The sequence below is a fragment of the Streptomyces sp. NPDC032198 genome, from assembly GCF_040636975.1.
Classification (GTDB): domain Bacteria; phylum Actinomycetota; class Actinomycetes; order Streptomycetales; family Streptomycetaceae; genus Streptomyces.
This window is the reverse complement of record NZ_JBEZVL010000006.1, coordinates 55,610-169,422: the sequence shown is the minus strand read 5'-3', so window position 1 is coordinate 169,422 and position 113,813 is coordinate 55,610. Positions and strand designations below refer to the sequence as shown.

The following is a 113,813-nucleotide window of genomic DNA, read 5'->3' as shown; positions in this document are numbered from 1 at the left end:
AGGGCGTGATAGCGCTGCGCGAACGTGGCGGCCACCGCTTCGGTGGCGGCGGGGGGTGTGGGCGCGGCCACGGCGGGGCCGCCGGGAGTGGCGACGACCGCGAGGGAAAGGGCGCACAGCGTCACGCGACGGAGAAGGGGGCCCAGGGAATTACGCATGACCGGCGTTGCCCTTTCGGGAAGGTCTGAACCAGGAGGGAGAATTGAAATGCGACAGTCACACTCGGCCCGTAACTTCCCGCACTCGTTCTTTCAAATGGCTTCAGGAGGAGAGCAACACTAGCCGCTTTCCGCATTAATCCAGGAAGGCTGACAAGTGTGTCGGAAACGTGAAGTACATAACGCTCGGGACCCCCTGTGAGCACGGCCCACTGGGCCGTCCCGGCAACCCTGCGCCAGCAGATCACCCTTTTGGGCCCACAACTCCTGCGCACGCCGTCCGTTGATCCATGGGCCGGGCACCCCGCCCTGCCGATGCATCAACTGACCAAGGAGCAACTCTCCATGTCGCGTACCGCGAAGGCCCTCGCCCTCTCCACCGTTGCCGTGGCCGCCATGGCCGGCAGCGCCGGCATCGCCGCCGCCGACGCCGGTGCCCAGGGTGCCGCCACCCACTCCCCCGGTGTCCTCTCGGGCAACGCCGTCCAGGTCCCGATCCACATCCCGGTCAACGCCTGCGGCAACACCGTGAACGTCATCGGTCTGCTGAACCCGGCGTTCGGCAACACCTGCGTCAACAGCTGACGCTGCGGCAGCACGCTCTGAGCGACGGCCGTTCTCCCCCGAGGAGGACGGCCGTCGTGCGTTCCCGCCGGTCCCCCGGAGGGCCGCCATGCCCCCGAATGGCAGTCGCTCGGTTGCGGTCGGTGTTCACCGCTTTCACGGTGAACACAAGATCCGACGCATCACCGAAGGGAACATCCATGCGTGCTCTGCCCGTACGGCGTATCGCGACGTCCGTCCTCTGCGCCTCTCTCCTCCTCGGGACGGCAGGCCCCGTCATCGCAGCCGAGAGCGACTCTCCGCATGGCAGCACCCAGGAGGCGGCCCGTGCTCCGGTTCCCGGGGCGGACAAGCTGCTGCCCCAGGTCAAGACCCTGGCCGACGCCGCTGGTGTGCTCTCCCCAGTCACCGATCTGCTCACCGCCGTGCTCAAGGCCGACGGCGGGAAGCTGCCCGCCGCCGACGCCGCGAAGCTCGCGGGGCCGGTGAAGGACGCCATCACGAAGGCTTCGGCCGCGGCGCCCAAGGCACCGGAGCTCCCCCAGACCCCGGCGGCTCCCGACACTCAGACTCTCCCGCAGACCCCGGCGTTGCCGAAGGCGCTGCCGGGTGACTCGATGGCACAGGCCGACCCGAAGGCCGACGCCCTCAAGGCGCTGCAGACCTCCGTCAACGCCCTCCTCAAGGCGGCCACCAGCGGCGACGTCAAAGCGGTGACCGGCGCGCTGCCGACCGTGCTCACCGGCCTCGTCAACCTCGTCGCCGCCACGCTGCTCGGCGGCGGTCTGCCCGCGCCCGACCTCGCGGGGCTCCCGGCCCTGCCGAAGGCCCCGGCGCCCAACCTGCCCCAGGCGCCCGGACTTTCCTGAGTCAGGTCACCTCCCGTCGCGTCGGTCCTCAGGGCCGGCGCGACGGGCTTTTCACGTCCGTATCGCTGCCTTCGCCGCTCCGGCCGCGCATCCATTTCATAAGAGAATGAGACACCGCCTTCGTTCGGGTGGGTTCCGGGAATTTCCGCCGCACAGAGTTTCCGCCGTACAGAGCGCTCGTTACCCATGGCGAAGTGAAAATCCCCTCTGGTGACCGTGTGTCGCCGCAGAAAGGAACCCGATGAAGCCCCTGAAGGCTGCCGCCGTCGTTGCCGGGACCATGGTCATCGCTGGTGTTGCCGCACCCGCCTTCGCCGCCGACCTCACGCCCACCAGCCTGAACGGTGCCCTGGACACGGTCACGAGCAAGACGTCGTCCATCGACGCGCTCCCGCTGGCCACCAACGCCCTGGACACCGAGAACAAGGACTCCGTCGTCAACACCGTCTCCAGTGCCGCGAAGAGCCTGCACGCGGGTGGCGGCGCCGGCAAGCTCCTCGGCGGACTCCCCGTCGCGAAGTAGAGCTCTTTTCCTGCTCCTTCATCCGGCGCGACGCCCCCAGGGGCGACAGCCGCTGCCCCCGGGAAGTAGCTGCCACGAGCGGACGGCACGCGGCAGTGAGGGCCGGTTCCGCAGACGCATTCTGCGGAACCGGCCCTCGGGCTTTCCCCGGCCCATCCTGCTTTCCCTGGGCCTCAGTTCGACTGGAGAGCGCCGGAGTTCGACCGGCGCGTGCCCCGATCGTGTGATCGCTCGCCCACACTCACCCAGTCAAGTGACAAGCGGGTCCGGGACATCAGCACTCGTCGATACGGTTCCGGGATGACCTCGACATCGAGCGAAACCCGCACTTTCCGCGCCGCCGATCTGGGCACCCTCACCGTGGTCGCCTGGAGCGGTGAACACCCCGAGGACGAACAGGACATGCCCTTCCTGCTCGCCTACTCGCTCGGTGACGGCGAAGGCGGCCCCGAGGGCGCGACCGAAGCCATCGAGCTCCTGCTGCAGGACACCGGACTCCCCATCGGCGGCCCCGTCGTGGAGAGCTCCCGCAACCCGAGCCTGCCCGTCAGCCTCCTCGTCGAGGCGGGCCAGGCCGTACTGAACATGCCGTACCTCAACGCCCAGTGCGTGGTACCGCCGGAGTGGCTCGCCGCCGTGGGCGAGCGAGGTCACGCCTACTTCATGTTCACCACGCGCCCCTGGCCCGAGGCCAAGCCGGGCGTGCCCCTCGCCGACGAGGCACTCGCGGCATTCGCGGGCTCCGAGGAGACGATGACCCGGGCCGCGCACTGCCTGCTCACCGCGAAGAGGCTGCGCGGCTAGGAGCGAGGGGCGGCGCCGGGACCCGCGACACGGCTGGGGCCCGCCGGTCGGGACGAACCGGCGGACCCCAGTACCCGTGACGCAGTGGCTCAGCGCTCCACGTCAGAGCAGGCCGAGGCCCAGGTCCGCGTCCAGCAGGTGGTGGTCGTGGTCGTGGTGGTGGTCGCCCCAGCAGCCGCCGTGGTCGCACGGGTGCGAGACCGTCTTCTGCGTCGGAACTGCCGCCGCGGAAGCGGAGGTTGAGAGCGGGATCGCCACTGCGAAGGTGAGCATGGCGGTCGCGGCCGCACGACGAAGCGTGATCTTCATGGGGGATCTCCTCGATCCGTTGGGGACGCGACCGACGCTAATCAGCCCCACGGACCCTGTCCTGCCGAGAGATGCACAACTACTGCAAAAGGGTGCCGGGCCCGCCGCCGGTGAACCCAGTGAGGACCGCATCGATGCACACCACGACCTCTCTCCCCGAGGCCCGTAAGCCCGAAGCGCCCTTAGGACACGTGGGCCCGCCGTCCGGTGGCACCGGCGGGAGCCGTGCGTTCGCGCTGCTCCTGGTGATCACGGGTGCCGCGGGGCTGCTCGCGGCCTGGGTCATCACGCTGGACAAGTTCAAGCTCCTGGAGGACCCGAACTTCTCGCCGGCCTGCAGCCTCAACCCGGTGGTCTCCTGCGGCAACATCATGAAGAGCGAGCAGGCGGCGGTCTTCGGGTTCCCGAACCCCATGCTGGGCATCGCCGCGTACGCCGTCGTGATGTGCGTCGGCATGAGCCTGCTGGGCGGGGCGCGCTTCCCGCGCTGGTACTACCTGACGCTGAACGCGGGCACGCTCTTCGGGGTCGGCTTCTGCACCTGGCTCCAGTACCAGTCGCTCTACGAGATCAACTCGCTGTGCCTGTGGTGCTGCCTCGCCTGGGTCGCCACGATCACCATGTTCTGGTACGTGACCTCGTTCAACGTCCGCCACGCCCTGCTGCCCGCGCCCTCCGGACTGCGTACGTTCCTCTCCGAGTTCACCTGGGTGTTCCCGGTACTGCACATCGGCATCATCGGCATGCTGATCCTCACGCGCTGGTGGGACTTCTGGACCAGCTGACACCCCCGTAAGGCAGCACGCACAGGGAGACATCGCCAGTGAACGACGGAGCAGCGGGCAGCGTGCCGGGCGGGGAACGTTTCACGCGCCGGGCCACGCTGCGCAACCTCATCGCGGTGGCCGTGGCCGCCGTGTCGGCGCAGACCGCCCTTCAGTGGTGGACCCGGCAGCCGGCCAAGGAGCCGCTGTCCGACGCCATCGGTGACGGCTCGTTCGACGAGATGTACGCGGGCCGCCACATCCGCGGGGCGAGAGCCGCCGGGGGACATCAACACACGGGCGCCGGCTGGGACATCACCGTCGACGGGCGTCCGCTCCACCTCATGCGGCGCGCGGACGGCGGCTATCTGAGCATGATCGACCACTACCAGTCGTATCCGACGCCCCTCATCGCCACCCGCGGAGCAGTCGACGAACTCGGTCGCGGCCAGCAGCTGCGCGGCAGGAACGCCTGAGCACTGCGCCGCACCGCACACCCGGACGGCAGGAGCGAACCGACGTGGTCTACACGCGCAAGAACCAGGCCCGGCTCACCAGCGCCGAGAAGCGGCGCTTCGTCAACGCGGTGCTCGAGCTCAAACGCAGCGGCGAGTACGACGAATTCGTGCGGGTCCACATCGAGCACTACGTGTCCGACGGGGACAACGGACTGCGGGTGGCCCATATGACGCCCTCGTTCCTGCCCTGGCACCGCAGGTTCCTCCTGGACTTCGAGCGGTCCCTGCGGCGGGTGGACCCCGCGGTGTCCGTCCCGTACTGGGACTGGACGGCGGACAGGACGGCGGGCGCCTCGCTCTGGGGCAGTGGGCTCATGGGCGGCAACGGGCGGCGCTCCGACCGGCAGGTCATGACGGGACCCTTCGCCCGCAAGAACGGGATCTGGATCATCAGGGAAGGGGAGACGGACGGCGATTTCCTCATGCGCGACTTCGGCCGGCCGCAGAACCCGATCGAACTGCCGACCGAGGCGACGCTGGCCTGGGCCATGCGCGACCCCGTGTACGACACGGAACCCTGGGACTCCACCTCGTCCGGCGGGTTCCGCAACAAGCTCGAGGGGTGGACGTCCGGCACCGGCAACAACAAGTGGCGCAACCACAACCTCGTGCACCGCTGGGTCGGCGGGCACATGCTCGGCGGCGCGTCGGTCAACGACCCCGTCTTCTGGCTGAACCACGCCTTCGTGGACCTGCTGTGGGACCGCTGGCAGGCACGCCATCCCCGCTCCGCGCCCTACCTGCCCGAGAAGCCCCCGCGGGCCGGGCACGGTCCGCTGCACGGCCGCATCTGCGCCCGCCACGAGGGGATGCCGCCGTGGGACGTGAAGCCGGACGACCTGATCGGCCATCGGGGCATCTACCGCTACGCATGAAAAAGCCCCCGGCGGTCAAGGACCGCCGGGGGCTCACACACGGGGTCAGCCGCCGTAGCCGCCGTGGCCGTGGCCGTGGCCGCCGTCGGCGTTGACGCACGTGTTGCCGAACGCCGGGTTCAGCAGCCCGATGACGTCCACAGTGTTGCCGCACACGTTGACCGGGACGTGGACCGGGACCTGGACGAGGTTGCCCGAAAGGACGCCGGGCGAGCCCACGGCCGCACCCTCGGCGCCCGCGTCCGCCATGGCCATGCCGGTGCCACTGAGCACCACGGCGCCCGTGCCGAGGGCGACAGCGGCTGCCTTCGCGATGCGAGACATCACGTTCTCCTTTGAATTGACGAGTACCGCCGCATGTACGCGGCCGTACTGTCCCTTCAACGGCGTCATCGACCACAGGTAACGGCACTGATCGGTACATCATTGGTGAAAACGGCCGGGCGCCCGTGTCCAGCGCTGTTCCGAGCCGTTGCGCATCACATGATCTCAACACGACGCATGGCCGCCGCCCTGGCTCTCGCCGCCGGCGCCACCGCCCTGGCCGCGCCCGCCGCGAGCGCCGCCCCCATCTCCCCCACCGCCACGCTCGACTCGCTGGCCTCGTCCTCGATCCCCGAGGACCGCCGCGCCGAGGTGCCGACCGTCACCCAGCAGCTCAACGGCCTCAACAACCTGTACGAGCTGCAGCAGCTGCACCAGCTGACCGACCTGGCCGCGCCCGTCACGGGTCTGCTCAACGCCTAGTACCGGTCACGCGCGAACGGCGGCGGGGTCGGGTCCTTGCAGGGCCCGGCCCCGCCTCACGGCAGGGTGGCCACGACCGACGCGTACGAGAGACCCGCGCCGTAGCCGAGCAGCAGGGCCGTGTCTCCGGGCTTCGCCTCGCCCGACGCGAGCACCGCGTCCATGGCGAGCGGAATGGAAGCGCCCGAGGTGTTGCCGGAGGTCACGATGTCCTTGGCCACCCGCACGCCGTCCGGCAGGCCGATGCGCTTCGCCATCGCGTCGATGATGCGGACGTTGGCCTGGTGCGGGATGAAGACGTCGAGGTCGGCGGGGGTGATGCCCGCGGCCTCCAGGGCCTGCGCGGCGACCTCGGCCATCTCGTAGACGGCCCAGCGGAAGACCCGCTGCCCTTCCTGCCGCATCCACGGGAACTCCTCGCCGGGCGCGTCCCTGAGCACGTCCCACGGGGCCGTCTGCTCGATGGCGTCCGCCTGGGAGCCGTCCGCTCCCCAGACCGCCGGGCCGATGGCGGGGGTCTCGGAGGGGCCGATCACCACGGCACCCGCTCCGTCCCCGAAGATGAAGGCGGTCGAGCGGTCCTTGAGGTTCAGCAGGTCGGTCATCCGCTCCACGCCGACGACCAGGACATGGCCGCCGCGGCTGCGGACCGCGTCCGCCGCGAGCACCACGCCGTGCACGAACCCGGCGCAGCCCGCCGACACGTCGAAGGCCGCCGCTCCCCGGGCGCCGACGCGGTGGGCGATCTGGGTCGCGACGGCCGGAGTCTGCTTGAGGTAGGTGAAGGTCGCGGCGATGACGCAGGTGATGTCGGCCGGGGTGATGCCCGCCGCCGCGATGGCCTTGGCCCCGGCCTCCTCGGCCATCACCGCCAGGGTCTCGTCGGGGCCGGCCCAGCGCCGGGTGTGGATGCCCGTGCGGGCGCGGATCCATTCGTCCGACGAGTCGATCTGGCGGGAGGCCTCTTCGTTGTCGACGATCCGTCGCGGGCGGTACGTCCCCACGCCCATGATCCGTGCGAAGCGGGCGCCCTGTGACGTGTTCAGTGCCGGGCTGGATGCCGGGCTGGATGCCGGGGTCATGAGGTGCCCCACTTGTCCCGGGCCTCGGCGAAGGCCTCGGCGAACATCGGGTCCGCCACCGAGCCCCGCTCGTGCCTGCCTCCGTACCGCTCCTCGTAGGCGGCGAACCACTCGGGGTCCGAGTCGAGGAACAGGACGTCGTGGAAGGCCATCCAGCGCATGGCCAGCATCGGCACCGGTGAGCGCGACACCTCGAACTCCGGGTTGCGCGCCGCGCGTTCGTCGCAGTCCGGGTGGAACTGCGCCAGCATCAGGCCGCGGCCCACCAGTTCGGGCTTGGCGAGCGTGTGCGCCTCGTCGAGCAGGCGGTGGCTGCCCTCGGGGAGTCCCGTGAGGACCAGGACGAGGGTGTGCAGGACGCGGTTGCGGCCCTCCCATCGCATGGCCTCGAAGGCCTCGGCCATCCGGCGTACGAGGTCGACCATTCCTTCGGCGTCGGTGTCCGGGTCGACCGGCCACTCCTCGATGCGGAAGCTCTGCGCCTTCATCGAGGATTCGACGAACGGGCAGACGGCGCCCTCCCGGTTGATACGCTCGTGCGGCCGCATGATGAACTCTTCTATCCACTGCCGCCCCCGTTCCAGGGGCGGTGCGGCCGAGCGGTCCGGTGTGTCCGCCCTCCCGTACTGCGGAGTGACGGCCGATGCCGACGGGCTCATGAGGGTTCCCTCCGTGATTCAGGACGCACTGAACCGCCACCCGGACTCGCGTGACACAGAGGGGTGTTGAGGTCGCCGTGCGACCAGCGGTTCAGCTCGTACGGTGGTGGTCTTGGCCGGTCAACTCTCTTCAGGGTGTCGCGTGTTCACGGGCGCGTGGCGGGCCTGCGGATCTCAGTAGTTGTCGCCGAAGGCGGCGCGCTGCCGCTTCTCGAGCCAGCCGCTGAACAGCCGCCCGATCGGCGCCGCCGCGACGCCGCCCTGCTCCCCCGGTCCGGCCACGGAGAGGAGCCAGGCCGGCATGAAGCGCAGCGTCCAGCCGGGGGCCGTCTTGCGCATGTGGGTCGCGAAGCCCTTCCAGATCTGCTTGCCGAGGGCCGGGGCGAGCCGGCCGAGGAGCTCGCGCTCCTCGTCGCCCGCGTGTCCGGCGAGCTGTTCGCGCACCTCCTTTGTGCGTGTGGCCAGCTCCGCCGCGACCGCGGGGTCCGTGCCGAGTCGTCTGCTCGTGTCGTGCCAGGTGTGCAGGACCTTCGCCAGCTCTTCGTGCTCGGCGGTCATGAGCGCCAACGCCTCCTGGTCGGCGCCCAGTTCGCGCAGCCGGGGCCAGAGGAAGTCGTCCTCGCCCTCGTGGTGGTGCTCGATCACCTGGAACAGCTTGTCCACGTAGTCCAGGAGGGCGGCGGCCTGTGCGGCATCGGGCGTACGGGCCAGCTGCTCGGCGCTGCGGGCTACGCGGTCGAGGTCGCGCACCATGGCACGGTGGGCCAGCAGCATCGTCTGGTGGCCCGAGGGCAGGTGGGCGATGGACTCGGTCATGAATGACGCTCCTTACAGGTCGACGGCGGGCTGTTCAGGTGTCCGCCCGCCGGGTGCTCCGGGTTCACCAGGCCTCGTCCGGCACGGTCATGAGCACCGTGTCCGTGTGCTCCGCGACGGAACGCTCTGCGGTCAGCAGCGGAAGCACCTCCTGGGCGAAGAACCTGGCTGTTGCGATCTTGCCTCGGTAGAAGGCCGCATCGGGGGCGTTCAGGCCATTCCGCCGCTCCGCCAGCCTCGACTCGGCCACCGCCGCCTGGCGGAGCAGGAGCCAGCCGACGAGCACGTCGCCCGCCGCCATCAGGAGCCTGGTCGTGTTCCGCCCCACCTGGTACATCGCCGTGGATTCCTCGAAGGACCGCAACAGGTGTCCGCCCATGACGTCGACGATGGCCCGCAGTTGTGTCACGGCGTCGGCCAAATAAGCGTGTGCTTCCACGAGTTCGCCGTCCGTCACGGCGGAGGCAGTCTTCTCCACCTCGGCCAGGAGCGCTCCGAGCGCGGCACCCTGGTCCTTCGCGACCTTGCGGAAGAAGAAGTCGAGGCCCTGGATCGCCGTGGTCCCCTCGTACAGCGTGTCGATCTTGGTGTCGCGGATGTACTGCTCCAGCGGGAAGTCCTTGAGATAGCCGGCGCCGCCGAAGATCTGGAGCGCGTGGCCCAGCTGCTCGCAGGCGCGCTCCGAGCTGTAGCCCTTGACGATGGGGAGCAGCAGGTCGTTGAGCGCCTTCGCCTCCTCATCCGTGCCGCCCGCGGCCTCGGCCTCCGCGATCCGGTCCTGCACCGTCGCGGTGTGCAGGACCAGGGCGCGCAGCCCTTCGGCGTACCCCTTCTGCAGGAGCAGGGAGCGCCGGACCTCGGGGTGGCGGGTGATGGGGACCTTCGGCGCCGACTTGTCGCCGAAGGCCGCGAGGTCCGTGCCCTGCAGGCGCTCCTTGGCGTACGCGACCGCGTTCAGATGGCCGGTGGAGAGGGTGGCCGCCGACTTGGTGCCGACGATCATCCGGGCCTGCTCGATGACCTGGAACATCTGCCGTATGCCGTCGTGCACGTCGCCGAGGAGCACGCCGACGGCGGGCTGTTCGGCGCCGAACGTGAGCTCGCAGGTGGCCGAGGACTTCAGGCCCATCTTCTCCTCGAGGGCGGTGGCGAACACGCCGTTGCGCTCGCCGAGCCGGCCGGTCGTGGCGTCGGCGACGTGGAACTTCGGCACCAGGAAGAGGGAGAGGCCCTTCGTTCCCGGCTTGTGGCCCTCGGGCCTGGCGAGCACGAAGTGGACGATGTTCTCGGCCAGGTCGTGTTCGCCGGAGGTGATGAACCGCTTGACGCCCTCGATGTGCCAGCTGCCGTCCGGCTGCTGGACCGCCTTGGTCCGGCAGGCCCCCACGTCGCTGCCCGCGTCCGGCTCGGTGAGCACCATGGTGGCGCCCCACTGCCGGTCGACCATGAGGCGGGCGAGCCCGCGCTGTTCCGGGGTGCCGAGCCGGTCGAGGATCTTCGCGAAGCCCGCGAGCCCTTGGTAGAGGTAGAGCGACGGGTTGGCGCCGAGTGCGAGCTCGGCGACGGCCCAGCGCAGCGACGGCGGCACGTCGGCGCCGCCCAGGGAGGAGGGCAGGTCGAGCAGGTGCCAGCCGGACTCCATCCAGGTGCCGTACGCCTGCTTGAAGGAGTCGGGCAGCGTGACCGAACGGGTCGCCGGGTCGTAGCGGGGCGGGGTGCGGTCGGCCTCGACGAAGGGGGTCGCCAGTTCGTGCACGGCGAGCCGCTCCACCTCGGCCAGGATGCCGCGCGCGGTGTCACGGCCCGTCGCCTCGAAGGCGCCCCTGCCGTACGTACGCTCGCAGCCGAGGACCTCGAAGAGGTTGAACTCCAGGTCCCGCAGGTTCGACTTGTAGTGGCTCATGACGCGCTCCCTCGCTCCTTCACGGCGATCGCGGGCCGGTGGGTCAGTGATGTTCGAGCAGGGCGGTGAGCGCCGTGGCGAGGCGCTCCACCTCGTCCACGGTCCCGACGGAGATCCGCAGGTAGCCGGGGAGCCCGAGCACGTCGAGGTTGCGCACGAAGATGCGGTGCTCGGCGGCGAGCCGGGCCGCGAACGCCACGCTGTCGCCCGGGGCCGTCCCCTCCCCCGGCGCCCCCGGCACCTTCACCATCACGAAGTTGGTGACGGACGGGGCGTGTTCGATGTTCAGGTTGTCCAGGGACTTGTAGAGCAGCTCCCTGGCCTGGGCGTTGTCCGCGCGCACCCGCTCGATGTGCTCGGGCTGTTCGAGGGCGCGCAGCACGGCCCGCTGAGCGGGACGGTTGACGTTGAAGGGCAGGGCGCCCGCGACGGCGTTGATCCTTCCGATGACGTCCTGGGGGCCGATGACGAGCCCCACGCGGACCGAGGCGAGTCCCCATGCCTTGGAGAAGGTGCGGGTCACCAGGATGCGGCGGCCCTTGCGCACCTCGTCGAGGGCGAACTCGTGGGCCTGGCCCGCGAAGTCCATGTACGCCTCGTCGAAGACGAGCACCGTCCCGCTGCGCTCCGCCGCGTCGATGAGCCGCGTCACGCCCGCCCGGTCGAGCACCGCTCCGGTGGGGTTGAGCGGGTTGCAGACGAAGGCGAGTTCGGCCCCCTGCTCCATCGCGGCCACGACCCCGTCGACCGGGATCGACGCGTCCCGCAGCGGGACGGTGTGCGCCCGCGCCCCGACGGCCGCGGCGGACACCACGTACCCGGGGAAGGTGGTGGCGGTGGTGACGACCGAGGCGCCGGGCTCGCGCAGGAACGCCATCGAGGTGACGAGGACCAGCTCGTCGGTGCCGTTGCCGACCGCGATCATGTCGGAGGTGACCCCGAAGTGACCGGCGAGCCTCCCGCGGAGTTCGGCGCACTCGCTGTCGGGATAGCGGTTGAGGTAGCTCGCCGCCTCCGCCCGCACGGCGTCGACGGTTCCGGGCGGCGGGCCGTACGGGTTCTCGTTGAGGTGCAGTCGCAGATGGTCCTCCCTGCCGACGATCTCGGTGTCGGCGAAGAAGCCCGGCGGTGGAGCCTGGACCTGGGGCATGGTGGATCCCTTCTCGTACGGTGTCGCCGGGCAGGCCGCCCGAACGGCCTTGGGGGTCAGCCCAGTTGGACGCGGGCTATCGTCTGCAGCTGGCCGGCGTCGCCGCCGAGCAGGGCCCGGCAGCGGAACCGCTGGATCTTGCCGCTGGGCGTCCTGGGCAGATGTCCGCGCTCCACGAAGACGCACTCGGAGAGCGCGATGCCCGACTTCTCCCTGGCCACGGCGGCGGCCTGGTCGGCGATGAGCGCGAAGTCGGCGCTCTTGCGCGTGGGTTCGAGGAGCAGGACCAGCTTGGAGACGCCGCCGCCGGCCATGTCGACGAGTGCCGAGCAGCCCTTGCGGACCGGCCCCATCGCCTCGACCGCCGATTCGATCTCACTGGTGTAGACGTTGCGTCCGCCCACCGAGATCAGGTCGTCGGCCCGGCCGACGAAGTACACCTCGCCCTCGTGGACGAAGCCCAGGTCACCGGTGTGCAGGACGCCGTCGTGGAAGCGCTCCGCGGTGCGCTCGGCGTCGTCGAGGTAGCCGGAGGCCAGGCTCGGCGAGTCGACGCGGAGCTCGGAGACACGCTCCGGGTCCTTGGTGGTCACCGTGACGCCGGGCAGCGGCGGCCCGTTGGAGACGAGCCGGGTGGCGCCCGGCGCGTCCTCGGGGACCTCGATGATCCGGCCGTCGAGCAGCGCGGGCCCGTCGAAGCTGCGGGTGACGGGGACCGCGCCCAGCGGGGTGCAGGAGACCGCGAGGGTCGCCTCGGCCATTCCGTACGCGGGCATGAACGCCGTGGCCTTCAGGCCCGAGGGGCCGAACGCGGCGACGGTGGCCTCCAGGGTCTCCCAGTCGACCCGTTCGGCGCCCACCACGCAGACGTTCAGGGCCAGTTGTCTGGGCAGCTGGTTGCGGCCCTGTGCGCGGGCGGCCAGGTGCAGGGCCGTGTTGGTGCCCGCGGTCATGGTCGCGCCGTACTCGGACATGTCGCGGAACCAGGTGCGCGGTGCCATGCCGAACCGCTCGGGCGACGACAGGACGAAGTCGTAGTCGAACGCCCAGGCGTGGAGCATCGTGCCGAAGATGCCCATGTCGTGCGAGAGCGGCAGCCAGGAGGCGATCGTCTCGGCGCCGGGGCGCCCGCCGGTCATCTCGTGCAGCATGTGCAGATGTGTGCCGATGGCCCTGGTGCTGAGCTCGCAGCCCTTGGGCAGGCTGGTGCTGCCCGACGAGTACTGGATGAAGGCGGTCTCCTCGGCGCCGGGCGGCGACGGGTCGAAGCCCTTGTCGCTGTACAGGGACGTCCAGTTGAGCACCGGGAGCCGCGCCGCGAGCTCGGCGGGGACGAGCGGCGCCAGGCCCTCGTCGATGAGGAGCACCGTGGGGCCGAGGCGTTCGGTGAGCACGGTGAGCTGGGCCCCGTACTCCTGCGGGCTCTGGCCGCGGGCGGGCAGCGGGAAGGAGGCGACGGCCCCGCCGGCCAGCCAGATCGCCAGGAGTCCGCGCAGGGTGTGCGCCGAGTTGGTCAGGACGGTGGCGACCCGGCTGCCGGGCCGCACGCCGGCGGCCCGGAGGGTCGCGGCCATGCCGTGGGCGTCGGCGACGACCTCGCTCCACGGCATGTGCCCGAAGCCGTCGTCCTCCTGCCAGTGGTGCAGGACTCCGTGGGAATCGTCGCGCAGGAGGAGATCCCAGAGTCCGGTGCCGGTGGTTGCCATGGTCACTCCACGTCCACGAGGGAAAGGTCGGACCCGCCGCGTGAACGGTCCGCCATGGGGGCGATCTTCTGCTGGCTGACCAGGAGTTCCTCCTGGCTGAGCTTGCTGCCGCTGACCCGGCTCACCCCGGCCTCGCGCATCGTCATCCGCTCGGTGTCGATCCGGATGACCTTCCAGGCGAGGCGGGTGGTCTCCAGGCTCCAGATGAAGATCGCGGAGAGGTCGACCTCGTACCACTTCATGCCGTGCCGTGCGGAGCGCGGGAACGCGTGGTGGTTGTTGTGCCAGGCCTCGCCGAAGGAGGGCAGGGCAAGCCAGGCGACGTTCCGCGACTGGTCGGTGGTGGTGAAGCGGCGGCGGCCGAAGACGTGGCCGACGGAGTTGACCGCGTAGGTCATGTGGTTGATCAGGAAGATGCGGACCAGGCCGCCCCAGAGCATGCCCGTGAACAGCGCCTGGACGGAGCCGCCCGTGATGGCGAAGGCCAGCAGGCCGGGCAGGACGACACCGGCGGCGACGACGGCCACGAAGTTCTCGCTGAGCCAGCGCAGCGGCTTCTCCCTGACGAGGTCGGGGCAGTAGCGGATCGGGTCCGAGCTGAGGTCCTCGTCGAAGAGCCAGCCCAGGTGGGCGTGCCACATGCCGGCGATCGCGCCCTTGAAGCCGGGCTCGAAGCCCAGGTGCGGGCTGTGCGGGTCGCCTTCCTTGTCGGCGACGCGGTGGTGCTTGCGGTGGTGGGCCGCCCAGATGATCGGCGGGCCCTGGCCCGCCAGCACCCCGGCTGTGGCGAGGGCGACGCGGATCGGCTTGTACGTCTCGAACGAGCGGTGGGTCAGCATCCGGTGGTAGCCGGTGGATATGCCGATGCCGGAGGTGACGTACATGACGACCGTGACCAGCACGTCGGTCCAGCCGAATATGTGGTTCCAGGCCAGCACCATGGCGGCGCCGAGTGCGAACAGGGGCACCAGGGAGGCCGCGAGCATGTACCAGCGGTGTTCCTTGCCGTCCATTTCTTCTCTTCCCCTTGCTGTGGTTGGTCTTCAGACGCCCGAGGTGGTCTCCGGGTCGAATTCGGTACGGAGCGCGGGCAGGACGAGTGAGAGGAGCGCGGCGCAGCCGGTGAGCACGGTCCCGACGAGGAACACGGTGTGGAAGCTCGTCAGGAGGGCGTCGGGCATGGCCGCGCCGGACGCGATCTCGTCGTCCAGGCGGGTGCTCGCCAGGGTGGCGAGGACGGCGAGGCCGATGGCGCCGCCGATCTGCTGGCCGGTGTTGAGGACCCCGGAGGCCGCGCCCGAGTCCGCCTTCGGCACGCCGCTGACGGCGGCCACCACCAGGGGCACCATCGCCAGGCCGTACCCGGCCGCGCAGAGCAGCAGGGTGGGCAGGATGTCGGAGGCGTACGAGGCCTTGAGCGGGGCGTTGAGCAGCAGGCCGAGGCCGGTGGTGGCGGAGGCGAGGCCGATCAGGCACAGGACGCGGCTGCCCAGCTTGGGCAGCAGCTGGATCGCGATGCCGGAGAAGACCGCCATGGTGATGCCGAAGGGGGCCCAGGACACTCCGGCGCGCAGCGGGGACCAGCCCAGGAGGTTCTGCATGTACTGGGTCAGGAAGAAGAAGATCCCGTACAGGCCCGACGCGGCGAGCAGCATGATCATGTTGGCCGCGGAGATCTGCCGGCTCGCGAAGATCCCGAGGCGGATCAGCGGCTCGGGAGCGCGCTGTTCCCTGATGACGAAGGCCACCAGGAGCAGGCCGGAGCCGACCAGGCCCGCCACGGTGGCGGCGGAGCCCCAGGGGCGGTGATTGGTGCTGATCACGGTGTAGACGAACAGCAGCAGGCCGCCGGTGATGAGGACGGCTCCCATGCCGTCCGTCGCGGGCCGCTTCTGGGGAGCGCCGTCCTCGCGGTCGGCGAGCGCCGGCTTCAGGGCGAGGGCGAACAGGAGCACACCGACCGGGATGTTGATGAAGAACACCCAGCGCCAGTCGACGAGATCGGTGATGACCCCGCCGAGCAGTACGCCGGAGACTCCCGAGATCCCGGTGAGTCCGCCCCAGATGCCCAGGGCCTTGCGGCGCTCCTTCGCCTCGGTGAAGACGGTAATCAGGATGGACAGCGCGGCCGGACTGAGCAGCGCGGCCCCGAAGCCCTGGGCGCCGCGCGCCACGATCAGCATCTCGGGAGAGTTGGCCAGACCGCAGGCGAGCGAGGCGGTCGTGAAGACCGCGAGGCCGGTGAGGAACACCCGCCGCCTGCCGAACAGGTCGGCGCAGCGGCCGCCGAGCACCAGGAAGCCGCCGAACAGCAGCATGTAGGCGTCGACGACCCAGGCCAGCGAGGCCCGGTCGAAGTCGAGGGTGGTGCGGATGGTCGGCAGCGCCATGGAGACGACCGTGTCGTCGATGATGACCATGAACTGTGCGCCGCAGGTCACCGCGAGCGCGAGCCCTGCCGCCTTGGTTGCCGCGCCGCCGGGTACGGCTGCCGCGGTGGACGAGGCGGTTCCCCTGCCCATATGCCTTCTCCTGTTCGCCGAGCTGTGTGGGGGTGTTCCAGTGGACCGGAGGTCAGGAGGCCGCGGCCCGGGCGACGACCCGGTTGAGGCGGTCCATGCGCGTGGCCAGGCTCATCCGGCCCTCAAGACGGAAGGCGGGCAGCCGCCTGCCGTCGACGTCGCTGAAGCCGTACTCGTCGGCCAGATCGCCGGTGGAGAGCACCTGGCCCGAGCGGCTCAGGACGTCGGGGTCCGCGGCGAGCGCGTTGATCGCGCGGCCCACGTACTCGGGCGTGTGGACGACGGCGGCGGGGCCGTCGCCGAGTGCCTCCCAGGCCGCCTCGACCCGCTCGGTGCGGACGAACCCCGGGTGCAGCGAGAGCGCGGCGATCTTCTTCTTGCGCAGGTCGGCCGCGAACGCCTTGCTGAGCCGGTCGTTGGCGGACTTGAAGACGTCGTACGCCGCCTGGCCCAGGTAGGTGTCGCCGTCGGTGAAGCCGATGCCGACGATCAGCCCGGTGCTGCCCTCGCCCCGCTCGAACATCAGCGGAGTGAGCAGCCGGGTGATGTCGTACTGGGCGCGCAGCGAGCCCTCGCACAGTTCGTAGCGCCACATCGGCTGGTCCCAGAACGGGGCGTCGAACCGTACGTCGCTCGAACGCTCGTAACCCGCCCAGGCGTTGTTCACCAGGAGGTCGAGTTTGCCGTGCTCGGAACGGATGCGGTCCGTGAGTGCCTCGTTGTCCTCGGTCGACCGGTGGTCGCAGCGCACGGCGATGCCGGTGCCGCCGCGGGCGGTGACCTCGTCGGCGGTGTCGTCGACCGTGCCGGGCAGTCCTTCGGTGCGGCCCTCGGTACGGGTGCTCCGCCCGGTGACGTACACCGTCGCGCCGGCGCTGCCGAGGGCGAGGGCGATGCCGCGGCCCACGCCCCGGCTCGCGCCGGTGACCACGGCGACGGATCCGTCGAGCCGCGGGGGCTGCCACTCCTCTTTGACGGGGTTCATGGGGTTCGCGGGGTTCACGGTTGCGTCCTTCCTGACTCTCTAGCTGAGGTGGGCGGAGGCGTATTCGAGCGTCCGCTGGTAGGCGTCCGTGTCGTGGACGAAGGGGACGCCGTAGCGCTCGCGCAGTTCCGGCATCGACGTGGGCAGGACTCCGCCGCCGCAGCGCGTGACCTCGCTGACGTCCCGCAGGACGGACAGGTAGGAGCGGGCCAGCGGAGGCAGCCGGCGCAGGTCCTCGGGGTCCAGGGCGTCGGGGTCGGTGACCGGGGGCGGGGTGAGGGTGCGGCCCAGGCCCGCCGCGTGCTTGGCGCACACGTCGATGGCGGCCTCCATGTCCATGGCCTCGTCGCCGTACGTCACCCAGAACTCGCCGCTGGTGTCCCCGAGTTCGACGGCCGCGAGCACCGCCTTGGCGAGCAGGTCCTGCGGCACGATGTCGATGCGGTTGCCCTCGTGCACGGGGATGAAGGGAGCACGGCCGCGGCAGATCCAGTCGGACATCAGCTGCACGATCTGACCGCGCGAGGTCCAGCCCGTCTGCGAGTCGCCGATCAGGTTGGTCGGCCGGAACACGGTGTGCGGCAGGCCGCTGTCGCGCAGGAGCTGCTCCGAACGGAGCTTGGACCGCACGTAGTTGGCGGTGACGTTGGTGTCGCTGAGCCGGTGCGGGGCGGTCGACGAGAGCGCGGCCACGAACGCGGTGCTCATGAAGTGGACGGTGGCGCCGGAGAGTTCGGCGAACTCGATGACCCGGCGGGTGCCGTCCACGTTCACCGGCTTGTAGCGCTCGTCGGGCAGCCCCCACTCGGTGAGGCCCGCCGAGTGGATGACGGTGTCCACGTCCCGGACCAGCGCGCGGTAGCTGTCCTCGTCGAGACCGAAGCGCGGCTGCGCCAGGTCGGCGTCGAGCACGTGCTCGGTGCCCGCGGGCAGGGCGGCGCCGCCGGGCCTCGCCATGGAGATCAGCCGGACCGGGCGGCCCGGCGCCTCCTGGAGGATGGCGCGGCCCACGACGCCGGACGCGCCGGTGAGCAGGACGGTGCGTTGCTCGCTCATGCCCGGGACTCCTTCCACTCCATCAGCCGTGTGGTGGCGCGGGCCCCGACGTAGAGGAACGGCTCGGGCGGGAAGTCCCGCTGCTTGCGGTGCTTGTCGTCCACGTAGAGGAGCCGCGAGTACTCGGAGTCCTTGCCGAGGACGAGGTCGCGCAGGACCTTGCCGCCGGTGTGCGTGGCGGCGATGCCGTTGCCGTTGAATCCGTAGCCGTAGAAGACGTTGCCGCCGGGCAGCGACCCGAAGTGCGGGGCGTAGTCACGGGTGACGTCGACGGTGCCGCCGTACGTGTAGGTGAACTTGACGTCCCTCCACATGGGGAAGAACCGTGCGAACTCCTTGTGCAGCTCGCGGTAGGCCCGCTGGTCGTTCATGCGGCGCCGGCGCATGTCGCGGCCGAAGAAGTACAGGGCCGGGCCGCCCGCCCACATGAGGCGGTTGTCCGCGGTGAACCGGGCGCACGTCAGGAAGGTCTTCGCCTCGACGAGACCCTCGCGGCCCGCCCAGGCGATCCGGCCGAGCTGCTCGTCGGTGAGCGGTTCGCTCACCATCGCGTAGCTCCAGATGGGCACGGTCTTGTTGCGGAACTTCTCGAAGGTGAACTGGTGTGCGTTGGCCGCGATGATCACCTTGTCTGCGGTGATCCGGCCGCCGGGTGTGACGACCGTGGGCCGCACCCCGGGGTCGACGCGCAGGACCGGGGTGTTCTCGTAGACGGTCACCCCGCGCTCCTTGACGACCCGGGCGATGCCGCGGGCCAGGCGGAACGGGTTGATCAGGGCGCCGCCGGTGCGCATGGCGCCCAGGATGGCGGGCGAACCGATCAGCTCCCGTGCCTGCGGGCCCGAGAGGAGCTCGGGCTGCTCGCGGCCCGCGATGGTGGTGGCGAGCTCCCGGTCCGCGCGCAGGCGGCGCAGCTGGGCCTGGTCGGTGGCGACCATCAGGTAGTCGTTGGCCTCGTACTCCGCGTCGATCTTGTTGCGGCGCGTGAAGCGGCCGATCTCCAGGATGGAACGCCCGACGGCCTGCGAGGCCTCCAGGGCGCGGCGGGTGCCGAACTCCTCGACCAGGGCCTGGATGTCCTTGCCGATGGTGGGCGTGACGAAGCCGTCCGCGCGGCCCGACGCGCCGTAGCCCGAGTGCTTGGCCTCGACGATGCGGATGTCGAGCGCGGGCTCGGCCTCCTTGAGGAAGTGCGCGGCCCACAGGCCGGTGTAACCGCCGCCGACGATGGCGACGTCGCAGTCGACGTCGTCCCGCAGCGGGGGCTCGGGCGTGACGGACTCCGTCTCGTGCCAGTAGACGACGTTCTTTCGCGTGCTCACTCAACGCCCCTTTTCGAGAATGATCCTCGCGAGGCCCAGGTGGCGGTTCTTGAAGTGCCGCACGCTCGCGCCGAGATAGTTCTCGTAATTGACGACGTTGTCCTCACCCGAGATGCGTACGGCCGCTTCCCTGTTCTCCTGGAGGCGCCGCAGCCATTCCGCGCAGGTCCGGCTGTAGTGGTCCGGGTCATTGCGCAGGGACACCACGTCGAAGAGCTTTTCGCTGGATTCGATGACCTCGGAGAGAGCCGGGATCTCGGATTCCGGGAAAATGGTCTCGATGATGAACATGAGCTCACGCACGGTGGCCTTGTCCATCACGGTGTTGTTGCCCTTGACATTGGTCTGCAGGGCGATGCGGCCGTGCGAGGGCAGCCACTCGTAGCAGCGCTCGAAGAACTCGCGGTAGGCCGCGATGCGTTCGGCCCTGGAGAGCCCCGTCTTGGCGAAGTGCTCGAACGCGCCGATCGAGATGATCGCGTCGTAGCCCTCCGCCGGCTCGTGGTTCAGCCAGTTCTCCACCCGGATCTCGGTGCGCGCGATCCCGGACGCCCTGACCAGTTCGGCCTGGCTGTCGCTGAGGGTGAGCCCCGTCGCGTGCTGCACGCCGTAGATCCCGGTGAGGCGCTTGAGGAGGCTTCCCCAGCCGCAGCCCACGTCCAGGACCCGGCCGGCGCCCGCTGCCCTGGCACCCTCGATGAGGTAGTCCAGCTTGCGGGCCTGCGCCGCCTCCAAGTCATCCTGCAAACCGGCGAGTTCGGCGCCCGACTCGTCCCACAGCGCGCAGGTGTAGGTGAGCGAACCGTCCAGCCACAGGCCGTAGAAGTCGTTGGAGACGTCGTAGTGGTGCCTGATCGCCTCGGCCGTGGCGCCCTGGTAGGCGGCGGTGCTCATGCGGCGGCGGCCGTCTGGGTGGACTCGACCAGCTTGACCAGGTCGCCGACGGTCTTCACGTTCGCCGCCTGGCTCGGGTCGAGCTCGATCTCCGCGTCGTCCTCGACGGTGTAGACGATGTCGGCGATCTGCAGGCTGGAGAGACCCACCGAGTCGAAGGCCGTGTCGGCACCGAGCGTGACGCCCGATGCCTTGTTGCCGAGCTTCTTCGCTATGAGGGCGCAGACGGTTTCAACGGTGATCACGATCGTTGTTCCTTCCGGTCGTTGCGTGGTGCGGTGAGCGATTGACCAGAACCTAACTTCGGGCGCCTCCACCGGACATGACAGAGCGGTATGGCAGATCCCTGCCATACCAGGGACGCGGCGGGCTGGCAGGGATGTGCCACTTGCCCGTGGTGGGCCATGAGACCTGCAATAGATGGACCACCGCCTGGAAAGAGGGACGGTCCATGAGAAACCAATTCCGCGTGGTCGACTTCATCGTCGACTTTCTTCGCCGGCAGAACGTCGGGCATGTATTCGGAGTCGGTGGCGCCAATATCGAAGACCTCTACGACGCGATGGAGCACGCGGAATCCGGCCCGCTCGGCGTGGTCGCCAAACACGAGTTCTCGGCGGCCACCATGGCGGACGGATATCACCGCGCCTCCCAGCGCCTGCCGGTGATAGCCGCCACCTCGGGCGCCGGGGCCATGAACCTGGTCCCCGGGATCGCCGAACTCAGGGCCTCCTTCGTGCCCGCCCTCGTCCTGATCGGGCAGCCGCCCACCTCACTGGACGGGCGCGGTTCCTTCCAGGAGACCAGCGGGCTCGCCGGATCCATCGACGCGGAGCGGCTGTTCGGCGAGATCGCCGTGCACTGCGTACGCGTCGGGGACCCGGAGTCCATCACCGCCGCGCTGCCGCGTGCCCTCGCGGCGGCCCTTGACCCGGCCGCGCCGGGGCCCGCCGTGCTCCTGCTGCCCAAGGACGTGCAGCAGGCCGTGCTGCCCGCCTGGGACGCGCCCGGCCCGCCGGAGCTCACCCCCTCCGAGCTCTCCTCCACGGCCGAACGCGAGCGCGCCGTGGGCCTGTTGCTCTCGGCCGGGGAGCGGCAGGGCGTGGTGGTGATCGCCGGTGAGGCGGTGGCGAGGGCGGACGCCCGGCCGCAGCTGGCCCGGCTCGTCCGGGCGCTGGGGGCACGGGTCGCCGTGGCCCCGGACGCCAAGGACGTCTTCGACGACCGCGATCCGCGTCATCTGGGCATCGCCGGGGTGATCGGCACCGCGGACGTGCAGGAGGCCCTGGAGCAGGCGTCCGCCGTGGTGCTCGCCGGCACCCGGCTGCCGCAGATGGCGGGCGCCGGACTGCACGACCACCTCAAGGGCTCGCCCGTGGTCTGCATCGACCCGCGGCCGCCGTTCCTGGAGCCGCACGAGGACCTGGTGCGCCTCACCGGGCCGCTGGCCGACGAAATGACCGTACTGACAGAGGAGTTGATGGCCAGGAACGCACCGGACGAGACGCCCGGGGCCGGACCGGCAGCCGGACCGGCAGCTGGACCAGGAGCCGCCGGGCCAGAACTCCGCCCCCGGTCGACTGAGTCGGCACCACCGCCTCCGGACCCCTCACCCTCGGGCCCGCTGGACATGCGTACCGCCGCGACCGTCGTCGGCGCCGCACTGCCCGAAGGGGCCACCGTGGTGAGCGATGCCGGCAACACCGGCGCCACCGTCATCCATCACGTCGGCGTGCCCGTCGACGGCCGGTTCATTGTCGCCATGGGCATGGGCGGCATGGGCCACAGCTTCGGGGCCGGCATCGGCGCCGCCTTCGCGACCGGCAGGCGCACCTGCGTGTTCGCCGGTGACGGGGCCTTCTTCATGCACGGCATGGAGGTGCACACCGCGGTCGAGCACCGGCTTCCCGTCACATTCGTGATCTTCAACAACAACTCGCACGGCATGTGCCACACCCGCGAGCAGCTCTTCTTCTCCGGTGACTACACCTACAACCTCTTCCGTCCGGCCCGCATCGGCGAAGGCGCCGCCGCGATGTTCCCCGGCCTCGACGCGGTGACCGCGACGACCCCGGACGAACTGCGCACCGCGCTCGCCCGGGCCGAGGCCACCCGGTCGCCCTCGCTGATCTGCGTCGAGGTCGACCCCACCGAAATGCCTCCGTTCCGCCCCTTCCAGCAGCACGCCATGGCCGTCGGCAAGAGCCGGCCCATCAACCAAGGAGTCGTACCAGGATGACCACCGCCCTCACGAACACGGACACCACCGCCGGATACGTCGCGCCGGAGCCGATCCCCGCCGACCTCAAGGACGTCCCCGGGCTGCTCCGCTGGGAGACCACGCCGCGCGAGGAGGCCCTCGCGCAGGCCGCGCAGATGACCAAGGAGTCGTTCACGTACGACGAGGTGTACGGCAAGTTCGTCACCGTCCACCAGTACATCGACGCGCCGCCGCAGGACGTCTACGACTACCTCACCAACGAGCGCAACCTCAACGAGTACACGTACAGCACCCGTGACTTCGCGCCCACCGACACCCCCGGCCTCTACCAGGGCCGCGACACCCTCCTCGACGACGAGACCAAGATCTTCCTGCGGATCGACGGCGACCCGCGCGCCCTCACCGTCGACATGAAGTGCGCCTGGGACCAGGGCGAGGAGCTGTGGATGGTCTACATCCACCGGATCATCGACGCCCAGACCGTCCTCAACAAGCCCGGCTCCGTGGTCATCTGGACCAACTGCCGTCACCCGTACTACGACAAGAACCCGCACCCGGAGCTGGCGTCGAGCCCCGAGCGTCCGTGGGTCGGCGACATGTGGAACCTCTTCTACGCCGGTCACCAGATAGAGATCGACAACATGAAGAAGATCCTGGAGCTGCGCAACGGCAGCACCGGCGCATGAAAGCCGTCAGTCTGCTCGAGCTCGCCTCCTACCTGCCCGGGGAACCCGTCGGCACGGAGTACTTCCTCCAGCACCAGGAGGATTCCGGCGAGTTGGCCGGACACACGATGTTCAAGGCGCCGCGCACCCGGCACCAGGTGTCCAGGGACGAGACGCCCGCGGACATGATGGAGAAGGCCGGTCTCGTCCTGCGGGAGCGGATCGGGGACGACGCCCTGCGCGCCGTCGACGTGGTGATCACCAACTCGCTGCTCCCCGAGGTGCCGTTCACCGGGCCGGGGGCGGAAGTCGCCCACCGGCTCGGCGTGAAGGCCGACTGGGTGCTCGACGCCCACAACGGCGGCTGCGCGTCCTTCGTGCATCTGCTGCGGCTGGCCCGTGCGCTGATCGGCTCGGGCCAGGCCAGGTCGGCGCTGCTCTTCAACGTGCAGAACAGCGCGGGCCCGGTGATGACCCAGCCCGACGTGCGCGGGCTCCCCGAGGCCGTCATCCCCGGTGACGGCTGCGGCGCGGCCTATGTGGCGGCGTCCGACGAGTCGCCGATCCTCGGCATCGAGGTCGCCAACCACGGCGAGTACACCCGGGACTGCGGCCTCGCGCTGCACGACGGGCGCAAGTACTGGGAGGCGGGCAGCAGTCAGATGCACGTCGGGTTCACGCCCGACAAGGTCTCCGACATCGTCGAGCGCGGGAACCGTCTGGTGCCGGAGGTGGTGGGCCGGGTCTGCGAGTCGCTCGACCTGAAGACCGACGACCTGGATCTGCTGATCACCAACCAGCCCAACCGGATGTTCCTGAAGCAGTGGCAGGAGCGGCTCTCCATCGGCCCCGACCGTCATCTGGACACCTTCGACCGGTTCGGCAACCTCTTCGGCGCGGCCGTCCCCATCACCCTCGACCACGGCATCCGCGAGGGCCGGGTCAAGGACGGCAGCCTGCTGATGCTGGCGGGCTTCGCCCACGCCGGTGACTTCGCGGGAGCCGCCGCCGTGCACTGGCGGGCGGGAGGCACGCGGGGGTGACCCACGGGCCCGGGGGCGGCGGTTCGCGCCGCCCCCGGTCGTCCGCAGATCACGGCAACTCGCCTGACTCACGAGGAGAGTCCATGACCCGCCCCAAAGCCGTCGTCATCGGTGCCGGCATCGGCGGCCTGACCACCGCCCTCGCCCTGCACCGGCGCGGCTGGGACACCACCGTCCTGGAACGCGCCCCCACCCTGGCACCGATCGGGGCCGCCCTGACCCTGGCCCCCAACGCACAGCGCGCGCTCGCCGCCCTCGACCTCGGCGACGAGGTCACCGCCCTCGCGGCGTGGCAGGGCGACGGCCTGATGTGCGATCCGCGGGGCCGCCCGCTGACCCGCACGAACAGTTCGGCCGTCGCCGCCCGGTTCGGCGGGCCCCTGGTCGTGCTGCGCCGCAGCGACCTGGTCGACCTGATCGTCGGGCGGCTGCCCGAAGGCGTCCTGCACACCGGCGAAGCGGCCTACCTCGCCGATGCGGGCTCCGCGGGCCGCACGGCGCACGTCAGCACTCCGCAGGGGGTGTACGAGGCGGATCTCGTCGTCGCCGCCGACGGCGTCCACTCCAAGACGCGCGGCATCCTGTTCCCCGGCCACTCGGGGCCCGCCTACGGGGGCTGGACCGTCTGGCGCATCCTCGCGCCGATGCCAGGACCCGGCTTCGTGCCGCACGAGTCGTGGGGCGGCGGCCTCGTGTGGGGCAGCCTCGTCCGGGACCCGGACAGCGTGTTCATCTACGCCTGCGCCGCGACCGAGGCGGGCGGCCGCTCCCCCGACGGCGAGAAGGCCGAACTGCTCAGACGCTTCGGCGACTGGCACCACCCGGTGCCGACCCTGATCGACTCGGTCGGCGAGGACGAGATCCTGCGCCACGACGTCTACCACATGGACGTGCCACTCGACTCGTTCCGCCGGGGCCGCACCGCGCTCCTCGGGGACGCGGCCCACGCCATGGTGCCGACCCTGGGACAGGGCGCCAACATGGCGATCGAGGACGCCGTGGTCCTCGCCCATCACGCCGTGCCGGGCGGTGATCCCCTGCCCGCCCTCGCCGCGTACGACCGCGACCGCAGACCGCGTACGACCGCGATGGTGCGGCGCGCGGAACGCATCCTGAAGCTGACGTCGCTGCGCTCCCGGGCGGCCGTATCGACGCGCGACGCGGTGTTCAGGGCCGCCTCGAAGGCCATCCCCGGCCTGCTCCTGCGCGGCTTCGACGGAATCGCCGACTGGCATCCGCCGACCGTGCGGATCCCGGTGGCCGAGCGCCACCCCCTGTGACCCGGGCGGCCCGCCGGCCGCCCGTCTGCTCAACCCCTGTGCGGTGTCACCACACCGCTGTATCAACACACCGGCAAACGAAGGAAATTGACTGTGCGTCACATCATCAAGGCCAGCACCGTTGCCACCGCCGTCCTGTTCGCGGGCGGCGTCGCTCTCGCCACCCCCTCCGCCGCGGCCCCCACCGCCGCCCAGACCGTGACGGCGTCGTACGACTGCGGCAGCTACGGCGTGTCCGACCTGACGATCGAGGCGTCGGCCGCGAACGGCACCGGCTCCGTCAAGATCTCCACCAGCGGCGGCCTGGCCCCGGTCGACATCCCGGCGAACTCGATCACCGCCACGCTGCGCCTGGAGCGGGCGGGCGGCGGCACGGTGGACTTCACCGGCACCGCCAACGACGCGGCCGCCGCCGGGCAGCCGGTGACCATCGGCGCGCTGACCGGTGCGGTGTCCGCGGGCGACAGCCTTGACTCCTACATCCCGGCCGCGGGCTCCTCCGACGCCTCGCTGAGCCTCAACATCCTGGGCACGGACAACACCTGCAAGGCCGTCTCGAAGCAGACGCCGGGGCCGATCGTCTTCTGACGTGACCTGAGCTGAGCTGATTCAACCTGCGTTCCGGGGGCCTGACTGTGCGCACAGTCAGGCCCTCGCGGCTGCCCGCGCCGCGTCGGTCCGGTGCACCACGACGGGTGCCGTGTCGGCCGCCGGACGGGCCAGCGCGGCCAGGCAGTCCGCCCCGGCCGCCCCGACCGGCACGTCACGCACCGCCCAGCTCTCCGGGCCGCCGCCGACAGCACCACCACTGCCCGCCGCCCGCTCCACGACCGCCGAGTCCTGCCACGGCCGCACCGCGACGGCCGCGAGATCCGTCCCGAGCCCGACACCCCAGGCCTTGACCACGGCCTCCTTCCGCACCCAGCAGCGCATCAACGCCTCGTCCCGCTCCACGCCCTCCCGGGCGGCGGCGACATGGGCCCGCTCCTCGGGCGTGAGGGCACGGCGGGCCACCGCAGGCGCCTCGGGTGCGCTCCGGCGCTCCAGGTCGACGCCGACGGGCATCCCGTACGAGAGGGCGAGCATCCACCACTCCCCGGAGCGCGACACGCTCGTCCGCCACTCGGTGCGCGGCAGGCGGACGTAGGGAGGACCGTGGCGGTCGCTCCCGCATCCCGGGCATCGCGCGACGCCCCAGACCACCGCCGACGGCTCGACGCCGAGCCACTCCGCGACCGTGCGCCGGACCGCGGCGCGGGCCCCCGCGTACCGGGCCCGCGTCACCTCGTCCCGGAACCGTTCGAACCGGCGCGTCTCCCGCTCGTCCAGAAGCGCCACGTCCCGCCCGGCCGCGGTGTCGGGCACCCGCCCGGCCCAGATGTGGACGCCCGCACGCCCGGCCGCGCCCCTCACCCGGCCTGCTGGATGGCGCGTACGACATGCACCCGTGAGCCGCATTCCAGCTTCTGCATCACCACACGCAGGTGGTTGGTGACGGTCCACTCCGAGATGCCGAGTTGCCTGCCGATCTGCCGGTTGGTCATGCCCTCGGCGACGAGCAGCGCCACCTCGTGCTGCCGTGGCGTGAGTCTGTGCGGGGCGGCTGCCCCGGTCTGCGAGGACCGTTCCTCCTTCGGCGGCTGCCTGGGCGCGGGCGCGAACAGGCCCGCGATCAGGGCGCTGTGCGGCGAGACCTGGCGCGCTTCGAGCCGCAGCCTGCGCAGCACGGCGGGATCGAGGCCCTGGTGCAGCCGGTCGGCCACCGCCCGCAGCGCGACGCCCTCCTCGGAGACCAGCGAGTGCTGGCGGCGCAGGGCCTCCGCGTGTGCGAGGACCTGGGCCAGCGCCTCCTTGTGCTCCTCGTTGCCGGGTCCCACGGCGACGGTCACCATCGTTTCCAGGGCCTCGGCCGCCTCCACGGGGCCGCTGCTGCCCATCAGGAGCCTGATCGACTCACGCACGTTCACGTACGCCTCCGGGGCGCGGCCGAGCAGCCTGCGCACCCGGGCGAGCGCGTTGAGCAGGGCGGCGCGGACCACGACCGGGGGCCAGGGGTCACGCCAGAAGTCGGCGGTGCCGGGCTCCAACTCGACCGGCGTACAGGGCAGTTCGGCCAGCGCTTGCAGCGCGGGGCGTTCCGCGTCCGGGTCGCCGTGTCCGGCCCGCAGCAGCGACTGCGACCGCCGGGCCAGGGCCGCTCCGTACACGTCCCCCGCGGCGTCGAGCTCCTTGAGCGCGGATTCCAGCAGCGCGGCTGCGCCCGCCGTCTCGCCCCTGCGGCGCAGCAGCTCCCCGGTGTGCGCCGCCACCCGCGCCCGTACGGCGGGGAGTCCGGCGGCGGCGACGGCCGCCCGGTCGAGCGCCGCTTCTGCGCGCGGACGCTCGTCGCGGCCGAGGGCCCAGCGGGCCACGGCCATCAGTGCCTCGGCGGCCAGCTCCCCGTCAGGGCAGGCGGCGGCGGAGGCCTCCATGGCGTCCGCCGCGTCGAGGTCGAGCCCGTGGCCGAGCAGCGGGCCCTCCAGCGCGGTCAACATGCGCAGTACGCCCGCGTGGTCGCCGCGCGAGCAGAGATGGCCCGTGGCCTTGCGCAGGTCGGGCAGCCTGGCCTCGACGGCGGCGAGGAGCTGGCCCATGTCGCGGCCCGAGCGGAGCCCGTCCGCGAGCCCGGCGGCGAAGGCCGTGCAGTGCGCCGCGTGCCGGTCGAGCGCCCGGGCCAGCGCGTCCGGATCGCCCGCGAGGCCCTGGTGGTAGTGGGCGCGCGCCATGAGCGGCAGCCGGAACTCCGGCTCGCCGTCCGGGCCGCGCCCGCTGAGCAACAGGCTCTGGTGGACCAGGGACTCGATGCCGGCCACCGCGTCCGCCTGACCGGCGCCGGCCGCCCTGCGCACCTCCGCCAGGCCCAGCGGCGCCTCGAACACGGCCAGCGTGCACAGGAGTTCACGGTCGGCGGTACTCAGTGCGTGGGCCGCCCAGCCGAGGGCGCTGCTGATGCCGTCGTGCCGGGCCGACGTGTCCCGCAGCCTGCGCCGGCCGATGGGCTCACCCTTGCCCAGCCTCTCCAGGACGGCCTGGGGGCCCTCGGTGCCGACGGCCTCCGCGGCCAGCTCGATGGCCAGCGGAATGCCGTCGAGCTCCCGGCAGAGGTCCGTCACCGCCGACTGCGCCTGGGCGCCGTCGAGTCCGGTGCGGTACCGGGGACTCACGTGATCGGTGAAGAGCTCCTCCGCCGGTGAGCCGACGCCCGTGGGCAGCGGCTCCGTCACCAGGACGCGTTCGGCCCGTATGTCGAGGGACACCCGGCTCGTGACCAGGATCTTCAGCCGCGGGCAGGCCCTGAGCAGGGCGGAGATGTCCAGGGCCACGTGCGCGGCCACCGGGTCGCAGTTGTCGAGGACGAGCAGGGCCTGCCGGGTGCCGATCCGCTCCGCGGCGGCTCCGGCCGTATCGGCGCCGACACTGGACCAGACCGCTCCGGCCCCGTCCGATTCGGCGAGGTCCGTCCAGAGCAGGGGCGCGCCGCCGGCCCGGGTGCGCGCGATCAGCGCCGCGTGGGCCACGTGGCTCTTGCCCACTCCGGCGGGCCCGGTCAGCGTGATGAGGCGCTCGTGAGGCTGGGCCAGCAGCCGTGCCAGGAGGGCCAGTTCGCCCTCCCGGCCGCGCAGTCTGCCGAAACCGTGGCCCATCAGGCGGTCGGTCTGTGCTTCCGCCGCCTCACCGCCGCCCCCCGGCACTGCCGGGATCACGACCTCGTACTCCCGCTCTGGTGCGAACATGTCCGCTCTCCCTCGTGTGGTTCCCCGCAACCCCAACCGGTGAGTCCGTGTGTCAGGCCCTGCTCACCGCCTCCTCACGCCCGGTCCGCCCGCCGCTCCCCGAGTCCCCGGAGTCACCGGAGCCCGGTTCCGGGGTGGCGTCGTCCGAGGTCTCCATGCGGTCGAGCCGCAGCGCGCCGTGCAGCCGGCGCAACGGGCCGGGCGCCCACCAGTTGGCGCGGCCGAGCAGCGTCATCAGGGCGGGCACGAGAAGCGCGCGGACGACCGTGGCGTCGAGGATGACCGCGAACGCGGTGCCCAGCCCGAGCTCCTTGACGAAGACGAGACGCGAGAGCGCGAGAGCGCCCACCGCCACGCAGAACAGCAGCGCCGCCGACGTCACGATGCGTCCGGTGCGGGCCAGGCCCTCGGCCACCGCCGTGCGGTCGTCGAAGCCCGCGGCCCGCGCCTCCTTGATCCGGCCGAGCAGGAAGACGTTGTAGTCCGTGGAGAGTCCGAAGGCGAGCGCGAAGACAAGCACCGGAGTGGTGGACTCGATGCCGCTCTGCGCCGTGAAGCCGAGGTTCCCGTCCTGGAAGACCCAGACGAGGAAGCCGAGCGCGGCCCCGGTGGACAGGGTGTTCATCAGGAGCGCCTTGAACGGCAGGACCACCGAGCCGGTGAAGGCGAAGAGCAGCAGCAGGGTCACCAGGGCGAGTACGCCGATGGCCATCGGCAGCCGGTCACGGATGCCGTCCTTCTGCGAGAGGAAGTCGGCGGTCTGCCCGGTGAACCGTACGGGCGTGGGCGCGTCGAGCGACCTGACCTCGTCGGCGGCGTCCTTGGCGGCCGTGCCGAGCGGCTCCCCCTTCAGTACGGCGTCGATCTCCCAGTGCCTCGCGTCCAGGCGTACCGGCTTCGCGACCGCCTCGACGCCCGGCACCTCCGCGATCTCCTTCGCGTACGCGCCGAGCCGGCCACCGTCGGAGGTGTCGGCGACGACGCGCAGCGGTGAGGTGGCGGGCTTGGCGAAGTCGTCCTCGAGCGCCGCCGAGACCTTCCCCGCGCTGATGCCGGTGGGCAGCGCCGACGCGTCCGCACCCGTGAAGCGGATGCCGAGCACCGGTGACGCGAGCGCGAGGAGCAGCGCGGTGGCGGCGACCGCGACGACGACGGGCCTGCGCATCACGAGCTGAGCGATCCGCCGCCAGCGCCTGACGGCGGGATCGCCGGACCCCTCGGTCCCTTCGGTGCGCGTGACGCGCTGCCAGCGCTGCGGGGCGAGGGAGTTGACGCGATCGCCGAGCAGCGCGAGCACGGCGGGCAGCGCGAGGAGCGCGAAGAGCACCGCCGCGAGCGACGTGATCACGCCCGCCATGCCCATGGACTGGAGGTACGGCTGGGGGAAGACGAGCAGCGCCGCGAGCGCGGCGGCCACGGTGAGACCGCTGAACAGCACGGTGCGTCCCGCGGTCTCCATGGTGCGGCGCAGCGCGAGCGCCCCGGCGCCGTGCTGCGCGAGCTCGTCGCGGTAGCGGGAGACGATCAGCAGGCCGAAGTCGACGGCGAGCCCGAGGGCGAGCGCGAAGGCCAGGTTGAGCGCACCGGTGGAGACGTTGTCGAAGAGGGTGACCAGGCGCAGCCCCGCCATGGTGAGCAGCAGCGTGAGGATCGCGCCCATGACCGGAAGCAGCGCCGCGACCAGGCCGCGGAAGACGAGGAAGAGCAGGACGAGCACGACCGGCAGGGCGATCCCCTCGGCCATCGAGAGGTCCTTGGTGGTGACCTCGCCGACCTGCACCATGCCGATGGTCGGCCCGCCCAGGTGGGCGTGGCCGCGCAGCGCGGGGTCGGCGTCGATCGCCTCCCGCAACGCCTTCTCGGCGTCCTTGGTCTCCTTGTCCTTCATCGGCCCGACCGCGCCGACCAGGACGGTGGAGCGTGCGTCCCTGGAGATCAGGGCCGGGTCCCCGGCCGACTTGTAGTCGATGACCCGCTTCACCTCGGGCCGGTCCTTGAGGAGGGCGATGCCCGCCGTCACTGCCTTCGGCTGCGGCCCGCCGGGCTCGATGGCCTCGTCCGTACGGATCAGGAGCGCGTATCCCTGCTGGGGGTCGATGCCGGTGGCGTCCTGGATGACCTTGCGGGCCACGGTGTGCGACCCGGTCGGGTCGTCGTAGTCGGCGAGGCCGTTGGTCACCTTGCTCTGCAGGGTGCCGCCGAAGAGGGCGGCGAGCACGGCGAGGCCGATGACCAGGTACAGGGTCAGCCTCCGCTTCGCGTGGAGGGCGGAGCCCAGGGCAGAGAACATGCGTGATCACCTTCGGAGTTCGGGAGTACGGGGGCGGAGGCCGGCGCCGGGGGGTGGTTCCGGCCTCCGCCGGTAGGGTGCGCCGCCGCTCGGACGGCGCGGGTCAGGCGGCCACGGGCTCCACGAAGCTCAGCGCGTTGTAGATGGTCCGCCGCGGGTCGGTGATCGCCCTGCGGCCGTGCATCACCCGGGTGTTGTCGATGACCGCGACGTCCCCGTCGGCCCACTCCAGGTTCTCGGTGAGGGCGCCGGTGGTCTCGGTGACGGCGGCGAGCAGCTCCTCGGGGATTTCGCTGCCGTCCGCGAAGGTGATGTGCGGCTTCTCGTAGTTGAAGGACGGGCCGAGGATGCTGTTGGCGAAGGAGATCCGGTCGCCGAAGAGCGTCGGTCCGGCCGCCGGGGTGCGGAACGCGTAGCGCACCCCGCCGTCCGCCTCGGGCGTCACCTCGGTGCCGGGCAGCGTCGCGGCGAGGCCGACGAGTTCCTCCACGGCGATCTCCTCGGCGGGCCTGCCCGTGAGGTGGTGGGCCATGGCGCGCCACTGGGGCTCGGCGACGTGCCTGCTGTAGACGATGTCCTGGCCGAGGAACGCCGTGCGTACGGGCTCTGCGAGCTTCTCCCACACCCGGTAGCCGTCGCAGACCGTGGTCTGGGAGCCGGACGTGGCCGCCTTCTCGCAGAAGAACCAGGCCAGGTGGGAGCGGAAGGGGCTGTTGCCGTTCTCCGTGTGCAGGCCGACCTCGTCGAGGCCCGCGTCGACCTTCTGCGCGACCTCCGAGTAGAAGTCGCGTGCCGGGTCGAGGGTGGTGGAGGTGGAGGTGCGCTGCACCAGGCCGGTGAACGAGGCCATGTCGGCGCCGAAGCCGCGCAGCAGCAGGAAGCCCGCATCGGCCAGCAGGTCGAGCAGTTCCTTGGGCTCGACGCCGGACAGGGCGCCCGGCTCGGCGGGCGTCACGAGCAGGCCGCCGCCGGTGCCGTACGGGGTGGTGGTCAGGGCCGTGCTCATGCGGTGATCTCCTCGGGTGCGGTGCGGGTCAGCAGGTCTCGGACGGCGTCCCTGCGGGGGCGTCCGGTCACGGTGAAGTAGGTGGTGTACTCCGGGTCGTCCTCGGCCATGAGGCGTACGGAGGTGGCCCGTTCGATGGCGGAGAGGCGGCCGGTGCCGAACTCCTCGATCTGGCGGCGGGCCTCCGCGCGGTCCGTGCCGGCGGCGATCACGAAGAGGCCGCGCACCTCGTCCAGGCCGTCCGCGACGATGGCCGCCTCGCGCACGAAGCCGAGTTCGCGGTAACGGGCCTCGACCCACTCGGGGGACAGGTTGCGTCCCGCGGCCGTGATGACCAGGCTCTTCTTGCGGCCGGTGATCCGGATGTAGCTGTCGTCGTCGATGGTGGCGAGGTCGCCGGTGTGCAGCCACCCCTGCTCGTCGACGACCACGCTGGAGGGGTCCTCCTGGGTGTATCCGGCGAACAACGACGTGCTCTGGATGAGCAGTTCACCGTCCTGCGCCAGCCGCGCCCGTACGTGGTCGAGCGGCCGGCCCACCGTGCCGAACCGGAACTGCCCGGGGAAGTTCCAGGCCACGACCGAGCTGTTCTCGCTCAGCCCGTACCCCTCGTACAGGGGTATCCCGAACGCTTCGAGGCGCTTGAGCACGTCGATCGAGACGGGCGCGCCGCCGCAGGCGATGAAGACGGGGCCGGTGTGCCCGAAGAGCCGGAGCCTGCGCCGGGCCAGGTCCTCCGTGGGGTTCTGTTCGCACAGGGCGAGCAGCAGGCCCGCGACGGTGGGCGGTACGACCATGGCGGTGGGCTGCGCCTGGCGGAGCAGCGACAGCATCCGCGGGCCCGCGTCGGCGACGGTGCCGATCAGGGCGGTGCCCGGCGGCAGGAAGGTGACGCTGCCGCCGTTCAGGAAGGGCATGTAGAGGCCGGCGACCTGTTCGATGAGCAGGCTCAGCGGCACCACGGAGAGATAGCGGGCGAAGACCGCGTCCTCGACCCGGCCGCCGAGCGAGGCGAGCAGCGCCTCGACTCCGTGCAGCCTGACCTGCACGCCCTTGGGCGCGGAGGTCGTGCCCGAGGTGTGCACCACCTTGATGACGGTGTCCCCGGCCGCTTCCGCCTCCGCGATCTCCTCGGCGAGCGGCGGGAGTGGGGCGCTCGCGGCGGCCTCGATGAGCCCGGGCAGGTCGATCGTGACGACCGCGCAGTCCGCGGGCAGCACCCGGGCGCCCGCGGCGGCGGCCTGCTCCAGCCACTGCCCGCCCCGCGCGTCGACCAGGCAGACGTCGGCGCCGGCCAGCAGCGAGGCGGCCTGTTCGGCGGTGAAGGCCATCGGGACCGGGATCTCCACGGCCCGCGCGAACAGGGCGGCGAGGTCGGCGACGACCCACTGCGCGGAGTTGTCGGCGAGCAGCCCCACCCGTACGGGGCGGCCGAGCGCCTCCCCGCGGCGGCGCAGGTCGGCGGCGAACACCCGGGCGGCGCCGATGAGTTCGCGGTAGGTGTGGCGGATTCCGGGCCCGCCGGTGGAGGAGAGGACCTCGACCATGGCCGCGTCGCTCTCGGCGCGCTTCAGGAATCCGGCCGCAAGGGACGCGGTGTCCGGCATGACGTCAGGCAGCACGGGTCAGCTCCGTTCGGTTCCGGGAGAGCAGGCGGATGTCGACGGAGTCGAGTGCGTAGCGTTCGACGCCCGTGACCAGCTGCTGGGAGTGCTCGGCCAGGCGTCCCCAGCGCACCGCGGGCCGCTGGTCGTAGAAGGTTCCCCAGCGGGCCAGTTCCTCGGCGCCCAGGCGGGTGCCGTCGGCGTCGCACAGCCGGTGGGTGATGAGGCCGAGGCGCTTCGCGAGCGCCGCGGACCGGTTGGTCATCGTCATGGCGGCGTACGACCGGCCCAGGCAGGCCTGGATCAGCGGAAGCGCGCGGTAGATCTCCGCGCCCGCCAGGTTCGCGACCGAGGCGACGCTGCCGAGCTGAACGATCTGGTGCCGCCGCACGTCCTGTCCCGCCGCCTCGCGCAGCGCGTCCTCGAGTGGCCCGTCCAGGTACCGCTCCAGGAAGACCGGTCCGTTCTCCGGGAAGGAGATCCCGATGCAGGCCTCCACCTCGTCGGGGCCGCCGTCCTGCCGTCCTACGTACGCGATGAACTGATCGGGATCCGGGGTCACCTGGGCCCCGAAACTCGTCCCGAACACCTTGCTGACCAGCGATGCGGATTCCAGCCAGACCGGCGTCCCCCGCCGGGCGATCACTATCTTCACGTTCCGTGTTCCTTTCGAGAATGGATTACTCGGCCGGTACGGCACCGAACTCGCGGAGCACCACGGCGAGTTCTTCCAGCAAGGCGCTCTCCTGGGAGCGGACGAAGAAGTGTCCGCCCGGCATCGTGCGCAGCTCGGCCCCCCTGCTTCCGTGCTCCGACCAGGCGGCCATCTTGTGGACCGGTACCAGCCGGTCCTGCTCCCCCACGAACAGGCGCAGAGGCACCCGCAGCGGTTCGATCTCGTTCTCTTCCACCACCCCCGAGCAGAGCTTGAGATCGTCCCGGACCAGTGGCATGAACCGCTGACGGAATCTGCGCCGGGCGGCCAGCTCGGGCGGAATTCCGCCCAGTCCGGCCAGGCTCGTGGCCAGTTCCTCGTCGTCCGCCGCCGGGTCCAGGATCCGGGTGGGCGGTATGTGGGGTGCGCGGTGGGAGCTGAGGACGAGCGCCCGCGGCAGTGCGGCACCCCGCCGCTGTCTGCGCAGGGTCAGTGCGTGGGCGATGAACGCCCCCATGCTGTGTCCGTAGAGCAGGTGGGGGCGCGAGAACGCGTCGTCCAGCTGCTCGTCCATCTCCTCCACCAGCGCGTCCAGGTCGGTGAACCTCGTTTCGTGGGCGCGCTCCTCACGGCCCGGCGGCTGCACCGGCCGCACCTGGACTCCCGCGCCGCGCACATCGAGCTCCCGCTGCCACCGTGTGTAGGAGGACGCGCCGCCGCCCGCACAGGGCAGGCAGAACAGAGTCGGCCCCGCGGCGGCGGTGGTGCGTGCCGGCTGCGGCAGATACGGCGTCTCGGTGACCCTCATGGACACCGAAGATTCCATTCGGGCAGGGGCCGGAAACAGTGGGTGCGTACCGGCGTTCGGGGTGGGTTTCTCTGCCCCGGGATGTGACCACGTCACACCCGTGAAGAAATCACAACGCCGGAATCGAACCCTCCAGAAGATCCCCTGCCATTCGGTGACGCAAAGGTGAAGGGAAGTTTCCGATTACCGCGGTGGCCCTGGGGCTGGAGGGGGGTGAAATACGAACGTGACGCATGGGAAAGTCTCACCCCTCACTGATGAGCCCTTCACTTTCTGCCGGCGCTTCCCCGTATGAGGATCCTGGCAACGGAGAACGCCTCCCCAGACCGAAAAGGAACGTGCTGATGATCGAGATCATTGCCGGCGCACTCACGCTCCCCACCACCGCGGACAGCCACACCTCCGCGCGCCCCGCACTCGTCGTGGACCACCTCGACGCGGGCTCCGACGACTCGGTGGCACTGTTCACCTTCTGCACCCTCATGCCCGGCACGAGCACGGTCAACGAGCTCTCCCACGCATGACGGTCATGGGGGAAGAGACCGCGTTCGTAGAGTTCAAGAGCCACCTGCGCTGCGCGGTCGTCCCCGGAGAAGCGGCCTATCTGGTGTCGCACTCCGGGATCACGGCCCTGCGCGGGGCCCAGGCGGAGGCGCTGGCCCCGCTGCTCGACGGGACCCGCACCCCGGCCGCCATCGCCCGCGCCGCCGCTTCCTCCCTGACCTCGGAGGAGGTCGGCGACGCACTGCGGGTCCTCGCCGACGCCGGGCTGCTCCGCTTCCAGCGGCAGCCCGGCAGATCCCCGGCCGACCGGGCCGCGGAGGCCTACTGGGACCTCGCGGGCCTCGACGGTGCCCGCGCCACCGAGGAGGCGGCGCGGGCGGCCGTGCGGATCGTGGTGCTCGCCGGGTGCGCGGACCCCGCGGCCGAGGTCCCGGTCCACGAGGCCTGTGCGGCCTCGGGCCTGCGGATCACGGAATCGGCGGAGGACGCCTGCCTCAGCCTCGTCCTGTGCGACGACTATCTCTCCCCCGGCCTGCGTGAGGTGGACGCCGAGCACCGGGCGACGGGGCGCCCCTGGCTCCTCGTACGGCTGGGCGGTCCCGAGCCGTGGTTCGGGCCGGTGTTCCGCCCCGACGACGGGCCCTGCTGGTCGTGTCTGGCGACCCGGCTGCGCGGCCACCGCACCACCGAACTGCCCCTGCAGCGCGCGCTGCGCCTGGATCACCCGGTGGCCAGACCGGCCGCCGACCTGCCCACCGGGCGGGCCCTGGCCGTGCAGGCCGCGGTCCTGGAGGCGGTCAAGTGGGCGAGCGGGCTTCGCAGTCCGGAACAGAGCGCCGTACGCACCCTCAACACCCTCACGCTGCAGACCGCCACCCACCCGGTGTCCCGCCTCCCGCAGTGCGCGGAGTGCGGCGACCCGACGCTCATGAGCGAGCGCGGCTGGCGGCCCACGCAACCGCGCAGCCGCCCGAAGTCGGCGGACGGCACGGGCGGCGGCCACCGGGCACTCGGCACCGCGCGGATGCTCCAGCGCTACGGCCACCTGGTCGGCCCGGTCACGGGCGTGGTGAAGGAGATCCGCCGGGCTCCCGGCTCCCCCGACTTCACCCAGGCCTATGTGTCGGGCCAGAACCTCGCCATGGAGGCCAGCACCCTGTCCGGACTGCGCGCCGGACTCCGTTCGCTCAGCGGCGGCAAGGGCCTGACCGCCGAGGAGGCGAAGGTCAGCGCGCTCGGCGAGGCCATCGAGCGGTACAGCGGGACCCGGCGCGGCGACGAGGCGGTGGTGCGCGACACCTTCCGCGGCCTCGGCGAGGTGGCCCTGCACCCCAACTCCTGCCAGCTGTACGACGACCGGCAGTTCCGCGACCGGTCCCACTGGAACGCGGCCCGCTCGCCCTTCACCCACGTACCGGAACGCTTCGACGAGAACCGCCCCGTCGACTGGACCCCCCTGTGGTCCCTGGCCACGGGCACGCACCGGCTCCTGCCGACCGGCATGCTGTACTTCCCCAGCGACACGGTGGCCGCGCACGAGCCGATCGCCGACTCGAACGGCAACGCGGCGGGCAGCAGCTTCGAGGACGCCGTGCTCCAGGGCTTCCTGGAGCTGGTCGAACGCGACGCCGTGGCCCTGTGGTGGTACAACCGCACGCGCCAGCCGGGTGTCGACCTGCGGTCCTTCGCCGAGCCGTACATCGACCAACTGAGCGACGGATACCGCAAGTTGAACCGCGAGATCTGGGCGCTCGACCTCACGGCCGACCTCGGTATCCCCGTCGTCGCGGCCTTCTCCCGGCGCACCGACAAACCGTCCGAGGACATCATCTTCGGCTTCGGCGCCCACCTCGATCCCCGCATCGCACTGCGCCGGGCACTGACCGAGATGGGCCAGCTCCTCCCCGCCGTGTCCGGCGCGCGTCCCGACGGCTCGGGCTACCGCGTCGACCAGCCGGAAGCCATGCACTGGTGGCTGCGCGAGACGACGGCCACCCAGCCCTATCTGACCCCCGCACCCGACGTGTCCCCCCGCGCGCCCCACTCCTGGCCCTACACCGCGCGGGGCGACCTGCGGGACGACCTCTCGGCGGCCACCGCCCTGCTCGCCTCGCACGGTATGGATCTGCTCGTACTCGACCAGACCCGCCCCGACATCGGACTTCCCGTGGTCAAGGTCGTCGTTCCCGGACTGAGGCACTTCTGGGCGCGATACGCACCCGGACGCCTCTACGACGTTCCCGTCGCACTCGGCAGGCTCGCGGATCCGACGCCCTACGACGAACTCAACCCGATCCCGCTGTTCGTCTGACACGGGAACTCATGAGTTCCCGCTGGGGCAAACGACAGGACGTCTAATAGGAGAGGCATTTCCCCCGGGGCCGCACGACGCAAAGTCCTAGCCACTCTCCGGGAGTTCATGCGAAAGCACGGTTTTTCCCGGAAGGGACTGATGCGCAGCCATCCCACGTAAGGTCTGCTGGACGAGCGTTGTGGCCGAATACCGCGGGCCCGGGGTTCGGGGGCGCCCGCGAGGACGCGCTCTCGTACGCTCTCCTGGCAGAAGAGGAGCACTTCGAGGATGCACAGCGACACCAAGGACACGTCTGACGTGACCGGTTCCCGATGGAGCCCTCGGCCTGCCCCCCGGCTGGCCCACGTCATCCTGTTGGCGGCGCTCATCTGCTATCTCGGCATCACCGCGATCAACCTGCTGAGCCAAGGGCCCTCCACGCCCGAACTCATCACCGGCCTCGTCACGCTCTCCGCCGTATTCGGCCTGCAACTCCTGCATTCAAGGCCCGGAGCCGACCGCGCCGCACCCTGGTCGAAGGCCGCGACACTGGGCGCGCAGGCCCTGCTCACCTATCTGCCCCTGGCCTTCTTCGGCATCCTGTGGGGGGCGATGGCGGGCTTCCTCGGCGGATCACTGCTGCTCCTGCTGCCGCCCCGGGCTGCCTGGCCGCTCTACGGGGTGACCGGGCTGAGCCTGCTGATCCCGGGGATCATCGGCGGGATGTCCGTGGTCGACCTCGTCTACATGTGCCAGAGCACCCTGCTCACCGGCCTCGTGGTCTACGGCCTGTCCCGGCTCTCGTCCCTCGTCGAGGAGGTGTACGCCGCCCGCGCCGAGATAGCCAGGATGGCCGTCGCCGGTGAACGCCTGCGCCTGGCACGGGACTTGCACGACCTGCTCGGCTACAGCATCTCCGCGATCGTGCTCAAGAGCGAGCTCCTGCAGCGGCTCATCCGGGCCCAGCACCCCCGTGCCGACCAGGAGGTGGAGGAGGTCCTCGCCATCTCCCGGCAGGCGCTGAGCGACGTGCGCCGGGTGGCCCGCGGCTACCGCGACATGTCGCTCGTCTCCGAGGTCTCCTCGGCCAAGTCGGTGCTCGACGCCGCGGAGGTCGAGGTCGAGGTGGTCCTCGCCCCGGCCATCGAGAAGATCAATTCACAGGCCGGCACGGCGCTCGCCACCGTCCTGCGCGAGGGCGTCACCAATCTGCTGCGCCACAGCAAGGCGTCGCACTGCAACATCACCGCGGTGGTCGACGACGGAACGGCACGGCTCACCATCATCAACGACGGTGTGGTGGAGAACTATCACGACCCCTCGCCGGACAGCGGAAACGGCCTCGGCAACCTGAAACAGCGGCTCGACGAGCTCGGCGGGCGGCTGATCACCGAACGCGAGAAGGAGATACCCCCGGCCTGCGGGGGCTGGTTCCGGCTCGTCGCCGAGTTGCCCGCGCAGGCCGTCGGCCGAAACAGTGCGGAACAATCCCAGAAAATCGGGCGAATAAATCCGAATGGCGCGTTCTAGTCGGCTGATAACATGTGGCCGCGAGCAACAACGGGGGTTCGCGATACGGGTAATCATGGGGGGCTATCGATGATCCGTGTAATGCTCGCTGAGGATATGCAGATGCTGAGAGGCGCATTGGTCGCCTTGTTGAATCTCGAACATGATCTTGATGTCGTGGCCAGTGTGGAACGCGGCGACGAGATTCTCTCCACGGCCCGCGAGTTCCAGCCGGACGTCGCCATCATCGACATCGATCTTCCCGGCCTCGACGGCCTGAGCGCGGCGGAACAACTGCACGAACGGCTGCCCCAGTGCCGCACCTTGATCCTCACCAGCCTCGGCCGCCCCGGCACCCTGCGCCGCGCGATGTCCGCCAAGGTCTCCGGATATCTCCTCAAGGACGCCCCGCCGCAGGAACTCGCCCAGGCGGTACGGAAGGTGGCGGCGGGCCAGCGGGTCATCGACTCGGAACTGGCGCTGGCCGCGTGGGGCAGCGCGGACAGCCCGCTCACCTCCCGCGAGACCGAGGTGCTGCGCCTCGCGTCACAGGGTTCGGACGCCGGCGAGATAGCGAAGCGGCTGCGCCTGTCGGTGGGGACCGTACGGAACTATCTGACCACCGTGGTGAGCAAGCTCAACGCCCGCAACAGGGTGGACGCGATCCGCATCGCGAATGACTCCGGGTGGCTGTGAGACGGCGCTTCACCGGGAGCGATGTCCGGGGGACGATGTCGGGGAGCGGTGTCCGGGAGCCGTCAGGGCCCTGGCTGGGCGGCCACTCCCGCCGCCGCGAGGTAGCAGAGAACGCCCTCCGTCACATCGGCGGGCAGCGGCAGCACGGCGCTGATGGCCAGCAGCGACACGGGACGGGCGAGGGCGAGCGCGAAGACCATCATGGCCTCCTGCCGGTGGATGACCAGGCGGTGCGAGGCCGTACGGGACTCGAAGACGGCCGTGAGCGGGTCGAACGCGAAGGAGAGGCCGAGGAAGAGCCGGATGGGTTCCACCTGGTCCAGGGGTACGACGGTCAGGGAGGCCCCGCCCACCTCGGACAGGGGCGCGATCGAGAGCAGCGGACTGCTCAGGCCGTCGAGCGCCAGGGTGCGGACCAGCAGGTGGGGGAAGCGCCCGAACACCGGCCGCATCATGAAGTAGACCTTCGCGTCCCGGTCCCGGCCCCCTTCACCGTCGTCCACCAGCGCGTTGCCGAGCAGCACCGGACCCAGCTGCATGCGCCGGAGCACTTCGAGGACGGTCGGCTCCGGGCGCGCCAGGCGGGCGGTGCCCTGGTCCCAGGTGAGCACCAGGGACCCCGTGACCGCGTCGGACTCGACCTCCACGTCCTCGCGCAACGACCAGAGATGCCGGAGCCGTCCGCCGGGCAGCTCCAGCAGGTCGATGGTGGCCTCCATGCGCGCGCTCCTCGCAGTGTCTGAGTGTGTCCACTCTGAAGGCGCGCGGAGGAGTCCCGACAGTCATGGACTCATGCCGGGGACTGTGATCCCTTCACGGGTTCGGGCGGCGCCGTCCACCGGGCGGCGGCGGGCGAGGTAATTCCGGTGACGGCGGAGGCCCGGCTGCCTAGACTCGCAAGCCAAGCGATCGGTCAACCGATCAGTCGAGGGAGAGGACCGGGCCATGCGTCACCGCACAGCTGCCCGCGCTCCCCGGACCCGGTTCGACGTGATCCTGGTGTCTTCGCGCGTGCGGTGCCGGCTGCGCGGCCGTCACCGAGTGTCCGCGGCGACCACCTGACCCACCTGGCTCACTGCCGTCCGGCTCTTCCCTGCCGGCTCCTGCCTGCTCGCTCCTGCCTGCCGGCTCCTGGAACGGTCACGTGGAACAGTCCCGCCCGGAAATCGCGCTGCCCCGCCCCGCAGGACACCGAAAGGCCCAGGGCCATGCGCACCAACACCCACACCAGCAGCACGACCACCACCAACACCGCACGCCCGCAAGCCCGTTCATCGGCAGACGTACGGAACCTCGGCATCCTCGCCCACGTAGACGCGGGCAAGACGACCGTCACCGAACGGATCCTGTTCCTGACCGGCGCCACCCACAAGCGAGGTGAGGTCCATGACGGCACGACCGTCACCGACTTCGACGCGCAGGAACGCGACCGCGGGATCACCATCTTCGCCGCGGCGGTCAGCTGCTCCTGGGACGGTCACCGGATCAACCTGATCGACACCCCGGGTCACGTCGACTTCGCCGACGAGGTGGAGCGTTCACTGCGGGTGCTCGACGGCGCGGTCGCGGTGTTCGACGCCGTCGCGGGCGTGGAACCGCAGAGCGAGTCGGTGTGGCGGCAGGCCGACCGGTACGGGGTGCCGCGGATCGCCTTCGTCAACAAGCTGGACCGGGCGGGCGCCGACCTCGACACGGCGGTCGCGTCCATCAGGGAGCGCCTGCACACGGTCCCGCTGGTGGTGCAGCTGCCGGTCGGGCGGGAGGACGGGTTCACCGGGGTCGTGGATCTGCTGGGCATGCGTGCGCTGATCTGGCACGCGGGCAGCGACACGTACGAGGTGACGCCGGTCCCCGAGGCCCTGCGCGACGAGGCGCACCGGCGCAGGCACGCGCTGGAGGAGACGGTGGCGGAGCTGCACGCGACGGCGATGGAGGAGTACTGCACGGCATCGGCTCTCTCCACCCCCACGCTGGCGGCTGCGCTGCGCGACCTCACCCTCAGCGGTGAGGGCGTGGTGGTGCTGTGCGGGTCCGCCTACCGCAACCGCGGCATCGAGCCGCTGCTCGAAGCCGTCGTGTCCTACCTGCCGTCACCGATGGACGTTCCGCCGGTGCGCGGAACCCTGGGCGACACCGTGCAGGAGCGGGCCGCCGACCCCGCGGCGCCGTTCGCGGGCCTGGCGTTCAAGGTGAACGCGACGGCGACGGGACGGCTGACGTACGTGCGCGTGTATGCGGGAACGATCACGAAGGGAGAGACAGTGATGGACGCGGGCACGGGCCGCACCGAACGCGTCGGCCGGATCCTGCGCGTGCAGGCCGACCGCCACGCGGAACTGGACCGGGCGGTGGCCGGGGACATCGTGGCCGTGGTGGGCCTGAAGACGGCCCGTGCCGGCACCACGCTGTGCTCCCCCGCGGCGCCCCTGGTCCTCGAACCTCCCGCGGTGGCCGCGTCGGTGGTCTCCGTGGCGGTCGAGGCGCGCAGGAGCGTGGACACCGGCCGGCTGTCGTCGGCACTGGCACGCCTCGTCGAGGAAGATCCTTCGCTGGCGGTACGGGTCGACCGCGAGACGGGCCAGACGGTCCTTTCCGGCATGGGCGAACTGCACCTGGAGGTCGCGGCGGAGAAGATCCGCCGGGCCCACGGCATCGAGGTCGGCGTCGGCCGCCCGCAGGTGTCGTACCGCGAGACCGTCGTGCGCGGGGTGTCGGGTCTGGTGTACCGGCACGTCAAACAGGACGGCGGGGCAGGACAGTTCGCGCATGTGGTCCTGGACGTCGACCCACTGGAGGCACAGCCGGGCACGACAGACACCTTCGCGGCCGACACCTTCGCCTTCGCCGCCACGGTCACCGGGGGCCGGGTGCCGCAGGAGTACATCCGGGCGGTGGAGGCCGGCTGCCGGGACGCTCTCGCCGAGGGCCCCCTCGGCGGCCACCCGGTGACGGGGCTGCGCGTCACGCTCACCGACGGGGCGACCCACTCCAAGGACTCCTCGGAGATGGCGTTCCGGACGGCGGGCAGGTTCGCGCTGCGTACGGCACTTCGGGCGGCGCGGATGGAACTCCTGGAACCGGTGGTGGAGTTGACGGCGACGCTGCCGGAGGACGCGGTGGGCGGAGTGCTCGGTGACCTGGCGGCACGCCGCGGCCGGGTCACGGATTCGGCCGCGCGCTCCGGCACGGCCACGGTCACGGCGACGATGCCGCTGTCCGAGCTGTTCGGCTACGCGTCACGTCTGCGCAGCCGTACGCAGGGCCGGGGCACGTTCACCACCCGGCCGCTGGGCTACGCGGCGGTTCCGGCGGGCGTCTCGGCCGGGGTGCTCGGCCGGTAGGCAGAAGCGGGGTCACGCCCCCACGGCATGACCCCGCTTCGACGCCACCTCCGCCGTTACCGGAGGGAGAAACTCCGGGCGGCGGACTTCTTGGCGCCTCCTCCATTGATCACGAACTGCGAGCCGGGCTCGATCAGGATGTTCCCGTCCCGCGAGTCGGTGATCGTCACGTCCGTGAGCGTCGCACTGCCGCGTGCGCCGCCCATGGCGAGGATGCCGGAGCCGTTGTTGGACTTGGAGATCGTCACGTCGGAGATCTTCACGTCCGGCATGGCACCACCACCCGTCTTGAACTGGATGCCGTCGTACGTCGAGTCATGGATGTCGGTGTCGCGGATCGTGACACCGGGGATGGAAGGCCCCTGCGCGAACAGCGTGATGGCGCCGAACTCCTGGTCCTCGTTCCAGAACGCGCCGCCGGTGCGGTAGAGCCCGTTGTTCGCGATCAGCGTCTCCCCGGTGAAGGGGATCGGGTCGTGGTCGGTCGCGAGCATGATGCCGGGGTAGTTCATGGTGTCGTACACGAGGTTGTTCTCGATCTTGTTGCCGTAACCGCCGTACACCGCGATGCCGTTGGCCCGCCAGGGCAGCTGCACCGTGTTGTTGCGGAAGGCGTTGTCGTGACCGACGTCCACCGACGTGTCCTTGACGTACTTGCTGGCCCACACGGCGAGCGCGTCGTCACCGGTGTTGCGGAACGAGGAGTTGAAGACGGTCGAATTGCGGGTGCCGTTGGTGAGGTTGATGCCGTCCGCGTACGTGTTGCGAATCCGCATCCCGCTGAACTCCAGGCCGTCGCCGGGGCCCCACAGCTCGGGAATGTTGCTGTAGTCGCGGCCGACCCAGGTGCCCACGTTGGCGTGCTCGATCCACACGTCGTTGATCTTCGTGTTCTTGCCGAAGCGGCCGTTGAGACCGACGCCGCCCTCCGCGTTGCCGTCGCCGCCGCGGATGGTGCCCGAGCCGAAGATGGCGATGCCGGAGATCTTGGTGTTGTCGTCGATGTCGAAGCCGAAGTTGCCCTCGTGCGGATGGTTGATGCCGCCCGCGTCCTGCGGCGGGGTCAGCGTGTAGAGCTGCGAGTGCCACATGCCCGCCCCGCGGATCGTGACGTCACGGATGCCCACCTGGTTGAACTGGCCGCGGTTCAGCGGGTCGTCGGTGAGGATCTTCTGCTCCTGGCGCCACTGTCCCGCCGGGATCCACACGCAGGCGATGTCGCCGTTCTGGTCGGCCGTCACGGCGCGCTGGATCGCGGCCGTGTCGTCGATGCCGTCGTTCGGGATCGCTCCGTACGTGGTGATCGAGGTGCACTCGGCGGGCTTGCTCGCCGCGGGGGCCACCTGCTCCAGATCGACCAGGTCGACGATGTAGAACGCGGCATCGTCACCGGCGTCGCGCTGCAGCTTGAACTTGGTGCCCTGCGGATACGTCTGCGTGAGCAGTACGTGCGACTCGTCGAAGAGCCGCCGTGCGTCGCCGCCCGGGGTGTTGGTCAGACCCTCGGGCTGATCGGTGTTGCCGTACAGCCAGCTGTGCTTGGAGGACAGGTTCAGCTTCTGCACGAACTTGCCGTCCGCGTAGAGGCTGAGGGTCTTCTCCTGGCCGCCGCCGCCCGGCGCGTCGGGGATGGAGTTGCGTACGACGATGGAGTTGGACGCACTGGTCGAGGTGAACTCCACATACTGACCGGTGGAGTTGAGACGCACCGACTTGCGTCCCGAGGACTCCGATGCGTAGTTGGTGTGCCCGAAGGTGCGTTTCGAGTCGGCCTCCAGGAGGGTGCCCTCGTACCGGGCGTCCTCCGCCTCGTACTCGACATACGGGACGGCCGCCCCGCGTCCGACCACGATGGAGCGCGCGAAGACGTTGTTGTTCTCGTTGGTCTCGGCGACGGCGTTCGTGGCGTCCGCGGTCGCGGTGAGCGTGGCACCACCGCTGGCGGCGGTCCAGCTGCCGCTGATGTTCACCGTGGCCGTCTCACCCGCGGCGATGGCCGGAGCCGTACCGTTGAGCGTGGTGCTGCCCACCGTCAGCCGGGTCACCGATCCCGCGCTCACTCCGCTGGTGCCGCGGTTGTGGACCTTCGCCGCGAAGGTGACCTTCGCACCGACGGCGGGGTTGGCCGGGCTGGACGTGATCCCGGTGACCTCGAGGTCAGGCCCGGCACTCTGACCGACCGTCAGCTTACTTTCTGCCGTACGGCTGTTGTTGTCGTCGTTCTGCTCGTCGATCGTGTCCGTCGGGTCGACCACCGCGGACACGGTGTAACTCCCCTGCGCCCGCTTGCCGATGCCGACCTTGACGACGGCCGACTCCCCGGCGCCGAGCGCGGGCACCGGAGCGCTGCCCGCGACGGTGCCGCCGAGGCTGACGTTCACCGTGGTCGCGGCGGCTGCCGCGCTGCCGGTGTTCCGTACCGTCGCGTTCACGCTGATCGTGTCGCTCTCGGAGGGCTGCGCGGGATCCCAGGTGAGGTTCGATACGGTCAGGTCGGGGTTGGGAGCCGGAGTCCCCATGACCTGGAACTCGGCGGCCTGGGCGCCGTATCCGGAGCTGTTGCTGAAGATCTTCAGCTGTACGTCGGCGTACCGGCCGCTGACCGGGATCGTCACCGAGTTCTGGTTCCCGGAGGGGTTGAACGAGTAATCGGCCCGCGTCTTCACGGACTTGAAGCCCTGGGCGGCCTGCTCACGCCCGAGTACCTCGATGCTCTGCGTGCGCGTCGACCAGGCCGCGTCGGGGTTGAGCTTGACGACGACCGAGGCGAGGTCGGCGTTGGCGCCGAGCTTCACCGTCAGCGTCGAGGGGTGGCCGCTCGACTCCCAGTAGGTGCTGGTGCTGTTGTCGTTGGCGTTCGTGGCGAAGTAGTTCTGCGTCGACGAGGACGCCTCGATCGGCTTGTTCAGGGCGAGGTTCACGGGCTCGGCGGCGGGCCGCGCGGTGGCCGCGCCGGAGCCGAGGGGCACAAGGCCGAGGGCTATCAGTCCAGCACTGAGCAGGGCGGGGATCAGCCGCCGGCTGCGTTGCTTCCGTCTCATGGCGTCGTCCTCTGTTCCACGGGGGGCGGGGGAACTGGGAGTACTGGGGGAGCTGGGGGAGCTGGGGGAGCTGGGATTACTGGGGGCAGTGCCTGACGTGAACTCACGAACGCATGGATCTATGCGAAATTTTCTGAGTCCAGTCAATTTTTTGCACTTGCAGGACCACAGATTTGCCCCGTGCCCCAGGAATGTCAACGCTTCGCACACACCACGTAACTCCTTTACGCAGCAAGGGTGTTCAGCATGCTGTGCGGTTCCGCCGGGAGCTCGGGTGACACACCCCTGGCCAGCGAGTGGTTAGCACGGGGCGACGGGGGCTCGGGGCTGACGATCCTGTCAGCGAAGTTCTTGCTCAATCCCATCAAGATCTTGCGCCCCCGTGACGCCGGTTGTCCGGCATCACGGGAGTCACGGGGGGTCAGCCTCGCCCCTCCACCAGCCCCGACTCCCAGGCCCAGGCGGCGATCTCCACGCGGTTGCGGGCGGTCAACTTGGTCTGCACGTTGGCGAGATGGGTCTTCACCGTGCCCACCGAGATGGTCAGTTCGGTGGCGATCTCGGCGTTGGTGAGACCTCTGGCCACCAGCCGCACCAGATCCTCCTCCCGCGCGGAGAGGGCGGTGTGCGGCTGCCGGCGCGGAGTGGGCACGGCGCTGTTGAGGCGTTGCAGCAACCGGACGGTGATGGCCGGGCTCACCAGCGCCTCGCCCGAGGCGGCCGCCCTGATCGCCTCGACGAGGAGGGCAGGGCCGGAGTCCTTGATCAGGAACCCGGAAGCGCCCTCGCCCAGGGCTCGTTGGACGTACTCGTCATCGTCGAACGTCGTCACCACGACGACCTTCGGCGGGTTCACGGTGCCGGGACGGGTCAGCCTGCGCAGTGCCTCCAACCCGTCCATGCGAGGCATACGGATGTCCATGAGCACTACATCGGGCCGGTGGCGCTCGGCGAGCTCCACGGCATGCACGCCGTCCACGGCCTCCGCGACGACGTCGATGTCGTCCTCGGCGGCCAGGATCATCGCGAACCCGACGCGGACCATGGCCTGGTCGTCGGCGATCAGCACGCGGATCGTCACGAGGACACCGTCCCTGCCGGGGATGCCGATGACGTCTGGTTTGTCTGGGATCCCTGGGATTCCTGAGATTCCGGTGGCACCGGTGTCATGGGGAGCGTCGCCTCGACGCCCCAGCCGCCGGCCGTCACCGGGCCCGCCTGGACGCTTCCGCCGATCAGGCCCACCCGCTCGGCCAGCCCCTTCAGTCCGAAACCGCTGCCGGAGACGTGCCGCGGCCGTCCGTCGTCGGTGACCCGTACGGCGACCCGGTCTCCCGAGCGGTCCACGCGCACCCGCACCTCGGTGCATCCGTGGGCGTGCTTGCGTACGTTGGTGAGGGCCTCCATCACCACCCGGTGGGCGGTGGTGGTCACTTCCACCGGCAGGTCGTCGAAGCTCCCTTCCAGGTCGAGCCGGGCCCGGGCGCCGCCGACCGCCGAGAACTCCTCGACGAGCGAACGCACTTCGTCGATGCCCGCCAGCGGCGTCAGTGCCACTTCCCCGTCGGCGTCGCGCAGCATCCCCACCATGTGCCGCATGGAGGTCAGCGCCTCCGAGCCCGCCTGCTCGATCCGCTGCAATGCGGGCGGCACGAGCTCGGGCTTCCGGCCGGCCATCACCTGGGCTCCCTGTGCCTGTACGACGATGCCGGTCACGTGGTGGGCGACGAAGTCGTGCAGGTCCCTGGCGAACTCCGTCCGCTGCTCGAGCCGGAGAGCCGCCGCCTGCCGCCGCCGGTCCACCAGGAGCAGGCGTATCCCGAGGCCGATGCCCAAGGCCGTGACCGCGGCCAGGGCGTAGATCAGCGCCATGATGACCATGGTCTGCCGCACCGAGACCGACACCGGCCTCAGCACGATCGCCATGAACAGGAGGGGGATGGCCACCGTCGCCCACGACGGCTTCCCGCGTCGCGCGACGATCAGCACGAGCCACACCAGCGCGGCCGGCTCGGCGAGTCCGAACGCCTGCGAGGCGACGCTCATCTCCAGGTGCAGCCATACCGAGAGGCAGAGCGACACCACCGCGAGTACGCAGGCGACGCCCGGCAGTGCGCGGCTGCCGAGCCGGGGCGAGGCCATGACGACGCCGATGGCCACCAGGACGCCGATCGGCTTGGCGGGGCCGTGCCTCTCGATCCAGTAGGCACCGCCCAACGAGTCCAGCACGACCAGGCCGAACAGGCAGCAGACAAGCAGGGCCCAGATCTGGGCGGGCAGGGCCTGCAAGGCGCGCCCCTTGCCACGAGTAGCAGTAGCAGTGGCCATGGCGGCGGCCGTGCTCGCGGCCGACCTCGCCGCCGTGCTCGCGGCCGGGGGTGTGCCCTTGGGTGTCGCCGCGGGTGGGGCCGCTTCGTCCGCCGTCTCCGCCGCGTCCGTCATCTCTCTCACCGTCGTCCCTCCGCGGACCGGCCGAAAGTCGGAGCCGGCCGCACAAGATCTGCCTTTCGCCCGATCCGCCGCGGGACGCGGCGGAGAAGAGTGGTGTCCACCGGGGCGGAGCAGTCGGGGCAGCGGTCGCCTTCCGCCACACGGGTCTCACCACACGGGTTTCACCACACAGGGAGCATGCCATGATCACGGCCGACCTCACCCCGGCGGGGAACCCCGCAGGTGCTGGAGCCCGCCCCGGGGGCCTGCTCCCCACCCCGGGATGCCGGGGCGCCGGCCGGGGCGACGGCCGGGGCGACGGCCGGGGCGACCGAGCAGCAGGACACCGCGCTCTGCCGCACCCCGCAGGAACCCCGAGACCGTGACCGTGACCGCCCCGGTCACCCCCTTCCGTCTCCCCCCACTCCCCTCCCCACTCCCCTCCCCCCTCCTCTCCCCCCTCCTCTCCCCACGTACAGGAGCCACCCATGGACCACGGCCACTCAGCGACGCACCACGGAAACGGAACAGGCTTCGGGCCCCCGCCCTCCGTAGGCGAATCGGCGATCGAGGCCCACGGGCTCGGCAAGAGGTACCGGCGCGGCTGGGCGCTGCGGGACGTATCGTTCCGGCTGCCCGCCGGGCGGGTGTGCGGCCTCGTCGGCCCCAACGGCGCGGGCAAGAGCACCCTGATGAGCCTGGCCACCAACATGATCCAGCCGACGACCGGCGCCCTGCGGGTGTTCGGCGCGGTGCCGGGGTCGAGGGAGGCGGTCCTGCGCACCGCGTTCCTGTCCCAGGAGAAGCCGCTGTTCCGGCGCTTCACCGTGGGCGAGACCCTGCGCCTCGGCCACGAACTCAACCCCCGCTGGGACCAGGGCGTCGCCGAAGGCATCGTCAACGCGGGCGGGGTGCCGCTGCGGGCGAAGATCGGCACCCTGTCCGGCGGTCAGCGCACCCGCGTGGCCTTCGCCCTGGCCTTCGGGAAGCGCCCCGATCTGCTCATCCTCGACGAGCCGATGTCCGATCTGGACCCGCTGGTCCGACGTGAGCTCATGACGACACTCAAGACGGAGGCAGCCCAGCACGGCACGACGGTACTGGTGTCGTCGCACATGCTCGCCGAGCTCCAGCACATCTGCGACTTCCTCGTCGTCGTAGCGAACGGCGGTCTGCGGCTTGCGGGCGAGGTGAACGAACTGCGCGCCGCACACGCCCTGTTCGCCGTCCCGTCGGCGGCCACGTCACCCGCCCTCGCACCGCACCGGGTCATCGAGTCCCGCAACGACGAGGGCCGCCCGGGCGTCCTGGTGCGCCTCGGCGCATCCGTCCAGTACGGCGGGCAGGCCGAGCCGCCCACCCTGGAGGAGCTTCTCCTGGCCTATCTGCGGTCGCCCGACGCGCCTCCGCTGATCGCCCCCAGCGCCCAGGCGGGCGACATCCACGACATCATCGCCCGCGACCAGCAGAAGACGGTGACCGCATGAGCACGCTCACTCAGGCCCCGGCCCCCACGGCACCCGCCGGCCACCCGCAGCAGGGCCGGAGCCCCCGACGCCTGATCCCCAGGCTCGGCGGTACGACGTGGCTCGTCTGGCGCCAGCACCGCGCCGCGTTCTGGACCATCATCGCCGTCACCCTCCTGTCCGTGGCCGCCATGGTCTTCCTGCGCGGGCAGATGATGGACTACCTGCGCACCCTGGACCCGTCCGAGAGGAAGCCCGGCGGTCTGCCGCCCGGTTTCGAGCCGTTCGGTGAGCGTCTCTTCGACGCCGGAAGCTATCTGGGCTACCTCCCCGTCCTGGCGGGTGTCCTCCTCGGCGCCCCGCTCGTCGCGGGCGACCTGGAGACCGGCACGGCCAAGCTGGTGACGTCGCAGTCCGTCAGCAGGCTCCGGTGGATCACCACGAAGCTCGCCGTGCCCGCCGCCCTGATCGCGCTGTCCACGGGCGTGCTCTCCGCCGTCTACCACTGGTGGTGGAGCCCGGTCAGGATGAGTGCCCAGCAGATGGAATGGACCAGCGGCGTGATCTTCGACGTCACCGGAGCCATGCCGGTGGCCTACGCCCTGCTGACCTTCACCGTGGGCGTGGCGGTGGGCATGGTCCTGCGCCGCACGCTGGTGTCGATGGTGGTCACGCTCGGCATCGTCGTGGCGATCGGGCTCGTCTGGGACCGGTTCCGGGTGAACCTGGGACACGTCATGACGGTCAGCACCGACAAGGGCGTCGGCCCCGGCGCCAAGCAGCCGGAACTGCCCGCTCAGGCCGTGCAGCAGGGTCAGGGCACCGACTTCCTCACCAGCTCCGGTGACCGCCTGGACTGGATGACGTGCCTCGACAAGATGGACGACACAAAGGCACACACCGCCTGCCTGGAGTCCAAGCACGTCGTCGGCTGGTCGATGGACTACCTGCCCATCGACCAGATGCACACGATGCAGTGGCTCGGCACAGCCATCATGCTCACGCTCACCGCAGCCGTCACCACATTCACCATCCTCTGGTGCCGCAAGCGCCTCCTGTAAGACACCCCCAAAACAGCAAAAAGGGGCCGACTCCCAAGGAGCCGGCCCCTTGAGCTCCAGGAATCGACGCTCCCCCCGTGACGGCCACAATCACTAGGGGTGTCCCATGACCGCACTGCCCGACTGGATGCGCCCGCCTCGCGCGGAAGGCTGGTTCGCGGAGGACCTGGACCGCCTCCCCGAGGCACCCCGCCACACGGAGCTGATCGACGGGGCCCTCGTCTTCATGATGTCCCCGCAGCGGTCGTGGCACGGCCGCCTCGTCACAGCTCTGACCACCACGCTCATGGCGCAGGCGCCGACGGGCTTCGAGGTCGAGCGGGAGATGACGATCCGCCTCGACGCCCGCAATCGTCCCGAGCCGGACCTCTTGCTGACGGACCTGTCCTACGACCCCGACCGCACTTGGTACGCCCCGGAGGACGTGAAGCTCGTCATCGAGGCCGTCTCCCCCGAGACCGCCCATCGCGATCGCACAGTAAAGCTCCGCAAGTACGCGGACGCCGGCATCCCGCACTACTGGTGCATCGAGGACAAGGACGGGGCACCCGCCGTACACGTCTACGAGCTCGACGAACCCACCGGCGCCTACGCACCCGCCGGCATCTTCCGGGGCACCCTCCAGCGCCCGGTGCCTTTCGAGATCAGCCTGAACCTCGACAAGCTCACACCGCCCCGAAGCAGCTGAAAACGGGATCGCGGAAGGGGTCGGACTCCTCGGAGCCCGACCCCTTCCGCATGGCACATTCGACGACATCATCGAACGTGCGGCGACGCCTCAACTACACGTTGAAGCGGAACTCCACCACGTCCCCGTCCTGCATCACATACTCCTTGCCCTCCATGCGCGCCTTGCCCTTCGCGCGGGCCTCGGCGACCGAGCCCGTCTCGACCAGGTCCTCGAACGAGATGACCTCGGCCTTGATGAAGCCCTTCTGGAAGTCCGTGTGGATCACGCCCGCGGCCTCGGGGGCCGTGGCGCCCTGGGGGATCGTCCAGGCGCGGGATTCCTTGGGGCCGGCGGTGAGGTACGTCTGGAGGCCGAGGGTGCGGAAGCCCACGTGGGCGAGGGTGGCGAGGCCCGGCTCCTCCTGGCCCACCGACTGGAGGAGTTCGAGGGCCTCGTCCTCCTCCAGCTCCACGAGCTCCGACTCCAGCTTGGCGTTGAGGAAGATCGCCTCCGCGGGGGCGACCAGGGCGCTCTGGGCGGCCTTGAACTCGTCGTCCGTCAGCTCGTCCTCGTCCACGTTGAAGACGTAGAGGAACGGCTTCGTGGTGAGGAGGTGCAGGTCGTGGAGGAGTTCTTCCTTGCCCGAGCCCTGGACGATGCCCGCCGAGAAGAGGGTGTCGCCCTTCTCCAGGATCGCCTGGGCCTCCTCGACCGCCTTCACCTTCGGGGCGACGTCCTTCTTGATGCGCGATTCCTTCTGGAGGCGCGGGAGGACCTTCTCGATCGTCTGGAGGTCCGCGAGGATCAGCTCCGTGTTGATCGTCTCGATGTCGTCCTTGGGCGAGACCTTGCCGTCCACGTGCACGACGTTCTCGTCCTTGAAGGCACGGATGACCTGGCAGATCGCGTCCGACTCGCGGATGTTCGCGAGGAACTTGTTGCCCAGGCCCTCGCCCTCGCTCGCGCCGCGCACGATGCCCGCGATGTCGACGAAGTCGACCGTCGCCGGGAGTACCTTCTGCGAGGAGAAGATCTCGGCCAATTTGGTGAGGCGGGGGTCGGGGACGCCGACCACGCCGACATTCGGCTCGATCGTGGCGAACGGGTAGTTGGCCGCAAGGACGTCGTTCTTGGTCAGGGCGTTGAACAGGGTCGACTTGCCGACATTCGGCAGACCGACGATTCCGATCGTGAGCGACACGTTGCGACTTCCCGTACGTGAGTGCTGTGGGTGGACGGCCCGGAGGGCCGAAGCGACCGTAGGGCGATCCCCCAGTCTACGGCGTGCGGGCCCCGCCCTCGTCGGCGTACCGCTCTCCTGTCGAACGCATGGCCAAGGTCGGCCAAAGGGCGTGTCCCAGGCAGGATTATCGGTATGGCTCGACCTAGGTTGGTCCGGTGGAGCAACACAGGACGCGTCCCCCCCAGCCTCCGGCCCGGCCGCGACGCACCGCGCCCCTGCCCCCGCAGGGCAGGCCCGGCGACGGCGCGGCGGTCTACCGCGCCGCGTCCCGCCCCCGCCGCCCCCTCCCGCCCTTCGTACGCAAACTGCGCGCGCTGCCCCTCTACCGCACGCTGCGCGGCATGCCGAACCCGCGGCTCACGGGGCTCGGCAGCGGTCTCTTCTGTTCCGCGGCGATGTTCCTGCTCGCCTGTCTGCTGTGGCTGCTCTTCGGGAGTTCGGGCGTCGCGTACGGCGTGCTCTTCCTGCCCGTGAGCGTGCTGACCGCGTTCTGGGTGCGGCCCGCCGACCTGGTGACCGCTCCGGTGGCCGTGCCGATCGCCTTCGCCGTCGGCCTCGTGCCGATCTCCGGGGGTAACGGCGGCGGTTTCGGCGGCCACTTCATGGGGCTGATCACATCGCTCGCGCTGCACGCGGGATGGCTGTACGCCGGGACGCTCGCCGCCGGTCTGATCGTGACCGTGCGCCGCGTCAAGCTCATGGGACAGCGGCGCCGGGCCCGGGCCGCGTCCTTTGCCGCCACCGGGCCCCGGCCTCGTCCCCAGGGAGCCAAGAAGCGCATGCCCACCGCGTAGCCCACCGCGCAGGAGGCATGCGCCACGGACAACGGCGTGCCGCTACACCTTGTCCGCCGCCGCCATCGCCGCGCCCACGATCCCCGCGTTGTTCTGCAGCTCAGCGGGGACCAGCTCCGCCCGGATGCCCTTGATCAGCGGCAGGAACTTGTGGGACTTGCGGCTCACGCCGCCGCCGATGATGAAGAGCTCGGGCGAGAACAGCATCTCCACGTGCGCCAGATACTTCTGCACGCGGTGCGCCCAGTGCTCCCAGTCGAGGTCCTCGTCCTCCTTGGCCTTGGACGACGCCTTCTTCTCCGCGTCGTGTCCGTGCAGCTCCAGGTGGCCGAGCTCGGTGTTCGGGACGAGGCGGCCGCCGGTGAAGAGGGCGCTGCCGATGCCCGTGCCGAGGGTGAGCAGGATGACCGTCCCCGTACGGCCGCGGCCCGCGCCGAAGTGCATCTCGGCCACGCCCGCCGCGTCCGCGTCGTTCAGGACGGTGACGGGGACGCCGCCCAGGCGGTCCGAGACCAGGCCCTGGATGTCCGTGCCGATCCAGCTCTTGTCCACGTTGGCCGCCGTGCGCGCCGTGCCGCCGGTCATCACACCGGGGAACGTGGCGCCGACCGGGCCCGTCCAGCCGAAGTGCTCGACGACCTCCTGCACCTTGTCGGCCACGCCGTCGGGCGTGGCCGGTTGCGGCGTCAGCACCTTGTGCCGCTCTTTTGCCAGGTCTCCACGGTTCAGGTCAACGGGAGCGCCCTTGATCCCTGATCCGCCGATGTCCACACCGAAGATCTGCATGAGACCCACCGTACGGCCAGCGCCTGAGCTCCGCGTTACTTCTGTGACAGCTCCGCGGCCTCGGCGCGCAGGTCGCGGCGGAGCTCCTTCGGCAGCGAGAAGGTGATCGACTCGTCGGCCGTCTTCACCGTCTCCACGTCGCCGTAGCCCCGCTCGGCCAGCCACTCGATGACGCCGTCCACCAGGACGTCCGGCACGGAGGCGCCCGAGGTGAGGCCGACCGTGGTCACGCCCTCCAGCCAGGCCTCGTCGATCTCGTCGGCGCCGTCGACCAGGTGCGAGGCGGGGGCGCCCGCGTCCAGGGCGACCTCGACCATGCGGATCGAGTTCGAGGAGTTCTTGGAGCCGACGACGATGACCAGCTCGGCGTCCTCCGCCAGCTTCTTCACCGCGATCTGGCGGTTCTGCGTGGCGTAGCAGATGTCGTCGCTCGGCGGGGAGATCAGGCCCGGGAACTTGACCTTGAGTGCGTCGACCGTCTCCATGGTCTCGTCGACGGAGAGCGTGGTCTGGGAGAGCCAGACGACCTTGTCCGGGTCGCGGACCTCGACGTTCGCGACGTCGTCGGGGCCGTCGACCAGCGTGATGTGGTCGGGTGCCTCACCGGACGTGCCGATGACCTCCTCGTGGCCCTCGTGCCCGATCAGGAGGATGTCGAAGTCGTCCTTGGCGAAACGGACGGCTTCCTTGTGGACCTTCGTGACCAGGGGGCACGTCGCGTCGATCGTCGCCAGTTTCCGCTCGGCGGCCTCCGCGTGGACCGTCGGCGCCACTCCGTGCGCGGAGAACATGACGATGGAGCCCTCGGGAACCTCCACCGTCTGGTCGACGAAGATGGCCCCCTTCTTCTCCAGGGTCTGCACCACGTACTTGTTGTGGACGATCTCGTGGCGTACGTAGATCGGGGCCCCGTACTGCTCAAGGGCCTTCTCGACGGCGATCACGGCACGGTCCACACCCGCGCAGTAGCCGCGGGGGGCGGCGAGCAGGACTCGGCGGGCAGGAGTCGAAGCAGTCATGCCCCCATCGTAAGGCCGAGCCCAGCGCGTCAAAGATCGGCTTCTTGGGGAGACTGGAGGCCTGCGTTCACTTACGGAGGCACGATGTCCGGTTACTCCGGCAACTCAGACGCGACGACCGGTGCCCACCCCGGCACCGCCGCCGAGGGCGACGGGCTGCGGCGCAGCCTCGGCTTCCGTGATCTCGTCGTCTACGGTCTGCTGTTCATCGCCCCGATGGCACCGGTCGGAGTCTTCGGGACGCTCGACGCCAAGTCGCACGGCGCCGTGGCGCTGGTCTACATCATCGCCACCATCGCGATGGCGTTCACCGCCTTCAGCTACGCCCAGATGGTGAAGGTGGTCCCCCAGGCGGGTTCCGTCTTCGCCTACGCGCGCGTGGGGCTCGGCAACGGCCCCGGGTTCATCGCCGGGTGGATGGCGATGCTCGACTATCTCCTCATCCCGGCGGTCGCCTATCTCTTCTCCGGGATCGCGATGGAGGCGCTCGTGCCCTCCGTCTCCCGGTGGGTGTGGACGGCGATCGCGGTCCTGGTGACGACCGCGCTGAACCTGTGGGGCGTACGGGCGGCGGCGCGGGTCGGGTTCCTGGTGCTCGCCATGGAGATCGTGGTCCTCCTCGTCTTCGTGGTGTCGGCGATCGTCGTACTGGCGCAGGACGGGGCGCGGCGGGACTGGCTGTCGCCGCTGAGCGGGGACGGCTCGCAGGGAGCGTTCGCGCTGGGTGCCGTGGTGGGGGCGGTGTCGGTGGCGGTGCTCTCGTATCTGGGCTTCGACGCGATCGCCTCGTTCGCGGAGGAGGTGACGGGGGGCTCGGCGAAGGTGGCGCGGGCGGTGCTGTTCTGTCTGGCGCTCGCGGGTGTCCTCTTCATCGCCCAGACGTATCTGGTGGCGCTCCTGGAGCCGATGTCGTCGGCGCGGCTGGCCGCCGAGCCGGCCAAGCAGGGGTCCGCTTTCTACGATGCGGTCGACTCGGCGGTCGGGGACTGGCTGCACGACCTGGTGGCCGTCAGCAAGGCGATCGGGGCGGCGTTCGCGGCGCTGGCGGGGCAGGCCGCGGCGGGTCGGCTGCTGTTCGCCATGGCGCGTGACCGGCGGCTGCCGGGGGCCCTGTCGAAGACCGACTCCGGGACGCCTCGGGTCGCGCTGCTGTGTGCGGCCGTGATCACGATGGTCGCCGCGGTGTGGGCGGCTCGCCGTGACGACGGGATGGATCACCTGGTCTCGGTGGTGAATGTGGGGGCCTTGACCGCGTTCGTGCTTCTGCATGCGAGTGTCGTGGGGTGGTTCGCCGTGCAGAAGCGGGGCGGGGCGGTCAGTTGGTGGCGGCACATCCTGGTCCCCTTGCTGGGGGCGGCCATCACGATCGCCGTGATCGTCGAGGCTGCCGGGTCCGCGCAGGTGGTGGGGGCGATCTGGCTCGTCGTGGGGCTTGCCGTGCTCTTTGGGCAGCGGGCTCGTCGTGGGGAGTCCTAGGCCGCCGCTTCGCGGCGGATGTCTCCCGCCCGCTCACCCCCAACTCGGGGTCCGGTCCTCGGCGTAGGAACAGGGAACGCTCGCCCCCTCGCCGGGGCAGAAACGCAGCCGTGTCAGAGGGTGCCGATACGCTCGGCGCATGGCTTTGAACACGTCCGCGGACGCTCCGCTGCCCGTCGGCGAGGTGTCGCGGCTCATCGGCGGGTGGATCGACCGGCTCGGTGCCGTGTGGGTCGAGGGGCAGATCACCCAGCTGTCCCGCAGGCCCGGCGCCGGAGTCGTCTTCATGACGCTGCGCGACCCCTCGCACGACATCTCCGTCAGCGTCACCTGCTACCGCCAGGTGTTCGACGCCGTCGCGGACGTCGTCTCCGAGGGCGCCCGAGTCGTCGTGCACGCCAAGCCCGAGTGGTACGCGCCCCGGGGGCAGCTGTCCCTGCGGGCCGTGGAGATAAAGCCCGTCGGCGTGGGAGAACTGCTCGCGCGCATCGAGCAGTTGAAGAAGAGCCTCGCCGGGGAGGGGCTGTTCGCCGCCGACCGGAAGAAGCCGCTGCCCTTCCTGCCGCAGCTCATCGGGCTCGTCACCGGCCGCGCCTCCGCCGCCGAGCGGGACGTCCTGGAGAACGCGCGGCACCGCTGGCCCGCCGTCCGCTTCGAGGTGCGCAACGTCCCGGTGCAGGGCGTGCACGCCGTGCCGCAGGTCGTCCAGGCCGTGAAGGATCTTGACGCGATCGACACCGTCGACGTGATCATCGTGGCGCGCGGCGGCGGCAGCGTGGAGGACCTGCTGCCGTTCTCGGACGAGCAGCTCGTGCGGGCCGTCGCCTCCTGCCGGACGCCCGTCGTCTCCGCGATCGGGCACGAGCCGGACAACCCTTTGCTCGACTACGTGGCGGACCTGCGTGCCTCCACCCCGACCGACGCCGCCAAGAAGGTCGTGCCGGACGTCGGCGAGGAGTACGAGCGCGTGCGGTGGCTGCGGGACCGGGCCCGGCGCTGCATGGACGCCTTCCTGGACCGCGAGGACCGCGGCCTGGCGCACGCCCTCGCCCGCCCCTCCATGGAGAATCCGCACCGCATGATCGAGGAGCGCGAGGAGCAGGTGTCGGCGCTCGTCGACCGCAGCCGCCGCACGCTCGGGCATCTCCTCGACCGCGCCGAGTCGGAGCTGACGCACACCCACGCGCGCGTGGTGGGCCTCTCCCCCGCCGCGACGCTCCAGCGGGGGTACGCGGTGCTGCAGAAGACGGACGGCGCGGTGGTACGGGCCTCGGACGACGTGACCGCCGGCGAGGAGCTGCGGGCCCGGGTCGCCGAGGGCGAGTTCACCGTACGAGCCGTGGAGTCCGCAGAAACCGCAGAATCCGCAGAATCCGCCGTACGAACCGACATTTAGGGTGGGGCACATGACCAGCAAGACGGACGAGGCCACGGGCCCGGCGGACGCACTCGGCTACGAGCAGGCGCGGGACGAGCTCATCGAGGTCGTACGCCGCCTGGAGACGGGCGGCACCACCCTCGAGGAGTCGCTCGCCCTGTGGGAGCGCGGCGAGGAGCTGGCGAAGGTCTGCCGCCGCTGGCTGGACGGCGCCCGCGCCCGCCTGGACGCGGCCCTGGCCGGGGGCGACGGCGACAGCGACCAAGACGGCGACGACGCCTGAGCCACCCCGCCATGACCTGGTGCGTTGTGAAGCGGATCACCAACCGCCGGATTTGGTTGAAACTTAAACCGCAACGCCGTACGGTCGGTGACGCAAGCTGATCCACGCACGCACCGAGAAGGTTGATCCATGTCTCTCGTCCTTGACCCCGCCGCGCAGGACCTGCTCTTCCGCGAGGCCCGCACCGCGAACTCCTTCACCGATGAGCCGGTGACCGACGAGCAGGTGCAGGCGATCTACGACCTGGTCAAGTTCGGGCCGACCGCCTTCAACCTGTCGTCGCTGCGCATCACGCTGGTCCGCTCCCCCGAGGCCCGCGAGCGCCTGGTCCAGCACATGGCCGAGGGCAACCAGCCGAAGACCGCGAGCGCCCCGCTCGTGGCGATCCTCTCCGCGGACAACGAGTTCCACGAGGAGCTGCCGGCCCTGTTCCCGCACTTCCCGCAGGCCAAGGACGTCTTCTTCTCGGAGCGCCCGGCCCGTGAAGGTGCCGCGCACCTCAACGCCGCGCTGCAGGCCGCCTACTTCATCATCGGCGTGCGCGCCGCGGGCCTGGCCGCCGGCCCGATGACCGGCTTCGACGCCGCCGGTGTCCAGAAGGAGTTCCTGGACGGCGACCACACCCCGCTGATGGTCATCAACATCGGCAAGCCTGCCGAGAACGCCTGGTTCCCGCGCTCCCCGCGCCTGGAGCTCGACCAGGTCATCGAGACCGTCTGAGACACCCTGAAACACCCATGAGTGAGGGCCCCGGCGACCACGCCGGGGCCCTCACTCATGTCCGGACCTCACACCATCGACGCGTCACGTCAGGACGTCTTCAGCGCCCGCGCCATCTCCGTCAGGTCCTTGAACGACGCCGTGCCCGCGACCACCGTCGTCGCGCCCTTGTCCTCGCGCACCAGGGCGTCGTACGTCTGCCCCTTGTAGCGGTGCCACGTCTGGTCGCCGATCTCCTCGGTGACCTTCGTCCGCTCGGCCCGCTGCGTGGCCTCTTCGATGAACTTGGACGGCTTGGCCGTGGACTGCTTGACCACGACGTACTCACCGGACGGGGCGAGGAAGCCCAGGTGCCAGGCATCGCCCTTGGTGCCGTCGAACCGCACCGACGTCGGCTTCCACGTCTTGGCCAGGCCCTCGGGGGCCGCCACCGGATAGGCCGCCGCCCGTCGCGCGCTCAGCAGCTCGACCCTGTAGTCGACGCGCTTGACGGGGCTCTTGGAGTCGTCGTGCGGGATGAACACGTACATCGCGCCGGCGACGAGAGCGATCACCGCCATCGACCACAGCATGTTCCGTACGGTCTGCTTGCCTTGTCTGCCTGCCACTCCCCCATGGTCTCAGGCGGCGGACGCGACCTTCCCCCCGGTGGCCCCCAAGCGTCCGATCCGCTCATGCGTGGGGCCCTCTGCTCATTTTGTCGGCCTACGGATAGAGTCGTGCCACACCCTCATCCGGCCGTCGTCGTATCAGCAGAAAGGTGCGCTCCGATGACCGAGCATCATCTCCCTTCCGAGCTCGAAGTCTCTCCCGAGGCTCCCGACCGCAACCTCGCCCTGGAGCTCGTCCGGGTCACCGAGGCCGCCGCCATGGCCGCGGGCCGCTGGGTCGGCCGCGGCGACAAGATCGGCGCCGACGGCGCCGCCGTCAGGGCCATGCGGACCCTCGTCTCCACCGTCTCGATGAACGGCATCGTCGTCATCGGTGAGGGCGAGAAGGACGAGGCCCCGATGCTCTTCAACGGAGAGCGCATCGGTGACACCACCGGCGCCGAGGTCGACATCGCCGTCGACCCGATCGACGGCACGACCCTGTGCGCGAAGGGGATGCCGAACGCCATCGCCGTGCTCGCCGCCGCCGACCGCGGTGCCATGTTCGACCCGTCCGCGGTCTTCTACATGGACAAGCTGGTCACGGGCCCCGAGGCCGCCGATTACGTGGACATCAACGCGCCCGCCTCCGTGAACATCCGCCGCGTCGCCAAGGCCAAGGGCCGTTCGCCCGAGGACGTCACGGTCATGATCCTTGACCGCCCCCGTCACGAGGGCATCGTCAAGGAGATCCGCGAGACCGGCGCGCGCATCAAGTTCATCTCGGACGGCGACGTCGCCGGTTCGATCATGGCGGTGCGCGAGGGCACCGGCGTCGACATGCTCATGGGCATCGGCGGCACCCCCGAGGGCATCATCTCGGCCTGCGCGATCAAGTGCCTGGGCGGCGTGATCCAGGGCAAGCTGTGGCCGAAGGACGACGCGGAGCGCCAGCGCGCGCTCGACGCGGGCCACGACCTGGACCGCACGCTGTCGACGACCGACCTGGTCCGCGGGGACAACGTCTTCTTCGTCGCGACCGGCATCACCGACGGCGAGCTGCTCCAGGGCGTGCGCTACGCCGCGGAGACGGCCTCGACCTCGTCCCTGGTCATGCGCTCCAAGTCGGGCACGATCCGCAAGATCGACTCCGACCACCGGCTCGCGAAGCTGCGCGCCTACAGCGCCATCGACTTCGACCGCGCCAAGTAGGCAGCACCGTCGCGCCAAGTAGGCTGCACAGCGCGCGAGTTGCGCACGACGGAGGGGGCGCCCCGTGCGGGGGACGCCCCCTCCGTCGCTTACGAACGCTTACGAAGGGCTATCCCGCGGCGGCGATCGGTCCCGCCGTCGTGTGCGCGGTCTTCTTGAGCTCCACCTCGCGCCGGCGCCGCCTGGCGAGCACCACGCGGCGCTCCGCGGCCGTGAGGCCGCCCCAGACGCCGTACGGCTCGGGCTGGAGCAGGGCGTGCTCCCTGCACTCGACCATCACGGGACAGCCGCCGCAGACGCGCTTCGCGGCCTCCTCCCGGGACAGGCGTGAGGCGGTCGGCTCCTTGGACGGGGCGAAGAACAGCCCGGCCTCGTCTCGGCGGCACACCGCCTCGGTGTGCCATGGCGAGTCCTGGTTCCGATCTCGCACTGGTTCCCGCTGGGCCGGAACAGCGGCGACCTGCAGGGACTGATGCGACGGCTGCAGCACGGGTCTACTCCTGACGACGGCTTCGCGAGCGAGAGACGATGCAGCAAGCTCTACCCGCTGTGCACACGCCTATGCACTGAGTTCCGATGTACGGAAGTTCGCGCCGTCAGTGGCCGGATGTGCCCCTCAGTGGCCGAGATGCTTGCGCAGCTGCTTGTGCAGATCCCGGACCAGTTTGCCCCGCTTCGGCTTCGCCTCGATGTTGCCGAGGACCGCGAAGCCGTCGACGAAGACGACCGGCGCGTCCCGCTCGGCCGAATCGAGCGTGTCCACCTCGAAGTTGCCGAGCACGCCGGTGCCGTTGCCCCGCAGCGAGATGTTCTCCGGGACGCGGATCTCGACGTTCCCGAAGACGGAGACCGCCCTGATGACGACCTGGCGCTGCTCGAAGATCGCCTCGCTGAGGTCGATCTCCACGCTGCCGAAGATCGCGTACACGTGCGTACGGCGGCTCACGCGCCAGCGGCCCTTGCGGACGGAGCTGCTGAAGACCGCGACCAGGTTCTCGTCGGCGACCGGGGGCACCACCCCGTCCGAGGGCCGGGAGGGGACGGGCTCGGGCGTCACGGTCGGATACGCGGCGCCGCTCGGCGCGGGCAAGTCGCTGACCAGCGGCTCCAGTTCACCCATGGTCTTGGCGCGGTAGACCCCGTCGATGCGCTCACCGTGCTCCTCGGCGGTCAGCCGCCCCTCGGCGAGTGCCTCGCGGAGGATGTCCGCCGTGCGGTCCCGGTCGGCGTCCGACGCGCGCAGGCCTGCCGGCCGCGGCGGTTCCGGGTGGGTCTGCTGGGGGCGCTTCTCTAGGTCCACACCACTCACCGTACCCAAACGCGATAGATCGCGACTACCCCTGTGGACGACCGAACCCCGTGAACGACCGGCCCTGTGAACGACCGAACCCTACTGAGCCTTACCTCACAGACCCGGCCCGCTTCGGGCGTTCTACGCTGGTTGCGCGTCGCCAATGGAGGCCGCGCCGCTGTCTGCCGAGTGAGGAATGGCCGTAATGCCAGAGTTTGAGTACTCCGATCTGCTCCCGCTGGGAGAGGACACCACGCCGTACCGGCTGGTGACCTCCGAGGGTGTCTCCACTTTCGAGGCCGACGGGCGGACGTTCCTCAAGATCGAACCCCAGGCGCTGCGCACCCTCGCCGCCGAGGCGATCCACGACATCCAGCACTACCTGCGGCCCGCACACCTGGCCCAGCTGCGGCGCATCGTCGACGACCCGGAGGCGTCGGGCAACGACAAGTTCGTCGCCCTCGACCTGCTGAAGAACGCGAACATCGCGGCCGCCGGCGTGCTCCCCATGTGCCAGGACACCGGCACGGCCATCGTCATGGGCAAGCGCGGACAGAACGTCCTCACCGAAGGTGAGGACGAGAAGGCGCTCTCGCACGGCATCTACGACGCGTACACGAAGCTGAACCTGCGCTACTCGCAGATGGCTCCCCTGAACATGTGGGAGGAGAAGAACACCGGATCGAACCTCCCGGCCCAGATCGAGCTGTACGCGACCGACGGCGGCGCCTACAAGTTCCTCTTCATGGCCAAGGGCGGCGGCTCGGCCAACAAGTCGTTCCTCTACCAGGAGACGAAGGCCGTCCTGAACGAGGCCTCCATGATGAAGTTCCTGGAGGAGAAGATCCGCTCCCTGGGCACGGCCGCGTGCCCGCCGTACCACCTGGCGATCGTCGTCGGCGGCACCAGCGCCGAGTTCGCCCTGAAGACCGCGAAGTACGCCTCCGCGCACTACCTGGACGAGCTGCCCGCCGAAGGCTCGCCGACCGGGCACGGCTTCCGGGACAAGGATCTCGAGGAGAAGGTCTTCGAGCTGACGCAGAAGATCGGCATCGGCGCGCAGTTCGGCGGCAAGTACTTCTGCCACGACGTGCGCGTGGTGCGCCTGCCCCGGCACGGCGCCTCACTGCCCGTGGCCATCGCCGTCTCCTGCTCGGCCGACCGCCAGGCGACCGCGAAGATCACCGCCGAGGGCGTCTTCCTTGAGCAGCTGGAGACGGACCCGGCGCGCTTCCTGCCGGACACCACCGACGAGCATCTCGACGAGGCGTCGGACGTCGTCCAGATCGACCTCAACCAGCCGATGGACGCCATCCTCGCCGAGCTCACCAAGCACCCGGTGAAGACCCGCCTCTCGCTCACCGGCCCCCTCGTCGTGGCCCGCGACATCGCGCACGCCAAGATCAAGGAGCGGCTCGACGCGGGCGAGGAGATGCCGCAGTACCTGAAGGACCACCCGGTCTACTACGCCGGTCCCGCCAAGACCCCCGAGGGTTACGCCTCCGGCTCCTTCGGCCCGACGACGGCCGGCCGGATGGACTCCTACGTGGAGCAGTTCCAGGCGGCGGGCGGCTCCAAGGTGATGCTCGCCAAGGGCAACCGCTCCCAGCAGGTCACCGCCGCCTGCGGCTCGCACGGCGGCTTCTACCTGGGCTCGATCGGCGGCCCCGCCGCGCGTCTCGCCCAGGACTGCATCAAGAAGGTCGAGGTCGTCGAGTACGAGGAGCTCGGCATGGAAGCCGTGTGGAAGATCGAGGTCGAGGACTTCCCGGCGTTCGTCGTGGTCGACGACAAGGGCAACGACTTCTTCCAGAACCCGGCCCCGGAGCCGACGTTCACGACCATCCCGGTCCGCGGCCCGGGCCTGGCGTAGCACGGGAACGGGGCCCTCTCGCTGGAGAGGGCCCCGTCCGGGGTGCGGGGAACTGCGCGCCCAGCCACGACACACCCGCAGAAGCAGGCCCGCCAGGTAGGTCAGGGAGCTCAGGGAGCTCAGGCGAACCGCTGGTTCGCCGCCCCCGTGCACTTCTGGAGCCGCAGCGGCTCCTTGGCCCCCGCCAGGGTCAGGCAGAGCCCACTCGCGTCGGCGGGCCGCAGGGTCCCCGCCTCACGCACGAACTTCTGGTTGGCGCCGCCGTGGCAGTTCCACAGCGTCACGGCGGTGCCTTCCTTCGCGGTGCCCGGGACGTCGAGGCAGCGGTCCTGGGTCAGGCCGGTGTGCAGCGACTGCCGGCCACCGGCGCCGCCGTCGTACCACCAGGTCTGGTTGCGGTTGCCGGTGCAGTCCCAGCCCTGGACCTTGGTGCCGTTGCGGCTCTTCGAGGCGTCGACGTCCACGCACGTCCCCGTGCCCGCGTTCTTCAGCGGCTTGTACGCGTCGTCCCATCCGCCCTGGTAGAGCTTCGGGCTGCCGGTGCTCGCCGGGTCCGCGCAACCGCCCTCGCTCCAGCCCGAGTCGTAGAGCTGGGTGAGGCAGGAGGCGAAGGCCGCGTGGCCGCGGGCGTTGGGGTGGAAGGACTGGCGGACCGAATTGGAGTCCGGCGGGAACGGGTTGGAGAGCTCCACGTAGAGACCGCGCGCCCAGGTGTCCTCCATGCAGACCTCGTGGCCGTGGAAGAGGCGGGAGTTGTCGAGGTAGGTCGCGCCCGCGGCCTTGACCGCCTTGCGCATGCCGGTCTCGAAGGCGGGGACGGCGTAGTTGCGGCCCCACTCGGTGTCGGAGTCGTAGCCGAGGCCGCCGCAGACCAGCTTGCCCGGGAACGCGGGGTTGTCCTTGAAGTCCGGGCCGATCGGGCTCGGGTAGCCCATGACGACCAGCTTGTAGTCGTCGCCCGCGTAGCCCGCGTCCTTCATGACGGTCTTCAGGTCGCGGATGGACTGCTCGACCTTGGGCACGAGCGCGTCGACCCGCGCCTGCCAGCCGGGGGTGTACTTGCCCGCGCAGGAGCCCTGGCTGAGCAGGAAGCGCGTCACGCAGTCGGTCATCACCGGTGCGAACTCGAGGTCGTCATTGGCCCCGATGACCAGCATGACCGCCTTGATCTTCGTGTTGCGCGCCTTGATGGCGAGGTTGTCGCTCTGCACCAGCTCGTCGGGGTACTGCTTGCTCCCGCCGATCTTGATGTTCGCGGTCTGGGCACCCGAGCAGGCGACGTTGTACGTCACGTCCGCGGGGATGCCGGTGCGGTGGATGGCGGCGTCCGGGGAGCGGTGGCACCAGTTGTCGGGGCCGTCGGTGCCGGGTTCGTACGTGCCGACGCCCTCACCCGAGATCTCGCTGTCGCCGAGCGAGATCAGCCCGGTCTTGCGGTCGGCGAGCGGACGCTCGGCCGGGTCGCCGTAGAGCTTGGTGGCCTCGGCCGCCCGGATCTTCTCCAGCTCGGGCGACAGGGGCGTGGACGAGGGGGCCGCGGGTGCGGCGCTCCCCCGGGCCGTACCGTCCGCCGCCTGCGCGGGCGTGCCCGCGACGGTGCCGAGCACCGCCGCCATCGCCACAGCCGCCGCGAACGTGCCACGAAGCCTGCCCTGGTGGCCGCGTCTGATGCGCTTCATTGCGCCTCCCCGGTTTGGTGTTACCCACGGTTTTTACTGGTCAGTAAGAGCCTTGGGAATACCTAGAACAAGACAAGTGCTCAACTTTTCATCGAGGTTTGACGGAGAGGTAGGTTCGTGGCATGACCAGCGACGCCAGCGCAAGCGCAAGCGGTGAGTACCGGATCGAGCACGACTCCATGGGCGAGGTACGGGTCCCCGCACACGCCAAGTGGCGGGCCCAGACGCAGCGCGCGGTGGAGAACTTCCCCGTCTCCGGGCAGCGCCTGGAGCGTGCGCACATCGCCGCGCTGGCCCGGATCAAGGCCGCGGCGGCGACGGTGAACGCGGACCTCGGGGTGCTCGACAAGGACGTCGCCCAGGCGATCGCGGACGCGGCCGCCGAGGTGGTCGACGGCCGCTGGGACGAGCAGTTCCCCGTGGACGTCTTCCAGACCGGATCCGGCACGTCGTCCAACATGAACACGAACGAGGTCCTGGCGACGCTGGCCTCGGAGCGCCTCGGCCGTGACGTCCACCCGAACGACCACGTGAACGCCTCCCAGTCGTCGAACGACGTCTTCCCCTCCTCGATCCACATCGCGGCCACCGGGGCCGTCACGCAGGAGCTGATCCCGGCGCTCGACCACCTGGCGACCGCCCTCGAACGCAAGTCGGCGGAGTTCGCCGACGTGGTGAAGTCCGGGCGCACGCACCTGATGGACGCCACGCCCGTGACGCTCGGCCAGGAGTTCGGCGGCTACGCGGCCCAGATCCGGTACGGCATCGAGCGGCTCAACGCCTCACTGCCGCGCCTCGCCGAACTGCCGCTGGGCGGCACGGCGGTGGGCACCGGCATCAACACCCCGCCCGGCTTCTCGGCGGCCGTGATCAGCGAGGTGGCGCGGGCCACGGGCCTGCCGCTGACCGAGGCCAGGGACCACTTCGAGGCCCAGGGCGCGCGGGACGGGATCGTCGAGACCAGTGGGCAGCTGCGGACGATCGGCGTCGGCCTCACGAAGATCGCCAACGATCTGCGCTGGATGGCCTCGGGGCCGCGGACCGGCCTCGCCGAGATCAACCTGCCCGATCTGCAGCCCGGTTCCTCGATCATGCCGGGCAAGGTGAATCCGGTCATCCCGGAGGCGGCCCTGATGGTCGCCGCGCAGGTCACCGGCAATGACGCGACGGTCGCCGCGGCGGGCGCCGCCGGCAACTTCGAGCTGAACGTGATGCTGCCGGTCATCGCCAAGAACGTCCTGGAGTCCGTGCGGCTCCTCGCCAACGTCTCGCGGCTCCTCGCCGACCGGACGGTGGACGGCATCACCGCGAACGCCGAGCGGGCCAGGGAGTACGCCGAATCCTCGCCCTCGGTCGTCACTCCGCTGAACAAGTACATCGGTTACGAGGAGGCGGCGAAGGTCGCCAAGAAGTCCCTGGCCGAGCGGAAGACGATCCGGGAAGTCGTCCTCGAAAGCGGCTATGTGGAGCGGGGCGACCTCACCCTGACGCAGCTGGACGAGGCACTGGACGTACTGCGCATGACGCATCCGTAGCGACTGTCGCGGCAGCTGTTCCAGCAGCTGTCTCCTTTACGCCCGGACACGTTCTGAAGAGTTTGTCCGGGCGCCGACTAATATCTCTGCATGACAGACCTCACCACGCCGCCAACGACGAGCAGCGAAGCGGCACACTGGGCCCCCGGCGCCCAGGTGCTGTGGCGGTACAAGGAGAACGCCGGGAACGGGATCCACATCTGCCGGCCCGTCACGGTCGTGCAGGACACCGAAGAGCTGCTCGCCGTATGGATGGCCCCCGGCACCGAATGCGTGAAACCCGTCATCGCCGACGGGACTCCCGTGCACCACGAGCCGCTCGCCACCCGCTACACCAAGCCGCGCGCGCTGCGCAGGGACCGCTGGTTCGGCACCGGAGTACTGAAGTTGGCCCGCCCCGCGGAGCCGTGGTCGGTGTGGCTGTTCTGGGATCCGGGATGGCAGTTCAAGAACTGGTACGTGAATCTTGAGGAGCCGCGCGCCCGTTGGGCCGGAGGTATCGATTCCGAGGATCACTTTCTGGACATCTCCGTGCGGCCCGACCGGACATGGCAGTGGCACGACGAGGACGAGTTCGTCCAGGCCCAGCGCTCCGGACTGATGGGAGCGGAGAAGGCGCGGCAGGTGCGGGCCGCCGGGGACGCCGCCATCGAGGTGATCCACGCGTGGGGACTGCCGTTTTCGGACAACTGGCCGCACTGGCGCCCCGACCCGGACTGGGCGATTCCGGCCCTTCCGGATGACTGGGACCGCACGCCTGCGCATGTGACGTCATGAGACCCTTGATGCGCCCCCATGGTTCAAACGTAGGATCGTCCTCCGCAAGGGCGCACAGCAGCAACTCAGCAGCAACTCCCTGAGCTTGCGCGTTGCCTGACAGGATGTCATCGAAGGGCGGCAGAACGTGAGCGATGCGAGCCGGTTCGACCGGTACGGCGGGCCTTTTGGCGTGCTGCCCGACCGGACGGGGCAGGCCGAGGCCTTCGACGCCATCGGTCAGTACTACGACGACGCCTTCCCGCGCAAGGACGGCCAACTGGCCGCCGGGCGCTGGCTGTCCGACGCGCTACCGCCCGGGTCGCGGGTGCTCGACGTGGGCTGCGGCACCGGCGTGCCGACCGCCCGTCAGCTCGCCGATGCCGGGCACACCGTGCTCGGCATCGACCTCTCCTCCGGCATGCTCGCCCTCGCCAGGAAGAACGTACCGGGTCAGAATGCCGAATTCCGGCAGCTCGACGTGGCGGCGCTGCGGGCCGAAGGCCCGGAAGGTGTGGGGAAGTTCGACGGGATCGCGGCATTCTTCGCGCTCTTGATGCTGCCGCGCGCCGAGATCCCGTACGCTCTGCGGCTGCTGCACGGACTGCTGCGCCCCGGTGGCCTGCTCGCGCTCTCCATGGTCGAGGCCGACCTGGACGACGCGGGAATTCCGTTCCTGGGGCACACAATCCGGGTATCCGGATACCTGCGGGGCGAACTGCGCCAGGTCGTACGTGACGCGGGCTTCGACATCGTCGAGGAGGACACGTACTCGTACACCCCGGCGAGCACCGACGTTTCCCCAAGCTCTCCACTTCGTTCGACCAGGGGAGGCCCCAACCCCGAGCACCAGCTCTTCCTGCACTGCCGACGCGGCTGACCAACGTAGCCACCGGACACCAAGGCGCAGCCCCGGACGGACGGATTCGAAACGCGTGACGGAGCACTCCATCCCCGACGAGGGCCGGCAGCCCCGAGCTGCCCGGCCCGCCGCCCCCGCGGATCCCCGCGGGGCGCAGGCGCGTGCCCCGAAGGCGCGGGACACCCCGGGCGCGGTCGCTTTACCCGCTCAGGCCCAGGCCCGGGCGGGCGACTCCACGGCGAGCCCCAGCGACGAGCACTCCCAGTCGTCCGGGGCCTTCGGGCAGCAGCCCGACCCGCACCGGCCGCGCCCCGACCAAGGGGCCGGGCAGGGCGGGCAGGACATCCCTGACGGCGTCCCCCCGGGCGCCCCCGGCGGTGAGGAGAGGCGTACGGGACAGCCACGGCCGCCGGGCTCCGGCCCCGCGGCGATGCGACGCGACGGCGACCGGCTGCGTTTCGTGGGCGCCGCGACCCGGCGCATCGCCCGCGGCATCGACCTGGACGAGATCGTGATGGGCCTGTGCCGGGCCACGGTGCCGACGTTCTCCGACGCGATACTGGTCTATCTCCGCGACCCGCTGCCGGTCGGCGAGGAGCGGCCCAGCGGTGCGCTCATCCTGCGCCTGCGCCGCACCGACCGGCTGCGCTCGATCGAGGAAGGAGCGGAGGAGCCCGACACCGAGAGCGGCACCCTGCCCGCCCTCCAGGTGCAGACCGACCTCGTGACGACCGCCGAGCTGTGCGAGGTGCTGCCCGGCGGCGCCCTCGCCGAGGTCCTGCGCGGTGTGCGCCCGGTCTTCGCCGACGCCCCCGCGGCCCGCGCCGCACTGCCCGAACTGCTCGGCGAGGGACGCGCGGTGCCCTCCGGGCAGCGGACGATCCTCGCGCCGCTGCGGGGCAGGCGCCGGGTGATCGGCGCCGCGGTGTTCCTGCGCCGCCCCGACCGGCACGCTTTCGAGGCCGACGACCTCCTGGTCGCCGCCCAGCTGGCCACGCACAGCGCGCTCGGCATCGACAAGGCCGTGCTCTACGGCCGCGAGGCGTACATCGCCGACGAGCTGCAGCGCACGATGCTGCCCGAGACCCTGCCGCGCCCGACCGGTGTCCGCCTGGCGTCCCGCTATCTCCCGGCCGCCGAGACGGCACGGGTCGGCGGCGACTGGTACGACGCGATCCCGCTGCCCGGCAGCCGGGTGGCGCTCGTCGTGGGCGACGTCATGGGGCACTCCATGACCTCGGCGGCGATCATGGGCCAGCTGCGGACCACGGCCCAGACCCTGGCCGGGCTCGACCTGCCGCCCCAGGAGGTCCTGCACCACCTGGACGAGCAGGCCCAGCGGCTCGGCTCGGACCGGATGGCGACCTGCCTCTACGCGGTCTACGACCCGGTCGCGCACCGCATCACCATCGCCAACGCCGGGCACCCGCCGCCCGTCCTGCTGCACCTGGGCGGCCGTGCGGAGGTCCTGCGGGTGCCGCCGGGCGCCCCCATCGGCGTGGGCGGCGTCGACTTCGAGGCCGTGGAGCTCGACGCCCCCGCGGGCGCCACGCTGCTGCTCTACACGGACGGCCTCGTCGAGTCCCGACTGCGTGACGTGTGGACCGGCATAGAGCAGCTGCGCGAACGGCTCGCCGCCACCGCCCAGTTGACGGGACCGGACCACCCGCCGCCCCTTGAGGCCCTATGCGACGACGTCCTGGACATGCTCGGCCCCGGCGACCGGGACGACGACATCGCGCTGCTCGCCGCCCGCTTCGACGGCATCGCGCCCAGCGACGTCGCGTACTGGTTCCTGGAACCGGAGGACGCCACTCCGTCCCGCGCGCGTCGCCTGGCCCGCAGCGCCCTGGAGCGGTGGGGCCTGGAGGAGCTGAACGACTCCGTGGAGCTCCTGGTGAGCGAGGTCGTGACGAACGCCGTGCGGTACGCCACACGCCCGGTGACGCTGCGGCTTCTGCGCACGGACGTCCTGCGCTGCGAGGTCGGCGACGACGTGCCGCAACTGCCGCGGCTGCGGCAGGCGCGGGCCACGGACGAGGGCGGACGCGGCCTCTACCTGGTCAACAAACTGGCCCGGCGGTGGGGCGCGACGCGGCTGAGCACCGGCAAGGTCGTGTGGTTCGAGCTGAACCACGGCTGAACCACTGCTGAGCCCGGAGCAGTGCACGGCGAAGGGGCCCGGAAGCAGGTGCTTCCGGGCCCCTTCGTGTGGCGTGTGGCCGTCCGTCAGTCCCTGTTCGGCCGCCCGTTCGGGTTCTCCGGGATGTCGATGGTGGTCGTCGGGTCCGGGTCCTCCGGGTCGTCCGTCGGCTCCTGCGTCGTCGGGTCGTCCGTCGGCTCCTGCGTCGTCGGAGTCTCCGTCGGCTTGTCCGTCGTCGGGTCGTCCGTCGGCGGCTTCGTCGTCGGGTCCTTGGTCTCCGAGGGCTCCTCCGTCGGCTCCTTCGGGGCCTGCGTCGTCGGGTCCGGCGGCGGCGCGATGGCCGCGCCCATGGAGGTGTCCAGGTCGAACTTGCTGGGCGAGCCCATCGCGTCGAAGGTGTACGCCGCCCAGATCTGCGCCGGGAAGCTGCCGCCGTCGACACGCGGCAGGCCGCCCGCGCCCTTCATGGAGACCTGCTTGCTCTGCTCGGCGGTGCCGGCCGCGCCCTCGCCGAACAGTCCGACGGAGGTGACCAGCTTCGGCGTGTAGCCGGTGAACCAGGCCGACTTGTTGTCGTCGGACGTACCGGTCTTGCCCGCCACGTCCTGCACCGGGCTGCGCACCGCACGGCCCGTGCCGTCGTCGACCACGCCGGTCAGGACCGAGGTGAGCGAGTCCGCGGTGCCGCGGTCGACGACGTTCTCGCCGATCGGGTCCGGCATCTCGATCGAGCGGTCCTTGTGCTCGACGGAGGCCACGATCGTGGGAGTGACCTTCTTGCCGTGGTTGTCGAGCGTGGCGTAGACGCCCGCCATCTCCAGCGGGCTCGCGCCCATGGTGCCCAGGGTCTGCGCGGGCACGGCGGGCAGACCCTCGACGTCCATGCCGAGCTTGCCCGCGGTCTCCAGGACGTCGTCCATGCCGACGTCCACGCCCATCTGCGCGAAGACGGAGTTGATGGACTTGTTCATCGCCTTCTGGACGGTGACGGGGCCGTAGCTCTTGTCGTCCTCGTTCGGCGGCGCGAAGCCGACGTCGCTGCCCTTGACCGGGCGCTCGCTGGTGCCGTCGTAGATCGTGTTCGCCGTGATCGGCTGGCCGGACTGCGTCGTGGAACCGTTCTCCAGGGCCGCGGCCAGGATCAGCGGCTTGAAGGTGGAGGCCGGCTGGTAGTCGCGCCGGGTGGCGTTGTTCGTGAAGTGCTTGACGTAGTCCTGGCCGCCGTACATCGCCAGGACCTTGCCGGTCTTGGGGTCGACGGACGCGGCGCCCGCCTGCACCCGGGCGTCGGCCTTGCGCTTGTCCGGGTCGAGCTGGTCGTTCAGCTTCTTGTCGACGGCCTTCTCCAGAAGCTTCTGCTTCTTCTTGTCGATGTTGAGCGTGATCGTGTAGCCGCCCGCGTCGAACTGCTTCTCACTGAGGTGGCCGGCCTTCATGACCTCGTCCTTGGCCGCCTTCACGAGGTAGCCGGTCTGACCCTCCAGGCCGGGCGCGGCCTTGGGCGGATCCGGCTTGGCGAACTTCAGCCCCTCGCGCTCGGCCGCGGGCAGCCAGCCCTCTTCGACCATGTTGTCGAGCACGTAGTTCCAGCGCGCCTCGACCAGCTTCTTGCTGGCGTCCGTGGCCGACGTCCAGTCGTACTGACTGGGGGCCTGGAGGAGAGCGGCGAGGTAGGCGCCCTGCGAGACGCTCAGCTTCTCGGCGTCGATGCCGTAGTACGCCTGGGCCGCGGCCTGGATGCCGTAGGCACCCCGTCCGTAGTAGCTGGTGTTGATGTACCCGGCGAGGATGTAGTCCTTGCTCTTGTTCTGGTCCACCTTCAGTGAGATGACCAGTTCCCTGAACTTACGGGTCACCGTCTGGTCCTGCGTCAAGTAGTAGTTCTTGACGTACTGCTGGGTGATCGTCGAGCCGCCCTGCTTGCCCTTGCCGGTGACGGTGTTGATCAGGCCGCGGGCCGTGCCCTTGAAGTCGACGCCTTTGTCCTTGTAGAAGGACTTGTTCTCGGCGGCCACGAAGGTGCGCTGCACCTTCTTCGGCACCTTGTTCAGGTCGACGACCTCGCGGTTCAGCTCGCCGGTCCTGGCGATGACGTCGCCGTTCCTGTACTTGTAGACGTTGCTCTGGAGCTTGGCCGCGGCGTTGCCCTCGGGTACGTCGACCATCATGTAGAGGATCACGAAGCCGAGCATGCCGAGCAGGCAGAGTCCGAAGAACGTGCCCAGGATCTTCTTCAGGGTGAAGAAGCGGCGTATGCCCGTGCGCTTGGGTTTGCCACCGCCGGCGGGGCGCACGCGCGCTGCCCGGCGCGCGCCGCGCTGCCGCGCTTGTCGCTCTTCCGCTCGGCCCATGAGAGTAAGTGCTCCGCTTCGTCTCGTTCGTGTGTCCGATGGCTGGCAAGTCAGCTCAAGAAGCTAACACCGCACCTAGGGACAAAGGACTGCCGATCCGGTCTTTTCCGGACGTGACAATCAGCACCTGCCCCATAGGAACCGGTGACTCCCCGAGTTAACCGACGGTCCTGGGGCCCAGAAGGTTGCCCGCATTTCGAACCTGTGAGCTCCCCGTGACCGGTATACATGGCGGGTATACACACCGTGTAGAGTGCTCCGCATGTCCATCGGTCACACCCTCCTCGGCCTCCTTGAGTCGGGCCCGCGCCACGGCTACGACCTCAAGCGCACCTTCGACGAGAAGTTCGGTCACGACAAGCCACTGCACTACGGGCAGGTCTACTCGACCATGTCCCGCCTCCTGAAGAACGGCCTCGTCGAGGTCGACGGCATAGAGGCGGGCGGCGGCCCCGAACGCAAGCGGTACGCGATCACCGAAGCCGGCATCACCGATGTCGAGCAGTGGCTCGCCACCCCGGAGAAGCCCGAGCCCTACCTCCAGTCGACCCTCTACACGAAGGTCGTCCTCGCGCTCCTCACCGAGCGCGACGCCTCGGAGATGCTCGACGCCCAGCGCGCCGAGCACCTGCGCCTGATGCGCATCCTCACCGACCGCAAGCGCAAGGGTGACCTCGCCGACCAGCTGATCTGCGACCACGCGCTGTTCCATCTCGAAGCCGATCTGCGCTGGCTGGAGCTTGCCGCCGCGCGCCTCGGCAGGCTCGCCCAGGAGGTTCGCTCCGCATGACCCCCGCCGGTTCCCTCCTCACCGCCTCCGGGCTGCGCAAGACGTACGGTCCGACGACCGCGCTCGACGACGCCGAGTTCTCCATCCACCCCGGCGAGGTCGTCGCCGTGATGGGCCCCTCCGGCTCCGGCAAGTCCACGCTTCTGCACTGCCTCGCGGGGATCGTGAAGCCCGACTCGGGCTCCATCACGTACAACGGCCGCGAGCTCACGGGCCTGCCCGACACCACGCTGAGCGCCCTGCGCCGCAGCGAGTTCGGCTTCGTCTTCCAGTTCGGGCAACTCGTCCCCGAGCTGACGTGCGTGGAGAACGTCGCGCTTCCGCTGCGCCTGAACGGCGCCAAGCGCAAGGACGCCGAGGCGACCGCCCGCACCTGGATGGAGCGCCTGGAGGTCGAGGACGTCGCCGCCAAGCGGCCCGGCGAGGTCTCCGGCGGCCAGGGCCAGCGCGTCGCCGTGGCCCGCGCGCTCGCCACCAGCCCGCGCGTGCTCTTCGCCGACGAGCCCACCGGCGCCCTGGACTCCCTCAACGGCGAGCGCGTCATGGAGCTGCTCACCGACGCCGCGCGCTCGACGAACGCCGCCGTCGTTCTGGTCACCCACGAGACGCGGGTCGCCGCCTACTCCGACCGCGAGATCGTCGTACGCGACGGCAGGTCACGGGACATGGAGCGGGCGATATGAGCCTCGACACCCGCGCCAAGGCCGCCACGGGCGCCCGGCCGCCGCTCGCCGACGACACCGCGGCTGTGTCCAAGGGGGGACCCCGCGCCTTCGTCCGCGATCTCGCCATGGGTATCCGGTTCGCCGTCGGCGGCGGCCGCGAGGGCTGGACCCGCACCCTCCTGACCGCGGTCGGCGTCGGCCTCGGTGTGGCCCTGCTGCTCGGCGCGGCATCCGTGCCCAACCTGCTCCAGAACCGAGAGGACCGCTCGGTGGCCCGCTCGGCCGAGGGTCAGTTCTCGGGCAAGAAGGTCGAGCGGTCGGACTCCACGGTCCTGCAGCGCGACGTTCCCACCGACTTCCGCGACAAGCCGGTGAGCGGCCGCGTGCTGCGCGCCGAGGGCTCGCACCCGGCCCTGCCGCCCGGCCTGAAGAAGATCCCGGCGGACGGCGAGATGGTCGTGTCGCCCGCCCTGCGCGAGCTCCTCGGCAGCTCCGAGGGCGCCCTCCTCAAGGAGCGGTACAGCCAGTACCGCGTCACCGGCACCATCGGCGACGCCGGCCTGACCAACCCCCAGGAGCTCTACTACTACGCCGGTTCCGACGCCCTCACCCCGGCCAAGGGCGGCCACCGCGTCGAAAGCTTCGGCTACAAGGAGCCCGCGGAACCCCTGGACCCGATGCTGGTCGTCCTGGTGGTCCTGATCTGCGTGGTTCTGCTGACCCCGGTGATCATCTTCATCGGCACGGCGGTCCGCTTCGGCGGCGACCGGCGCGACCGGCGTCTCGCCGCGCTGCGTCTCGTCGGCGCCGACGCCCACAGCGTGCGGCGGATCGCGGCGGGCGAGGCCCTGTGCGGCGCGCTGCTCGGCATGGCAGCGGGCGGTCTGTTCTTCCTGGGCGTGCGCGAGGTGATCGGCACGCTCGATGGGTGGAAGATCAGCGCCTTCCCCTCCGACGTGGTGCCGGTGCCCGCCCTCGCCGTGCTGATCCTGCTCGCCGTGCCGGTCACGGCCGTCCTGGTCACGCTGATCTCGCTGCGGGCCGTCTCCATCGAGCCGCTCGGCGTCGTGCGCAGCAGCAAGCCCCGCAAGCGCCGTCTGTGGTGGCGCATCGTGATGCCGCTCCTCGGCCTCGGGATCCTGCTGGCCGCGGGCCAGGTCGGCGGCGACATGGCCCCGCCGGTCCTCGCCATCGGCGCGGGTGCGACGCTCACCCTGGTGGGCCTGGCCGCGCTGCTGCCCTGGCTCGTCGAGGCGAGCGTGGCGAAGCTGCGCGGCGGCGGCCCCATCCCCTGGCAACTGGCCACCCGCAGGCTTCAGTTGAGCAGCGGTACGGCGGCACGGGCCGTCAGCGGCATCACCGTCGCGGTGGCGGGCGCGGTCGCCCTGCAGATGCTGTTCGTCGCGATGCACGACGACTTCAACCAGGCGACCGACAACAATCCCGGCCGCGCCAAGCTGGTCGTCACGGCCGACGTCGGCGACGGCGAGCTCGCCGAGCGGATGATCGACACGTTCCGCACGACCAAGGGCGTCGAGAAGGTCATCGGCACGGTGTCCACGTACGTCGTCAAGCCGGGCAAGCTCAAGAATGCGGACGACATGCGGCCCACCACGGAGCTGACGGTCGCCACCTGCGCGAACCTGCGCGAGCTCGCCCACATCGGCAGCTGCGAAGACGGCGACACCTTCGTCGTGCACACCGGCACCGCGATGGACAAGTGGGTCGACAAAGCGGCGCGCCCCGGCAAGCCGGTCGACCTGAACGCCATCAGTTGGGACGAGCCCGGCCACCGGCACGCCCCGTGGACGCTGCCCGCCGACTCCCGCACGGTCAAGGCCCGCTCCGACCCGGGCGGCGAGCTGCACAACGGCATCTTCGCCACGCCCGGCGCGATCGACCTGTCCAAGATGGCCGAAGCCGCCACGACCGCGATGATCAAGGTCGACCCGGACGTCCCGGACGCCGAGGAGTACATCCGCAACGCCGGGGCGCACGTCGACCCGTTCCTCGACGTGCGGACGCTGCGGGCGATCGAGCGCGACAAGCAGTACGCCACCATCCAGAAGGGCCTGCAGATCGGCGCGATGGCGACGATGGCGCTGATCGCGGCGTCCATGCTGGTCTCGATGATCGAGCAACTGCGGGAGCGCAAGCGCCTCCTTGCCGCGCTCACCGCGTTCGGCACGCGCCGCGCGTCGATGGCCTGGTCGATCCTGTGGCAGACCGCGATCCCGGTCGCGATCGGCCTGGCGCTCGCCGTGGCGGGGGGCATCGGCCTCGGCTGGGTCATGGTCCGCATGATCCAGCACTCGGTCACCGACTGGTGGCTGTTCGCGCCCCTGACGGCCGCGGGCGCCGTCCTCGTCGCGGTCGTGACGCTGCTCAGCCTGCCGCCGCTGTGGCGCATGATGCGCCCGGACGGCCTGCGCACGGAGTAACTCCCCCGCCAGAAGCGGTACGTTGCCGGTGCGGGGTCACAACACCCGCACCGGCAACGGCTTCACTGCCCCCCGCATCGCGGCGGCGAGTGCCTCGTACTCCGCCGCCCGCGCGGCCCCCGTACGCATCGCGAGGGCGATGCGCCGGGTCGGCGCCGGGTCCGCGAAGAACCCGGTGAGCAGCTGATTGCTGCGGCTGGTCTCGACGCGGACCGCGGTGCGCGGAAGCAGTGTCACACCGAGCCCGCCGGCCACCAGCTGTACGAGGGTGGAGAGCCCGGCGGCGGTCGTGGTCACCGGGGCGTCCGCGCGGCCCGCCTCCCGGCAGATGTCCAGGGCCTGGTCGCGCAGGCAGTGCCCCTCGTCGAGCAGCAGCAGGTTCAGCTCGCGCAGGGCGTCGCGCGGAATGCCCTCGCGCCCGCCGAGCCAGTGGTCCAGCGGCGTGACGAGCACGAAGTCCTCGTCGAACAGCGGCAGTTCGGTGACGCCGGGCATACCGAGCGGCACGGCGAGCAGCAGCAGGTCGAGGCGTCCGGCGCCGAGCCCCTCGATGAGCGAGGACGTCTGCTCCTCGTGCACCTGGAGATCGAGGTCCGGGTACTTCTCGTGGACGAGCCCGATGAGCGTGGGCAGCAGATAGGGCGCCACGGTCGGGATCACGCCGAGCCGCAGCGCGCCCGTGAACGGGGCGCGCACCGCGTCGGCCTCCTCCATCAGCGCCCCGACCGCGTCGAGCACGGCCCTGGCCCGCACCGCGAGCCGCTCACCGGCCGACGAGAGCAGCACCTTGCGGGTCGTACGCTCGAGCAGGGTGACACCGAGTGTCTCCTCCAGGGCGGAGACGGCGCCGGAGAGCGCGGGCTGGCTCATGCCTATTGCTACCGCCGCGTCCCTGAAGTGCAGGTGCTCGGCCACGGCCGCGAAGGCGCGCAGCTGCGCCAGACTGGGCTGTTTGCCCCTATTTATGGCCGCCACTAATAGCCACCTCCGATCAACAGGACAGAGTGTAGCTATTTCCCTAATCAATGCACTCTGTGCCACGATTGACAGCAGTCCAACCCCCTGGAGCCCCTTACCGGGGTTCCTATGCTGCAAGGAGAGTCCGTGCTCACTGTCGGTGACAAGTTCCCCCAGTTCGATCTGACCGCCTGCGTCTCGCTGGAGAAGGGCGCTGAGTTCAAGCAGATCGACCACAAGACCTACGAGGGCAAGTGGAAGATCGTCTTCGCGTGGCCCAAGGACTTCACCTTCGTGTGCCCCACCGAGATCGCCGCCTTCGGCAAGCTGAACGACGAGTTCGCTGACCGCGACGCCCAGATCCTCGGCTTCTCCGGTGACTCCGAGTTCGTGCACCACGCCTGGCGCAAGGACCACCCGGACCTGACGGACCTGCCCTTCCCGATGCTGGCCGACTCGAAGCACGAGCTCATGCGTGACCTCGGCATCGAGGGCGAGGACGGCTTCGCCCAGCGCGCCGTCTTCATCGTCGACCAGAACAACGAGATCCAGTTCACGATGGTGACCGCCGGTTCCGTGGGCCGTAACCCCAAGGAGGTCCTCCGGGTCCTCGACGCGCTGCAGACGGACGAGCTGTGCCCCTGCAACTGGACCCAGGGCGACGAGACCCTCGACCCGGTCGCGCTCCTCTCGGGCGAGTGAACGGAGCTTTCTGACATGGCACTCGACGAACTGAAGTCCGCCGTACCGGACTACGCCAAGGACCTGAAGCTGAACCTCGGCTCGGTCATCGGCAACTCGGACCTGCCCGAGCAGCAGCTCTGGGGCACGGTGCTCGCCTGCGCGATCGCCTCCCGCTCCCCGAAGGTGCTGCGCGAGCTGGAGCCCGAGGCGAAGGCGAACCTCTCCGCCGAGGCGTACACCGCCGCCAAGTCGGCCGCGGCCGTCATGGCGATGAACAACGTCTTCTACCGCACGCGCCACCTCCTCTCGGACCCGGAGTACGGGACCCTGCGGGCGGGCCTGCGGATGAACGTCATCGGCAACCCCGGTGTGGAGAAGGTCGACTTCGAGCTGTGGTCGCTCGCCGTCTCCGCCATCAACGGCTGCGGCCAGTGCCTCGACTCGCACGAGCAGGTGCTCCGCAAGGCCGGTGTGGACCGCGAGACGATCCAGGAGGCCGTCAAGATCGCCGCGGTGATCCAGGCGGTCGGCGTCACGCTGGACTCCGAGGCAGTGCTCTCCGAGTAACCACCTGAGCAACACGAAGGGCCCCGCCGACTCCTGGTCGGCGGGGCCCTTTCGCGTACGAGAAGCGCTACTCGGCCGCGTGTTCCCGCTCCACCGGCGCCACGTCCATCGCCGTCGCGCCCCGCGGCTGCGGAGCCTGCTTCAGGGCGGCCTCGTGTGAGTACGCCCGGAGGTAGCCCACCACCGTGTTGGTGACGGCGACCAGCGGCACCGCGACGACGGCTCCGCCGATCCCGGCGACCAGACCGCCCGCGGCCACCGAGAGCACCACGGCCAGCGGATGCACCCGTACGGCACGGCCGAGGATGAACGGCTGCAGGATGTGCCCCTCGATCTGCTGCACGGCCAGGACCACGACGAGGGTCATCACGCCGGTGAAGACGCCCTGGGTCACCAGACCCACCACGACGGCGAGCGCACCCGAGATGACCGCGCCCACCAGCGGGATGAACGCGAACAGGAAGATGAAGACGGCCAGCGGCACCGCCATCGGCACCCCGAGGAAGTAGATCCCGAGCCCGATGAAGATCGCGTCGATCAGGGCCACTATCACCGTGCCGCGCACATAGGCCGTCAGCGTGCGCCAGGCACGCGGACCCGCGCCCGCGATGCCGGGCCGCGCGGGCGCCGGGACCAGCTTCAGGACCCACTGCCAGATGCGCTTGCCGTCGTACAGGAGGAAGAGCGTCGAGAACATCGCGAGCAGCATGCCCGTCATGGTCTCCACGATCACGGTGACCCCTTCGAGCCCCGCCGACGTCAGTTCCTCCGTGTTCGCCCCGACCGCCTCGCGCAGACTCTTGGCGATGTCGTTGATCTGGTCCTCGGTCACGTGGAACGGGCTGTTCAGCAGCCAGTTGCGCAAGTCGTCGATGCCGCTCTGAAGCTGGCTGGAGAGCGTGTCGGCGTTCTCCATGACCTGCCAGACGACGAACCAGCCGACGAGCCCGATGACGACGAAGCCGAGTACGGCCGTGAGGACGGTCGCAAGCCCCCTGGGCAGACCGAGCCGCCTGAGCCGGGCCACCGTCGGCTGGAGCATCGCGGTGATGAGCAGCGCCGCGACGAAGGCGAAGATGACCAGCTGCACGGCGCTGATGACCTTCATCAACACCCAGAGCGTGCCCGCGAGTACGAGAAGACGCCAGCCGGCCTCGGCCGCGACGCGCATGCCCCACGGCACCGCGTCGACGGGGTCGGGCCTCGCCGCGACGTCCGGCGCGTACGCGGGCGGCGCGGGCACCACGGTCTCCGACCCGTCGGCGTCGTCCGCCGACGACTGCCGTGCGGGCCGGGCGTCGTCCCCGAAGTCGTCGTCCGACTCCGCTCGCCTGCTCCTCCGCTCGCCCATCTCAGACAGTCCGGCTCCCAGTCGGCCGACCCACTCCGGTACTCGCGCCATGATCCGCCCTCTTCCCCCGTCTCTCCCCATCACTCCCTCCTGGAAGTCGCGGGTCCGACCGTACACGGCTGAGACCCCCCACCGAAGGACGGTGAGGGGCCTCAGAAGGTTGAGCGATACGCGGCTCAGTACCAGTTGTTCGCCTGCCAGAAGTCCCAGGCTCCGCACGGGCTTCCGTAGCGGTCGTTCATGTAGCCCAGGCCCCACTTGATCTGCGTGGCGGGGTTCGTCTGCCAGTCGGCTCCGGCCGAGGACATCTTGGAGCCGGGGAGCGCCTGGACGAGGCCGTAGGCGCCCGAAGAGGCGTTGCTGGCCTTGTAGTTCCAGGTGGACTCGTGGTTGACGATGTTGCTGAAGCACTGGAACTGGTCACCGGGGACCATCTGCCGTGCCATCGCCTGAACCTGCGAGACGGAGTACGACGACTGCGGGGAGAAGGACGAGGCGTCGCGCGCGGAGGAACGGCTGGCCTTGACCTCCGCCTTCTCCTCACGCTCCTTCTTGGCTGCCGCCTTCTCGGCGGCCTCCGCCTTCTCCGCGGCCTTCTGCTTCGCGATCGCCGACTCGGCGGCCTGCTTGCGCGCTGCTTCCGCCGCCGACTTCTTCGCGGCCGTGTCCGCAGCCATGGCCTGTGCGTCGGCCTGCTGCGTCAGGGACGCGGTCTGCACCTGGGCCTGCTGACCCGCGGGGATGTCTGCGAGGAGGGTCGCTTCGCTTGCCGTCGCCTCGAAGTCGTTGTCATTCGAGGCGCCCGGGGTGCTGCCCGAGGCGACACCAACAACAGCGCCGACGGTGGTGACCGCGGTGGCGGATGCCACGGCGAATCCCCGGACCGAAATCCGGCTCACACGGTTTCCTTCCAGCATCGCCCGCATAGGTGACCTCGCGGACGCAATCGTGCCCCTGGCGCTGGCCTCCGCTGGTATCTCGGTCACGGGAGGCACGGGCCCGGTGGACAACTCCCGTGACGGGAGAGTCGCGTGGTGCTTCGGGCGGCATGCGACGGCCACTATGAAGTTCTGGTGTTTCCGGGTTGCAGTACCGCTGGGGGTACAGGTGTGTCGCATGCGGGGCCTGACAGGACCCAGACTCTGCCCCAGCCGGATGCCGCAAGGCAATTATCCGTGCCGTGTGAAAGCTCACACCTCGTTTGCCCCCGTAGTTTTTCGGAAAAGGGCGGACGCCATGACGCCGCCCGGCTAAGCTCCTTCGCTCCGCCGGGCGGCGCCAACTACTGCGTAACCAGGGTGAATTGGTTCAGATCTGACCGTCCTCCAGCATTTCGGTCACGAGTGCCGCGATCTGCGAACGCTCGGAGCGGGTGAGCGTGACGTGGGCGAAGAGCGGATGGCCCTTCAGCTTCTCGACGACGGCAACTACCCCGTCGTACCGCCCCACTCGGAGGTTGTCGCGCTGGGCGACGTCATGCGTGAGGACGACTCGGGAGTTTGCCCCGATCCTGGACAGAACGGTCAAAAGGACGTTCCGTTCCAGGGATTGGGCCTCGTCGACGATCACGAACGCGTCGTGCAGCGAGCGCCCGCGGATATGGGTGAGAGGGAGCACTTCGAGCATGCCGCGCGCCGTCACCTCCTCGATGACCGCCTTGCCCGCCACCGAGCCGAGCGTGTCGAAGACCGCCTGGGCCCAAGGACCCATCTTCTCGGCCTCGGTGCCCGGCAGATAGCCGAGCTCCTGCCCGCCCACCGCGTACAGCGGCCGGAAGACCATCACCTTCTGGTGCTGCCGGCGCTCCAGGACCGCCTCGAGCCCCGCACAGAGCGCGAGAGCCGACTTGCCGGTGCCCGCCCTGCCGCCCATCGACAGGATGCCGATGTCCGGATCGAGCAGCAGATCCAGCGCGATGCGCTGCTCCGCACTCCTCCCCTTGATGCCGAAGGCCTCACGATCACCCCGTACGAGACGGACATTGCCCTCGGCCGTGACCCGGCCGAGCGCCTTGCCCCTCTCCGACTGGATGGTGAGGCCCGTGTGGACGGGCAGGTCGGCCGCTTCCGGTACGTACAGGGTCTCTTCCTCGAAGAGGAGGTCCACCTGTTCACCGGAGAGGGTCAGTTCGGACATTCCGGTCCAGCCGGAGTCCGTGATGGCGAGCTCGGCGCGATACTCCTCCGCGAGAAGACCGACCGAGGACGCCTTGATCCTCAGAGGCAGATCCTTCGATACGACGGTGACGTCGTACCCCTCTGCCTGGAGGTTGCGCGCTACGGCGAGAATCCGTGAGTCGTTGTCCCCCAACCGGTAGCCGGCCGGAAGCACGCCGGGATCGGAGTGGTTGAGCTCGACGCGCAGCGTGCCGCCCAGATCGCCGATCGGGATCGGCGCGTCCAGCCGACCGTGCCGGACCCGGCAGTCGTCCAGCAGGCGCAGGGCCTGCCGGGCGAAGTAGCCGAGCTCGGGATGGTGCCGCTTCGCCTCGAGCTCCGTGACCACGACGACGGGCAGCACTACTTCGTGCTCGTCGAAGCGGTACATGGAGTTCGGGTCTGCGAGCAGAACGCTGGTGTCGAGAACATAGGTGCGCCTGTCGGGCATGCGGCGCTTTGTGCTGGTCACCACGGAAGGACGTACCCCCTCGGATGAGGTCGGGGAGCGACGGGAAGGATGCCGGGAGAAGTCCGGACCGGTCTCGGGCCGCAGTGCGCGGGCCGAGCTCCGGCCCTCCACTTCGCCCGTACTCACCGCACGGTCGTCCTGGTGCAAAGGGCCTCCCGGGCGGACGGCCCCATGCCGCCCGCTGAGATACGACATCCGTGAATCGGATGTCGACCTGGAAGGCTTATTCCCTCGAACACGCGCAGCCATGCCAGGGCATATGACGGCGCGTCCGTGAACTCTGGGTTACTCGCGCCTCACCAACGCGGGCACCCGGTGGGGTGTCAGCCGCCGTAGCGCCGGTGCCTGGCCGCGTAATCACGCAGCGCACGCAGGAAATCGACCTTGCGGAAGGCGGGCCAGAAGACTTCACAGAAGTAGTACTCGGAGTGCGCCGACTGCCAGAGCATGAAGCCGGACAGGCGCTGCTCACCACTCGTTCGGATCACCAGGTCGGGGTCCGGCTGGCCGCGTGTGTAGAGGTGCTTGGAGATCAGGTCGACGTCGACGGTCTCGGCGACGTCCTCCAGGCTCGTGCCCTTGTCCGCGTGATCCAGGATCAGCGAGCGGACCGCGTCGGCGATCTCCTGCCGGCCGCCGTACCCGACGGCCACGTTGACCAGTATTCCCTTGTTGCCGTGGGTGGCCTGCTCGGCCTCCTTCAGGACGGCCTGGGTGCGGGAGGGCAGCAGGTCCATCGTGCCCACGTGGTGCACGCGCCAGCGGCCGTCGGCGGCGAGGGAGCGGACGGTGTCCTCGATGATGCCGAGGAGCGGGATGAGCTCCTGCTCGGGGCGGTCGAAGTTGTCCGTCGACAGCATCCAGAGGGTGACGACCTCGACGTCCGTCTCGGCACACCAGCCGAGGAACTCCTCGATCTTGTACGCACCCGCCTGATGGCCCTGTTCGGTGGTCCCGCCGGATGCCTTCGCCCAGCGCCTGTTGCCGTCGAGGATGACCCCGATGTGCTTGGGCACCTGATCGTGGTCGAGGCGGCCTTCCACCCGGCGTGCGTAAAGTCCGTACACCAGGTCGCGCAGGTTCACTTCTGTCAGCCCCTCCAGCAGATGGCAGTCCCCGAAGGCGAAAGCCTACCGCTGCGAGGGCGGGCTTCCGCCCTCGGGTGATGCGGGGCTGATGCCACAAGATCCGGGCCTGAAGTAGCTTCGTACCCATGAACGACACGTCTCTGTACCGAGCGGCAACGGACCGTTACAGCTCCATGGAGTACCGGCGCACGGGCCGCAGCGGCCTGAAGCTGCCCGCCGTCTCCCTCGGCCTGTGGCACAACTTCGGTGACGACAAGTCCCTCGAGAGCCAGCGCGCGATCCTGCGCCGCGCCTTCGACCTGGGCGTCACGCACTTCGACCTGGCGAACAACTACGGCCCGCCGGCCGGTTCGGCCGAGCTCAACTTCGGCAAGCTGTTCGCACAGGATTTCGCCCCGTACCGCGATGAACTGGTCATCTCGACCAAGGCGGGCTACCTCATGCACCCCGGCCCGTACGGCGAGTGGGGTTCGCGCAAGTACCTGCTGTCGTCGCTCGACGCGTCGCTGAAGCGGATGGGCGTCGACTACGTCGACATCTTCTACTCCCACCGCTTCGACCCCGAGACCCCCCTCGAAGAGACGATGGGAGCGCTCGCATCCGCCGTCCAGCAGGGCAAGGCGCTGTACGTGGGCGTCTCCTCCTACAACAGCGAGCAGACCGCCGAAGCGGCGCGCCTGCTGCGGGAGATGGGCGTTCCCGCCCTCATCCACCAGCCGTCGTACTCGATGATCAACCGCTGGACCGAGGACGACGGCCTGCTCGACACCCTTGAGGGCGCGGGCATGGGCTGCATCTCGTTCGTGCCGCTCGCGCAGGGCCTGCTCACGAACAAGTACCTGAAGGGCATCCCGGAGGGTTCGCGTGCCACGCAGGGCAAGTCGCTCGACCCCGACCTCCTGAGCGACGAGGTGCTGCGCCGCCTCAACGGCCTGAACGACATCGCGGCCCGCCGCGACCAGTCGCTCGCGCAGCTGGCGCTCAACTGGGTGCTGCGCGACGAGCGGATGACCTCCGCGCTCATCGGCGCCTCCAGCGTGAAGCAGCTGGAGGAGAACGTGGCGGCGCTGGCCGGTCCGAAGCTGACGGACGAGGAGCTGGCCGAGATCGACACGTACGCGGTGTCCACGCCCGGCACCAACATCTGGGCCGGGCGCGGCTGATGCCGTCCGCTTAGTCCAGGGTGAGGCCGACTGCTAGCCGAGGGTGCGCGGGCGCTTGAACCAGGCTCCCGCGGCACTCTGGCTGAGCAGGATGACCGTGGCGATGGAGCCGAGCAGGCCCAGGAATCCGCCCGGGTTGCCGGAGGCGAGACCGCCGAGCCCGAGGGCGATCTGCACGCTCATCAGGACGATGCAGGTCACGCGTATGCCGTTGCCCGCGTTCTTGAACGCGAAGGCGAAACCGCAGGACACCAGAAGGCAGATGCTCACGCCCATGGCCGCGCCCGCCGTCGCCGCGTCGCCCATGGCCGCGATGCCTATGACTCCGAGCAGGGTCAGTCCGCCGAGGACCCAGAGGACGATCTGCGTGGCGCGGACGACGCCCGGCATCGTCTGCGGGGCCATGGGGCCGTAGCCGTATCCGTAGGCGTGGGCGGGGTCCTGCACGGGACCGCCGTAGGTGGGGAGGCCGGCCTGGGGAGCGCCCTGCGGGTAAGCCTGCGGGGCGCCCTGGGGAGCGCCGGCCTGGGGGTTCGCGTACGGGTTGCCGTGCGGGTTCTCGGGCGGCGAGGGGAATTGATTCGACATGTCCCTGACGATATCCGCAGGCCCCGCTCCGACGATCATGCGGGCACTCCCCGTGATCACGCGGGAGCCCACGGATCCTGCGGACACAAAAAATCGGGCCGGTCCGTGGGGGGGAGACGGACCGGCCCGAGGGGGGGTTTCCACCATAACCCTTCGTAAGTGATGCTGCGTGCATCGGCGGCCCACAACTACTCTCCGAAGTCGCCCGGCGACTGCGCGACGACTGCGCGCCCCTGCTCTCCCACCGGAATTCGGCCCCGGAAGACAGATTTCGGCCCCACCTGGCGGTAGCCCGTTGGAGGGACGGGGTCCAGTGCGCCACCTTGACGCGGCGGGCGGGCGGCCCGCTAGCTTCGGCTCCCATGGCGACGCTGATCCTCCCGACCGGACGGACACTCCCCTTGGAGATCGCGGACTCGGCCCGCGCCCGGCGGCGCGGGCTGCTCGGGCGGGAAGGGGTGACGGGGGCCCTGCTATTGAGCCCGGCATCCAGTGTCCACACCCTGGGGATGCGGTTCACGATCGACGTGGCACACCTGGACCGGGAGCTGCGGGTCCTGTCCATACGGACGATGCGGCCGGGGCGGATCGGGCGGCCCCGGCTGCGGGCCAGGCACGTCCTGGAGGCGGAGGCCGGGGCGCTGGAGCGGTGGGGCGTGCGCCGGGGTACGCGGGTCGTGGTGCGGTCCGGTGACACAGGGGAGCCTCGCGACGGTCCCAAGCGCGGCGGTCGTACAGGACCCGGCGATGTCCAGGAGTCCGGCGGGGAGTGAGGGGCGCGCGGGCCGCGCAGCCCCCTCCGCCGCGCGGCACCGCACACGTGGCTTTGCTCACGCGAATTCGCCTTGGTCTGAACTTACGTGATTCCAGCGGCCGGATCGAGCCAGTCCGGATAACGATGCGGAATCAACGCAAGCTGTTTCGGGATCACTTGGGCGTCGTTCGGGATCACTTGGCTAACGATCGAAGCGGCAGGCAACCATGGGCCCCGCTTTCCCGTCAGGCGGCCTCGCCATGCTTGCCGTCCTTCTTGCCGTCCTTCTTGCCCTCCCGGTTGGCCACCAGCTGACGCATGTGCGCGTCGCCCCATACGCCCAGCGGGATCAGCGCCTCGTTCAGGGACAGGCCGAGGGGGGTCAGCGAGTACTCGACCTTCGGCGGCACCTCGCGATACACCTCGCGGTGCACGATGCCGTCGGACTCCAGCTCGCGCAGCTGCTGGATGAGCACCTTCTCGCTGATCCCGGTGATGTGCCGCCGCAGCTCGCCGAAGCGCAGGGTCGCGCCCGCGTACAGCGCCCAGAGGATCATCGGCTTCCACTTGCCGCCGACGACGTCCACGGCGGCGTCGAGGCCGCACGCGTACAGCGGCCTGGTCTCTTTGCCGCTCTCCGAATTGCCCTCCGCGCCGCTCTTCGGCATGGTCCACTCCTCGTGTCGGCAGAGCCACTTCCCCGCTCGACAGTACCGAAGGAGACCACCGATGAGCGCCCCTCCCACTGTCACGTGGAGTGCCGCCAACGCCCGGCGCATGGAGCGGCAGTTCCTGCTGACTACGGCGAAGCCGGGCCAGGCGGGACCCGGCGAGGTCGTCGACGCGATGCTCGCCGCGCAGGCGCAGGTGCTGTCCGCCGCCGAGCTGTCCGTAGGGCTGCGGATGGACGGGGCGACCCGGCAGGACGTGCGCGACGCGCTCTGGGGCGAGGAGCCGAGCCTGGTCAAGACGAACGGCCCGCGCGGCACGATCCACCTCCTCCCGTACGCGCAACTCCCCCTCAGGACGGCCGCGTTGCCCGCCGTGCCATCCGGTCCGAGCTCCTTCAAGCCCGAGGCACGGGTGACGCCCGCCCAGGCGGAGGAGATCGTCACGGCCATCGGCGAGGCGCTGGACGGCGTCCGGCTGACCATCGACGAGCTGAGCGAGGCGGTGGTGGCACGCACCGGGCCGTGGGCCGGCGACCTGGTGATGCCCGCGTTCCAGGGGATGTGGCCGCGCTGGCGGCAGGTCATGCATCTGGCGGGCCAGCGCGGCGCGTTGTGCTTCGCACCGGACCGGGGCCGCAAGGTGACGTACACGCGCCCGCAGGAATTCGGGGAGCCGATGGGGGCCGAGGAGGCGACGCGGCAACTGGTGCGGCGCTTCCTGTACGCGTACGGCCCCGCGACGTCGCACGAGTATGCCAAGTGGCTGGCGGGCCCGCCAGGTTGGGCATCCACGCTCTTCGCCTCCCTCTCCTCCGCCGGGGAGATCGAGGCGGTCGACATGGAGGGTGAAGCGGCGTCGTGGGTGGTGGCGGGCGACACGGAGTTCCCCGCCCAACCGGCGCAGGGGGTGCGCCTCCTCCCCTACTTCGACGCGTACGTCATCGCCTCGCACCCCCGCGCCCGCCTCTTCCCGGGCCGCGCCTACGAGCGCGCGCTCAACCGGGGCCAGGCGGGCAACTTCCCCGTACTGCTGGTCGACGGAGTCGCGGCGGGCGTCTGGCACCAGCGGCGCTCGGGCCGCCGGGTGACGGTGACGGTCGAGCCGCTGGACCGCTTGAGTGCCCGCCAGGAGCGGGGGCTCGCGGTGGAGGTCGAGCGGGTGGGCGAGGTGCTCGAGGCCAGGCCGGAGCTGGTGGTGGGGACGGTGGGGGTGGGGCCGCACGCGTAGGGGCCCGCCCCTTGGCTGAGGCCTCGGCCCGCGCCTCTCGGTTACGGCTTGCGCAGCTCGAAGAGGTGGCGGGTGCTGTGGGCGACGAAGGGTCCGTCGGCCTGGATCCGCTCGTGCAGCTCCCGCAGCCGCGGCCGGTACTTCTCCACGGAGAAGTCCGGCACCATCCAGATGACCTTCCGCAGGAAGTGGACGACGGCGCCGACGTCGAAGAACTCCATCCGCAGCCGCTCGACCCGCAGATCGACGACCTCAAGACCCGCCGCCTCGGCCTCCGCGCGCTCCTGGTCGGGGTGGCGCGCGTGCCTGGACTCCGCCGGCTGCGGACCGAGGAAGTACTCCACGACCTCGAAGACGCTGGAGGGCCCGACGTGCTGGGCGAAGTACGTGCCGCCGGGACGCAGCACGCGGGCGATCTCGTCGAAGTCGGCCTTCACCGGATGCCTGCTGGTGACCAGGTCGAAGCCTTCCGCCGCGAACGGCAGCGGCGCGTCCTCGGGCGAGGCCACGACGACCGCGCCCCGCGGATGCAGCAGGGCGGTGGCCTTGGCGACGTTGGGCGGCCATCCCTCCGTGGCGACGGCGAGCGGCGGCAGGGTGGGCGCGGAGGCGAGGACTTCGCCGCCGCCGGTCTGGATGTCGAGGGAGGCGGTGGCGTGACCGAGCCGCTCCCCCATGGCGTGGGCGTACCGCCAGGAGGGCCGCTGCTCGGTGGCCCGCCCCTCGAACCAGGAGAAGTCCCAGCCCTCGGTCGGGGCCGACTCCGCTTCCGCCACAAGTGCGTCGAAACTGCTCATGGATCGATCTTCGCATTGCGCAGGGCCCCCCTTCCCGCCGACGCCGCGGTGCCGCAAGGGGACTGCGGAATGGGCTGAGGGAGCGGAGTTGGCGCCTACGGTGGCCGCCATGAGCGATGTCGATGACGACCTTGTACGGCTGCGTCCCTCCGGCGAGGAAGACCCGGAGCTGCTCGAACGTTCCTCACCGACCCGGTGGCCTGCGGGGGGTTCCAGTGGCAGGGCTGGCGGGCTCCCCGCGCCTTCCGGCGGCGCTACGACGCGGACGAGATGCTCAGCGACGACAAGGGCCTGCTGATGGTCGCCGCCGGCAGCGAGACCCTCGGGTTCGTCTCGTGGCGCAAGGTCGTGCTCTTCCGCACCTCGTACTACTGGAACGTCGGCATCGGCACGCGTTTTCCCCGGGGCGGGCACCGGCCTCGTCAAGCGTCAGCCGACCGGATCACGCCGTGCGCCCCCCGTTGTCTGGGTGCGGGTGGGGGCTGCAGGGAATTCCCACTCCGTGGCGGTAGGCAGAGGCCAGTTCCGGGACTTTCTTGCAGTTGGCGAGGCGCACCTACTTTCGCGAAGGCGCGTTCTTGCAGTCGAGGGGCGCACGCGCTTCTCAACGCGCCTTCTCCGAAATAGGTGCCAGACCCCCCACCCCCACGACGCCCCCCGGCGTGCAGGAGCCGCCGCCCGTCGCAGTCACATGATGCTGCCGCCGCCGCTTCAGCTGGGCCAGCCACCAGCCCCTGACGGTTGGGGTCTTGTCTGCGCCCTCGCTTGGCCCAGTCGCTCGGGAGGGGTGGGGCGCCTTCCGTCTCCGCACACGTACGACGGGGCCACCACCACAAGCCCCCTTCGCCTAGGGCGGTATGCGCCAGCGCTGACGTCCCGGCGCCGACGCTGGTGGTGCAGAGCTCGAAGCCCCGTGTTGATGATCGCCCCATTACCGGTTACGTCATGCGTGGCGTTCGCTCGTATGGGCCGGTCTGCGGGCACTTGATGAGACCGGGGTCCACCCCTGGGGAGGCCGCGTGCCCCTGTCCCGTGGCAGCCACCCGGGAAGATCCGGTCGGTAGTCGCTTGACGAGACCGGTGCCGTCCCCAAGCAATCGCGCTCCCCTCACCGCGTGACGGCCACCCCGGGAGATCCAGTCCGCTGACGCTTGACGAGACCGGTGCCCGGCCCCGGGGCGATCGCGCACCGGCGCCTCACCGCGTGACGGCCACCCCGGGAGATCCGGTTCGCAGTCGGCAGCGAAAGCGAGTCGTCCCACGGGAGTGGTCGAGAGTCCCGCCCCTTGGGCCGTCCGGTCGTCTTCCCTCGCGTGGTGGAGGGGCGGGTGTCAAGGGTGGAGCGCAGCGGAATCGGCGCAGCCGACGCGACGGAGGAGCGCCCTTGACTCCCGGTCCGGAACCACCAACCTCGGGACAACCGGGCGGCCCCGGTCACCACCCCGACACAGGCCCCGCAAAGCCACCGCCTGAAGTGGCGGCCACCAGGAGCAGCAGGTCAGTCCTGGCTTCCGGATGGCGCCGTCCCCGTATCCGCCCCGGCGCCACGCGGGAACGTGACCTCGACTCGACGGTTCTTCTTGCGGCCCTGCTCGGAGGTGTTGTCCGCGATCGGATAGTCCTCGCTGTAGCCGCGTACGGAGTACGTGACCTCGGGTCCCAGGTAGCTCGCCAGCTTGTCGTGCACCGCTTCCGCGCGCTTGCGGGACAGCGCCTTGCCGTGGCTGTAGGAGCCGAGGTTGTCCGTGAAGCCGAACACCCTGACGGTCGTCGCCTTCTGGGCCTTCGCCTCTTCCGCGATCGCCTTGATACGGGCGTTCGCCTCGGGATTCAGCGTGTTGCTGTCCTTGGGGAAGAGGACCTCGGCCTGCAGCGCGAACTTCACGTCCGTGTTGGTGTCCTCGCGGCGCTCCTCACCGCCGAGGTCCTCGACCACGGACTTGATGTCCAGGACCTTCGCCGGGGCCAGGGTCGCTCCATCGGCCAGCTTCAGCCCGGGGCTGTTGGAGTCGACCTCCGGGGGTGGGGATGTGGTGCTGCTGCCTGGAGGTGCGCTCGGGTCGTCGTCGTCCGCGAAGGCGGGGGTGCCGCTCAGGAAGACCAGTGCCGTGAGGGTGACGGTGGCTGTGGCGAGGGTGCGTGATCGTGGGTGGCCCATGGGTCACTCACTCTCGGAGATCTCGATGGAGGCGGGGGGCATGTTGCCGACCTGGAACTCGACCTTGGAGGTCCCCTCCGGCGGCGACGGGAACTGTGCGTACCAGTCGGCGGTGTCCCCCGACCTGACGCCGCCCACGAACCGCGTGCACAGGCAACGGCCGCCCGTATCGCGGAGGATGAGGTACTTCTTCTTCCCCGCCTTGTCCACCAGGCTTGCACCAGCGACGGACGACGCGTTCTTCCCCAACTCCCGCTCGTCACCGCGCCAGTCGGCAGCCACCCACAGCCGTGAACCGTTGTTGGTCACCCGGCCGGAGACAGTGACGAAGCCTCCTTCATCACGGACCGCAGACGTGACGACGAGGGAGATGTCGTCTTGCTTGGACTCAGCCAGGACCTTGTCCTGCGCCGGGGGTTGATTGCCCTTGTCCTTCTCATCTTCACCGCCCTTGTCCTGGGCTGACGAAGAGGGTGAACTCTTCTCCGAATCGGACTTGTCGCCCCCGTCCCCGCCTCCCCCACAGCCGGCCACCGTGAGGACCAGCCCAGTCGTGATCGCCACAGCGGTCATTGCCCTGCGGGCCTTCATGGTGCGCCGGATCTTCATTGCTGAGAATTCCTTCTCTCGTCGATCACTTGTCAGTCGGCCAGGTGTACGGAGAAGAGGACGGAGGCATCCGGTAGATCATCTACATCGAAGTCTTCCGGATCGATCTCGAATGAGCCGCCTTCTTCGCAGTCGAACTCCACGACCTTCTCCGGATCGGATGACGGAGCGACCTCGCAACGAGGCTTGATAATGGCAGTGGCCTCAGCATTCGCATGCTTTGACTCCGTGCCCGGAATGATCGAGTCTCCAACGGTGTAGTTGGTCTCGATCTTTACTCGGTAGCCCGGATAGCCGTTCACCTCGTCCGGGCCGAACCCGGTCACGTGCGCGTCATTTTCGGCGGCCAGCGCATCAGCCGCCCCTTGAGCCCCAGCACCGGTGAACTTGTCGCCGTCGAGCCAGTCGAGCCATTCGTCGCCGTCACCGATGGCAAGGCCCAGGCCCTCCACCAGCTCATCCCTGGAGTCCTGCGCAGCCGCCAAGGCCGCTGCGTCAGCAGCTGATTGGGCTCCGTTACGGGCTGACGCAGCTTGGGCGAACGCAAAGAAGGCGAACGCGACGAAGAGCAGAATCCCCGTCATCCAGATGTAGATGGGAAGAGTCTGCCCTCGGTCGTCGCGCCATTCCTTGGCGATCAACCGCCGACGACGGATGCCACCGCTTCGCCGATCGCCCCGGAGATCTGACCGTCCAGCCCAAGACCGTCGATCAACGTAAAGATCCCCGCAATAAGAATCATCAACCCCGCATACTCCACAAACCCAGCCCCCGCATCCCGCTCCCTCCCCCGAACCCGGGAAGAAACGTTCACGGTCCAGTCGACCCAGACTCCGAGTACGCGATCTTTCAGCACGACGGCCCCTTCTCTCCCACCCGATACACGCACTGCTGGCGCAGCCAATTCCGACGTCGCTGTCGTCATAGGCAACGTACGCGAGATCATGTGACCCATCAGCCACTCTCCGCAACCAATACCGTTTGAGACGCGGAAGTTGGCGAGTTCCCTTCCCCGGCTGCGAGGTCATCACGCACCCCGGAGGCAGGTCGTGGAGATCCGCGACCGGCCGGTCGGTGGTTCCATGCGTTTCACCATGCGTTTCACGACGTCCCCTTCCGCGAATCCCGTGAACTCACCTTTTGCAAAGGCCGCTTGGGGGAGTGGACCCCGGCAGGGGCCACCCCCGGAGTTACCGCAACCTTCCCGCCCTCCGGGCGACTGTCCCACATCTGGTTGCAGCCGCGAAGAGGTTTCGCGGAGTGGCTTGATACCGGCTCCCGCCGCCAGGCGCACCGCGCACCGCACCGCACCGCCCATCGCACCGCACCGCCCACCCCACCCCTCACCACCCCTCACCACCCCCTCACTCACTTCCCCAGGATCGAGCCGAAGTCGGAACCCGAACCCAGGAACATCCCCGCCGCGATCAGAATCATCGTGGCCGGAAGCATGAAGACCAGCGTCACCATGGTCGCCTTGGGGATCGTCTTCGCCGCCCTGCGGCGGGAGTTCTGGGCGTCCGTGCGGCGCATGTCCGTGGCCAGTTGGATGAGCGTGTCCGCGATGGGGGAGCCCAGCTCCTCGCCTTGTTGCAGTGCCGAGACGAACTGCGAGACCTGCTCCGAGGCGTTCCTGCGGCGCAGCTCGTCGAAGGCCTGGCGGCGGCTCACGCCCATGTCCATCTGGCGCAGGGTGATGCGCAGTTCGTCCGCCCAGGGGCCCTCGTAGCGCTCCGCGACGCGGTCCAGCGCCTGGCGGAAGCCGAGGCCCGCCGACACCACCACCGCCAGTACGTCGAGGAAGTCCGGCAGCGTGCGGTCGATGACCTCGCGCCGTTCCCGTATCGCCTGCCAGATCAGCGCGTCCGCCGCCGTCACGCCGAAGGCGAAGGTGAGCAGACCGAAGAGCGAGGAGCCGTTCGTGAAGAAGATCAGGCCCATGAGCAGGCCGAAGATGCCGTAGACCGCCCGTCGCGCCGCATAGCGGTCGATCGTCAGGCCGCCCGGGTTGCCCGCCATGTCTATCTTGCGGCGCTTGGCGTCCACCCGTTTCGGGCCCATCAGGCGCAGGACGTAGGGGGCGAAGCGGATGCCCAGGCGGTCCACCGCCGAGCCCGCCGTGGAGACGCGCGTGGCGCCGACCTCCAGGGCTATCGCCAGGTCCGAGGGGAGTTTCGCCTCCGCCCGGTACATGCGGATGCCCTGGCAGACCCCCGCCACCGCGAGGCCCATCACGGCCGCCATCGCCAGACCGAACACGTCCCGCTCCCTACACTTCGATCTTGCCGAGGCGCCTGATCACGAAGAAGCCCACGGCGTACAGGCCCAGCGCGATCAGGATCAGCGTCTGGCCCATCGGTGAACCTGTCACGCGGGCCAGCGCCCCCTCGTTGGAGGAGTTGATGAGCAGCAGCGAGCCGAGTCCCAGGAGCGGCACCGTGAACGCCGTCGCGTGGACTTCCGAGAGCATGGTGCGCACCTCCCGGCGGGTCTCCTTGCGGTCCTCCAGGGTCTGCGTGAGGTTTCTAAGGGAGTTCACCACCGAACCGCCCGCCTTGTTGGAGAGGACCAGGGTCGTGACGAGCACTATGAGTTCGCGCGACGGCAGGCGTGCCGCCAGTTCGCCCAGCGTGTCGTCGATCGATCTGCCCAGCGTCAACTGGTCGGCCACCATGGACAGTTCCTCGCCCGCCGGGGCCTCCAGCTCCTCCGCCGCCATCGCCAGTGACGTACGCAGCGCCAGGCCGGCCGCCGTCGCGTTCGCCAGGATGCGTGCCACGTCGGGGAGTTGGTTGATGAAGGCCTCGATGCGCTTCTGGCGTTGCCAGTTGAGGAACACCACCGCGCTCCAGACCGCCACGATGCCCGCGATCGGGCCGAAGAAGGGGGCCAGGGTGGCCGCCGCCATCAGCCAGAGCGCGGCGACGACCGCCACGACGTAGACGAAGAACTCGCCTGCCGTCAGGTCGAGTCCCGTCGCCGACAGGCGCAGGTGGATGGCGCGGCCGAGGCGGGTGCGGCGCAGGCGGCGGTCCACGGACGAGAAGCGCCGGCCGCGACCGCCGGTGTCGCCCGTGCCGGGGCCGATCGACAGACGGTCGACCAGCGCCTGGCGCTGGGCACGGCCCGACGCGTACGCCTGGATTCCCGCGACGGCGAGCGTGCCGGTCAGGATCGTGGCGCCGAGGGCCAGGAGGGCGGCCTGGTTCTCCATCAGCCCATCGCCTCTCTCGTGTTCAGTACGTCGATGGCCTGGGCCACGCCGAAGCCGGGCGGCACCGGTTCGCCCGCCACGTACAGCCGGTCGGCGACGGAGCGCGGCAGCGGCAGGTGCTCGAAGTAACCGTGCACGCGGCGGTCCAGGCCGCCGCTGCCCGGCTGGTGCGGCACGAAGCGGGTCGCCGGGGCGATGCGGAACTGTTCGCGGCCGTGCGAGACGAGCAGGACGATCTCGGCGATCTTGCGGGAGCCGTCCGCGTGCCGGGCGAGCTGGACGACCACGTCGACCGCCGAGTTGATCTGGTCCTTCAGTGCCTCGAAGGGGATCTGGACCTCCGACATCGAGCCGAGGGTCTGCAGGCGCATCAGGGCGTCCTCCGCCGTGTTCGCGTGGACCGTGGCGAGGGAGCCGTCGTGGCCCGTCGACATGGCTTGCAGCATGTCGAGCGTTTCGCCGCCTCGGACCTCACCGACGATGATGCGGTCGGGGCGCATACGGAGGCTGTTGCGGACCAGGTCGCGGATGGTGATCTGGCCCTTGCCCTCGACGTTCGGGGGGCGGGATTCGAGGCGGATCACGTGGTCCTGCTGGAGTTGCAGTTCCGCCGAGTCCTCGATGGTGATGATGCGTTCGTGGGACGGGAGGAGGCCGGAGAGCGCGTTGAGGAGCGTCGTCTTTCCGGAGCCCGTGCCGCCGCTGACGATGATGTTGAAGCGGGCGCGCACGAAGGCGGAGAGCAGGAGCAGCATGTGCTCGTCGAGCGAGCCGAGGCCGATGAGCTCGTGCAGCGTGTACGCGCGGGGGAAGCGGCGAATGGTGAGGGTCGGGCCGGTGAGGGCCAGGGGCGGGATGATCACGTTGACTCGCTCGCCGGTGGGGAGGCGGGCGTCGACCATCGGGTTCGACTCGTCGACGCGGCGGTTGACCGTGGAGACGATGCGTTCGATGGTCTGCATGAGCTGGTCGTTCGAGGCGAAGCGGAGGGGGAGCTGTTCGACGCGTCCCGCCCGCTCCACGAAGATCGAGTCCGGGCCGTTCACCATGATTTCCGTGATGGAGGCATCGGCGAGGAGCGGTTCGAGTACGCCGAGTCCGAGGGCCTCGTCCACCACGCGGCGGATGAGCTGGGAGCGCTCGGAGGTCGAGAGGACGGGGCCTTCGCGGCTGATGATGTGGCCCATGACGCGTTCGAGGCGGACGCGGCGGTCGGCCGCCGTCAGGGACGACATCTCGGCGAGGTCGATCTCTTCCAGGAGCTTGGAGCGGTAGACGGCCACGAGGCTGTCGTCGCGGCTGGGGCCGCTGTCCTTGCCGTGGTCGTGCGCGGTCGCCACGCGGTCGCGGAGGCTCATCTGCTTCTCTCAGCTCCCCTCTTCGTCTTCGTCGTTGGGCATCGTGGCCGACTTCGTGACGGACCAGCCGGCGTCCACGAAGGGCAGGAGCGTGGGGACCTGGACGGTGACGTCCGCCGTCGTCGTGGCGCCGCCGCCGCTGATGGCGACCTGGGCGTCGAGGCTGCCGTCCATCGCCGCCATGCCCGCGGCCTCGCCACCCTCGCCCTGTGAGGCGACGCGGGCCGCCGCACGGGCGCCTGATCCCGCCTGGTTGACGGCGTAGCCGACGAGGCCCAGCTGGATGGTGGCCAGGCCGATGAGGAGCAGGATGGGGAGGAAGCCGGCGAACTCCAGCATGGATACGCCTCGGTCGTCGAAGGCGTGCTTCCTGTGTGGACCCTGCCGCCTGTTCGGACCTCGAGGGCGACGGGGACGATCCAGCCCGTCCGGCGTTTGAGGACGAACTCGGCGGAGCCGGTGATCGACGGTGGGCAAGGCTGCGGGGTCACCCCTCACCGTCCTCACCCTCCTTCGCCGCTCCCGCCTCCCCGCTCACGTTCCACCCCGCGTCGATCCCGGGGAAGAACAGCGGGACGTCCGCGTCCACGTGGGCCTTCCAGACCGTCCCCTCGTCCGTGCAGGCCACGTCCGCGCCCTGCCACGCCGACGGCAGATGCTCCTTCGCGGCGGCCTCGCACGCCGCCGCCCCGCCCTCGCCCACGGCGTACGCGGCCGTCGCCGCCCGCGCCGCCTCGTCGGCCGCGTTGCCCGCGAGGGAGAACGTGTAGCCGTACAGCGCGCACTGCCACAGGAGGCCCATCACGGCGAGCAGCAACGGGAACATCCCGGCGAATTCCAGGGTGACCGCGCCCCGGTCGCCGCCGACGCGCTTGCGGAGGTTCAGCGCGCCCCGCTTGGTGGTGCCGGACGCCGCCTCGGGATCCACCAGGCCCAGCTCGCCCGCCAGCGCCCACAGGGCCTGCTTCACCGTGGACTTGCTGTCCAGGTCCTGCATGCGGCCCGCGTCGACCGCGCCCTGCAGCTCCTTGAAGTTCGCGGGGATAGTCGTACGGGCCACCTTCGTTCCCGTCACCCGTTCCACCAGGGAGGGCTGGATGTCCGAGCCCTTGCCGTGGCGGTTGACGACGGTGAGGGTCTCCTCCGCCTTGCGGATCTGGAGCCGGTCCCACAGGCGCACCATGCGCTTGGCGGCGCGTACGGAGACGACGTCCGGGGTGACGAGGAGGATCGCCTGGTCGGCGAGTTCGATGGCGGCGGCGCTCGCCCCGGTGACGTACGTCCCGCAGTCGACCAGCACGACGTCGTAGCGGCTGCGCAGGGCGCTGAGCGTCTGGCGGGCCACCCGGTCGGTGATCTCCTCGCCCCGTTCGCCCTCGCTGGGGGCCAGGAGGAGGCCGATGCCGGTCTCGTGGGTGTAGACGGCGTCCTGGAGGACGCGGGGCGTGATGTCGGTGATCGACGCGAGGTCGGCGATGGAGCGGCGGAACTGGACGTCCAGGTACGAGGAGACGTCGCCGGCCTGCAGGTCCAGGTCGAGGAGGGCGACAGTACGGCCGGACGCCTGTGCCGCCAGGGCGAGTTGGACGGTGGCGAGGGTCGCGCCCACGCCACCCTTGGCCCCGCTCACCGCCACGACGTGGCCGCCGCCCGGGGTCTCCCCCGGGCCGGCGTAGAGCTCCATGCCCGCGCTGCCCAGGTGCCTGCGCATCCCGGCGGACCAGGAGGCCGCCGCGTGCACCCGCTCGGCGAGTGGGTCGTAGGCGAGGGGGAAACCGACGATGCCGCGCGCGCCGGAGTCCATCGCGGCGGTCAGCAGGGCCGGGCTCGTGTCGGCGGTGATCAGGACGACGCCGACCGCCGGGAAGCGGAGGACGAGGTCGCGGATCAGGTCCAGGGCGGGTACGGGGCCGATGCGCTCGTGGATGAGGACGACTTCGGGCAGCTCGTCCAGCGACTCGGCGGCGAGCCTCGCCAGGGTGTCGAGCAGTGCGGTGGAGTCCGCGACGGGGAGAGCGGGTTCGGCGTCCGGAAGCTGCCCGACGAGTGTCGAGAGCGCGCGGGCGGCCTCCAGGTCCCCTACGGCGGGGAGGATGCGGGTCGTCATGCGTCACCCCGTCGGGAGATCGGGTGGGCGAGGGGGAGAGATCCGCCGGGCAGCAGCGGCCCAGGGCTGCCGCCCACCGCGGGAGCAAGGAATCCGCCGCGCGTCGGCGGCCCCGGACGGCCGCCCGCGGCGGGAGCGAGAAGCGGCGGTTCAGACGTGCAGCACATCCGCAGGCCCCCTACTTGTCCTCGTCGAGTGTGTAAGTGCGGTCGCCCCGCGGAATCGTGCTGTCCCCGCCCTGTCCGACCAGGGCGAGCCGCACATGCGTGGCGAACGACTCCGCGTACGCGACGCGCTGCGCGTTCGCCGTGTCGAGCGCGAACGTGATCGGCACCGCCTCGGTCGCCGTACGACGGCGATTGCCGCCGCGGTCGTCCTGGTCCGGGTCGAGCGCCGTCAGCTTGCCCACGTCGATCACCTTCGCGGACTCGACGATGACCTTCGACTGGTCCTTGGCCTTGTCGGTCTCGGCCTTGAAGGTGGCGTAGATGTTGACCGTCGAGCCCGGCGTGATCTTGCCCGCGACGCCCGTCGCCGCGTCGATCATGATGGCGATCTCCTGCTGCCCCGGCTCCAGTTCAGGACGATTGACGATCATGTCCGTCTGGAGAAGCGACCCCTTGCGCAGCTCGGTCACCGCGATCTTGCCGCGGACCTGGCGGAGGTCGGTGACCGCGTTGTCCGAGAGCCACCGCTCCGGCATCTCGACCTTCTCGAACTGGTCCGCGCTGAGCTCCTTGTAGGGGGCGATGTCCCCCTTGAGCTTGTACGCGGTCACCTCCGGCCCCACCTTCGAGTTCACGTCCCGGATCAGCGAGAGGACGCCCGCGAACGCGCCGAACGCGGCCAGGACCGACAGGACCAGCAGGATGACGCCGCGGCGCTGGCGTGAGTTCATGGACCGGACTACCTCGATCGGGTGCGGGCGGCTACGGACAGTGAGCGGAGTGGCGCGCGTTCGATTCAGTTCACTTCAGGGGCGAGCAGGTAGGTGCAGGTCGGAGCGAGTGCGAGCAGGTGCGTACGACGAGGGCGCTGGCCCGGTCCTACGTCGCGCCTCTCGGCAGCGCCCGCAGCACCCGGGCCGGACCCGGGGCCGCGGCGGGCGCGGAGCGTTCGGGAGGCGGCAGGAGTGGCGCGGCGCAGAAGCCGCAGCGGTCGCCGATGAGTTCGAGACCGCACCAGTGGCAGTCGTCCCGCCGGACGGACGACACCAGTTGGTAGAGCACGGAGATGTCGGGGATCGCCGCGGCGAACTCGACGATCTTGCCCGTCGCCCACCAGCGCGCGGACTCCCCCGGCAGGCGCGCCTCCGACACCTCCTGGGACCGCCAGGCCGGCGCGAGCGTCCCGGTGACCCAGTCGGACCCCAGCTGCCCGGTGGCGTACAGCAGCTTCGTCCCGAAGCCGGGGCCCGGCAGCGTCGCGTCCCCCGTGACCTTGATCAGCTCGGGGCGCGGCGTGGCGAGGACGGCGAACTGGGCGCCCGGCACCCATGACTTGGCGTGCGACTGCAGCGTGACCGGGACCCGGTCCAGCTTCGCCACCGAGCCGAGCAGCGCGCCCGCGTAGATGTAGTGGGACAGGAGCCGGGCCGCCGAGGCGAGGACGCCGGGGCTGAAGTCGCAGATCGACAGCTGGCGGAGCTGCAGCGCGAGGACCGCGAGGCCGAGCGGCGGCAGGTCCGGGCGGAGGATCGCGATGCGGTCGCTCTCCAGAACGGAGCGGATCGCGTGCATGCGCTGGACGAGGGCGGGCGGCGCGGAGGCGGGGCAGAGGACGATCACATAGCCGTGGTGCTCGATGAGCGTGTGCATCTCGGTGAGCGCCTGGTCCAGGGAGTACGTACGTGGTGACTGGACCGCACTCTGCAGGACGGCCGCCGACGGGGTGTGCCGGTCGGGCGACGGCAGCACCAGGTCAGGGCCGGTGACGGCTATGGCGGTCGGCATGCGCGCACCCCCGGTCTTCAAGCACTTCTGCCTCAGCACCTTATCCAGGTCAGCGCCACCTCAACACCCAACTTCCCACTGTTCACATTGAGGTGGGCCGGACTGGCGGGGTCCGGGTGGCGCCAGAGGTCTTGACAAGTCAATTGGTCTGGACCAGCTTGTACGACCACTGGACCAGGCAGCACGACCCATCGAGAGCTCTCCGCATGCCCCAACTCCCCCCACCGGAGGCAGAAGTGGACGACGCACGCGCCAAAACACGCAGGGCACGCAGGACACGCAGGAAGGCAGGGTCTGTCATCGGTCTGACCACGGCACTCGCCCTCGCGCTCACCGGCCTGCTCACCGGCGGCGCCGACGACGCCACCGCCGGCACCCGCGCCGTGCCGAAGCACGCGGTGACCGGCTACTGGCAGAACTTCGACAACGGCGCCACGGTCCAGAAGCTGGGCGACGTGCAGGATGAATACGACATCATCGCGGTCTCGTTCGCGGACGCGACCGCCACGCCGGGCGAGCTGGCGTTCACCCTGGACTCGGCCGGGCTCGGCGGGTACACCGTCGACCAGTTCAAGGCCGACATCAAGGCCAAGCAGGCAGCCGGCAAGTCCGTGATCCTCTCGGTCGGGGGCGAGAAGGGCGCGGTGGCGGTCAGCGACTCCGCGTCCGCGACGGCCTTCGCGGACTCGGCGTACGGACTCATGCAGGAGTACGGCTTCGACGGCGTCGACATCGACCTGGAGAACGGGCTCAACTCGACGTACATGTCGCAGGCCCTGAAGTCCCTTGCCGGGAAAGCCGGTTCGGGATTCGTGCTGACCATGGCGCCGCAGACGATCGACATGCAGTCGACGTCGAACGAGTACTTCAAGACGGCGCTCGCGGTGAAGGACATCCTCACGGTCGTCAACATGCAGTACTACAACAGTGGTTCGATGCTGGGCTGTGACGGCAAGGTCTACCGCCAGGGCTCGGTCGACTTCCTCACCGCACTCGCCTGCATCCAGCTGGAGGGCGGTCTCGCCCCGTCGCAGGTCGGCATAGGCGTACCGGCATCGGCGAAGGCCGCGGGCGGCGGCTATGTCTCGCCGTCCGTCGTGAACCAGGCCCTCGACTGCTTGGCGACGGGAACCAGTTGCGGCTCCTTCAAGCCGTCCAAGACGTACCCGGACATCCGGGGCGCGATGACCTGGTCGACCAACTGGGATACCGGTAACGGAAGTTCCTGGTCCAAGGCGGTCGGGCCGCACGTCCACGGACTGCCGTAACCGGCGGCCGGCCCCTCACACCTGCAGCAGGTGCGGGAGCTAGAGCTACCAGGGAAGGTCGCGCACCTGCTGCACGCACAGGACGAGGAAGAGCAGACCGGCCGCCGCGAGCATTCCGTTGCTCAGCATGCCGTTGCGCCACTCCTTCGGTGTGCGCGAGGAGTTGAGCAACCAGAGCAGCGTGAGCGCGAGGAACGGCATGAAGAACGCGCCGAGCACTCCATAGGCGACGACCAGGCCGAACGGCTGGTCCAGGAAGAGCAGGCCCATCGGCGGGAAGGTGAGCCACAGCAGATACGCCCGGAACGGCACCGACTTCTCCCGGTGGCCCGCCGCGACCTCCTTGACCATGTCGTCACCGCCTTCGGCGACCGCCTCGGCATCGGAGGCACCAGCTCCGGCGCGCTCGCGCCGCAGCCGCTCCACGAAGTCCGCGAACATCAGGCTCACGCCGTGCCACACGCCCATCAGGGCCCCGAAGGACGTGGCGAAGAAGCCGATCAGGAAGAGGTTCGCGGTGACCGCGCCGAACTTGTCCTCCAGAACGTTGCCGAGGTCGATGAGGCCCCGGTCACCGGAGGTGAGGGCGATGTTCGTGGAGTGCAGGAGCTCGGCACCGATGATCATCATCGCGACGACGAAGATGCCGGTGGTGATGTAGGCGACGCGGTTGTCGAGCCGCATGACCTTGAGCCAGCTGATGTCGGTCCAGCCCTTGGAGTTCACCCAGTACCCGTACGCGGCCATGGTGATGGTGCCGCCGACACCGCCGATCAGACCGAGCGTGTAGAGCAGCGAACCGTCGGGGAGCACCGGCGCGAGGCCCGCGAAGGCGTTGCCGAGGTCGGGGGCGACGCGGATGGCGACGTACACGACGATCAGGAACTTCATCCCGATGACGACCGTCATGACCTTCTCGAAGACGGCGTACCGATTGAACCAGACGAAGGCGAGCCCGAGCAGGCCGCAGAGGATCGCCCAGGCCTTCAGGCTCGGACCGTCCGGGAAGAGCGCGACGAGCGGCAGGGCGCTCGACGACATCGCCGTGGCGCCGTAGACAAAGCCCCAGATGACGACGTAGATCGCGAAGTACCAGGTGGTCCACTGGCCGAGGCTGCGCCAGCCCTCGAACAGGGTGCGTCCGGTGGCGAGGTGCCAGCGGCCCGTCGCCTCGGCGAGCGAGATCTTCACCAGACAGCCGATGACTGCGGCCCACATGAGCGTGTAGCCGAATTTACTGCCCGCGATGAGCGTCGCGACCAGGTCGCCCGCGCCGACGCCGGTCGCGGCGACGACGATGCCGGGACCGACGTACTTCCAGCTCGCCTTGCGGAGGCGGGGAGCCGCATCTCCCGTGGCAGTGCCACTGCCTGTCGTTTCAGCCATGCCGATCAAGAAACCGCATGGGCGCGCGTGACACAAGGGGTTGGCCGAAGACAGCGTTGGCCGAAGACAGTGTTGACCGGAGCATGCCAGAACTCGACGATGGGGCCGCGCAACCCGCACCGCGTAACCCGCATCGCGCAACCCGCACTTCGCACCTCGCACCGCACGCGTCGCACTGGACCACCCCCCACCCCCCAGGAGACTTCATGCGACTTCGCATACGCGGCAGGAGATCCACCGCCATAGCGGTCCTTCTCGCCCTCGCCGTGGCGGCGCCCATCACCGCCAACGCCTCACCCGACTCCGCCGACCGGACCGCCGCGCGCGACACGGCGGCGGACGACAACGAAACGCGCCAGTACGAGATCCAGCTCGGCGACAACCGCGCCGCGCGCACCGCGCTCGCCCGCACCGGCGTCGCCATCGACGAGGTCGACGCCCGCTCGGTGGTCGTCTCGGCCGACGGCCGCGAGGCGGCCGGGCTCCGGGACTCCGGCTACGAGCTCAAGGCCCTGGCCGGACCGCCGAAGCGTACGAACGGCGAACCGGTGGAGGCCAAGGACTTCCCGCCCGCCGACGCGAAGTACCACAACTACGCCGAGATGAACGCGGAGATCGATCAGCGCATCGCGGCCCATCCGACCCTGATGAGCAAGAAGGTCATCGGCAAGTCCTACTCGGGCCGGGACATCATCGCCATCAAGGTCAGCGACAACGTCGGCACCGACGAGGCCGAGCCCGAGGTCCTCTTCACCCACCACCAGCACGCCCGCGAGCACCTGACCGTCGAGATGGCGCTGTACCTGCTGCGCGAGCTCGGCGACGACTACGGCACGGACGCGCGCATCAAGAAGATGGTCGACGAGCGCGAGATCTGGATCGTGCCGGACATGAACCCGGACGGCGGCGAGTACGACATCGCGACCGGCTCCTACCGCAGCTGGCGCAAGAACCGCCAGCCCAACAGCGGTTCGTCGAACGTCGGCACCGACCTGAACCGCAACTGGAACTACAAGTGGGGCTGCTGCGGCGGCTCTTCGGGCTCCACCGGCTCGGAGACGTACCGTGGCAAGGCGGGCGAGTCCGCCCCCGAGGTGAAGGTCGTCGCGGACTTCGTGCGCAGCCGGATCGTCGGCGGCAAGCAGCAGATCAAGGCCGGCATCGACTTCCACACGTACAGCGAACTGGTCCTGTGGCCCTACGGCTTCACGTACAACGACACGGCCCCCGGCCTGACCAAGGACGACCGCGACGCACACGCGGCCGTCGGCACCAAGATGGCCGCGAGCAACGGCTACACCCCCGAGCAGTCCAGTGACCTCTACATCACGGACGGCACGATCGACGACTGGCTGTGGGGCAACCAGAAGATCTTCAGCTACACCTTCGAGATGTACCCGAGATCGGGCGGCGGCGGCTTCTACCCGCCCGACGAGGTGATCGAGCGCGAGACGTCACGCAACCGGGACGCGGTGCTGCAGCTCCTGGAGAACGCGGACTGCATGTACCGGTCGATCGGGAAGGAGGGCCAGTACTGCACGAGTTGAGGCGCCCGCACCAGCCTCCACGCACAAGGGCGCCCTCGGCCGCAGCGGCCGGGGCGCCCTCATGTACGGCAGATCCGGATGTATCGCAGAGCCGCTAGACGAACAGGCTGACCACGGCCGCCACCGCGAATCCGGCCACCGAAAGCACCGACTCCAGGACCGTCCACGTCTTGAGCGTGTCCCGTTCCGAGATGCCGAAGTACTTCGCCACCATCCAGAAGCCGCCGTCATTGACGTGCGAGGCGAAGATCGAGCCCGCCGAGATCGCCATGATGACCAGGGCGACGAACGCCTGCGAGTGGTCGCCCTCGGCGAGGAGGGGGGCCACGATGCCCGCCGTCGTCACGATCGCCACCGTCGCCGAGCCCTGGGCGACGCGAAGCACCAGGGAGAGCAGGTAGGCGAGGACGATGATCGGCAGGCCCACGTCCTGGAAGGTGTCCGAGAGGGCCTTGGCCACACCGCTCGCCTTGAGGACCGCGCCGAAGATGCCGCCGGCGCCGACCACCAGGAGGATGTTGCCGACCGGCTTGAGGGACGAGGTCGACACCGTCTCCAGGGACTTGCGGGACCAGCCGCGCCGGATGCCCAGCAGGTAGTACGCCATGAGCAGGGCGATCGTCAGGGCCACGAAGGGGCTGCCGAAGAACTCGATCACCGAGCGGAGGGTCGAGGGGTCGAAGGCGATCGACGAGAAGGTCGCGAGGAGGATCAGGAACAGCGGCGTTCCGATGATCGCGAAGACCATGCCCAGCGGCACCGGCTTCTCGCGCGGCTCGACTCCGGCCGCACGCTGCTCGGCGACGACGGCCTGGCGCGCCTCGTCGGCGGCCTCGACCATGTCCTGCGGGACGGGCACGAAGATGCGCTTGCCGATCCAGGCGGAGTAGACCCAGGCGGCGATGACGGCGGGGATGCCGCAGATGATGCCCATCAGGATGACCCAGCCGAGGTCCACGTGGAGCAGACCGGCCGCGGCCACCGGGCCGGGGTGCGGGGGCAGGAACGCGTGGGTCATCGACAGGCCGGCCAGCAGGGGCAGGCAGTACAGCAGGATCGACTTGCCGGAGCGCTTGGCGGCGGCGTACACGATCGGCGCGAGGACGAAGATGCCGACGTCGAAGAAGACCGGGATGCCGAAGATGAGGCCCGTCAGGCCCATGGCGAGGGGGGCGCGCTTCTCACCGAAGAGGCCGAGCAGGCGGGAGGCCAACACCTCTGCGCCGCCCGAGACTTCGAGGATCGCGCCGAGCATCGTACCGAGGCCGATGATGATCGCCACATGGCCGAGGATGCCGCCCATGCCGGACTCGATGACCGAGACCGCGTCGGACTTCTGGACCGTGCCGAAGAGTTCGGTGACGGAGAGGCCGGCCGAGAGGCCGACGACTATGGAGACCGCGAGCAGCGCCACGAAGGGCTGCAGCCTGATCTTGATGATCAGGAAGAGGAGCAGCACGATGCCGAGCGCGGCGACGGTCAGCAGACCGGCGGTGCCGTCGATCAGGGTGAGGATTCCGCCCGTGTGGGGTGGTTCCTCGGCGGGGGCGGCGGCCGCGAGCGCGGCGAAGGGGGACGACGGGGACATCTTTGACCTCGTAAGTGCATGGGGCTTTCGGGGCAGGGGGGATCACGGCGCGGCGCCCGAAGGGGGGAGTTGGGCGCCGCGCCGTGAAGACTTGCGGCTTGCGGAGGGTGGATCAGGGGACGGGCTGCGTCAGCTCAGGACGGCGAGCGCGTCGATCTCGATGAGCAGCCCCTTGGGCAGGCCCACGTAGACCGTGGTGCGGGCCGAGGCGGGGGCCTTGAGGCCCTGCTCCTCGAAGTAGGCGTTGTAGATCTCGTTCATCTCGGCGAAGTGGTCCACGTCCGTGAGGTAGACGCGCATCATCATCACGTCGTCCCAGGTCGCGCCGCCCTCTTCGAGGATCGCCTTGACATTGGCGAACGTCTGGAGGGTCTGCTCGCGCAGGGTGGGGCCCGCGGGGGTGGGGGCCTTGCCCTCCTCGGCGGGCAGGAAGCCGACCTGACCGGCGACCTGAAGGATGTTGCCCTTCTTGACGCCGTGGGAGAACTTCGCGGGCGGGGTGGTGTGGGTGGCCGGGGTGAGCGCGGTCTTCTCGGTCATGGTCGTTCAGGCTTCCTTGAGGGGTGACTTGCCGGAGTACTCCCGGCTGATGGCGTCCGCCGTACGGCGCACCAGTGGGAGCAGCGTGAGGAGTTCCTCGGCGGTGACGACGACATTCGGCGCTGAGACCGACATGGCGGCGACGACCCGGCCGTCCGCACCGCGGATGGGGGCCCCGATGCAGTTGATGGACTCCTCGTGGCCACCGAGATCGGTGGCCCATCCCTGCTCGCGCACCGTCGCCAGCTCCTTGAGGAACGCGGCGGCGTTGGGCGTCGAACGGGACGTGTACGTGGGGTAGTCGAGCTTCTCCGCGATCGCGCGGCGCTCGGCCTCGGGAAAGTCGGAGATCAGCAGCTTGGCCACGGCGGCGACCGTGATCGCCACCGGCTTCCCGATGCGCGAGTACATCCGCACCGGGTAGCGGCTCTCGACCTTGTCGATGTAGAGGACTTCCTGCTCCTCGTAGACCGCGAGGTGCACGGTGTGGCCGCACTTCTCGTTCAGTGCGAGGAGGTGGGGGTGCGCGATCTCGCGTACGTCGAGGTTCTCGACGGCCTCCTGGGCGAGCGCGAAGAGGCGGGCGCCCAGGCGGTAGCGCTGGTCGGACTGGCGGTAGACCAGGCCGTGTTCGTGCAGCGTGCGCAGGAGCCGCAGCGCGGTGGACTTGTGCACTTCGAGGCGCTCGGCGACCTGGCCGAGGTCGGCCGGTCCTTCGGCGAGCAGCGGCAGGATGGACAGGGCGCGGTCGACGGTCTGGCTCATGTACGTGCCTCCTCCTTGGCCTCAGTGTTCGCGGGGACGCCGTCCGTCCAGCCCGGGCCGAGACGAAGTGTCCCCCAGGCCTCGGCGTCCAGTGCGGCAAGACGATCGGTGTGCGTCCTCGCGGGAGGGGTGGCGAGGTCGCCGGGGACGGTGAGCGCGGCGGCCGCCATCAGGTGGCCGTGGCGCAGCCGCCGCTCGGCGGGGAGTCCGCGCAGGGTGGCGGAGAGGAACCCGGCGGCGAACGCGTCCCCGGCGCCGACGGGGGCGACGACGTCGACCTTGAGCGCGGGCTGGAAGACGGAGGGCGCGCCCTCGGCGAGTCCTTCCGTGAAGACGGTGGCGCCGCTGCTGCCCTGCTTGACGACCAGGGTCGCCGGCTCGGGGAGCGCGGCGCGGATGGCGTCGGGGCCGCCGGTGATGCCCCAGGCGTCGGCGGCCTCGTCCTCGCCGACGAAGACGAGGTCGGCGCCGCGGGCGAGGTCGAGGAGGACGCGGGGGCCTTCGCCGTCGCCCGTGCCGCTCCACAGACCGGGGCGGTGGTTCACGTCGAAGGACACCAGCGGGCGGCCGGGGCGGGGGGCGGTCAGTTCGCGCAGGAGGGCGAGGCAGTCCGCGGAGAGGGCGGCGGTGATGCCGGAGAGGTGCAGGATCCGGCCGGAGTCGAGCGCCTCGTGGTCCACGCTGTCCGGGTCGGGGGACATCGCGGATGCCGCGGAGCCCGCGCGGTAGTAGAGGACCTCGTGGGCATCGGTGTCGCGGTCGTCGGCGGTGCGGAAGTAGATGCCGGTGGGGCGGTGCGGGTCGCGGCGCACGGCTCGCGTGTCGACTCCGTAGCGGGCGATCGCCTCGACGAGGTGGTCCCCGAATCCGTCGGCGCCGACGCGGCTGACCCAGCGGGTGCGGTGCCCGGCCGCGGCGAGCGCGCAGGCGACGTTCGACTCGGCGCCGCCGATCCCGCGATCGAAGGAGGGGACGTCGGCGAGGCGGCCCGCGCGGGAGGGCAGGAACGTGACCATGGACTCGCCGAGCGCGACGACGTCCACGCCGTTCGCGTCGCCCGGCACTCCGTCTGCGGTCACCTTCGACACGTCCGCTCCAACCCCTTGCTGTCCTGATCGCTGTCCTGGTCCGCCGCCCGGATCCGTTGACCCGGCGTTGGCTCGGATGTTAGACAGCAGTAAGCGACATACGCAATGACCGTTGCACATCATGCAACGCACCTTTTCGAGGAGGCGCCATGGCCGCCGACAACGCAGCCGACCGCTCCGCCGGACGTCTCGCCCGGGAGCTCGACCGGCTCGCAGAAGAGCGGGTCGACCACCGCTTCAAGGGCCTCCCGCCGGACGCGGAGGGGCTGACGGTCGGCGAGCTCGCGGCCCAGCGCCGGAACCTCTTCACGGGCGGCTTCACCACCCCCGTCCTCGCCCTCTCCGCCGAGCGCCTCGAACACAACCTCGCGCTGATGGAGACGTACTCCGAGCGGCACGGCCTCGCCTTCGCCCCGCACGGCAAGACGTCCATGGCGCCACAGCTCTTCGCGCGGCAGCTCGAGCACGGCGCGTGGGGCATCACCCTCGCCGTGCCGCACCAGGTGCGGGTGGCGCGCGCCTACGGCATCGAGCGGATCTTCCTCGCCAACGAGCTGGTGGACGCGGCGGCGCTGCGCTGGATCGCGGGCGAGCTGGACGCCGACCCCTCCTTCCGCTTCGTCTGCTACGTCGACTCCGTGCCCGGCGTCGCCCTGATGGACGCCGCTCTGCGCGCGGCGGACGCGACGCGTCCCGTCGACGTCGTGGTGGAGCTCGGCGCGGGTGACGGGGCGCGCACCGGTGTGCGTACGGAGAGCGAGTGCGTCGAGATCGCCAACGCGGTCGCGGCGGCGGACACGCTGCGTCTGGTGGGTGTCGCCGGGTACGAGGGCGAGGTGCCGGACGCGACTCCCGAGCGGGTACGGGCCTGGCTGGGCCGGCTCACCTCGCTCGCCGTGGAGTTCGACAAGGCGAACCGGTTCGCGGATCTGGACGAGATCGTCGTCAGCGCGGGTGGCAGCGCCTGGTTCGACGCGGTGGCGGATGTCTTCGCTCAGATCCCCGAACTGTCCGTGCCAGTACTGAAGTTGCTCCGCTCCGGAGCGTACGTCTCGCATGACGACGGCCACTACCGTCACTTGACGCCGTTCAACCGGGTCCCGGAGGAGGGCGCGCTGCACCCCGCGTTCCGCCTCTGGGCGCAGGTGGTGTCCCGGCCCACGCCGGAGCAGGCGTTCACGAACGCGGGCAAGCGGGATGCGGCGTACGACATCGACCTGCCCGAGGCGCAGGTCGTCCACCGGGGCGGGGTGGACCGGCCCGCGACGGGCGTCACGGTGACGGGCCTCTCCGATCAGCACGGGTGGGTCCGGACGACCTCCGACGCGGATCTTGCCGTGGGCGACTGGGTGGGCCTGGGGCTCTCGCACCCCTGCACGTCCTTCGACAAGTGGCAGCTGATTCCTCTGGTCGAGGCGGACGGAACGGTCACGGATTACATCCGCACCTATTTCTGATCTTTTCTGGCTCCTGGGCCTCTGGGGCCCGATCACCCCGCGGTACCGGGTGGGCGAACAAGCAGGACCGCCGCTCCGCGACGGATGTCTCCCACCCACCCACCCGATTACCCCGCAGTCCAGGGAGCGGGCCACCAAGCCAAGACCATCGCCCCCCCCAAGGGTCAGTCGCCAACGGCGGCCGGCCCCCGCCAGGGCCACCCGCACCCGACGACGCGAGCCGCACGGGTGGTGCGGGTGGGAACGACATCCCGGCCGAAGGCCGGGGCACCACGCACGACCCGCACCCGAAGAGGGAGAGGCACCCCCATGGACCTGGTCATCCGGGACGCACGCGTCGTCGACGGCACCGGAGGTGCCTCGTACCGAGCCGACATCGGCGTACACGAGGGCAGGATCGCCCAGATCCACCGGGAGGGGGAGGCGGGCCCCCGCCCCACGGGGGCCCGCACAGTCGACGCCCAAGGCCTGGCGCTGGCGCCCGGCTTCATCGACATGCACGCCCACAGCGACCTCGCCCTCCTCCGCGACCCGGACCACAGCGCGAAGGCCGCCCAGGGCGTCACCCTGGAGGTCATCGGCCAGGACGGGCTGAGCTACGCCCCCGTGGACGACCGCACCCTCGCCCAGGTCCGCCAGGCCATCACCGGCTGGAACGGCGACGGAAGCGACATCGACTTCGACTGGCGCACGGTCGGCGAGTACCTGGACCGCCTGGACCGGCAGGGCACGGCCGTGAACGCGGCCTACCTCATCCCGCAGGGCACCGTCCGGATGTACGCGGTCGGCTGGGACGACCGCCCGGCAACCCCCGCCGAGGTCGAGCGCATGAAGCAGCTCGTCGCGGAGGGCATGGAGCAGGGCGCCGTCGGGATGTCCTCGGGCCTCACCTACACCCCCGGCATGTACGCCGACGACTCCGAACTCACCGAGCTCTGCAAGGTGGTGGCCCAGTACAACGGCTACTACTGCCCCCACCACCGCAGTTACGGCGCCGGCGCCCTCCAGGCGTACGAGGAGATGGTCAACCTCACGCGTACCGCGAACTGTCCCCTCCACCTCGCCCACGCCACCATGAACTTCGGCGTGAACAAGGGCAAGGCGCCCGACCTGCTCGCGCTCCTCGACGACGCGCTCGCGACCGGCGCGGACATCACCCTCGACACGTACCCCTACACCCCCGGCTGCACGACCCTGGTCGCCATGCTGCCGAGCTGGGCCAGCGAGGGCGGGCCCGACGCGATCGTCGCCCGGCTCCAGGACGACGAGGTGGCGGAGAAGATCCGGCATCACATGGAGGTCATCGGCGCCGACGGCTGTCACGGCGTACCGATCGAGTGGGACAAGATCGAGATCTCGGGTGTGAGCGACCCCGGCCTCGCGTCCTGCGTCGGCAAGACCGTGGCCCAGTCCGCCGAGCAGCGCGGCGAGGATCCCTGGATCACCGCACGCCGCCTGCTCATCAACGACAGGCTGGGGTCGACGATCCTCCAGCACGTGGGGCACGAGGAGAACGTCCAGGCGATCATGCAGCACCCCGTGCACACCGGCGGCAGCGACGGCATCCTCCAGGGCTTCAAGCCGCACCCGCGCGCGTACGGCACGTTCCCGCAGTACCTCGGCCGCTACGTCCGTGACCTCGGCGTCCTCACCCTCGAAGAATGCGTCGCCCACCTCACCGGGCGCCCGGCGGCCCGCCTGCGCCTGCCCGACCGGGGCATCGTCCGCGAGGGCTACCGCGCCGACCTGGTCCTCTTCGACCCGGAGACGGTCGCGGCGGGCTCCACCTTCGACGCTCCCCGCACCCTCCCCACGGGCATCCCGCACGTCC

Annotated in this window: 103 protein-coding genes (2 of these 103 running past the window's edge); 44 read left to right on the top strand and 59 right to left on the bottom strand. The window is 70.1% G+C overall.

The window, feature by feature from the left end; all coding sequences use genetic code 11:
- Positions 1-158, bottom strand: the start of a protein-coding gene (locus AB0E78_RS17515; protein ID WP_361833113.1) for a DUF3344 domain-containing protein. It extends 949 nt beyond the left edge of the window; the window shows 158 of its 1,107 coding nt (coding positions 1-158); it begins with the start codon at positions 156-158; its stop codon lies off the left edge, out of view.
- 345 nt (positions 159-503) lie between these two features.
- Between AB0E78_RS17515 and AB0E78_RS17510 the strand changes: the two genes are divergently transcribed.
- From AB0E78_RS17510 to AB0E78_RS17495, 4 genes are all read left to right on the top strand, one after another.
- A complete protein-coding gene (locus AB0E78_RS17510) occupies positions 504-743 on the top strand; it encodes a chaplin (RefSeq protein WP_361833779.1) in 240 nt (79 codons plus the stop codon).
- Positions 744-922: 179 nt separating this feature from the next.
- The gene (locus AB0E78_RS17505) at positions 923-1,591 is read left to right on the top strand and encodes a hypothetical protein (RefSeq protein ID WP_361833111.1); all 669 of its coding nucleotides are present in this window, start codon (positions 923-925) and stop codon (positions 1,589-1,591) included.
- Between the two features lie 241 nt (positions 1,592-1,832).
- Positions 1,833-2,114: a hypothetical protein gene (locus AB0E78_RS17500; RefSeq protein WP_361833109.1), complete on the top strand. Its 282-nt coding sequence runs from the start codon at positions 1,833-1,835 to the stop codon at positions 2,112-2,114.
- A gap of 300 nt (positions 2,115-2,414) precedes the next feature.
- Positions 2,415-2,918 carry a DUF5949 family protein gene (locus AB0E78_RS17495; RefSeq protein ID WP_361833108.1) on the top strand — a complete coding sequence of 168 codons (504 nt, stop codon included), beginning with the start codon at positions 2,415-2,417 and terminating at the stop codon, positions 2,916-2,918.
- Between the two features lie 102 nt (positions 2,919-3,020).
- Here AB0E78_RS17495 and AB0E78_RS17490 read toward each other — a convergent pair whose 3' ends face one another.
- Entirely contained in the window at positions 3,021-3,227 is a 207-nt protein-coding gene (locus AB0E78_RS17490; protein WP_361833106.1) for a hypothetical protein, read from the bottom strand.
- A 134-nt stretch (positions 3,228-3,361) separates the two neighbouring features.
- Between AB0E78_RS17490 and AB0E78_RS17485 the strand changes: the two genes are divergently transcribed.
- The 3 genes from AB0E78_RS17485 to AB0E78_RS17475 are packed head-to-tail and all read left to right on the top strand — an operon-like array spanning position 3,362 to position 5,384.
- Positions 3,362-4,012 (top strand): vitamin K epoxide reductase family protein, encoded by a 651-nt coding sequence (locus AB0E78_RS17485; RefSeq protein WP_361833104.1) that lies wholly within the window; start codon positions 3,362-3,364, stop codon positions 4,010-4,012.
- A gap of 38 nt (positions 4,013-4,050) precedes the next feature.
- Positions 4,051-4,467, top strand: a complete 417-nt coding sequence (locus tag AB0E78_RS17480; RefSeq protein WP_361833102.1) for a tyrosinase cofactor — start codon at positions 4,051-4,053, stop codon at positions 4,465-4,467.
- Positions 4,468-4,511: 44 nt separating this feature from the next.
- On the top strand, positions 4,512-5,384 hold the full coding sequence (locus tag AB0E78_RS17475; RefSeq protein WP_361833101.1) for a tyrosinase family protein: 873 nt from the start codon (positions 4,512-4,514) through the stop codon (positions 5,382-5,384).
- 45 nt (positions 5,385-5,429) lie between these two features.
- On the opposite strand, the gene AB0E78_RS17470 is transcribed toward AB0E78_RS17475, so the two are convergent.
- The gene (locus AB0E78_RS17470) at positions 5,430-5,708 is read right to left on the bottom strand and encodes a chaplin (RefSeq protein WP_361833099.1); all 279 of its coding nucleotides are present in this window, start codon (positions 5,706-5,708) and stop codon (positions 5,430-5,432) included.
- A gap of 159 nt (positions 5,709-5,867) precedes the next feature.
- Between AB0E78_RS17470 and AB0E78_RS17465 the strand changes: the two genes are divergently transcribed.
- Positions 5,868-6,131: a hypothetical protein gene (locus AB0E78_RS17465; RefSeq protein ID WP_361833097.1), complete on the top strand. Its 264-nt coding sequence runs from the start codon at positions 5,868-5,870 to the stop codon at positions 6,129-6,131.
- Positions 6,132-6,187: 56 nt separating this feature from the next.
- On the opposite strand, the gene AB0E78_RS17460 is transcribed toward AB0E78_RS17465, so the two are convergent.
- The 13 genes from AB0E78_RS17460 to AB0E78_RS17400 form a co-directional block, all read right to left on the bottom strand.
- Positions 6,188-7,213, bottom strand: a complete 1,026-nt coding sequence (locus AB0E78_RS17460; protein ID WP_361833096.1) for a beta-ketoacyl-ACP synthase III — start codon at positions 7,211-7,213, stop codon at positions 6,188-6,190.
- Positions 7,210-7,872, bottom strand: coding sequence for a DUF6875 domain-containing protein (locus AB0E78_RS17455; protein ID WP_361833094.1), 663 nt, complete (start codon positions 7,870-7,872; stop codon positions 7,210-7,212). The genes AB0E78_RS17460 and AB0E78_RS17455 overlap by 4 nt, the downstream gene beginning before the upstream one ends.
- A 174-nt stretch (positions 7,873-8,046) precedes the next feature.
- Positions 8,047-8,688 (bottom strand): hemerythrin domain-containing protein, encoded by a 642-nt coding sequence (locus tag AB0E78_RS17450; RefSeq protein ID WP_361833092.1) that lies wholly within the window; start codon positions 8,686-8,688, stop codon positions 8,047-8,049.
- A gap of 64 nt (positions 8,689-8,752) precedes the next feature.
- Positions 8,753-10,591 (bottom strand): acyl-CoA dehydrogenase, encoded by a 1,839-nt coding sequence (locus tag AB0E78_RS17445; RefSeq protein WP_361833090.1) that lies wholly within the window; start codon positions 10,589-10,591, stop codon positions 8,753-8,755.
- 43 nt (positions 10,592-10,634) lie between these two features.
- The gene (locus AB0E78_RS17440) at positions 10,635-11,741 is read right to left on the bottom strand and encodes a histidinol-phosphate transaminase (protein ID WP_361833088.1); all 1,107 of its coding nucleotides are present in this window, start codon (positions 11,739-11,741) and stop codon (positions 10,635-10,637) included.
- A gap of 56 nt (positions 11,742-11,797) precedes the next feature.
- Positions 11,798-13,447, bottom strand: a complete 1,650-nt coding sequence (locus AB0E78_RS17435; protein WP_361833086.1) for an AMP-binding protein — start codon at positions 13,445-13,447, stop codon at positions 11,798-11,800.
- A 2-nt stretch (positions 13,448-13,449) separates the two neighbouring features.
- Positions 13,450-14,460, bottom strand: a complete 1,011-nt coding sequence (locus AB0E78_RS17430; RefSeq protein WP_361833085.1) for an acyl-CoA desaturase — start codon at positions 14,458-14,460, stop codon at positions 13,450-13,452.
- 30 nt (positions 14,461-14,490) lie between these two features.
- Entirely contained in the window at positions 14,491-15,969 is a 1,479-nt protein-coding gene (locus tag AB0E78_RS17425) for an MFS transporter (protein ID WP_361833083.1), read from the bottom strand.
- A gap of 52 nt (positions 15,970-16,021) precedes the next feature.
- The gene (locus AB0E78_RS17420) at positions 16,022-16,972 is read right to left on the bottom strand and encodes an SDR family NAD(P)-dependent oxidoreductase (protein ID WP_361833081.1); all 951 of its coding nucleotides are present in this window, start codon (positions 16,970-16,972) and stop codon (positions 16,022-16,024) included.
- A 21-nt stretch (positions 16,973-16,993) separates the two neighbouring features.
- Positions 16,994-18,010 carry an SDR family oxidoreductase gene (locus AB0E78_RS17415; RefSeq protein ID WP_361833079.1) on the bottom strand — a complete coding sequence of 339 codons (1,017 nt, stop codon included), beginning with the start codon at positions 18,008-18,010 and terminating at the stop codon, positions 16,994-16,996.
- The gene (locus AB0E78_RS17410) at positions 18,007-19,332 is read right to left on the bottom strand and encodes an FAD-binding oxidoreductase (protein ID WP_361833077.1); all 1,326 of its coding nucleotides are present in this window, start codon (positions 19,330-19,332) and stop codon (positions 18,007-18,009) included. The genes AB0E78_RS17415 and AB0E78_RS17410 overlap by 4 nt, the downstream gene beginning before the upstream one ends.
- Entirely contained in the window at positions 19,333-20,226 is an 894-nt protein-coding gene (locus tag AB0E78_RS17405) for a cyclopropane-fatty-acyl-phospholipid synthase family protein (RefSeq protein WP_361833076.1), read from the bottom strand.
- Positions 20,223-20,471 (bottom strand): acyl carrier protein, encoded by a 249-nt coding sequence (locus AB0E78_RS17400; RefSeq protein WP_361833074.1) that lies wholly within the window; start codon positions 20,469-20,471, stop codon positions 20,223-20,225. Before AB0E78_RS17400 ends, AB0E78_RS17405 begins: the two co-directional genes overlap by 4 nt.
- A 206-nt stretch (positions 20,472-20,677) precedes the next feature.
- Here AB0E78_RS17400 and AB0E78_RS17395 point away from each other — a divergent pair, with 206 nt between their 5' ends.
- From AB0E78_RS17395 to AB0E78_RS17375, 5 genes are all read left to right on the top strand, one after another.
- A complete protein-coding gene (locus AB0E78_RS17395) occupies positions 20,678-22,465 on the top strand; it encodes a thiamine pyrophosphate-binding protein (RefSeq protein ID WP_361833072.1) in 1,788 nt (595 codons plus the stop codon).
- A complete protein-coding gene (locus AB0E78_RS17390) occupies positions 22,462-23,133 on the top strand; it encodes an SRPBCC family protein (protein WP_361833070.1) in 672 nt (223 codons plus the stop codon). Before AB0E78_RS17395 ends, AB0E78_RS17390 begins: the two co-directional genes overlap by 4 nt.
- On the top strand, positions 23,130-24,155 hold the full coding sequence (locus tag AB0E78_RS17385) for a 3-oxoacyl-[acyl-carrier-protein] synthase III C-terminal domain-containing protein (protein ID WP_361833068.1): 1,026 nt from the start codon (positions 23,130-23,132) through the stop codon (positions 24,153-24,155). Before AB0E78_RS17390 ends, AB0E78_RS17385 begins: the two co-directional genes overlap by 4 nt.
- Positions 24,156-24,238: 83 nt before the next feature.
- Positions 24,239-25,435, top strand: a complete 1,197-nt coding sequence (locus AB0E78_RS17380) for an FAD-dependent oxidoreductase (RefSeq protein ID WP_361833067.1) — start codon at positions 24,239-24,241, stop codon at positions 25,433-25,435.
- A gap of 93 nt (positions 25,436-25,528) precedes the next feature.
- The gene (locus AB0E78_RS17375; protein WP_361833065.1) at positions 25,529-26,023 is read left to right on the top strand and encodes a hypothetical protein; all 495 of its coding nucleotides are present in this window, start codon (positions 25,529-25,531) and stop codon (positions 26,021-26,023) included.
- Positions 26,024-26,080: 57 nt separating this feature from the next.
- On the opposite strand, the gene AB0E78_RS17370 is transcribed toward AB0E78_RS17375, so the two are convergent.
- The 7 genes from AB0E78_RS17370 to AB0E78_RS17340 all read right to left on the bottom strand — a co-directional run bounded on the left by AB0E78_RS17370 (position 26,081) and on the right by AB0E78_RS17340 (position 35,571).
- On the bottom strand, positions 26,081-26,848 hold the full coding sequence (locus tag AB0E78_RS17370) for a 4'-phosphopantetheinyl transferase superfamily protein (protein ID WP_361833063.1): 768 nt from the start codon (positions 26,846-26,848) through the stop codon (positions 26,081-26,083).
- The gene (locus AB0E78_RS17365) at positions 26,845-29,208 is read right to left on the bottom strand and encodes a LuxR C-terminal-related transcriptional regulator (protein WP_361833061.1); all 2,364 of its coding nucleotides are present in this window, start codon (positions 29,206-29,208) and stop codon (positions 26,845-26,847) included. Before AB0E78_RS17365 ends, AB0E78_RS17370 begins: the two co-directional genes overlap by 4 nt.
- Before the next feature lie 52 nt (positions 29,209-29,260).
- Complete coding sequence (locus AB0E78_RS17360) at positions 29,261-31,498, bottom strand: MMPL family transporter (RefSeq protein ID WP_361833059.1); 2,238 nt, start codon at positions 31,496-31,498, stop codon at positions 29,261-29,263.
- Between the two features lie 103 nt (positions 31,499-31,601).
- The gene (locus tag AB0E78_RS17355; protein ID WP_361833057.1) at positions 31,602-32,504 is read right to left on the bottom strand and encodes a TauD/TfdA family dioxygenase; all 903 of its coding nucleotides are present in this window, start codon (positions 32,502-32,504) and stop codon (positions 31,602-31,604) included.
- The gene (locus AB0E78_RS17350) at positions 32,501-34,126 is read right to left on the bottom strand and encodes an AMP-binding protein (protein WP_361833055.1); all 1,626 of its coding nucleotides are present in this window, start codon (positions 34,124-34,126) and stop codon (positions 32,501-32,503) included. The genes AB0E78_RS17355 and AB0E78_RS17350 overlap by 4 nt, the downstream gene beginning before the upstream one ends.
- Positions 34,116-34,763 carry a thermostable hemolysin gene (locus tag AB0E78_RS17345; RefSeq protein WP_361833053.1) on the bottom strand — a complete coding sequence of 216 codons (648 nt, stop codon included), beginning with the start codon at positions 34,761-34,763 and terminating at the stop codon, positions 34,116-34,118. The genes AB0E78_RS17350 and AB0E78_RS17345 overlap by 11 nt, the downstream gene beginning before the upstream one ends.
- 25 nt (positions 34,764-34,788) lie before the next feature.
- A complete protein-coding gene (locus AB0E78_RS17340; protein WP_361833051.1) occupies positions 34,789-35,571 on the bottom strand; it encodes an alpha/beta fold hydrolase in 783 nt (260 codons plus the stop codon).
- 344 nt (positions 35,572-35,915) lie between these two features.
- On the opposite strand from AB0E78_RS17340, the gene AB0E78_RS17335 reads away from it, so the two are divergent.
- The 4 genes from AB0E78_RS17335 (at position 35,916) to AB0E78_RS17320 (ending at position 40,573) form a co-directional block, all read left to right on the top strand.
- The gene (locus AB0E78_RS17335) at positions 35,916-36,095 is read left to right on the top strand and encodes a hypothetical protein (protein WP_361833049.1); all 180 of its coding nucleotides are present in this window, start codon (positions 35,916-35,918) and stop codon (positions 36,093-36,095) included.
- A complete protein-coding gene (locus AB0E78_RS17330; RefSeq protein ID WP_361833048.1) occupies positions 36,092-38,386 on the top strand; it encodes a TOMM precursor leader peptide-binding protein in 2,295 nt (764 codons plus the stop codon). Before AB0E78_RS17335 ends, AB0E78_RS17330 begins: the two co-directional genes overlap by 4 nt.
- Before the next feature lie 270 nt (positions 38,387-38,656).
- Entirely contained in the window at positions 38,657-39,898 is a 1,242-nt protein-coding gene (locus AB0E78_RS17325; RefSeq protein WP_361833046.1) for a histidine kinase, read from the top strand.
- Positions 39,899-39,967: 69 nt separating this feature from the next.
- Positions 39,968-40,573, top strand: coding sequence for a response regulator transcription factor (locus AB0E78_RS17320; protein WP_361833044.1), 606 nt, complete (start codon positions 39,968-39,970; stop codon positions 40,571-40,573).
- A gap of 62 nt (positions 40,574-40,635) precedes the next feature.
- On the opposite strand, the gene AB0E78_RS17315 is transcribed toward AB0E78_RS17320, so the two are convergent.
- On the bottom strand, positions 40,636-41,292 hold the full coding sequence (locus tag AB0E78_RS17315; protein ID WP_361833042.1) for an NADH oxidase: 657 nt from the start codon (positions 41,290-41,292) through the stop codon (positions 40,636-40,638).
- A gap of 489 nt (positions 41,293-41,781) precedes the next feature.
- On the opposite strand from AB0E78_RS17315, the gene fusA reads away from it, so the two are divergent.
- On the top strand, positions 41,782-43,914 hold the full coding sequence (gene fusA, locus AB0E78_RS17310; protein WP_361833040.1) for an elongation factor G: 2,133 nt from the start codon (positions 41,782-41,784) through the stop codon (positions 43,912-43,914).
- 56 nt (positions 43,915-43,970) lie between these two features.
- Here fusA and AB0E78_RS17305 read toward each other — a convergent pair whose 3' ends face one another.
- The 3 genes from AB0E78_RS17305 to AB0E78_RS17295 form a co-directional block, all read right to left on the bottom strand.
- On the bottom strand, positions 43,971-46,955 hold the full coding sequence (locus AB0E78_RS17305) for a CARDB domain-containing protein (protein WP_361833038.1): 2,985 nt from the start codon (positions 46,953-46,955) through the stop codon (positions 43,971-43,973).
- Between the two features lie 421 nt (positions 46,956-47,376).
- The gene (locus AB0E78_RS17300) at positions 47,377-48,036 is read right to left on the bottom strand and encodes a response regulator transcription factor (protein WP_361833036.1); all 660 of its coding nucleotides are present in this window, start codon (positions 48,034-48,036) and stop codon (positions 47,377-47,379) included.
- A complete protein-coding gene (locus AB0E78_RS17295) occupies positions 48,033-49,397 on the bottom strand; it encodes a histidine kinase (RefSeq protein ID WP_361833034.1) in 1,365 nt (454 codons plus the stop codon). The genes AB0E78_RS17300 and AB0E78_RS17295 overlap by 4 nt, the downstream gene beginning before the upstream one ends.
- A 476-nt stretch (positions 49,398-49,873) precedes the next feature.
- Between AB0E78_RS17295 and AB0E78_RS17290 the strand changes: the two genes are divergently transcribed.
- The 3 genes from AB0E78_RS17290 to AB0E78_RS17280 all read left to right on the top strand — a co-directional run bounded on the left by AB0E78_RS17290 (position 49,874) and on the right by AB0E78_RS17280 (position 52,600).
- Positions 49,874-50,872: an ABC transporter ATP-binding protein gene (locus AB0E78_RS17290; protein ID WP_361833032.1), complete on the top strand. Its 999-nt coding sequence runs from the start codon at positions 49,874-49,876 to the stop codon at positions 50,870-50,872.
- Complete coding sequence (locus tag AB0E78_RS17285; RefSeq protein WP_361833031.1) at positions 50,869-51,912, top strand: ABC transporter permease; 1,044 nt, start codon at positions 50,869-50,871, stop codon at positions 51,910-51,912. The genes AB0E78_RS17290 and AB0E78_RS17285 overlap by 4 nt, the downstream gene beginning before the upstream one ends.
- Positions 51,913-52,018: 106 nt before the next feature.
- On the top strand, positions 52,019-52,600 hold the full coding sequence (locus AB0E78_RS17280; protein WP_361833029.1) for a Uma2 family endonuclease: 582 nt from the start codon (positions 52,019-52,021) through the stop codon (positions 52,598-52,600).
- Positions 52,601-52,694: 94 nt separating this feature from the next.
- On the opposite strand, the gene ychF is transcribed toward AB0E78_RS17280, so the two are convergent.
- A complete protein-coding gene (gene ychF, locus AB0E78_RS17275; protein ID WP_361833027.1) occupies positions 52,695-53,783 on the bottom strand; it encodes a redox-regulated ATPase YchF in 1,089 nt (362 codons plus the stop codon).
- A gap of 197 nt (positions 53,784-53,980) precedes the next feature.
- On the opposite strand from ychF, the gene AB0E78_RS17270 reads away from it, so the two are divergent.
- Positions 53,981-54,619, top strand: coding sequence for a DUF6542 domain-containing protein (locus tag AB0E78_RS17270; protein WP_361833025.1), 639 nt, complete (start codon positions 53,981-53,983; stop codon positions 54,617-54,619).
- Between the two features lie 42 nt (positions 54,620-54,661).
- Here the strand turns inward: AB0E78_RS17270 and ppgK are convergent, their stop codons facing one another.
- Together ppgK and AB0E78_RS17260 are read right to left on the bottom strand one after the other, a co-directional pair.
- Positions 54,662-55,405: a polyphosphate--glucose phosphotransferase gene (ppgK, locus tag AB0E78_RS17265; RefSeq protein WP_361833023.1), complete on the bottom strand. Its 744-nt coding sequence runs from the start codon at positions 55,403-55,405 to the stop codon at positions 54,662-54,664.
- Between the two features lie 35 nt (positions 55,406-55,440).
- Positions 55,441-56,424, bottom strand: coding sequence for a 4-hydroxy-3-methylbut-2-enyl diphosphate reductase (locus tag AB0E78_RS17260; RefSeq protein ID WP_361833021.1), 984 nt, complete (start codon positions 56,422-56,424; stop codon positions 55,441-55,443).
- 84 nt (positions 56,425-56,508) lie between these two features.
- On the opposite strand from AB0E78_RS17260, the gene AB0E78_RS17255 reads away from it, so the two are divergent.
- The 4 genes from AB0E78_RS17255 (at position 56,509) to AB0E78_RS17240 (ending at position 60,281) form a co-directional block, all read left to right on the top strand.
- Positions 56,509-57,900 carry an APC family permease gene (locus AB0E78_RS17255; protein ID WP_361833019.1) on the top strand — a complete coding sequence of 464 codons (1,392 nt, stop codon included), beginning with the start codon at positions 56,509-56,511 and terminating at the stop codon, positions 57,898-57,900.
- Positions 57,901-58,039: 139 nt separating this feature from the next.
- Positions 58,040-59,296, top strand: coding sequence for an exodeoxyribonuclease VII large subunit (xseA, locus tag AB0E78_RS17250; protein ID WP_361833017.1), 1,257 nt, complete (start codon positions 58,040-58,042; stop codon positions 59,294-59,296).
- Positions 59,297-59,306: 10 nt separating this feature from the next.
- Complete coding sequence (locus tag AB0E78_RS17245; protein ID WP_361833015.1) at positions 59,307-59,561, top strand: exodeoxyribonuclease VII small subunit; 255 nt, start codon at positions 59,307-59,309, stop codon at positions 59,559-59,561.
- A 129-nt stretch (positions 59,562-59,690) separates the two neighbouring features.
- Positions 59,691-60,281, top strand: a complete 591-nt coding sequence (locus tag AB0E78_RS17240; protein WP_361833013.1) for a malonic semialdehyde reductase — start codon at positions 59,691-59,693, stop codon at positions 60,279-60,281.
- Positions 60,282-60,370: 89 nt separating this feature from the next.
- Here the strand turns inward: AB0E78_RS17240 and AB0E78_RS17235 are convergent, their stop codons facing one another.
- Positions 60,371-60,889: a DUF4245 domain-containing protein gene (locus tag AB0E78_RS17235; protein WP_361833011.1), complete on the bottom strand. Its 519-nt coding sequence runs from the start codon at positions 60,887-60,889 to the stop codon at positions 60,371-60,373.
- A 162-nt stretch (positions 60,890-61,051) separates the two neighbouring features.
- Between AB0E78_RS17235 and glpX the strand changes: the two genes are divergently transcribed.
- Positions 61,052-62,083, top strand: a complete 1,032-nt coding sequence (glpX, locus tag AB0E78_RS17230) for a class II fructose-bisphosphatase (RefSeq protein WP_361833009.1) — start codon at positions 61,052-61,054, stop codon at positions 62,081-62,083.
- Between the two features lie 109 nt (positions 62,084-62,192).
- Here the strand turns inward: glpX and AB0E78_RS17225 are convergent, their stop codons facing one another.
- Together AB0E78_RS17225 and AB0E78_RS17220 are read right to left on the bottom strand one after the other, a co-directional pair.
- The gene (locus AB0E78_RS17225; RefSeq protein WP_361833008.1) at positions 62,193-62,573 is read right to left on the bottom strand and encodes a WhiB family transcriptional regulator; all 381 of its coding nucleotides are present in this window, start codon (positions 62,571-62,573) and stop codon (positions 62,193-62,195) included.
- Between the two features lie 126 nt (positions 62,574-62,699).
- Positions 62,700-63,383 carry a DUF1707 domain-containing protein gene (locus AB0E78_RS17220; RefSeq protein WP_361833006.1) on the bottom strand — a complete coding sequence of 228 codons (684 nt, stop codon included), beginning with the start codon at positions 63,381-63,383 and terminating at the stop codon, positions 62,700-62,702.
- Between the two features lie 196 nt (positions 63,384-63,579).
- Between AB0E78_RS17220 and AB0E78_RS17215 the strand changes: the two genes are divergently transcribed.
- On the top strand, positions 63,580-65,247 hold the full coding sequence (locus AB0E78_RS17215; protein WP_361833004.1) for a fumarate hydratase: 1,668 nt from the start codon (positions 63,580-63,582) through the stop codon (positions 65,245-65,247).
- Between the two features lie 119 nt (positions 65,248-65,366).
- Here the strand turns inward: AB0E78_RS17215 and AB0E78_RS17210 are convergent, their stop codons facing one another.
- On the bottom strand, positions 65,367-66,926 hold the full coding sequence (locus AB0E78_RS17210; protein WP_361833002.1) for a ricin-type beta-trefoil lectin domain protein: 1,560 nt from the start codon (positions 66,924-66,926) through the stop codon (positions 65,367-65,369).
- Positions 66,927-67,048: 122 nt separating this feature from the next.
- Here AB0E78_RS17210 and AB0E78_RS17205 point away from each other — a divergent pair, with 122 nt between their 5' ends.
- From AB0E78_RS17205 to AB0E78_RS17190, 4 genes are all read left to right on the top strand, one after another.
- On the top strand, positions 67,049-68,461 hold the full coding sequence (locus AB0E78_RS17205) for a class II fumarate hydratase (protein ID WP_361833000.1): 1,413 nt from the start codon (positions 67,049-67,051) through the stop codon (positions 68,459-68,461).
- A gap of 90 nt (positions 68,462-68,551) precedes the next feature.
- Positions 68,552-69,238, top strand: a complete 687-nt coding sequence (locus AB0E78_RS17200) for a DUF402 domain-containing protein (protein ID WP_361832998.1) — start codon at positions 68,552-68,554, stop codon at positions 69,236-69,238.
- Between the two features lie 127 nt (positions 69,239-69,365).
- Entirely contained in the window at positions 69,366-70,097 is a 732-nt protein-coding gene (locus tag AB0E78_RS17195; RefSeq protein WP_361832996.1) for a methyltransferase domain-containing protein, read from the top strand.
- Positions 70,098-70,152: 55 nt separating this feature from the next.
- A complete protein-coding gene (locus AB0E78_RS17190) occupies positions 70,153-72,222 on the top strand; it encodes a SpoIIE family protein phosphatase (protein WP_361832994.1) in 2,070 nt (689 codons plus the stop codon).
- An 86-nt stretch (positions 72,223-72,308) separates the two neighbouring features.
- Here AB0E78_RS17190 and AB0E78_RS17185 read toward each other — a convergent pair whose 3' ends face one another.
- Positions 72,309-74,573, bottom strand: coding sequence for a transglycosylase domain-containing protein (locus AB0E78_RS17185; RefSeq protein WP_361832992.1), 2,265 nt, complete (start codon positions 74,571-74,573; stop codon positions 72,309-72,311).
- A 262-nt stretch (positions 74,574-74,835) separates the two neighbouring features.
- Here AB0E78_RS17185 and AB0E78_RS17180 point away from each other — a divergent pair, with 262 nt between their 5' ends.
- The 3 genes from AB0E78_RS17180 (at position 74,836) to AB0E78_RS17170 (ending at position 78,469) form a co-directional block, all read left to right on the top strand.
- Positions 74,836-75,363, top strand: coding sequence for a PadR family transcriptional regulator (locus tag AB0E78_RS17180; protein WP_361832990.1), 528 nt, complete (start codon positions 74,836-74,838; stop codon positions 75,361-75,363).
- Positions 75,360-76,046, top strand: coding sequence for an ABC transporter ATP-binding protein (locus AB0E78_RS17175; RefSeq protein WP_361832988.1), 687 nt, complete (start codon positions 75,360-75,362; stop codon positions 76,044-76,046). Before AB0E78_RS17180 ends, AB0E78_RS17175 begins: the two co-directional genes overlap by 4 nt.
- Before the next feature lie 107 nt (positions 76,047-76,153).
- Entirely contained in the window at positions 76,154-78,469 is a 2,316-nt protein-coding gene (locus tag AB0E78_RS17170; protein WP_361833777.1) for an FtsX-like permease family protein, read from the top strand.
- 36 nt (positions 78,470-78,505) lie between these two features.
- Here the strand turns inward: AB0E78_RS17170 and AB0E78_RS17165 are convergent, their stop codons facing one another.
- Positions 78,506-79,444 carry a LysR substrate-binding domain-containing protein gene (locus AB0E78_RS17165; RefSeq protein ID WP_361832986.1) on the bottom strand — a complete coding sequence of 313 codons (939 nt, stop codon included), beginning with the start codon at positions 79,442-79,444 and terminating at the stop codon, positions 78,506-78,508.
- A 129-nt stretch (positions 79,445-79,573) separates the two neighbouring features.
- Between AB0E78_RS17165 and AB0E78_RS17160 the strand changes: the two genes are divergently transcribed.
- The gene (locus tag AB0E78_RS17160; RefSeq protein ID WP_361832984.1) at positions 79,574-80,128 is read left to right on the top strand and encodes a peroxiredoxin; all 555 of its coding nucleotides are present in this window, start codon (positions 79,574-79,576) and stop codon (positions 80,126-80,128) included.
- Positions 80,129-80,143: 15 nt separating this feature from the next.
- Entirely contained in the window at positions 80,144-80,677 is a 534-nt protein-coding gene (locus tag AB0E78_RS17155; RefSeq protein WP_361832982.1) for an alkyl hydroperoxide reductase, read from the top strand.
- A 67-nt stretch (positions 80,678-80,744) separates the two neighbouring features.
- On the opposite strand, the gene AB0E78_RS17150 is transcribed toward AB0E78_RS17155, so the two are convergent.
- From AB0E78_RS17150 to AB0E78_RS17135, 4 genes are all read right to left on the bottom strand, one after another.
- Positions 80,745-82,079, bottom strand: coding sequence for an AI-2E family transporter (locus tag AB0E78_RS17150; RefSeq protein ID WP_361832980.1), 1,335 nt, complete (start codon positions 82,077-82,079; stop codon positions 80,745-80,747).
- A gap of 125 nt (positions 82,080-82,204) precedes the next feature.
- Positions 82,205-82,945, bottom strand: a complete 741-nt coding sequence (locus tag AB0E78_RS17145; protein WP_361832978.1) for a lytic transglycosylase domain-containing protein — start codon at positions 82,943-82,945, stop codon at positions 82,205-82,207.
- A 391-nt stretch (positions 82,946-83,336) separates the two neighbouring features.
- On the bottom strand, positions 83,337-84,659 hold the full coding sequence (locus AB0E78_RS17140; protein WP_361832976.1) for a PhoH family protein: 1,323 nt from the start codon (positions 84,657-84,659) through the stop codon (positions 83,337-83,339).
- Positions 84,660-84,979: 320 nt separating this feature from the next.
- The gene (locus tag AB0E78_RS17135; protein WP_361832974.1) at positions 84,980-85,741 is read right to left on the bottom strand and encodes an isoprenyl transferase; all 762 of its coding nucleotides are present in this window, start codon (positions 85,739-85,741) and stop codon (positions 84,980-84,982) included.
- A 128-nt stretch (positions 85,742-85,869) separates the two neighbouring features.
- Here AB0E78_RS17135 and mgrA point away from each other — a divergent pair, with 128 nt between their 5' ends.
- Positions 85,870-86,907 (top strand): L-glyceraldehyde 3-phosphate reductase, encoded by a 1,038-nt coding sequence (mgrA, locus tag AB0E78_RS17130; protein WP_361832972.1) that lies wholly within the window; start codon positions 85,870-85,872, stop codon positions 86,905-86,907.
- A gap of 33 nt (positions 86,908-86,940) precedes the next feature.
- Here mgrA and AB0E78_RS17125 read toward each other — a convergent pair whose 3' ends face one another.
- Positions 86,941-87,495: a hypothetical protein gene (locus AB0E78_RS17125; RefSeq protein ID WP_361832970.1), complete on the bottom strand. Its 555-nt coding sequence runs from the start codon at positions 87,493-87,495 to the stop codon at positions 86,941-86,943.
- 362 nt (positions 87,496-87,857) lie between these two features.
- Between AB0E78_RS17125 and AB0E78_RS17120 the strand changes: the two genes are divergently transcribed.
- A complete protein-coding gene (locus tag AB0E78_RS17120) occupies positions 87,858-88,268 on the top strand; it encodes a DUF192 domain-containing protein (RefSeq protein WP_361832968.1) in 411 nt (136 codons plus the stop codon).
- 226 nt (positions 88,269-88,494) lie between these two features.
- On the opposite strand, the gene AB0E78_RS17115 is transcribed toward AB0E78_RS17120, so the two are convergent.
- Positions 88,495-88,917, bottom strand: coding sequence for a helix-turn-helix domain-containing protein (locus tag AB0E78_RS17115; protein WP_361832966.1), 423 nt, complete (start codon positions 88,915-88,917; stop codon positions 88,495-88,497).
- Positions 88,918-88,978: 61 nt separating this feature from the next.
- Between AB0E78_RS17115 and AB0E78_RS17110 the strand changes: the two genes are divergently transcribed.
- Positions 88,979-90,148, top strand: coding sequence for a winged helix DNA-binding domain-containing protein (locus AB0E78_RS17110; RefSeq protein ID WP_361832965.1), 1,170 nt, complete (start codon positions 88,979-88,981; stop codon positions 90,146-90,148).
- 41 nt (positions 90,149-90,189) lie between these two features.
- On the opposite strand, the gene AB0E78_RS17105 is transcribed toward AB0E78_RS17110, so the two are convergent.
- The 12 genes from AB0E78_RS17105 to AB0E78_RS17050 form a co-directional block, all read right to left on the bottom strand.
- Complete coding sequence (locus tag AB0E78_RS17105) at positions 90,190-90,945, bottom strand: methyltransferase domain-containing protein (RefSeq protein WP_361832963.1); 756 nt, start codon at positions 90,943-90,945, stop codon at positions 90,190-90,192.
- Positions 90,946-92,443: 1,498 nt separating this feature from the next.
- Positions 92,444-93,103 carry an OmpA family protein gene (locus tag AB0E78_RS17100; protein WP_361832961.1) on the bottom strand — a complete coding sequence of 220 codons (660 nt, stop codon included), beginning with the start codon at positions 93,101-93,103 and terminating at the stop codon, positions 92,444-92,446.
- A gap of 3 nt (positions 93,104-93,106) precedes the next feature.
- Positions 93,107-93,712 carry a hypothetical protein gene (locus AB0E78_RS17095; protein ID WP_361832959.1) on the bottom strand — a complete coding sequence of 202 codons (606 nt, stop codon included), beginning with the start codon at positions 93,710-93,712 and terminating at the stop codon, positions 93,107-93,109.
- Between the two features lie 32 nt (positions 93,713-93,744).
- Entirely contained in the window at positions 93,745-94,353 is a 609-nt protein-coding gene (locus AB0E78_RS17090) for a pilus assembly protein TadG-related protein (protein WP_361832957.1), read from the bottom strand.
- A complete protein-coding gene (locus AB0E78_RS17085) occupies positions 94,350-94,568 on the bottom strand; it encodes a hypothetical protein (protein WP_361833829.1) in 219 nt (72 codons plus the stop codon). The genes AB0E78_RS17090 and AB0E78_RS17085 overlap by 4 nt, the downstream gene beginning before the upstream one ends.
- 512 nt (positions 94,569-95,080) lie before the next feature.
- Complete coding sequence (locus AB0E78_RS17080) at positions 95,081-95,956, bottom strand: DUF5936 domain-containing protein (RefSeq protein ID WP_361833775.1); 876 nt, start codon at positions 95,954-95,956, stop codon at positions 95,081-95,083.
- A gap of 25 nt (positions 95,957-95,981) precedes the next feature.
- Complete coding sequence (locus AB0E78_RS17075) at positions 95,982-96,926, bottom strand: type II secretion system F family protein (RefSeq protein ID WP_361832955.1); 945 nt, start codon at positions 96,924-96,926, stop codon at positions 95,982-95,984.
- Entirely contained in the window at positions 96,926-98,284 is a 1,359-nt protein-coding gene (locus tag AB0E78_RS17070) for a CpaF family protein (RefSeq protein WP_361832953.1), read from the bottom strand. Before AB0E78_RS17070 ends, AB0E78_RS17075 begins: the two co-directional genes overlap by 1 nt.
- Before the next feature lie 9 nt (positions 98,285-98,293).
- Positions 98,294-98,623, bottom strand: a complete 330-nt coding sequence (locus AB0E78_RS17065; protein WP_361832951.1) for a TadE/TadG family type IV pilus assembly protein — start codon at positions 98,621-98,623, stop codon at positions 98,294-98,296.
- A 148-nt stretch (positions 98,624-98,771) separates the two neighbouring features.
- On the bottom strand, positions 98,772-100,391 hold the full coding sequence (locus AB0E78_RS17060; RefSeq protein ID WP_361832949.1) for an AAA family ATPase: 1,620 nt from the start codon (positions 100,389-100,391) through the stop codon (positions 98,772-98,774).
- Between the two features lie 178 nt (positions 100,392-100,569).
- Complete coding sequence (cpaB, locus tag AB0E78_RS17055) at positions 100,570-101,289, bottom strand: Flp pilus assembly protein CpaB (protein WP_361832947.1); 720 nt, start codon at positions 101,287-101,289, stop codon at positions 100,570-100,572.
- Positions 101,290-101,437: 148 nt separating this feature from the next.
- A complete protein-coding gene (locus AB0E78_RS17050; protein ID WP_361832945.1) occupies positions 101,438-102,343 on the bottom strand; it encodes a hypothetical protein in 906 nt (301 codons plus the stop codon).
- Positions 102,344-102,579: 236 nt separating this feature from the next.
- Here AB0E78_RS17050 and AB0E78_RS17045 point away from each other — a divergent pair, with 236 nt between their 5' ends.
- On the top strand, positions 102,580-103,611 hold the full coding sequence (locus tag AB0E78_RS17045; RefSeq protein ID WP_361832943.1) for a chitinase: 1,032 nt from the start codon (positions 102,580-102,582) through the stop codon (positions 103,609-103,611).
- A gap of 45 nt (positions 103,612-103,656) precedes the next feature.
- Here AB0E78_RS17045 and AB0E78_RS17040 read toward each other — a convergent pair whose 3' ends face one another.
- Complete coding sequence (locus tag AB0E78_RS17040) at positions 103,657-104,997, bottom strand: Nramp family divalent metal transporter (protein ID WP_361832941.1); 1,341 nt, start codon at positions 104,995-104,997, stop codon at positions 103,657-103,659.
- 206 nt (positions 104,998-105,203) lie between these two features.
- Here AB0E78_RS17040 and AB0E78_RS17035 point away from each other — a divergent pair, with 206 nt between their 5' ends.
- Positions 105,204-106,544, top strand: a complete 1,341-nt coding sequence (locus tag AB0E78_RS17035) for a M14 family metallopeptidase (protein WP_361832939.1) — start codon at positions 105,204-105,206, stop codon at positions 106,542-106,544.
- Positions 106,545-106,638: 94 nt separating this feature from the next.
- Here the strand turns inward: AB0E78_RS17035 and AB0E78_RS17030 are convergent, their stop codons facing one another.
- From AB0E78_RS17030 to AB0E78_RS17015, 4 genes are all read right to left on the bottom strand, one after another.
- Positions 106,639-108,132, bottom strand: coding sequence for a gluconate:H+ symporter (locus tag AB0E78_RS17030; RefSeq protein WP_361832937.1), 1,494 nt, complete (start codon positions 108,130-108,132; stop codon positions 106,639-106,641).
- Positions 108,133-108,261: 129 nt separating this feature from the next.
- Positions 108,262-108,672 (bottom strand): RidA family protein, encoded by a 411-nt coding sequence (locus AB0E78_RS17025; RefSeq protein ID WP_361055398.1) that lies wholly within the window; start codon positions 108,670-108,672, stop codon positions 108,262-108,264.
- A gap of 6 nt (positions 108,673-108,678) precedes the next feature.
- Positions 108,679-109,437 (bottom strand): IclR family transcriptional regulator, encoded by a 759-nt coding sequence (locus AB0E78_RS17020; RefSeq protein ID WP_361832935.1) that lies wholly within the window; start codon positions 109,435-109,437, stop codon positions 108,679-108,681.
- A complete protein-coding gene (locus AB0E78_RS17015) occupies positions 109,434-110,516 on the bottom strand; it encodes a sugar kinase (RefSeq protein ID WP_361833773.1) in 1,083 nt (360 codons plus the stop codon). The genes AB0E78_RS17020 and AB0E78_RS17015 overlap by 4 nt, the downstream gene beginning before the upstream one ends.
- A gap of 158 nt (positions 110,517-110,674) precedes the next feature.
- Here AB0E78_RS17015 and AB0E78_RS17010 point away from each other — a divergent pair, with 158 nt between their 5' ends.
- A complete protein-coding gene (locus tag AB0E78_RS17010; RefSeq protein WP_361832933.1) occupies positions 110,675-111,982 on the top strand; it encodes an amino acid deaminase in 1,308 nt (435 codons plus the stop codon).
- Between the two features lie 309 nt (positions 111,983-112,291).
- A protein-coding gene (locus tag AB0E78_RS17005; RefSeq protein WP_361832931.1) for a D-aminoacylase crosses the window boundary here: on the top strand, positions 112,292-113,813 show its 5' portion. Its footprint extends 80 nt past the window's final position; the window shows 1,522 of its 1,602 coding nt (coding positions 1-1,522); its start codon is at positions 112,292-112,294; its stop codon lies off the right edge, out of view.

Excerpts from the sequence above, each read along its gene's own strand:
- AB0E78_RS17430 (WP_361833085.1), bottom strand. The coding sequence starts at position 14,460 with ATGGACGGCAAGGAACACCGCTGGTACATGCTCGCGGCCTCCCTGGTG.
- fusA (WP_361833040.1), top strand. The coding sequence starts at position 41,782 with ATGCGCACCAACACCCACACCAGCAGCACGACCACCACCAACACCGCA.
- AB0E78_RS17460 (WP_361833096.1), bottom strand. The coding sequence starts at position 7,213 with ATGACCCCGGCATCCAGCCCGGCATCCAGCCCGGCACTGAACACGTCA.
- AB0E78_RS17070 (WP_361832953.1), bottom strand. The coding sequence starts at position 98,284 with ATGAGCCTCCGCGACCGCGTGGCGACCGCGCACGACCACGGCAAGGAC.
- AB0E78_RS17155 (WP_361832982.1), top strand. The coding sequence starts at position 80,144 with ATGGCACTCGACGAACTGAAGTCCGCCGTACCGGACTACGCCAAGGAC.
- AB0E78_RS17080 (WP_361833775.1), bottom strand. The coding sequence starts at position 95,956 with ATGGCGGCCGTGATGGGCCTCGCGGTGGCGGGGGTCTGCCAGGGCATC.
- AB0E78_RS17365 (WP_361833061.1), bottom strand. The coding sequence starts at position 29,208 with ATGTTCGCACCAGAGCGGGAGTACGAGGTCGTGATCCCGGCAGTGCCG.
- AB0E78_RS17260 (WP_361833021.1), bottom strand. The coding sequence starts at position 56,424 with ATGACTGCTTCGACTCCTGCCCGCCGAGTCCTGCTCGCCGCCCCCCGC.
- AB0E78_RS17110 (WP_361832965.1), top strand. The coding sequence starts at position 88,979 with ATGAGCGCCCCTCCCACTGTCACGTGGAGTGCCGCCAACGCCCGGCGC.
- AB0E78_RS17175 (WP_361832988.1), top strand. The coding sequence starts at position 75,360 with ATGACCCCCGCCGGTTCCCTCCTCACCGCCTCCGGGCTGCGCAAGACG.
- AB0E78_RS17075 (WP_361832955.1), bottom strand. The coding sequence starts at position 96,926 with ATGGAGAACCAGGCCGCCCTCCTGGCCCTCGGCGCCACGATCCTGACC.
- AB0E78_RS17180 (WP_361832990.1), top strand. The coding sequence starts at position 74,836 with ATGTCCATCGGTCACACCCTCCTCGGCCTCCTTGAGTCGGGCCCGCGC.
- cpaB (WP_361832947.1), bottom strand. The coding sequence starts at position 101,289 with ATGAACTCACGCCAGCGCCGCGGCGTCATCCTGCTGGTCCTGTCGGTC.
- AB0E78_RS17450 (WP_361833092.1), bottom strand. The coding sequence starts at position 8,688 with ATGACCGAGTCCATCGCCCACCTGCCCTCGGGCCACCAGACGATGCTG.
- mgrA (WP_361832972.1), top strand. The coding sequence starts at position 85,870 with ATGAACGACACGTCTCTGTACCGAGCGGCAACGGACCGTTACAGCTCC.
- AB0E78_RS17105 (WP_361832963.1), bottom strand. The coding sequence starts at position 90,945 with ATGAGCAGTTTCGACGCACTTGTGGCGGAAGCGGAGTCGGCCCCGACC.
- AB0E78_RS17500 (WP_361833109.1), top strand. The coding sequence starts at position 1,833 with ATGAAGCCCCTGAAGGCTGCCGCCGTCGTTGCCGGGACCATGGTCATC.
- AB0E78_RS17040 (WP_361832941.1), bottom strand. The coding sequence starts at position 104,997 with ATGGCTGAAACGACAGGCAGTGGCACTGCCACGGGAGATGCGGCTCCC.
- AB0E78_RS17305 (WP_361833038.1), bottom strand. The coding sequence starts at position 46,955 with ATGAGACGGAAGCAACGCAGCCGGCGGCTGATCCCCGCCCTGCTCAGT.
- AB0E78_RS17240 (WP_361833013.1), top strand. The coding sequence starts at position 59,691 with ATGTCTCTCGTCCTTGACCCCGCCGCGCAGGACCTGCTCTTCCGCGAG.
- AB0E78_RS17115 (WP_361832966.1), bottom strand. The coding sequence starts at position 88,917 with ATGCCGAAGAGCGGCGCGGAGGGCAATTCGGAGAGCGGCAAAGAGACC.
- AB0E78_RS17445 (WP_361833090.1), bottom strand. The coding sequence starts at position 10,591 with ATGAGCCACTACAAGTCGAACCTGCGGGACCTGGAGTTCAACCTCTTC.
- AB0E78_RS17065 (WP_361832951.1), bottom strand. The coding sequence starts at position 98,623 with ATGCTGGAGTTCGCCGGCTTCCTCCCCATCCTGCTCCTCATCGGCCTG.
- AB0E78_RS17025 (WP_361055398.1), bottom strand. The coding sequence starts at position 108,672 with ATGACCGAGAAGACCGCGCTCACCCCGGCCACCCACACCACCCCGCCC.
- AB0E78_RS17435 (WP_361833086.1), bottom strand. The coding sequence starts at position 13,447 with ATGGCAACCACCGGCACCGGACTCTGGGATCTCCTCCTGCGCGACGAT.
- glpX (WP_361833009.1), top strand. The coding sequence starts at position 61,052 with ATGACCGAGCATCATCTCCCTTCCGAGCTCGAAGTCTCTCCCGAGGCT.
- AB0E78_RS17035 (WP_361832939.1), top strand. The coding sequence starts at position 105,204 with ATGCGACTTCGCATACGCGGCAGGAGATCCACCGCCATAGCGGTCCTT.
- AB0E78_RS17440 (WP_361833088.1), bottom strand. The coding sequence starts at position 11,741 with ATGCCCCAGGTCCAGGCTCCACCGCCGGGCTTCTTCGCCGACACCGAG.
- AB0E78_RS17125 (WP_361832970.1), bottom strand. The coding sequence starts at position 87,495 with ATGTCGAATCAATTCCCCTCGCCGCCCGAGAACCCGCACGGCAACCCG.
- AB0E78_RS17050 (WP_361832945.1), bottom strand. The coding sequence starts at position 102,343 with ATGCCGACCGCCATAGCCGTCACCGGCCCTGACCTGGTGCTGCCGTCG.
- AB0E78_RS17010 (WP_361832933.1), top strand. The coding sequence starts at position 110,675 with ATGGCCGCCGACAACGCAGCCGACCGCTCCGCCGGACGTCTCGCCCGG.
- AB0E78_RS17340 (WP_361833051.1), bottom strand. The coding sequence starts at position 35,571 with ATGAGGGTCACCGAGACGCCGTATCTGCCGCAGCCGGCACGCACCACC.
- AB0E78_RS17200 (WP_361832998.1), top strand. The coding sequence starts at position 68,552 with ATGACAGACCTCACCACGCCGCCAACGACGAGCAGCGAAGCGGCACAC.
- AB0E78_RS17215 (WP_361833004.1), top strand. The coding sequence starts at position 63,580 with ATGCCAGAGTTTGAGTACTCCGATCTGCTCCCGCTGGGAGAGGACACC.
- AB0E78_RS17465 (WP_361833097.1), top strand. The coding sequence starts at position 5,868 with ATGATCTCAACACGACGCATGGCCGCCGCCCTGGCTCTCGCCGCCGGC.
- ppgK (WP_361833023.1), bottom strand. The coding sequence starts at position 55,405 with ATGCAGATCTTCGGTGTGGACATCGGCGGATCAGGGATCAAGGGCGCT.
- AB0E78_RS17470 (WP_361833099.1), bottom strand. The coding sequence starts at position 5,708 with ATGTCTCGCATCGCGAAGGCAGCCGCTGTCGCCCTCGGCACGGGCGCC.
- AB0E78_RS17425 (WP_361833083.1), bottom strand. The coding sequence starts at position 15,969 with ATGGGCAGGGGAACCGCCTCGTCCACCGCGGCAGCCGTACCCGGCGGC.
- AB0E78_RS17455 (WP_361833094.1), bottom strand. The coding sequence starts at position 7,872 with ATGAGCCCGTCGGCATCGGCCGTCACTCCGCAGTACGGGAGGGCGGAC.
- AB0E78_RS17170 (WP_361833777.1), top strand. The coding sequence starts at position 76,154 with ATGGGTATCCGGTTCGCCGTCGGCGGCGGCCGCGAGGGCTGGACCCGC.
- AB0E78_RS17100 (WP_361832961.1), bottom strand. The coding sequence starts at position 93,103 with ATGGGCCACCCACGATCACGCACCCTCGCCACAGCCACCGTCACCCTC.
- AB0E78_RS17505 (WP_361833111.1), top strand. The coding sequence starts at position 923 with ATGCGTGCTCTGCCCGTACGGCGTATCGCGACGTCCGTCCTCTGCGCC.
- AB0E78_RS17120 (WP_361832968.1), top strand. The coding sequence starts at position 87,858 with ATGGCGACGCTGATCCTCCCGACCGGACGGACACTCCCCTTGGAGATC.
- AB0E78_RS17320 (WP_361833044.1), top strand. The coding sequence starts at position 39,968 with ATGATCCGTGTAATGCTCGCTGAGGATATGCAGATGCTGAGAGGCGCA.
- xseA (WP_361833017.1), top strand. The coding sequence starts at position 58,040 with ATGGCTTTGAACACGTCCGCGGACGCTCCGCTGCCCGTCGGCGAGGTG.
- AB0E78_RS17095 (WP_361832959.1), bottom strand. The coding sequence starts at position 93,712 with ATGAAGATCCGGCGCACCATGAAGGCCCGCAGGGCAATGACCGCTGTG.
- AB0E78_RS17395 (WP_361833072.1), top strand. The coding sequence starts at position 20,678 with ATGAGAAACCAATTCCGCGTGGTCGACTTCATCGTCGACTTTCTTCGC.
- AB0E78_RS17210 (WP_361833002.1), bottom strand. The coding sequence starts at position 66,926 with ATGAAGCGCATCAGACGCGGCCACCAGGGCAGGCTTCGTGGCACGTTC.
- AB0E78_RS17295 (WP_361833034.1), bottom strand. The coding sequence starts at position 49,397 with ATGACGGACGCGGCGGAGACGGCGGACGAAGCGGCCCCACCCGCGGCG.
- AB0E78_RS17415 (WP_361833079.1), bottom strand. The coding sequence starts at position 18,010 with ATGAGCGAGCAACGCACCGTCCTGCTCACCGGCGCGTCCGGCGTCGTG.
- AB0E78_RS17335 (WP_361833049.1), top strand. The coding sequence starts at position 35,916 with ATGATCGAGATCATTGCCGGCGCACTCACGCTCCCCACCACCGCGGAC.
- AB0E78_RS17280 (WP_361833029.1), top strand. The coding sequence starts at position 52,019 with ATGACCGCACTGCCCGACTGGATGCGCCCGCCTCGCGCGGAAGGCTGG.
- AB0E78_RS17360 (WP_361833059.1), bottom strand. The coding sequence starts at position 31,498 with ATGTTCTCTGCCCTGGGCTCCGCCCTCCACGCGAAGCGGAGGCTGACC.
- AB0E78_RS17510 (WP_361833779.1), top strand. The coding sequence starts at position 504 with ATGTCGCGTACCGCGAAGGCCCTCGCCCTCTCCACCGTTGCCGTGGCC.
- AB0E78_RS17355 (WP_361833057.1), bottom strand. The coding sequence starts at position 32,504 with ATGAGCACGGCCCTGACCACCACCCCGTACGGCACCGGCGGCGGCCTG.
- AB0E78_RS17285 (WP_361833031.1), top strand. The coding sequence starts at position 50,869 with ATGAGCACGCTCACTCAGGCCCCGGCCCCCACGGCACCCGCCGGCCAC.
- AB0E78_RS17150 (WP_361832980.1), bottom strand. The coding sequence starts at position 82,079 with ATGGCGCGAGTACCGGAGTGGGTCGGCCGACTGGGAGCCGGACTGTCT.
- AB0E78_RS17145 (WP_361832978.1), bottom strand. The coding sequence starts at position 82,945 with ATGCTGGAAGGAAACCGTGTGAGCCGGATTTCGGTCCGGGGATTCGCC.
- AB0E78_RS17030 (WP_361832937.1), bottom strand. The coding sequence starts at position 108,132 with ATGTCCCCGTCGTCCCCCTTCGCCGCGCTCGCGGCCGCCGCCCCCGCC.
- AB0E78_RS17020 (WP_361832935.1), bottom strand. The coding sequence starts at position 109,437 with ATGAGCCAGACCGTCGACCGCGCCCTGTCCATCCTGCCGCTGCTCGCC.
- AB0E78_RS17330 (WP_361833048.1), top strand. The coding sequence starts at position 36,092 with ATGACGGTCATGGGGGAAGAGACCGCGTTCGTAGAGTTCAAGAGCCAC.
- AB0E78_RS17185 (WP_361832992.1), bottom strand. The coding sequence starts at position 74,573 with ATGGGCCGAGCGGAAGAGCGACAAGCGCGGCAGCGCGGCGCGCGCCGG.
- AB0E78_RS17390 (WP_361833070.1), top strand. The coding sequence starts at position 22,462 with ATGACCACCGCCCTCACGAACACGGACACCACCGCCGGATACGTCGCG.
- AB0E78_RS17380 (WP_361833067.1), top strand. The coding sequence starts at position 24,239 with ATGACCCGCCCCAAAGCCGTCGTCATCGGTGCCGGCATCGGCGGCCTG.
- AB0E78_RS17315 (WP_361833042.1), bottom strand. The coding sequence starts at position 41,292 with ATGGAGGCCACCATCGACCTGCTGGAGCTGCCCGGCGGACGGCTCCGG.
- AB0E78_RS17495 (WP_361833108.1), top strand. The coding sequence starts at position 2,415 with ATGACCTCGACATCGAGCGAAACCCGCACTTTCCGCGCCGCCGATCTG.
- AB0E78_RS17255 (WP_361833019.1), top strand. The coding sequence starts at position 56,509 with ATGTCCGGTTACTCCGGCAACTCAGACGCGACGACCGGTGCCCACCCC.
- AB0E78_RS17325 (WP_361833046.1), top strand. The coding sequence starts at position 38,657 with ATGCACAGCGACACCAAGGACACGTCTGACGTGACCGGTTCCCGATGG.
- AB0E78_RS17290 (WP_361833032.1), top strand. The coding sequence starts at position 49,874 with ATGGACCACGGCCACTCAGCGACGCACCACGGAAACGGAACAGGCTTC.
- AB0E78_RS17485 (WP_361833104.1), top strand. The coding sequence starts at position 3,362 with ATGCACACCACGACCTCTCTCCCCGAGGCCCGTAAGCCCGAAGCGCCC.
- AB0E78_RS17405 (WP_361833076.1), bottom strand. The coding sequence starts at position 20,226 with ATGAGCACCGCCGCCTACCAGGGCGCCACGGCCGAGGCGATCAGGCAC.
- AB0E78_RS17490 (WP_361833106.1), bottom strand. The coding sequence starts at position 3,227 with ATGAAGATCACGCTTCGTCGTGCGGCCGCGACCGCCATGCTCACCTTC.
- AB0E78_RS17205 (WP_361833000.1), top strand. The coding sequence starts at position 67,049 with ATGACCAGCGACGCCAGCGCAAGCGCAAGCGGTGAGTACCGGATCGAG.
- AB0E78_RS17385 (WP_361833068.1), top strand. The coding sequence starts at position 23,130 with ATGAAAGCCGTCAGTCTGCTCGAGCTCGCCTCCTACCTGCCCGGGGAA.
- AB0E78_RS17245 (WP_361833015.1), top strand. The coding sequence starts at position 59,307 with ATGACCAGCAAGACGGACGAGGCCACGGGCCCGGCGGACGCACTCGGC.
- AB0E78_RS17060 (WP_361832949.1), bottom strand. The coding sequence starts at position 100,391 with ATGACGACCCGCATCCTCCCCGCCGTAGGGGACCTGGAGGCCGCCCGC.